Annotated in this window: 88 protein-coding genes, 2 pseudogenes and 1 riboswitch (1 of these 91 only partly in view); of the genes and pseudogenes, 66 read left to right on the top strand and 24 right to left on the bottom strand. The window is 53.9% G+C overall.

The genetic code is table 11. The features are described from left to right. The 17 genes from gyrB to FFS57_RS04220 form a co-directional block, all read left to right on the top strand. Window positions 1-334, top strand: the end of a protein-coding gene (gyrB, locus tag FFS57_RS04140) for a DNA topoisomerase (ATP-hydrolyzing) subunit B (RefSeq protein ID WP_137936499.1). It extends 2,093 nt beyond the left edge of the window; only the last 334 of its 2,427 coding nucleotides appear in the window; its start codon lies off the left edge, out of view; its stop codon occupies window positions 332-334. A 255-nt stretch (window positions 335-589) separates the two neighbouring features. Beyond that, the gene (locus FFS57_RS04145) at window positions 590-3,571 is read left to right on the top strand and encodes a type I restriction endonuclease subunit R (RefSeq protein WP_137936500.1); all 2,982 of its coding nucleotides are present in this window, start codon (window positions 590-592) and stop codon (window positions 3,569-3,571) included. Further along, window positions 3,561-4,790, top strand: coding sequence for a restriction endonuclease subunit S (locus FFS57_RS04150; RefSeq protein ID WP_137936501.1), 1,230 nt, complete (start codon window positions 3,561-3,563; stop codon window positions 4,788-4,790). The genes FFS57_RS04145 and FFS57_RS04150 overlap by 11 nt, the downstream gene beginning before the upstream one ends. Beyond that, window positions 4,787-5,932, top strand: coding sequence for an AAA family ATPase (locus FFS57_RS04155; protein ID WP_137936502.1), 1,146 nt, complete (start codon window positions 4,787-4,789; stop codon window positions 5,930-5,932). The genes FFS57_RS04150 and FFS57_RS04155 overlap by 4 nt, the downstream gene beginning before the upstream one ends. Next, the gene (locus FFS57_RS04160; protein WP_137936503.1) at window positions 5,929-6,993 is read left to right on the top strand and encodes a PDDEXK nuclease domain-containing protein; all 1,065 of its coding nucleotides are present in this window, start codon (window positions 5,929-5,931) and stop codon (window positions 6,991-6,993) included. Before FFS57_RS04155 ends, FFS57_RS04160 begins: the two co-directional genes overlap by 4 nt. Further along, entirely contained in the window at window positions 6,986-8,593 is a 1,608-nt protein-coding gene (locus FFS57_RS04165; RefSeq protein WP_137936504.1) for a type I restriction-modification system subunit M, read from the top strand. The genes FFS57_RS04160 and FFS57_RS04165 overlap by 8 nt, the downstream gene beginning before the upstream one ends. A gap of 63 nt (window positions 8,594-8,656) precedes the next feature. Further along, the gene (locus tag FFS57_RS04170; protein ID WP_137936505.1) at window positions 8,657-9,565 is read left to right on the top strand and encodes a DUF5655 domain-containing protein; all 909 of its coding nucleotides are present in this window, start codon (window positions 8,657-8,659) and stop codon (window positions 9,563-9,565) included. A gap of 72 nt (window positions 9,566-9,637) precedes the next feature. Next, complete coding sequence (locus FFS57_RS04175) at window positions 9,638-10,159, top strand: hypothetical protein (RefSeq protein WP_137936506.1); 522 nt, start codon at window positions 9,638-9,640, stop codon at window positions 10,157-10,159. Window positions 10,160-10,632: 473 nt separating this feature from the next. After that, window positions 10,633-11,766 carry an SGNH/GDSL hydrolase family protein gene (locus tag FFS57_RS04180; RefSeq protein ID WP_249383874.1) on the top strand — a complete coding sequence of 378 codons (1,134 nt, stop codon included), beginning with the start codon at window positions 10,633-10,635 and terminating at the stop codon, window positions 11,764-11,766. Window positions 11,767-11,788: 22 nt separating this feature from the next. After that, window positions 11,789-12,475 (top strand): hypothetical protein, encoded by a 687-nt coding sequence (locus FFS57_RS04185; RefSeq protein ID WP_137936507.1) that lies wholly within the window; start codon window positions 11,789-11,791, stop codon window positions 12,473-12,475. Window positions 12,476-12,511: 36 nt separating this feature from the next. Further along, window positions 12,512-14,944, top strand: a complete 2,433-nt coding sequence (lnt, locus tag FFS57_RS04190) for an apolipoprotein N-acyltransferase (RefSeq protein ID WP_137936508.1) — start codon at window positions 12,512-12,514, stop codon at window positions 14,942-14,944. A 248-nt stretch (window positions 14,945-15,192) separates the two neighbouring features. Beyond that, window positions 15,193-16,536 carry an SWIM zinc finger family protein gene (locus tag FFS57_RS04195; protein ID WP_137936509.1) on the top strand — a complete coding sequence of 448 codons (1,344 nt, stop codon included), beginning with the start codon at window positions 15,193-15,195 and terminating at the stop codon, window positions 16,534-16,536. After that, window positions 16,529-18,031: a DUF5691 domain-containing protein gene (locus tag FFS57_RS04200; RefSeq protein ID WP_137936510.1), complete on the top strand. Its 1,503-nt coding sequence runs from the start codon at window positions 16,529-16,531 to the stop codon at window positions 18,029-18,031. Before FFS57_RS04195 ends, FFS57_RS04200 begins: the two co-directional genes overlap by 8 nt. 8 nt (window positions 18,032-18,039) lie before the next feature. Further along, window positions 18,040-19,119, top strand: a complete 1,080-nt coding sequence (locus FFS57_RS04205; protein ID WP_137936583.1) for an ATP-binding protein — start codon at window positions 18,040-18,042, stop codon at window positions 19,117-19,119. 93 nt (window positions 19,120-19,212) lie between these two features. After that, window positions 19,213-19,938, top strand: coding sequence for a DUF4241 domain-containing protein (locus FFS57_RS04210; protein WP_171013601.1), 726 nt, complete (start codon window positions 19,213-19,215; stop codon window positions 19,936-19,938). A gap of 4 nt (window positions 19,939-19,942) precedes the next feature. Beyond that, window positions 19,943-22,243 carry a DUF5682 family protein gene (locus FFS57_RS04215; RefSeq protein WP_137936512.1) on the top strand — a complete coding sequence of 767 codons (2,301 nt, stop codon included), beginning with the start codon at window positions 19,943-19,945 and terminating at the stop codon, window positions 22,241-22,243. Window positions 22,244-22,252: 9 nt separating this feature from the next. Beyond that, complete coding sequence (locus FFS57_RS04220) at window positions 22,253-23,404, top strand: VWA domain-containing protein (protein WP_137936513.1); 1,152 nt, start codon at window positions 22,253-22,255, stop codon at window positions 23,402-23,404. 3 nt (window positions 23,405-23,407) lie between these two features. Here FFS57_RS04220 and FFS57_RS04225 read toward each other — a convergent pair whose 3' ends face one another. Then, on the bottom strand, window positions 23,408-24,142 hold the full coding sequence (locus tag FFS57_RS04225; RefSeq protein ID WP_137936514.1) for a transporter substrate-binding domain-containing protein: 735 nt from the start codon (window positions 24,140-24,142) through the stop codon (window positions 23,408-23,410). A 363-nt stretch (window positions 24,143-24,505) separates the two neighbouring features. Between FFS57_RS04225 and FFS57_RS04230 the strand changes: the two genes are divergently transcribed. After that, entirely contained in the window at window positions 24,506-24,940 is a 435-nt protein-coding gene (locus FFS57_RS04230) for a RidA family protein (RefSeq protein WP_137936515.1), read from the top strand. Window positions 24,941-25,018: 78 nt separating this feature from the next. Here the strand turns inward: FFS57_RS04230 and FFS57_RS04235 are convergent, their stop codons facing one another. The 3 genes from FFS57_RS04235 to FFS57_RS04245 all read right to left on the bottom strand — a co-directional run bounded on the left by FFS57_RS04235 (window position 25,019) and on the right by FFS57_RS04245 (window position 26,466). Then, complete coding sequence (locus FFS57_RS04235; protein ID WP_137936516.1) at window positions 25,019-25,462, bottom strand: Fur family transcriptional regulator; 444 nt, start codon at window positions 25,460-25,462, stop codon at window positions 25,019-25,021. 45 nt (window positions 25,463-25,507) lie between these two features. Next, window positions 25,508-25,921 carry an RNA polymerase-binding protein DksA gene (dksA, locus tag FFS57_RS04240; RefSeq protein ID WP_137936517.1) on the bottom strand — a complete coding sequence of 138 codons (414 nt, stop codon included), beginning with the start codon at window positions 25,919-25,921 and terminating at the stop codon, window positions 25,508-25,510. A gap of 221 nt (window positions 25,922-26,142) precedes the next feature. Continuing rightward, window positions 26,143-26,466 (bottom strand): c-type cytochrome, encoded by a 324-nt coding sequence (locus tag FFS57_RS04245; protein ID WP_137936518.1) that lies wholly within the window; start codon window positions 26,464-26,466, stop codon window positions 26,143-26,145. A gap of 173 nt (window positions 26,467-26,639) precedes the next feature. Between FFS57_RS04245 and FFS57_RS04250 the strand changes: the two genes are divergently transcribed. Together FFS57_RS04250 and FFS57_RS04255 are read left to right on the top strand one after the other, a co-directional pair. Continuing rightward, window positions 26,640-29,600: a bifunctional diguanylate cyclase/phosphodiesterase gene (locus tag FFS57_RS04250; protein WP_171013603.1), complete on the top strand. Its 2,961-nt coding sequence runs from the start codon at window positions 26,640-26,642 to the stop codon at window positions 29,598-29,600. 172 nt (window positions 29,601-29,772) lie between these two features. Beyond that, window positions 29,773-31,590 (top strand): aminopeptidase P family protein, encoded by a 1,818-nt coding sequence (locus tag FFS57_RS04255; protein ID WP_137936520.1) that lies wholly within the window; start codon window positions 29,773-29,775, stop codon window positions 31,588-31,590. Window positions 31,591-31,704: 114 nt separating this feature from the next. On the opposite strand, the gene FFS57_RS04260 is transcribed toward FFS57_RS04255, so the two are convergent. Then, complete coding sequence (locus FFS57_RS04260) at window positions 31,705-32,214, bottom strand: TIGR00645 family protein (RefSeq protein WP_137936521.1); 510 nt, start codon at window positions 32,212-32,214, stop codon at window positions 31,705-31,707. A gap of 382 nt (window positions 32,215-32,596) precedes the next feature. On the opposite strand from FFS57_RS04260, the gene FFS57_RS04265 reads away from it, so the two are divergent. The 4 genes from FFS57_RS04265 (at window position 32,597) to FFS57_RS04280 (ending at window position 37,909) form a co-directional block, all read left to right on the top strand. Continuing rightward, window positions 32,597-34,207 (top strand): glucan 1,4-alpha-maltotetraohydrolase domain-containing protein, encoded by a 1,611-nt coding sequence (locus tag FFS57_RS04265; protein ID WP_171013605.1) that lies wholly within the window; start codon window positions 32,597-32,599, stop codon window positions 34,205-34,207. A 251-nt stretch (window positions 34,208-34,458) separates the two neighbouring features. After that, window positions 34,459-35,748 carry an NCS2 family permease gene (locus FFS57_RS04270; protein WP_137936522.1) on the top strand — a complete coding sequence of 430 codons (1,290 nt, stop codon included), beginning with the start codon at window positions 34,459-34,461 and terminating at the stop codon, window positions 35,746-35,748. 289 nt (window positions 35,749-36,037) lie between these two features. Beyond that, entirely contained in the window at window positions 36,038-36,580 is a 543-nt protein-coding gene (locus tag FFS57_RS04275) for an adenine phosphoribosyltransferase (RefSeq protein WP_137936523.1), read from the top strand. A 651-nt stretch (window positions 36,581-37,231) separates the two neighbouring features. Then, on the top strand, window positions 37,232-37,909 hold the full coding sequence (locus FFS57_RS04280) for a hypothetical protein (RefSeq protein WP_137936524.1): 678 nt from the start codon (window positions 37,232-37,234) through the stop codon (window positions 37,907-37,909). Window positions 37,910-37,982: 73 nt separating this feature from the next. Here FFS57_RS04280 and FFS57_RS04285 read toward each other — a convergent pair whose 3' ends face one another. From FFS57_RS04285 to upp, 4 genes are all read right to left on the bottom strand, one after another. Further along, entirely contained in the window at window positions 37,983-38,564 is a 582-nt protein-coding gene (locus tag FFS57_RS04285) for a TMEM165/GDT1 family protein (protein ID WP_137936525.1), read from the bottom strand. A 4-nt stretch (window positions 38,565-38,568) separates the two neighbouring features. Continuing rightward, window positions 38,569-38,765: riboswitch (yybP-ykoY riboswitch) on the bottom strand. 7 nt (window positions 38,766-38,772) lie between these two features. Further along, complete coding sequence (locus FFS57_RS04290) at window positions 38,773-39,294, bottom strand: 2-thiouracil desulfurase family protein (RefSeq protein WP_137936526.1); 522 nt, start codon at window positions 39,292-39,294, stop codon at window positions 38,773-38,775. 2 nt (window positions 39,295-39,296) lie between these two features. Then, window positions 39,297-39,923 (bottom strand): GNAT family N-acetyltransferase, encoded by a 627-nt coding sequence (locus FFS57_RS04295; protein ID WP_137936527.1) that lies wholly within the window; start codon window positions 39,921-39,923, stop codon window positions 39,297-39,299. Between the two features lie 9 nt (window positions 39,924-39,932). Beyond that, window positions 39,933-40,568 (bottom strand): uracil phosphoribosyltransferase, encoded by a 636-nt coding sequence (upp, locus tag FFS57_RS04300; protein WP_137936528.1) that lies wholly within the window; start codon window positions 40,566-40,568, stop codon window positions 39,933-39,935. A gap of 581 nt (window positions 40,569-41,149) precedes the next feature. Here upp and FFS57_RS04305 point away from each other — a divergent pair. From FFS57_RS04305 to msrQ, 5 genes are all read left to right on the top strand, one after another. Continuing rightward, window positions 41,150-41,707, top strand: a complete 558-nt coding sequence (locus FFS57_RS04305) for a hypoxanthine-guanine phosphoribosyltransferase (RefSeq protein WP_137936529.1) — start codon at window positions 41,150-41,152, stop codon at window positions 41,705-41,707. A gap of 151 nt (window positions 41,708-41,858) precedes the next feature. Further along, the gene (locus FFS57_RS04310; RefSeq protein WP_137936530.1) at window positions 41,859-42,743 is read left to right on the top strand and encodes a hypothetical protein; all 885 of its coding nucleotides are present in this window, start codon (window positions 41,859-41,861) and stop codon (window positions 42,741-42,743) included. Between the two features lie 569 nt (window positions 42,744-43,312). Beyond that, the gene (locus FFS57_RS25710; protein ID WP_249383875.1) at window positions 43,313-43,699 is read left to right on the top strand and encodes a hypothetical protein; all 387 of its coding nucleotides are present in this window, start codon (window positions 43,313-43,315) and stop codon (window positions 43,697-43,699) included. Next, a complete protein-coding gene (locus tag FFS57_RS25715) occupies window positions 43,641-44,141 on the top strand; it encodes a M48 family metalloprotease (protein WP_249383876.1) in 501 nt (166 codons plus the stop codon). Before FFS57_RS25710 ends, FFS57_RS25715 begins: the two co-directional genes overlap by 59 nt. Before the next feature lie 457 nt (window positions 44,142-44,598). Beyond that, a complete protein-coding gene (msrQ, locus tag FFS57_RS04320; RefSeq protein WP_137936531.1) occupies window positions 44,599-45,246 on the top strand; it encodes a protein-methionine-sulfoxide reductase heme-binding subunit MsrQ in 648 nt (215 codons plus the stop codon). 107 nt (window positions 45,247-45,353) lie between these two features. Here the strand turns inward: msrQ and FFS57_RS04325 are convergent, their stop codons facing one another. Next, window positions 45,354-47,435, bottom strand: coding sequence for a prolyl oligopeptidase family serine peptidase (locus FFS57_RS04325; protein ID WP_137936532.1), 2,082 nt, complete (start codon window positions 47,433-47,435; stop codon window positions 45,354-45,356). Between the two features lie 140 nt (window positions 47,436-47,575). Here FFS57_RS04325 and metX point away from each other — a divergent pair, with 140 nt between their 5' ends. From metX to FFS57_RS04345, 4 genes are all read left to right on the top strand, one after another. Continuing rightward, window positions 47,576-48,715, top strand: coding sequence for a homoserine O-succinyltransferase MetX (gene metX, locus FFS57_RS04330; RefSeq protein WP_137936533.1), 1,140 nt, complete (start codon window positions 47,576-47,578; stop codon window positions 48,713-48,715). Next, window positions 48,712-49,314: a methionine biosynthesis protein MetW gene (metW, locus tag FFS57_RS04335; RefSeq protein ID WP_137936534.1), complete on the top strand. Its 603-nt coding sequence runs from the start codon at window positions 48,712-48,714 to the stop codon at window positions 49,312-49,314. The genes metX and metW overlap by 4 nt, the downstream gene beginning before the upstream one ends. Window positions 49,315-49,402: 88 nt before the next feature. After that, complete coding sequence (locus tag FFS57_RS04340) at window positions 49,403-50,080, top strand: NAD(P)H-binding protein (protein WP_137936535.1); 678 nt, start codon at window positions 49,403-49,405, stop codon at window positions 50,078-50,080. Then, a complete protein-coding gene (locus FFS57_RS04345; RefSeq protein WP_137936536.1) occupies window positions 50,077-50,964 on the top strand; it encodes a Rossmann-like and DUF2520 domain-containing protein in 888 nt (295 codons plus the stop codon). Before FFS57_RS04340 ends, FFS57_RS04345 begins: the two co-directional genes overlap by 4 nt. On the opposite strand, the gene FFS57_RS04350 is transcribed toward FFS57_RS04345, so the two are convergent. Beyond that, window positions 50,961-51,260: an STAS domain-containing protein gene (locus tag FFS57_RS04350; protein WP_137936537.1), complete on the bottom strand. Its 300-nt coding sequence runs from the start codon at window positions 51,258-51,260 to the stop codon at window positions 50,961-50,963. The two genes, FFS57_RS04345 and FFS57_RS04350, sit on opposite strands and share 4 nt — an antisense overlap. A 456-nt stretch (window positions 51,261-51,716) precedes the next feature. Here FFS57_RS04350 and FFS57_RS04355 point away from each other — a divergent pair, with 456 nt between their 5' ends. Then, window positions 51,717-53,294, top strand: coding sequence for an AmpG family muropeptide MFS transporter (locus FFS57_RS04355; RefSeq protein WP_137936538.1), 1,578 nt, complete (start codon window positions 51,717-51,719; stop codon window positions 53,292-53,294). A 35-nt stretch (window positions 53,295-53,329) separates the two neighbouring features. Here the strand turns inward: FFS57_RS04355 and FFS57_RS04360 are convergent, their stop codons facing one another. Next, the gene (locus FFS57_RS04360) at window positions 53,330-54,103 is read right to left on the bottom strand and encodes an exodeoxyribonuclease III (RefSeq protein WP_137936539.1); all 774 of its coding nucleotides are present in this window, start codon (window positions 54,101-54,103) and stop codon (window positions 53,330-53,332) included. Window positions 54,104-54,208: 105 nt separating this feature from the next. Here FFS57_RS04360 and pyrE point away from each other — a divergent pair, with 105 nt between their 5' ends. The 10 genes from pyrE (at window position 54,209) to FFS57_RS04410 (ending at window position 62,820) form a co-directional block, all read left to right on the top strand. Next, a complete protein-coding gene (gene pyrE / locus FFS57_RS04365; protein ID WP_137936540.1) occupies window positions 54,209-54,850 on the top strand; it encodes an orotate phosphoribosyltransferase in 642 nt (213 codons plus the stop codon). Further along, window positions 54,850-55,452 (top strand): DUF4124 domain-containing protein, encoded by a 603-nt coding sequence (locus FFS57_RS04370; RefSeq protein WP_137936541.1) that lies wholly within the window; start codon window positions 54,850-54,852, stop codon window positions 55,450-55,452. The genes pyrE and FFS57_RS04370 overlap by 1 nt, the downstream gene beginning before the upstream one ends. 54 nt (window positions 55,453-55,506) lie before the next feature. Then, entirely contained in the window at window positions 55,507-56,073 is a 567-nt protein-coding gene (locus FFS57_RS04375) for a lysophospholipid acyltransferase family protein (protein ID WP_137936542.1), read from the top strand. Window positions 56,074-56,371: 298 nt separating this feature from the next. Continuing rightward, window positions 56,372-57,259, top strand: a complete 888-nt coding sequence (locus tag FFS57_RS04380; protein WP_137936543.1) for an RNA ligase family protein — start codon at window positions 56,372-56,374, stop codon at window positions 57,257-57,259. Window positions 57,260-57,276: 17 nt separating this feature from the next. Continuing rightward, window positions 57,277-58,476 (top strand): AAA family ATPase, encoded by a 1,200-nt coding sequence (locus FFS57_RS04385; protein WP_249383881.1) that lies wholly within the window; start codon window positions 57,277-57,279, stop codon window positions 58,474-58,476. Window positions 58,477-58,878: 402 nt separating this feature from the next. Continuing rightward, on the top strand, window positions 58,879-59,649 hold the full coding sequence (locus tag FFS57_RS04390; RefSeq protein ID WP_137936545.1) for an alpha/beta fold hydrolase: 771 nt from the start codon (window positions 58,879-58,881) through the stop codon (window positions 59,647-59,649). Between the two features lie 687 nt (window positions 59,650-60,336). Beyond that, entirely contained in the window at window positions 60,337-60,552 is a 216-nt protein-coding gene (locus tag FFS57_RS04395) for a DUF4287 domain-containing protein (RefSeq protein WP_137936546.1), read from the top strand. Window positions 60,553-60,619: 67 nt separating this feature from the next. Further along, window positions 60,620-61,270 (top strand): dihydrofolate reductase family protein, encoded by a 651-nt coding sequence (locus FFS57_RS04400; protein ID WP_137936547.1) that lies wholly within the window; start codon window positions 60,620-60,622, stop codon window positions 61,268-61,270. Between the two features lie 107 nt (window positions 61,271-61,377). Then, window positions 61,378-61,824 (top strand): SRPBCC family protein, encoded by a 447-nt coding sequence (locus tag FFS57_RS04405; protein ID WP_137936548.1) that lies wholly within the window; start codon window positions 61,378-61,380, stop codon window positions 61,822-61,824. Between the two features lie 279 nt (window positions 61,825-62,103). Further along, window positions 62,104-62,820, top strand: a complete 717-nt coding sequence (locus tag FFS57_RS04410) for a DUF6683 family protein (RefSeq protein WP_137936549.1) — start codon at window positions 62,104-62,106, stop codon at window positions 62,818-62,820. Between the two features lie 108 nt (window positions 62,821-62,928). On the opposite strand, the gene FFS57_RS04415 is transcribed toward FFS57_RS04410, so the two are convergent. Then, entirely contained in the window at window positions 62,929-64,263 is a 1,335-nt protein-coding gene (locus FFS57_RS04415) for an aminotransferase-like domain-containing protein (protein ID WP_137936550.1), read from the bottom strand. Between the two features lie 91 nt (window positions 64,264-64,354). Here FFS57_RS04415 and FFS57_RS04420 point away from each other — a divergent pair, with 91 nt between their 5' ends. The 5 genes from FFS57_RS04420 (at window position 64,355) to FFS57_RS04440 (ending at window position 68,511) form a co-directional block, all read left to right on the top strand. Further along, window positions 64,355-64,972, top strand: coding sequence for a DJ-1/PfpI family protein (locus FFS57_RS04420; RefSeq protein WP_137936551.1), 618 nt, complete (start codon window positions 64,355-64,357; stop codon window positions 64,970-64,972). A 339-nt stretch (window positions 64,973-65,311) separates the two neighbouring features. Next, window positions 65,312-65,854: an iron transporter gene (locus FFS57_RS04425; RefSeq protein ID WP_137936552.1), complete on the top strand. Its 543-nt coding sequence runs from the start codon at window positions 65,312-65,314 to the stop codon at window positions 65,852-65,854. Window positions 65,855-65,872: 18 nt separating this feature from the next. Beyond that, window positions 65,873-66,205 (top strand): cupredoxin domain-containing protein, encoded by a 333-nt coding sequence (locus FFS57_RS04430; protein WP_137936553.1) that lies wholly within the window; start codon window positions 65,873-65,875, stop codon window positions 66,203-66,205. Between the two features lie 20 nt (window positions 66,206-66,225). Continuing rightward, window positions 66,226-67,029, top strand: a complete 804-nt coding sequence (locus FFS57_RS04435) for an FTR1 family iron permease (RefSeq protein WP_137936554.1) — start codon at window positions 66,226-66,228, stop codon at window positions 67,027-67,029. 90 nt (window positions 67,030-67,119) lie between these two features. Beyond that, window positions 67,120-68,511 carry a 4Fe-4S binding protein gene (locus FFS57_RS04440; protein WP_137936555.1) on the top strand — a complete coding sequence of 464 codons (1,392 nt, stop codon included), beginning with the start codon at window positions 67,120-67,122 and terminating at the stop codon, window positions 68,509-68,511. Between the two features lie 16 nt (window positions 68,512-68,527). Here the strand turns inward: FFS57_RS04440 and FFS57_RS04445 are convergent, their stop codons facing one another. Beyond that, window positions 68,528-69,682: an efflux RND transporter periplasmic adaptor subunit gene (locus FFS57_RS04445; RefSeq protein ID WP_137936556.1), complete on the bottom strand. Its 1,155-nt coding sequence runs from the start codon at window positions 69,680-69,682 to the stop codon at window positions 68,528-68,530. Between the two features lie 223 nt (window positions 69,683-69,905). Here FFS57_RS04445 and FFS57_RS04450 point away from each other — a divergent pair, with 223 nt between their 5' ends. Together FFS57_RS04450 and FFS57_RS04455 are read left to right on the top strand one after the other, a co-directional pair. Continuing rightward, window positions 69,906-71,675: an ABC transporter transmembrane domain-containing protein gene (locus FFS57_RS04450; protein ID WP_137936557.1), complete on the top strand. Its 1,770-nt coding sequence runs from the start codon at window positions 69,906-69,908 to the stop codon at window positions 71,673-71,675. Window positions 71,676-71,974: 299 nt separating this feature from the next. After that, complete coding sequence (locus FFS57_RS04455) at window positions 71,975-72,205, top strand: hypothetical protein (RefSeq protein WP_137936558.1); 231 nt, start codon at window positions 71,975-71,977, stop codon at window positions 72,203-72,205. A 20-nt stretch (window positions 72,206-72,225) separates the two neighbouring features. Here FFS57_RS04455 and rarD read toward each other — a convergent pair whose 3' ends face one another. Next, window positions 72,226-73,122: an EamA family transporter RarD gene (gene rarD / locus FFS57_RS04460; RefSeq protein ID WP_137936584.1), complete on the bottom strand. Its 897-nt coding sequence runs from the start codon at window positions 73,120-73,122 to the stop codon at window positions 72,226-72,228. A gap of 190 nt (window positions 73,123-73,312) precedes the next feature. Between rarD and FFS57_RS04465 the strand changes: the two genes are divergently transcribed. Continuing rightward, on the top strand, window positions 73,313-74,275 hold the full coding sequence (locus tag FFS57_RS04465; RefSeq protein ID WP_137936559.1) for a hypothetical protein: 963 nt from the start codon (window positions 73,313-73,315) through the stop codon (window positions 74,273-74,275). A 1,071-nt stretch (window positions 74,276-75,346) separates the two neighbouring features. On the opposite strand, the gene pulA is transcribed toward FFS57_RS04465, so the two are convergent. From pulA to FFS57_RS04490, 5 genes are all read right to left on the bottom strand, one after another. Further along, window positions 75,347-78,442 carry a pullulanase-type alpha-1,6-glucosidase gene (gene pulA, locus FFS57_RS04470; RefSeq protein ID WP_171013607.1) on the bottom strand — a complete coding sequence of 1,032 codons (3,096 nt, stop codon included), beginning with the start codon at window positions 78,440-78,442 and terminating at the stop codon, window positions 75,347-75,349. Between the two features lie 331 nt (window positions 78,443-78,773). Beyond that, on the bottom strand, window positions 78,774-78,968 hold the full coding sequence (locus FFS57_RS04475) for a zf-HC2 domain-containing protein (RefSeq protein ID WP_137936561.1): 195 nt from the start codon (window positions 78,966-78,968) through the stop codon (window positions 78,774-78,776). Continuing rightward, window positions 78,968-79,540: a sigma-70 family RNA polymerase sigma factor gene (locus FFS57_RS04480; RefSeq protein WP_137936562.1), complete on the bottom strand. Its 573-nt coding sequence runs from the start codon at window positions 79,538-79,540 to the stop codon at window positions 78,968-78,970. Before FFS57_RS04480 ends, FFS57_RS04475 begins: the two co-directional genes overlap by 1 nt. Beyond that, a complete protein-coding gene (locus tag FFS57_RS04485) occupies window positions 79,531-80,475 on the bottom strand; it encodes a homoserine kinase (RefSeq protein ID WP_137936563.1) in 945 nt (314 codons plus the stop codon). The genes FFS57_RS04480 and FFS57_RS04485 overlap by 10 nt, the downstream gene beginning before the upstream one ends. A gap of 260 nt (window positions 80,476-80,735) precedes the next feature. After that, window positions 80,736-83,777, bottom strand: coding sequence for a S41 family peptidase (locus tag FFS57_RS04490; RefSeq protein ID WP_171013609.1), 3,042 nt, complete (start codon window positions 83,775-83,777; stop codon window positions 80,736-80,738). A 250-nt stretch (window positions 83,778-84,027) separates the two neighbouring features. Here FFS57_RS04490 and FFS57_RS04495 point away from each other — a divergent pair, with 250 nt between their 5' ends. Together FFS57_RS04495 and FFS57_RS04500 are read left to right on the top strand one after the other, a co-directional pair. Further along, complete coding sequence (locus FFS57_RS04495; protein ID WP_137936565.1) at window positions 84,028-84,957, top strand: pyridoxal-phosphate dependent enzyme; 930 nt, start codon at window positions 84,028-84,030, stop codon at window positions 84,955-84,957. A gap of 15 nt (window positions 84,958-84,972) precedes the next feature. After that, window positions 84,973-85,359 carry a DUF488 domain-containing protein gene (locus FFS57_RS04500; RefSeq protein ID WP_137936566.1) on the top strand — a complete coding sequence of 129 codons (387 nt, stop codon included), beginning with the start codon at window positions 84,973-84,975 and terminating at the stop codon, window positions 85,357-85,359. Window positions 85,360-85,417: 58 nt separating this feature from the next. Here the strand turns inward: FFS57_RS04500 and FFS57_RS04505 are convergent, their stop codons facing one another. Next, complete coding sequence (locus tag FFS57_RS04505; RefSeq protein ID WP_249383877.1) at window positions 85,418-85,516, bottom strand: IS4/Tn5 family transposase DNA-binding protein; 99 nt, start codon at window positions 85,514-85,516, stop codon at window positions 85,418-85,420. 338 nt (window positions 85,517-85,854) lie between these two features. On the opposite strand from FFS57_RS04505, the gene FFS57_RS04510 reads away from it, so the two are divergent. From FFS57_RS04510 to FFS57_RS04550, 11 genes are all read left to right on the top strand, one after another. After that, entirely contained in the window at window positions 85,855-86,418 is a 564-nt protein-coding gene (locus tag FFS57_RS04510; RefSeq protein ID WP_137936567.1) for a hypothetical protein, read from the top strand. Window positions 86,419-87,049: 631 nt separating this feature from the next. Beyond that, complete coding sequence (locus tag FFS57_RS04515) at window positions 87,050-87,592, top strand: lysophospholipid acyltransferase family protein (RefSeq protein WP_137936568.1); 543 nt, start codon at window positions 87,050-87,052, stop codon at window positions 87,590-87,592. A gap of 88 nt (window positions 87,593-87,680) precedes the next feature. Continuing rightward, window positions 87,681-88,058, top strand: a complete 378-nt coding sequence (locus FFS57_RS04520; RefSeq protein WP_137936569.1) for a DUF4160 domain-containing protein — start codon at window positions 87,681-87,683, stop codon at window positions 88,056-88,058. Between the two features lie 88 nt (window positions 88,059-88,146). After that, window positions 88,147-88,338, top strand: a complete 192-nt coding sequence (locus FFS57_RS04525) for a hypothetical protein (RefSeq protein ID WP_137936570.1) — start codon at window positions 88,147-88,149, stop codon at window positions 88,336-88,338. Next, entirely contained in the window at window positions 88,322-89,308 is a 987-nt protein-coding gene (locus FFS57_RS04530) for an SDH family Clp fold serine proteinase (protein ID WP_137936571.1), read from the top strand. Before FFS57_RS04525 ends, FFS57_RS04530 begins: the two co-directional genes overlap by 17 nt. A gap of 94 nt (window positions 89,309-89,402) precedes the next feature. Next, on the top strand, window positions 89,403-89,996 hold the full coding sequence (locus FFS57_RS04535; protein ID WP_137936572.1) for a hypothetical protein: 594 nt from the start codon (window positions 89,403-89,405) through the stop codon (window positions 89,994-89,996). Between the two features lie 99 nt (window positions 89,997-90,095). Further along, complete coding sequence (locus FFS57_RS25120; protein WP_171013611.1) at window positions 90,096-90,455, top strand: DUF6869 domain-containing protein; 360 nt, start codon at window positions 90,096-90,098, stop codon at window positions 90,453-90,455. Between the two features lie 149 nt (window positions 90,456-90,604). Further along, window positions 90,605-91,090, top strand: coding sequence for a VOC family protein (locus FFS57_RS04540; RefSeq protein ID WP_137936573.1), 486 nt, complete (start codon window positions 90,605-90,607; stop codon window positions 91,088-91,090). 86 nt (window positions 91,091-91,176) lie between these two features. Then, window positions 91,177-91,602 (top strand): hypothetical protein, encoded by a 426-nt coding sequence (locus FFS57_RS25125; protein ID WP_171013613.1) that lies wholly within the window; start codon window positions 91,177-91,179, stop codon window positions 91,600-91,602. Between the two features lie 879 nt (window positions 91,603-92,481). Next, a complete protein-coding gene (locus tag FFS57_RS04545; protein ID WP_137936574.1) occupies window positions 92,482-93,546 on the top strand; it encodes an extracellular catalytic domain type 2 short-chain-length polyhydroxyalkanoate depolymerase in 1,065 nt (354 codons plus the stop codon). Between the two features lie 19 nt (window positions 93,547-93,565). Further along, the gene (locus FFS57_RS04550; RefSeq protein ID WP_137936575.1) at window positions 93,566-94,054 is read left to right on the top strand and encodes a hypothetical protein; all 489 of its coding nucleotides are present in this window, start codon (window positions 93,566-93,568) and stop codon (window positions 94,052-94,054) included. Between the two features lie 851 nt (window positions 94,055-94,905). Here the strand turns inward: FFS57_RS04550 and FFS57_RS04555 are convergent. The 3 genes and pseudogenes from FFS57_RS04555 to FFS57_RS25130 form a co-directional block, all read right to left on the bottom strand. Further along, on the bottom strand, window positions 94,906-95,310 hold the full coding sequence (locus tag FFS57_RS04555; protein ID WP_137936576.1) for an RICIN domain-containing protein: 405 nt from the start codon (window positions 95,308-95,310) through the stop codon (window positions 94,906-94,908). Between the two features lie 269 nt (window positions 95,311-95,579). Then, window positions 95,580-95,786, bottom strand: a pseudogene (locus tag FFS57_RS04560) (ATP-binding protein); the annotation flags it as partial. Continuing rightward, complete coding sequence (locus FFS57_RS25130; protein WP_171013577.1) at window positions 95,743-95,916, bottom strand: hypothetical protein; 174 nt, start codon at window positions 95,914-95,916, stop codon at window positions 95,743-95,745. The pseudogene FFS57_RS04560 and the gene FFS57_RS25130, both read right to left, overlap by 44 nt. 144 nt (window positions 95,917-96,060) lie before the next feature. On the opposite strand from FFS57_RS25130, the pseudogene FFS57_RS25720 reads away from it, so the two are divergent. After that, window positions 96,061-96,173: pseudogene (locus tag FFS57_RS25720) on the top strand (IS5/IS1182 family transposase); the annotation flags it as partial.

Here is a 96,173-nt window from a genome sequence, read left to right on the forward strand (position 1 = left end):
CGAAGCCCTCGCCGGCCTGCTCAGCGAAGGTGCCTACGTCAAACGCAACGAACAGAGCCGTGCCGTACCTGACTTCAAAGAAGCCCTCGACTGGTTACTCTCCGAAGTACGCCGCGGCCTGGGTATCCAGCGTTATAAAGGCTTGGGCGAGATGAACCCCGAGCAGCTCTGGGAAACCACCATGGACGCCTCCGTCCGCCGCCTGCTGAAAGTTCAGATCGAAGATGCTATGGCCGCCGACGACATCTTCACCACCCTGATGGGCGACCAAGTCGAACCCCGTCGTGCGTTTATTGAACAGAATGCGCTGGTGGCGCGGAATATTGATGTGTAAAGCATTGGTGAAGAAAGGGATTACCATACGGTGATCCCAACCTCTCACTTGTGGCGCCTGTATGCAGGCGCTTTTCATTTTTTGGCACCTAACACCAATTTATATTTAAACAGAACCCACAATCAGGTCTGGAAGCTATGAAACCGCTAATCCAGAGCCCTGAATACTGCTACACGCCCGCCGTTGTTGCGCTGGCATACAGTTTTACTGCAAGAGAAACCTACTCTCATAACTTGTACGTCTTAGGTTAGGCCAATGACAGAGAAGAATATTGAGTATGATCTGATCAACAAGCTGACGGATCTCAAATACACCTACCGCACCGACATCCGCGACCGCGCCGCGCTGGAAGCCAACTTCCGCGAAAAGTTCGAAGCCCTCAACCGGGTGCGCCTGACGGACAGCGAGTTCCAGCGCCTGCTCGACAACATCATTACGCCCGATGTCTACAATGCGGCCCAAACGTTGCGCAACATCAACAGTTTCGAGCGCGACGACGGCACGCCGCTGAACTACACCCTCGTCAACATCCGCGACTGGTGCAAGAACCATTTCGAGGTGGTCAATCAGCTGCGCATCAACACCGACTACAGCCACCACCGCTACGACGTGCTACTGTTGATCAACGGCGTACCGGTGGTGCAGATCGAACTGAAGACACTGGCCGTCAGCCCACGCCGGGCCATGCAGCAAATCGTCGATTACAAGGGCGACCCCGGCAACGGCTATAGCAAGACCCTACTGTGTTTTCTACAGCTCTTCATCGTCAGCAACCGCAGCGACACCTGGTACTTTGCCAACAACAACGCGCGGCACTTCAGCTTCAACGCCGACGAACGCTTCCTGCCTGTCTACCAGTTCGCAAGCGAAGACAACAAGAAGATCACGCAACTGGATGGCTTCGCCGAGACGTTCCTCGCCAAGTGCACCTTAGGCCAGATGGTCAGCCGCTACATGGTGCTGGTGGCCAGTGAGCAGAAGCTGCTCATGATGCGGCCCTACCAAATCTATGCGGTCAAGGCCATCGTCGACTGCATCCATCAGAACTGCGGCAACGGCTACATCTGGCACACCACTGGGTCAGGCAAGACACTGACCTCGTTCAAGGCATCCACGCTGCTCAAGGACAACCCGGACATCGACAAATGCCTGTTTGTGGTGGACCGCAAAGACCTGGATCGCCAGACCCGCGAGGAATTCAACCGCTTCCAAGAGGGTTGCGTCGAAGAGAACACCAATACCGAAACATTGGTGCGGCGCTTGTTGTCCGACGACTATGCCGACAAAGTCATCGTCACCACCATCCAAAAGCTGGGCCTGGCGCTAGACGGCGCTAACCGCCGCAACTACAAGGAGCGCCTGGAACCGCTGCGCAAGCAGCGCATGGTGTTCATCTTCGACGAATGCCACCGCTCGCAATTCGGCGAGAACCACCAAGCCATCAAGGAATTCTTCCCCAAAGCACAACTTTTTGGTTTCACCGGCACGCCCATCTTCGATCAAAACGCCAGCTATCAGCAGATCCAAGGCCAACAGGCCAGCTACCGCACCACCGCCGATCTATTCGAGCGCTGCCTGCACCAGTACACCATCACCCACGCCATCGAAGACCACAACGTCTTGCGCTTCCACGTGGACTACTTCAAGCCCGAGGGCCCAAAAGATTCCAAAATGGCCCCGCCCAAGCCTGGCGAAGGGCTGGCCAAACAGAAGGTTATCGAGACTATCCTCGCCAAGCACGATGCCGCCACCAACGGCCGCAAGTTCAACGCCGTGCTGGCCACCGCCAGCATCAACGATGCCATCGAGTATGTCGAAGCATTCAAGGCCCTTCAGGCCAAGAAGCAGAAAGATGACGACGCCTTCCTGCCGCTGAATATTGCGTGCGTGTTTTCCCCGCCCGCCGAAGGCAACAGGGACGTGCAGCAGATTCAGGAAGACCTGCCGCAGGAAAAAGAAGACAACCAAGCGGACCCGGAAGGCAAGAAGGCCGCGCTCAAGGCCATCATTGACGATTACAACACCCGCTTTGGCACCAACCACCGCATCGGCGAGTTCGACCTCTACTACCAGGACGTGCAAAAGCGCATCAAGGATCAGCAATACCCCAACGCCGACCTGCCGCACGCGCAAAAGATCGACATCACCATCGTGGTGGACATGTTGCTGACCGGCTTCGACTCCAAGTACCTGAACACCCTGTACGTGGACAAGAACCTCAAGCACCACGGCTTGATCCAGGCCTTTTCGCGCACCAATCGCGTGTTGAACGACAGCAAGCCCTACGGCAACATCCTCGACTTCCGCCAGCAAAAAGATGCGGTCGACAAAGCAATTGAAATGTTCTCGGGTGAGAAAATTGACCGTGCCAGAGAAATCTGGTTGGTGGACCCGGCCCCCAAGGTGATCGACGACCTGCAAACCGCCACGCAGAAGCTGGCCGACTTCCTGCAATCGCAGGGCCTGGCCAACGCGCCGGAAGACGTGGTCAACCTCAAGGGCGACGCCGCGCGCAGCCAGTTCGTCAACCTGTTCAAGGAAGTGCAGCGCCTCAAGACCCAACTGGACCAATACACGGACTTGAGCGACGAGCAGAAGGCGCAGATTACCCAGATTGCACCACCCGAGTACTTACAGGGCTTCAAAGGCATGTATCTGGAGACGGCCAAGCAGCTCAAGGAACAGCAGGACAAGCAAGGCGACCAAGCCGCGCCCGAAGTACAGCAGCTCGACTTCGAGTTCGTGCTCTTTGCCTCGGCGGTGATCGACTACGACTACATCATGGGGCTGATCGCCCGCATGACGCAGCAAAAGCCCGGCAAGCTGACCATGAACCGCGAACAGTTGATTGGCTTGATCCAATCCGATGCCAAGTTCCTCGACCAGCGCGAGGACATTGCCGAATACATCCGGGGCTTGCCGGTCAATGAAGCATTGGACGAAAAGCAAATCCAGGCCGGTTACGAGCGCTTCAAAGCCGAGAAGAAGAACCGCGAACTGAACCTAATCGCCACCCGGCACGGCCTGGAAGCCCCCGCGCTGCAAGCCTTTGTGGACCAGGTGCTGCGCCGCCGTGTCTTCGACGGTGAGGCACTGAGCGAGTTGATGGCCCCGCTGAATCTCGGCTGGAAGGCGCGCACGCAAAAAGAACTGGCACTGGTAGAAGAGCTGACGCCGCTGCTACACAAGCTCGCCCAGGGGCGCGAGATTTCGGGGTTGAGTGCGTATGAGCAATAAGGATTCGGGCGCGATGAGCGAGCAGAAGAACGAGAAAGACGCGCTGGTGCCACGGTTGCGGTTTCCTGAGTTTCGGGAGACGGAGGCGTGGGAAATAAAGCCTTTCGCCCAGCTATTTACCATTGGAAATGGCAGAGACTATAAGCACTTGAGCAGCGGAGACATCCCTGTTTACGGCTCTGGTGGTTACATGCTCTCAGTTAATGACTATTTGCACGACGGAGAAAGTGTCTGCATTGGTCGAAAGGGGACCATCAACAATCCAATTTTTCTTAGCGGGAAATTTTGGACAGTAGATACTCTTTTCTATACTCATTCTTTTAAAGGCTGCCTGCCGCATTTTATTTACTTGCATTTTCAATGTATTGATTGGCTTAAACATAACGAAGCGGGAGGCATACCCAGCTTATCAAAAGCCAATATCGAAAAAATCAAGGTTGCAGTGCCAAAGCCTTCCGAACAACAAAAAATCGCCGACTGCCTGTCTTCCCTCGACGATCTGATCACGGCGGAAACCCAAAAGCTGGACGCCCTCAAGACCCACAAGCAGGGCCTGATGCAGCAGCTTTTCCCCCGCGAAGGCGAAACCGTGCCACGTCTGCGCTTTCCTGAGTTTCGTGATGCGGGAGAGTGGGGGGAAGTAGCTTTGGGAGAGATCGCCGAGATCAAGCTTGGAAAGATGCTCGACAGCAAGAAGCACACCACTGGCAACCTCCTGCCTTACCTCAATAATTTATCAGTGCGCTGGAATGACGTGGACACGGCGAACTTGCCGAAGATGTATTTCGACGACGACGAACTTGATCGCTTCGGATTGAGCGCTGACGACGTCGTTGTCTGTGAGGGTGGAGAGCCCGGTCGTTCTGCTGTTTGGGATGGGCGTTTGCCAGATCTCAAATTCCAGAAGGCCATTCATCGCGTCCGGTTCAATATTCCGTTCGAACCCCACTTGCTAGTTTTTTATCTTAAATCAATAGCAGGTACACCACGTTTTGAAATGCTCTTCACTGGAGGAGGTATTAAACATCTGACGGGAGAGACGTTCGCTCAACTCAAGATTCCCGTTACCTCCCACACAGAGCAACAACGCATTGCTAACTGCTTGCGCTCCCTCGATGACCTCATCACCGCCCAAAGCCAAAAGATCGATGCCCTCAAGACTCACAAGCAGGGCCTGATGCAACAGCTTTTCCCAGTGCTTGACGAGGCGCCCGCATGAGTGACCAACAGAAAATCTTTCGATTTGCCTCCTTTGACCGCTTGGTCGCTCGCCTTAGGGACGACTTTCACAGTGGCGGACAGGATTATCTGTTGCTCTACGCCTACAACGGCACAGGCAAGACCCGGCTCTCGATGGCATTCAAGTCTGCTGGCAAGGCAAAGCATGGCGGGGCGCCGGACACGCTCTATTTCAACGCCTACACCGAAGATCTCTTCATCTGGGATAACGATCTTCAGGGTGACACCAAACGGGTGTTACGGCTGAATTCGGACTCCCGATTTTTTGCAGGGCTCAAGGAGCTCGCACTCGACGCAAGTATTCAGTCTTATCTGGGCCGCTACACAGACTTGGATTTCGACATCGATTACACCGATTTGACAGTTTCGTTTCGCAAGGGCGAGGCTGAGCACATCAAGGTGTCTCGTGGCGAAGAAAACATCTTCGTCTGGTGTTTGTTCATGGCAATCTGCGAGCGGGTCATCGACTCGCACCCATCCTATGACTGGGTTAAGTACTTCTATATCGATGACCCGATCTCGTCTTTGGATGACAACAACGCCATCGCCGTGGCCAGCGATTTGGCCAAGCTGCTGCGTAAAGCCAAAGACCGGATCAAGGTGGTCGTGTCGTCGCATCACGCGCTGTTTTTCAACGTTGTTTGCAATGAGTTGAAGACCGCCAAGGCCAAGCGGTATTTTCTGCACCGCCCGCGGGACAACGGCGAGTTCACGCTTCGCGCGACCGATGACACGCCCTTTTTCCATCATGTTGCCATGCTGAGTGAAATTCGTCAGGCTGCCGATTCTGGTGCGCTTTACACTTATCACTTCAATATGTTGCGCAGCATTCTTGAAAAGACGGCGACCTTCTTCGGCAAGAAGGATTTCTCGGCCTGCCTTGAAGGGGTGGAGGATGAGGCGTTGTATTCCCGCGCCTTGAATCTGCTGAGTCACGGTAAATATTCACTCTACGAGCCAATTGAGATGCTGGAAGATAACAAGCAGCTCTTCCGCGATATTCTCTCGGCTTTCCTGTCGAAGCATCAGTTCGACCTGCCAGCGTTGTTGAATGAAAACGCAGCCGCACAGCCCCAAGCGGCGCTTCCCGAGGCGATGTCTGAAGAGGTGCAGGCGCCATGACCAAGTCCAACCTTCCGGCCCCTGATAGCGCGCCAGCGGAATTGCTGGCGGCCTTGCGTAGCCTGATTGGCGAAGCGCGTCAGCAAGTGCTGCGCCAAGTGGATGTGGTGCAGGTGCAGACCTATTGGCAGATCGGGCGGCACATTGTCGAGTTCGAACAGGGTGGCGAGAAGCGAGCGGCCTATGGCCAACGTTTGTTGCCGCAACTGGGGCTGGCCTTGTCGCAGGAGTTCGGCAAGGGCTTTGATGCCACCAACTTGCGGCACATGCGGGGGTTTTATTTGGCCTTCCCAATTTGCGACGCACTGCGTCGCGAATTGAGCTGGACACACTACCGCCTGCTGCTGCGGGTGGATACATCGGATGCCCGCCAGTGGTACATGCAGGAGGCCGCCGCGCAGAACTGGAGCACCCGCGTGCTGGAGCGGCAGATTGGCTCGCTGTATTACGAGCGCTTGCTCTCCAGCCAGGACAAGGCCGCGCTGCTGGCGCAAACCCGGCAAGTGCAGGATGCCGACACCCATCAGCCACGCGATTTTGTGCGCGATCCGGTGATGCTTGAATTTCTCGGCCTGCCCGATACCGGCCGGTTGCTGGAATCCAGCTTAGAGCAAGCCTTGATGGGCAAGCTCCAGCAGTTTCTGCTGGAGCTGGGCAAGGGCTTTGCTTTTGTGGCCCGCCAGCAGCGCATCAGCACCGAAACGCAGGATTTTTACATCGACCTGGTGTTCTACAACTACCTGCTCAAGTGCTTTGTGCTGATTGATCTGAAAACCGGCCATCTCACCCACCAGGACATCGGGCAGATGGATATGTATGTGCGCCTGTACGACGATTTGCGTCGGAGCGAGGGCGATAACCCGACTGTGGGTATTTTGCTGTGCGGCAGCAAAGACCAGTCGGTGGTGCGCTATTCGGTGTTGCACGAGAGCGAACAACTGTTTGCCAGCAAATACCGCCTGGTGCTGCCCAGCGAGGATGAGCTACGCGCGGAGTTGGAGCGCGATCAACAAGCGCTGGAAGCGCAAGCTCATAAGACAAGGACGAAACACAATGACTGATCTCGAAAAACAAAAACTGGGCAAGACTCTTTGGGCCATTGCCGACCAATTGCGCGGCGCGATGAATGCGGACGACTTCCGCGATTACATGCTGGCGTTCTTGTTCCTGCGCTACCTGTCGGACAACTACGAGGCCGCCGCACAAAAGGAACTGGGGGCGGACTATCCCAAATTGGCTGACGATGACCGCCGCGCGCCGCTGGCAGACTGGTATGAACACAACGCCGATGACGCCGCCGAGTTCGAAAAGCAGATGCGCCGCAAGGTGCACTATGTGATCCGCCCGGAATACCTATGGACCAGTATTGCGGAACAAGCGCGCACTCAGGACAACGAGCTGCTGCACACCCTGCAAAACGGCTTCACCTACATCGAGAATGAATCCTTCGCCAGTACCTTTCGCGGCTTGTTCTCGGAGATCAATCTGGCTTCGGACAAGCTCGGCAAGACCTACCCCGAGCGCAATGCCCGGTTGTGCAAGATCATTGCCGAGATTGCCAAGGGCCTGACGCAGTTTTCCACCGACAGCGACACCTTGGGTGATGCCTATGAATACCTGATCGGCGAGTTTGCGGCAGGCTCCGGCAAGAAGGCCGGCGAGTTCTACACGCCGCAGCCGATTTCCAGCATCCTCTCGGCCATCGTCACGCTGGACGGGCAGGAGCCGGCCACCGGCCAGCGCAAGCACATGGACAGCGTATTGGACTTCGCCTGTGGCTCAGGGTCACTGCTGCTGAACGTGCGCCACCGCATGGGGCCGAACGGTATTGGCAAGATCCACGGCCAGGAAAAGAACATCACCACCTACAACCTGGCGCGCATGAACATGCTGCTGCACGGAGTCAAGGATTCAGAGTTCGAGATTTTCCACGGCGACACGCTGCTCAACGAATGGGACATGCTGCGGGAAACCAACCCGGCCAAGATGCCGAAGTTCGATGCGGTAGTGGCCAATCCGCCCTTCAGCTATCGCTGGGAACCGACCGATGCGCTGGGCGAGGATGTGCGCTTCAAGAATTACGGCCTGGCGCCCAAGTCCGCCGCTGACTTCTCCTTCCTGCTGCATGGCTTCCACTTCTTGAAGCAAGATGGGGTGATGGCCATCATCCTGCCCCATGGCGTACTGTTCCGTGGCGGGGCCGAGGCACGCATCCGCACCAAGCTGCTCAAGGATGGCCACATCGACACGGTGATTGGCCTGCCGGCCAACCTGTTCTTCTCCACCGGCATTCCGGTGTGCATCCTGGTACTGAAGAAGTGCAAGAAACCCGATGACGTGCTGTTCATCAACGCCGCCGAGCACTTCGAAAAGGGCAAGCGGCAGAACCGGCTAATGCCGGAGCACATTGACAAGATCATCGACACCTACCAGTTCCGCAACGAGGAGCAGCGCTATTCGCGTCGGGTGGGCATGGATGAGATCGAGCAGAACGATTTCAACCTGAATATTTCACGCTACGTGAGCACGGCAGAGGCTGAAGAAGAGGTTGATTTACAGGCCGTTCATGCAGAGCTGGTTGCGCTTGATGAAAGGATTAAGACTGCAACGAAGCGGCATAATGCCTTTCTGAAAGAACTGGGCCTGCCTTTGCTGCCTTGATAGCACGATGCTGACTGATAGTAGTTAAGCGCAGCAGTTTCGCTACCCAATTTACGCCTGACCATGAGTGACCTACGCCTTTTCCAATTGAAAACCAACCAAGCCACCGAACTGCCCGGCACCGCTTCCGACCTGGAAAAGCCACTGCAAACGCTGATCGAGCGCAATCTGGAAACGCTGCTGGGCATCCGCTTTGTGGCATCGGAGTACACCACGGGTAAAACCCATGGCGGGCGGATTGATACGCTGGGTTTGGATGAAAACCACTGCCCGGTGATCATCGAATACAAGCGCTCGCAGTCGGAAAATGTCATCAATCAGGGGCTGTTTTACCTGGATTGGCTGATGGACCACAAGGCCGAATTCAAACTGTTGGTGCTGGAGCGTTTTGGTAAAGAAACAGCCAATCTCATTGACTGGAACGGCCCGCGCCTGATCTGCATTGCAGCCAATTTCACCAAATACGATGCCCATGCGGTACAGCAGATCAACCGCCAGATCGAGCTGGTACGGTATCGGTTGTTTGGCGATGATCTGTTGTTGCTGGAGGCAGCTAATACGCCCAACACACAGCCCAATAATCCGCCATCAAAACAGCCTACGAATGGCACTAAAACACACACTACGGACAAAAGCGTGGCAAAAACTCATGCTGAGTTGAGCCCAAGCATGTTGACCCTAATGGATACCGTTGAGGCTTACATTTTCTCGCTGGGTGATGATGTGCAGCGTAAGGAACTCAAGCTTTACTACGCTTACCGCCGCCTCAGAAACTTTGCCACCATTGCGCTGCAGAAAGGGCAACTGCTGATCTACCTGCATCTGAACCCTGAAGAAGTCGAGCTGCCATCCAACGGACGAAGTGTAAAAGGGGTGGGACATTGGGGAACCGGTGATGTCGAGCTGCGGGTAACGAATAGCACAGAGCTCGACTTGGCCAAGCCACTTATTCTCAAGGCCTATGAATGTTGACGAGATGTCAGCCATTGCTGGTAGAGACTGGATAGACACAGATAAATAAGTTGGTTTGTCCGACGTATGGCCATGAATTCTGTTGATCATTTGACCTGCCCAATCCATCAGCAGTCTTTAAAAACAGGTCTGGCACTGATCCGGTACGGCTTGATCCGGTTCAGCGAGGCATACCGTACTGCGCGAGATGAGCAGTTCCAAAATTCCTGTTTTTACACAATGGGTGGCTGTGGATTAGGTACACGACTGGTTCAACAGGTGCAGTACTGTGACCAGTGCCGCAATGCGCATTTGATGTGGTGTCAAACCTATACAAGTAGTGAAGGACTACCACCTGCCCGTACCGCCATGCTCGGCATATTGCAACACGGCATGGGCATGCAACCAGAAATTACCATTACGCCCCCCGATCTCCCTATATTACTAGCCAATGGTCAGCTAGTTGAAGCGGCCAAGCGCATTAGAGAAGCAAACCCTCATGTGGATTTTGGCACGATTCTTATTCATCTCAATTTCCTGAACCGCCACACGGAATTGGATGAATTGATGGCACAGGTTGAGTCCGGCGTTTTAGTGACACTTAGCGATTCATAGCGCAAGTGCAACCCCGTCAATCCACCCTACCCTACCGCCACGCAGAACATTGATCACTAAAATAACATTACTTCCTTGACAATTCCGTACGTGCTACTACGATCAAGCAATACGGCTTGCGGTGGCTGGCTGCGCGCATTGATGTTCCTGTATTAAAAGGATGAAATGCTGTGGTGGTTGTTTGGCCAGTCACACGGATAACAATATTCTTTACCGCCGTTTTCTGTATCTACATCCGTACCCAGCGCGCAAAAAATCCCAAATTGGGCCAGCAGAGCCCTTGTTGCGCTCGTTTTTCAGGCAGGGAGATGCATGACAACTAGACCGGTTTAGCGCCGCCAGCAAAACCCAGCAAAGTGGTTTGGGTTAGGTGTGCAAACAGGGCCGCATGAAGGGGTGGCCAGTTTGCGAACACCGCCAGCTGGGTTTTGTTAGCGGTGCTTAAAACTGTGCATCAATAGAGGAGATAACACATGAAGTTAAGGAGCTTAGCTGCAGAAGGTGTTGTTCAGTCCAAACAAAAACGTAAGCCTAGGGGGTTTGCCACCACCCTGGTCCCAGCACTGGCTTTGCTGGTTGCCGGGGCTGACGTGGCGGCGAGCACATTGAACCAGAATGTGTCGTGGACGATTGATCGGGCTGGGACATCGACCAAGTATCGGATTGTGGCGTATGGCGATTCGATTTATGCGGGTTATAACGGCTCGATCACCAGTGCTGCCAAATATTCCGCGCCGACGGTGGATGCGGAGTATCTATCAGCTTCCTGGAATGCCGATATCGAGAGTGTACGCCGTACCAAGTCGGGTGCGGTGGCATCGGATGTCTACAACAACAAGATCGTGGCGGAACGGTCTTACATGCAGGCTGCGTCCACCCGTGTAGTGACGTTTGAGATGTGCGGCAACGATGGCTTACAAGCTCGATCAGCCTTCAAAAGCCAAAGCGGCACGTGCGATTTCAGTGTGATGGATAACGCACTGAACAGTTGCAAGACCCATGTCGCTGCAGCCATGGATTTCATCAATGCCAATGCCTATTCTGGCGTGAAATTGAAGGTGGTCTCCAACCTGTACTACCCCGGTTATTCGGCCGACAACAAGCAAAGTACATGCACCAGCCCCGGTACGGGCAAGACGGTGAACATGCGCGATACCTTCTTGCCGTACATGGCCAAGATGAATTACTGGATGTGTGAATACGCGCGCCAGAAAGGCTTTAAGTGTACCGACAGCTTTGCCGAATACATGGGGGCCGATTACGACAGCAATAGCGACGGGAAGGTTGATACCGATGGGTTGCGCTATGTGGCAGGGGAAAGCGAGACCAGCTACGTGACGCGCATCACGTCGACCTTGAAATCGACCATTCGCGATGCCAACGCCAAGTTTGTATCGTCCGGCACCAGTTATGACTATATCCAGTCTGATGATACACACCCAACCTATAACGGCGGTTCGGTGACATCGGGTCTGTTTGGTGATACCACTGGGTCGGGGGCACCACGCTATACCTCGTTCTCCAACGGCAAAAACCCAATCTGGAATACGCTGGGTCATGAACGCATGGGCTGGGCTGTTTCAACGTCCAACCCGTTGGCACCTTGATATCAGATAGATAGGTTGTCCCATGGTGGCGCCACCTCATTCCAACAAACCGTCGACTCCGCCCGTCGCCGGCAAGGGGGCGTGGCGCCCCTCATTTGGCTATCTGGCAATTGCATTGGTACTTGCTTTATGTGGCCTGGGTTACTGGTGGATGTCTGATTCATCGTCCTCTTCGTCTGAAACTGCATCGACCACAGCCCCCAAGGCTTCTTCTACCCCCACAAGCAGTACTGGGGGTTGGCCTGCGTTGGCAACGGCTCCCTCCTCCCAGCTGGCAACCGATACACAGGAAATCCGGGTAAGCCGCGATGGGGATCGTGATCCAACGCCTGATTTGTCGAATTTCATACCGCAGGGCCAAACGCCAACCATGAACGAGGTCATCAACCGTTTGCACCAAGCGGGTATTCATACAGGCCTGGGTGCGTTCAATCCGCCGGGTACCCGCCCGCCCAAAGTGGGGCTGGCTGTGCCGGAAGGCTACCCGCTACCCGATGGGTATGTCCGCCACCACCAAGCGACTGACGATGGCCAGCGTATCGAGCCGATTCTGATGTTTGCACCTGATCGCCAGATTCTGGACGCCAACAACCGCCCCATTCAGGTACCGCCGGATCGTGTCGTCACACCAGAGCTGGCGCCTCCCGGCTTTCCGATACGGCGCATTGTGATTCCCCCACCCATCGATTCGGGGCGAACCGGGCGCTGATCCTTATCCACGCATTTCTTGCCCTAAGGTTGACGTATGTTGATTGGCATCCTTGGCAGTTCGATTCTTTGTGGTCTTTATGCTTATGGCGGCATGGGCTGGGTTCTCGGCTTTGTGGCACTGGTACCCTGGCTACGATCGCTGAATGCATCTAAAACGCTGGGTGGCACACTGCTGAGCGCTTATCTGATGACGGTGGCCTACACCATTGCGGTGTTTGCCTGGTTTGGTGCCGCCATTGGCAACTACACCCAGGTTGGCGAGGCCACTGGGTTGTTAGTACTGATCTTGATGGCACCCCTGTTTCAACCCCAGATCATCGCCTTTGCACTAACCCGGCATCTGCTGGCCCGCCGTTATGGACCTGTACTACAGGCCCTGGCTGGTGCCGCCGCTTGGGTGGCAACAGAGCGACTGATCCCCAAGCTGTTAAGCGACACGCTGGGCTATGGCCTTTACCCTGCTGTGCTGATTCGCCAGGCTGCAGATTTGATCGGCTCTGCTGGATTGACATACTTGCTGTTGCTATCCAACGAAGCATTGACTGCAGCCTGGGCACAGCGAGCATGCGGGATCAAGGCTGTGCTCAAACCCATCGCAGTATGCTTCACAATTCCTGCCTTATTGGCTGGCTATGGCTGGTCAACCTCCGCGGCCAGCACGGGGCGTGATGCCAAACCTGTACGTGTGGGCCTGATTCAATCCAATCTGGTGGCCTATGAACGTATGCGCAGTGAGCAAGGCACATTCGCTGTGGTCAGAGAAATCCTCGATACCCACTATGCAATGAGCTATGACGCAGTCGAGCGACAACGTGCAGATGCTGTGTTGTGGTCTGAAACTGTCTATCCCACCACTTTTGGGCGCCCGAAAAACCAGGTTGGCGCTGTGCTGGATCAGGAGATTCTGGATATCGTACGATCGGCAGGTGTGCCCATTTTGTTCGGCACCTATGATCGGGATGATGCTGGCGAGTACAACGCCACTGCTTTTGTGACACCCAATCATGGGCTGCTGGGCATGTATCGCAAAAGCCGCCTTTTCCCACTGACAGAGTACGTGCCATCATGGCTTGATGGCCCGACATTCAGACGGCTGCTGCCTTGGACAGGTACCTGGAAACCGGGCTCTGGCGCACGCGTCTTCCCATTGCAACTTAAGGATGGGCGCGAAATTCCGGTACTACCGTTGATTTGCCTGGATGATGTCGACACCAATTTGGCCATCAACGGCGCACGCCTGGGTGCACAGGCTATCATGAGCATGTCCAACGATTCCTGGTTTACTCAACACCCGCACGGCGCCTCTCTGCACCAAGCCGTCGCTGCTTTCCGCAGTATCGAAACACGCCTGCCACAGTTCCGTGTCACCACCAACGGCTATAGCGCGGTGATCGACCCAAGTGGCAAGGTCATCGCCGGCTCGCTTATGGGCGAACGTACATTAGTCATCGGCGCTCTGCCGGTACAAGCCCCTCCACTTACACTCATGGTCAGGTGGGGTGACTGGGTAGGGTTGGCCTGTGCGGCCTTCTTGGCCTTGCTGGCTGCCACTGCCTTGTTGCCCCAATGGCATCACCAAGTGGGTGGCGGCAACCAACCGGTCATCGATTGGTCAACCAATCATATCAACGTCACCGTGCTGCCCATGGCCGCACGTGTGGTTGCAGGATTGTTGCGGGCCTTTGCGCGATGCAGCTTGATCTGGATAGCCTTTGCCATGCTGATGGACGACAATCTGCGCGCACACACACTGGCACAAATCCGACTGTTCGGCAGCTTGTTCCTGCTGCCCGAAGCAGTTGCCTGGTTTGTGTTGTTGGCATTTACAGCCAAAGCCAATATCCAGAACGGACAACTTGTCTTAAGCCATGGCACGCGACAGCTAGCCCTGCCATTGTCAGATATTGCTGCAGTAGCGCTCTGGTGGCTACCCTTGCCCGGCCCAGGCCTGACCTTACGACTGACATCAGGCGAACGGTGGCGTTACGGTTTGGCATTGCACAACCCTTCAATCTTGGCACAGGCTTTGGCCATGTCTGGCACCACTTTCCAACCATCCAAAGCACCTTCATTCCTGACCAGCTTCACCCGTGCCCGTGAAGCAGCCAAACCTGGGCGAATCGCCCATCCTACGGTGAAGTTCCTGCTTTTCCCGTTGCTGTTGGCATTGCCTGCATTCAATCTGCACCAGCATATTGCCTACGGCAGCCTGTTGGGTGAGTACTACACCTTTGGCCCCAAAGCCTATTTGACTACACTGGCACTATGGTGGGTCACCTGGACCATCGGCATGGCTGCCACTGCCACCATCCTGCGGGTGGGGATTGAAGCGATCACTTTCATGGCAGCATTGCTGCGCCCACAACAAGCAACGGATACCCGATACCTGGTCGAACGCATGGGCTTGGTCACACTGTACCTGGGTATACCGATATGGCTGCTGGTCAGGATTACCGGTGCAAATTAGTGTAGTGTTTCACTTTTCTTGAGACATAAAAGTGCGTCTTTCACGCCGACTCATCGTTGCAAATCCTCGCCATAGCTCGCTATGGCAGTGGTTCGCGCCTCGATTCGTCGCGACATCCATCACTTTTATACGTCGCAATCTACGTGAAACACTACACTAGCCTGAAAATGTCGTTTATGGCTTGAGGGCTTGCCTGTCCAGTATTCAGATGTGCTATCGTCGCGGCCAGTCCATATCGCGATATCGACATGAACCTTTCGGAACAGCAGGTGTTGGCGCTGGCGCCAGATAGCGGCTCGGCCAAAAATGGCAAAAAGCTGGGGCAGGCAGCACATTGGGGCAATTTGGGGCAAAGCAGCCGCAGCCTGTGGGGCGAATGCCAGGGCAGTGGTTCGAAACCCTATCAGGTGCGGGTGGATCTGGCCGATTTTGCCAGCAAGTGCTCGTGCCCCAGTTTCAAATTCCCATGTAAACATGCATTGGGGTTGTTGGTGCTGACGGCCAATCAACCGGATTTGATCGTCCCTCAGGATGAACCCGATTGGGTAACGGAGTGGCTGGATAAGCGTGGGCAGAAGGCCACCGAGAAAGAAACCAAGGCAAAGGCCAAAGCCGCCAAGGCCACTGAAGCCGCCCATGACCCAGCCCAACAGAAACGTGCCGAGCAACGCGAAAAGCGGGTGCAGGATGGGCTGGATGCCTGCCAGCTGTGGCTGGAAGACTTAATACGCAATGGCATGGCACGGTTAGCCAACGAGGGAATGGGTATTTGGGAACAACAATCCGCCCGATTGGTGGATGCTCAGGCGAGTGGCTTGGCGGCACGATTGCGACCCATTGGCGAATTAGTCGGTGCACACGAGGATTGGCCAAACCAGGTGCTGGGTCGCTTGGGCAAATTGGCCCTGGCGATGCGTGCTTACCAACGATTGGACCAACTGCCACCTGCATTGCAACAAGACATACGACAGCTGATTGGCTTCACCGTGCGTGAAGATGAGGTACTGGCGACGGGCACCGTTCAACACGACCGCTGGCAGGTAATGGGTCAATGGGTGGATGAAGGCGACCGGGTACGGGTACAGCGAACGTGGTTGATTGGCGAAGGCAGCCGCCGATATGCGTTGATTCTGCAATTTTCACCAGGCACCCATGTGCCGTTCGGTGCCACTTGGGTGCCAGGCACCGCATTCGAGGGTGAACTGGCATTTTGGCCCAGCGCTTATCCGATTCGCGCCATGCTTAAAGGCAGCCCGTCACCGCTACCAGCCTTCCCAGCACTTTCGCATGCTGAACCGATTGCCGCCCTGCTGGATCGCATCGGCCATGCGCTGGCAGCGAACCCATGGCTGGAGCGACTGCCAGCCGTCATCTCAGGCGCCGTCCCCGTACAAGGGCCACAGGGCTGGCAGGTGGTGGATGCAGCCGGGGATGCCTTGCCACTGGCCGGCCAAGCACATTGGCCATGGTTAGCCCTGACAGGTGGCGTACCACATGATGTGGCAGTGGAATGGATGGGGGATGTCATTCTGCCCTTAGGTGTCATGGCCAATGGTCGCTATTACCCGCTGACAGGGGACGCAAATGCATAACCTGACCAAACTGGCGCTGGTGGGTACCGCCAACAGCCCATTGCAAGCCAACACCCTGCCTGCCATTGACAATGCTTTGCCCGCTGCCAGTCGCGAAGCGCAGCTGCTTTGGCAAGCTGGCGCACACGCGCTATACCTGCAAGCTGGCCGCCTTGCTCAGGAAGGCCAACATCCGCCACCAGCACCAGCCGACAACTTGCCAACGGTATCTAGCGGCCTATTTGGCATGCTGACCGAATTGTTGGCCGGCCAATGGGAGGAGCTGGAAACCTGGGCCACCCAACGCTTGCAGCAAGCCGGCTTGCGCTTGCCACCCAGTTTGCTGTTGCGCACCTTGGATATTACCAATCCCAATCGCCGTACCTTATGGCAACCATTATTCGGGCAACGCGGGCTGTGGCTCGCTGCCCAGAACCCGGAATGGCACTGGGCCATTGCCAACACCACACAGCCAGCTGACGACAGCGTGTTGACCAGCATTTGGCAAGAGGGAACGTTGACAGCCCGCCGCCGCGCCCTGGCTGAACAACGCCGCCGTAATCCTGCCCTGGCCCGCGACTGGCTGGAAGCCGTATTACCACAAGAAAAGGCCGATGCCAGACTGACGCTAGTCGATGTATTGGCGCAAGGCACCACGGCAGATGATATTCCACTGCTGGAGCGGCTGATGAGCGACCGCAGTACAGGTGTGCGTCAATTCGCGGTGGGTCTGCTATGCCGACAGCCGACAGCCGCCTTGGCACAACGCTGGGCCGAGCGCGCCCAGGCATGCCTGCAGTGGTCTGACAACCTGATAATCGATCCGCCGCAAGAATTACCCAAGGATTGGGAACGGGATGGCCTATTGGCCAACCCACCTGCAGGCGAAGGCAAACGTGCCTTCTGGCTACGCCAACTGGTTGCCTTGGTGCCGCCATCACTGTGGAAAAGTCACACCAAGCAATCGCCCGCCTACCTGATTGCGGCCCTGCCGGCCCAAGAATGGGGTGAGGCGGTGTTGCGCGGGTTGGCTGATGCCACCGCCCGTTTTGCCGATGCCGAATGGGCCGATGCATTGCTGCAAGCGGATGCCAGCTTGGGTAGGTTACTGGCTACAGATGCGCTGAACCCGCTTTGGCATGCCCTGCCCATGACCCAACGCACGGCCCATTGCCTGGCCCGCCTGCAGGTAGGTGAAGTGCCATTGGCGGCACTACGGGCCGTGCCTGCCCCGTGGCCAGCAGCAATCAGCCAGGCTGTTTTGGCCAAATTGGCAATCAGCCAATACAGCCTTGCCAATCCTGACGACTTCACCAACCCGCTGACAATGTTGCTGTTGGCCATCTTGCACGGTGACGATACCACCCTACCCCAATTGAACGATTGTGCCCAGCAATGGTTGGCCAATCTCAGCCAGCGTGAAGGCTGGGCATTTTGGCAACCCAAGCGGGATGTCGAGCGCTATATTGCGCTATCACAAGCCAAACAACATCTGATCAAGGAGACTCCGCTGTGAGCAACAGCCTGAACACCGTGCTGCGTCAACACGCAGAGCAGCAATTCGCAGAAGAACTGGCCGAGTTGGCGAAACAGGATCGTCATCCGCGCCCACCCAAGTGGCAGCTATCCCCGTGGGCGGTGAAGACCTACCTGTTAGGTGGCAAGCTGGAAAACGGCTTCGAGGTCTCGCCCAAATACATCGGCAGTGGTCGGCTGATCGAAATTGCGGTGGCCACGCTGGCCACTGACCGAGCCTTACTGTTGTATGGAGTGCCCGGCACGGCCAAAAGCTGGGTATCCGAGCATTTGGCCGCAGCGATTTGCGGCGATTCCACCCTGTTGATCCAAGGCACGGCGGGCACCGATGAATCTGCCCTGCGATACGGCTGGAACTATGCCCGCCTGCTGGCAGAAGGCCCTACCCCAGCCGCATTGGTGGAAAGCCCGATGCTGAAAGCCATGCGTGACGGAAAACTGGCACGCATCGAGGAATTGACCCGTGTCCCAGCCGAGGTACAAGACACGCTGATCACCTTGCTGTCGGAAAAAACCCTGCCCGTGCCTGAACTGGGTATGGAAGTACAAGCCAACAAGGGCTTCAACGTGATCGCCACGGCCAACAACCGTGACAAGGGCGTCAACGAGATGTCCAGCGCCTTGATGCGCCGCTTCAATACCGTCATCCTGCCCACGCCCGATACCTTTGACGAAGAAGTCGATATCGTCACCCGCCGTGTTGCAGAACTGGGTCGGGCTCTGGCCCTGCCTGCTGAAAAGCCCGCTTTGGAGGAAGTACGCCGTGTGGTCGCCATCTTCCGCGAACTGCGCAATGGCCTGACTGAAGACGGTAAGACCAAGCTCAAGTCGCCATCCGGCACACTCTCCACGGCCGAAGCGATTTCGGTGATTGGCCATGGCATGGCCGTTGCTGGCTATTACGGCGATGGTGTCCCCCGTGCCGCAGACTTTGCGGCCAGCCTGACCGGGGCAATCGTCAAAGACCCGGTACAAGACAAGGTAGTCTGGCTGGAATACCTGAAAACCATCGCTAAAGAACGTGACGGCTGGAAGGATTTGTATCGCGCATGTATGGAGGTGGTGTGACACGCCTTGCGTGGCCATCAGGTCCTGCATGGCCTGTCACACCTCAAACATAGATACGGCACCGCAAGCGACAACGACATATAAAGGATGACCATGACACTCCTCCCCATCCACGACGACCGCTGGAAGGCACTGGTCAACGATATCGCCGAGTGGCACTTTGCAGATGGCCAAGTACTGCGCTATCGGCTGTTTACCGTCAATTGTGGCGAGCTGTGGTTGAAAAGCGGCCGGCTGATTGCCTGCGACCCGTTCGCCACACTACAGCCCCGCGACAACCCAGAAGTGGCTGTACCACCGGGGGTATACCCCGTCGTTGCCACCGTGGCGGATACCAGTGATGAACTGGATGGCTCACAACCGCGTGAGGCATATCTGTCGGTGATCCTGTCCGACAAACCTGCGGTAGGCTGGCGCTTTCTGTCGCCGATTCCACCAGGAATGGCGTTGCCGGAACTTGGCGACCATGAATTCATTGGCTTGTCAGTTGATGAAAACACCGTCGCCTTCGCCGATGCCGATGCCATTGAACGCCTGATGCCCAACCCAGATGAGATCGACTGGGAGTTCGAACTGTTCGACAGTGGCGAGGATGACGCCTGGCAAGCCCGCCTGAATGACCCAGCCGAGCTGCGTGAAGGTTTGGTCAACATCGCCTTACCCAACGCCCAAGACAGTGAAAACATCATTCTCAGCTATGCGGGCTGGGGCGATGGCAGCTATGCAGTTGTGGGCACTTATGCCGACGATGGCACGCTGACCGGCGTACACATCGATTTGGCGGTGTTGCCACTGGCCCCGTTACCAGAATGGGACTGATGCAATGACCGTGCACTACTTCGGCATCCGCCACCATGGACCAGGTTGTGCCCGTGCCCTGGAGGCCGCGCTGGATGCCCTGCAACCAGATATCGTATTGATGGAGGGCCCACCGGAAGCGGATACGCTGATCTCCTTGGCAACCGACCCCGCCATGAAACCGCCGGTAGCATTGTTGATCTACCCACAGGAATCGCCCAACCTGGGTGTGTTCTACCCATTCGCCACATTTTCGCCGGAGTGGCGGGCGATTCAGCATGCAGTCGGGCGGTCAGTACCCTTGTGGTTCATTGATCTGCCACCCACTCATGGCTTTGCCGAAGAGATGGCCAAATCTGTCAATACAGAAACGGATAAGGCGGGCGAACAGCCCCACGAAGAAAGCATAGCCGCCAGCATCGATAACGACCGCCAGGTCAGCCACGATACCGAGCTTCATGATTGGCGCATGGACCCAATAGGCGAATTATCGCGCGCAGCGGGTTACGCTGACGAAGAACAGTGGTGGGAAGTACAGGTAGAACAACGCCGCGATGCCACTGATCTGTTCGCCGGCATTCAGGAGGCCATGACTGCCCTGCGCAAAGCGGCCCCAGCCCCCAATCTACGGGAAGCTCGTCGTGAAGCTCACATGCGCAGTCGTATTCGTGAAGCGCAAAAGATCGGCTATGCCAACATTGCGGTGGTCTGTGGCGCTTGGCATGTCCCTGCTTTGGCTGGCCGTGCCACAGCGAAGGATGACAATGCCTTGCTGAAAGGTCTACCCAGGACCAAAACTGCCGCCACCTGGGTACCGTGGAGTGACGACCGGCTGGCCAGTGAAAGCGGCTATGGTGCTGGCGTGACGTCACCCGGTTGGTATCGCCACCTGTGGCACAGCCCAGACCGCGCCGTGTTGCGCTGGATCACCACCGCCGCCCGCCTGATGCGGCAGCAGGGGTTGGATGCCTCGTCTGCCAGCGTGATTGAATCGATCCGACTGGCAGAAGCCCTGGCCGCCATGCGTGATTTGCCGATGCCCGGTTTGGCGGAAACCCGCGAAGCCATGGAGGCCGTACTGTGCCACGGCGACCCGGCACCGTTGGCATTGATCCGGCGCGAACTGGAGATAGGTCACCACATCGGTGCCGTACCACCCAGTGCTGCGGCAGCACCCTTGCAACGCGATCTGGAGGTCGAACAGAAGCGGTTGCGGCTGAAGCCAACCAGCGAATCCAAAACAATCGATCTCGACCTGCGCGAAGACGGTGGCCGTGCCCGCAGCCGCCTGCTACATCGGTTGACCATACTGGGTGTCAAATGGGGCGAACAGCAGCGGGACAGCAACCGTACCGGTACTTTTCGCGAAAGCTGGACTCTACGCTGGCAGCCGGAGCTGGCTGTCGACCTGATCAGCGCCAGTCGTTATGGGAATACCATTGAAGAAGCGGCCAGCCACAAACTGTGTGAGCAAGCCCGCAACGAGGCCACGTTACCAGCGCTGACTGCCATGCTGGATTGGGCCGTGCTGGCCCGTCTACCCGTCGCCATCAGTGTATTGCTGGGCTGTGTGCAGAACCAGGCCGCACTGGCAGCGGATTTGGCCCACTTGATGGACGCACTGCCACCCTTGGCCCGTGTCGCCCGCTATGGCGACGTGCGGGGTACCCACAGTACCAGTATCGAGCCGATCATCATCGGGTTGGTGGACCGCATCACAGTGGGCCTGCAACCTGCTGCCAGCGGCATCGACGAACACGCTGCCATTGCGCTGCTGGATCAGATCGATGCGGTACAAGGCGCACTTGATCTGCTGGAAATGGCCGGATTGCGTGATGATTGGTTCGATACCCTGCAACGCTTGGTGACTCAGGATGGTGTCGCCCCAACGGCACGTGGGTTTGCACTACGTTTGCTGTTTGATCGGCAACGCATCACGGAAGCCGAGCTGGCGCAACGGGCCAGACTGGCGCTGTCGCCCACCTTGCCACCAGCCGATGCCACCGGCTGGTTATCCGGCCTGCTGCGAGGCAGTGGGTTGCTACTGCTGCAGCATACTGAGCTATGGCTGGCATTGGATGGCTGGTTGCGCTCACTGCCACACGACGTGTTCATTGAGCGCTTGCCGCTATTGCGCCGTGCCTTTGCCGACTTTACCCCTGCAGAACGGCGCCAGATGGGGGATAAGGTTCGCCATCTGGGCCAGAGCGGCTCGGCACCGGTGGCAACCACATTGCCTGTCGACGAAACCCGTGCAGCACGCGTGTTGCCCGTGTTGCAAACCATACTGGGCCCGTCTGCGGCTCAGATGACTGAAACCGAATGAGTGAGCTGGATGTCTACCACGCTTGAAACTGATCCCCAACAACGCTGGTGCCTGATTCTGGGCGAGCCAGCAAACGAGCCTGGCGCGCGTCTGCCACTTGATCTGCAGCGTATGGATGATGCCCTGGCCGCCTTGTACGATGCAGAGCGCAGCGGTGGTCTTGGGCCATCCTGCCCGAACATCGCGCGTTGGTTGGGCGATATTCGCGAGTATTTCCCTACCACCGTCGTGCAGGTCATGCAACAGGACGCACTGACCCGGCTGGATCTGCAACGTATGTTGCTGGAGCCAGAACTGTTGGAAAGCGTGGAGGCCGACGTGCATCTGGTGGCCAACCTGATGTCGCTGTCTCGTGTCATGCCCGCCAAAACCCGCGATACCGCCCGTCGTGTGGTGCGGAAAGTGGTCGAAGCACTGGAAAAGCGTTTGAAGGAGCCCATGCGGCAGGCCATCACCGGCAGCCTTAACCGGGCCGAACGCAATCATCGCCCCAAATTGCAGGAGATCGATTGGCATCGCACCATCCGTGCCAATCTTGGGAATTATCTACCAGATAAAAAGACGGTGATCGCCGAAAAGCTGATCGGCCATGGGCGCAAGCGTTCTGCCCTGCGTGATGTGGTGGTGTGTGTGGACCAAAGCGGCTCAATGGCCAGTTCGTTGGTTTATGCTGGTATTTTCTCGTCCGTGATGGCCTCACTGCGCGCCGTTCGTACTCGCATGGTGGTATTCGACACCGCCGTAGCGGATTTGACAGCGGATATGCAGGACCCGGTTGACCTGCTATTTGGTGTGCAGTTGGGCGGTGGCACCGACATCAACCTGGCGTTGGGATATTGCCAGCAGGTGATCGACAAGCCCGAAAAATCGATTCTGGTACTGATTACCGACCTATACGAAGGCGGCAATCAGGTCGAGATGCTGAAGCGCGCAGCCGCATTGAAGGCAGCAGGGGTGAACATGATCTGCCTGCTGGCCTTATCCGACGATGGTGCGCCAGGTTATGACCACCAGAATGCCGCTCGCTTTGCAGCGATGGGTATCCCGACTTTTGCCTGCACGCCGGATCATTTCCCTGAATTGATGGCCGCTGCCATCCAAAAACAGGATATCAACCTGTGGGCGGCCAAGCAGGGGTATGTGACATCACGGGGTAGTTGATCATCACGGGTCGACACTGACGGGTTCTTGCAGAAATTGCGTGACGATGCGCTCCACCGTGCCATCGCGCATCATTTCTGCCAGCGCCTGAGCCAGCTGTGCGCGCTGGGCCATATCAATTTGTGGACGAGCCCGCAGCACCCAAGTGGATTCACTGACACGTAGAAACTGATTAGGGCTCGCAGTACCACCCATGCTACGTAGCTGGTACTGAATGGCTGGCAAAGTTGCCACTACCGCATCCAGTCGCCCCGCAACCAGCATACGCAAGCCGGATTCCAGGGTCGCAATATCGACTTTGCTAACACGGCTATCGCTGGACAACGGCTCATATTTCAATGCCCGCAATACCCCCACCCCCCGATTGGACGACTTCACAAAGTCTTCATAATTAGCCATCGGCTGCGTTGCCATCGCCACCAATACGACTGGGTAGGTTGCCACCCGCCCCACCACGGCACCATCCTCGTCACTCAGGTTAGTAGCCAGTGACAAGCTGTAAGCATCCTGTCGCCCCTTGAATGCCGCCAGATGACGGGCGGTTGGTACCACAGTGGGAACCAGTGGCACACCACTGCGTTGTGACAGCGCCTTGATCAAACGAACATTGACCCCATCGATGCCATATTTGGCACTTTCAATGGCCCAGGGGGCCACATTGGACATGAGTACCGGCGCCGCGACTGCAGCAGTGCCCATCAACCAGCCGAATCCCAGCAGAAAACATTCCCACCGCATCTTCACCACACATCGTCACAATAGGCACGGCACGCAGCCGTGGCGCCGGCAAATGCACTGGCGTAAGTCAGTATAGTGCAGGCCACACATGCTGCTATTCATGTCAGCCAGACCTTTCGGTTTCGCATATTCGCTTGATCAAAGGTCATGGCCATTGATCGGCTGTCACATTTGCAAATGCTGATTCGTCTGATATAGGTAATCGCTGCAAGTGCCGCCAGTACTGGCTTTCGCATCCAGTATTCGGAACAGACACACTACGGCACAATTCATCCTGGCCATGCTTCATCACCGCAGCACAGGCCTCGGCCCACCTTATATAGTGTGCCTGATGACAGGCTACTTTGACTGGAGAAATAAGCAATGCACGACTTATCCGTTTCCACTACAACCACTTCACTGACCATGCTCAACCCGGCTGGGCTTTACGACCCGTCAGCCAACGGATATTCCCACGTGGCCATGGTACCCCCTGGTACACGACTTGCCTTCATTGCTGGACAAGGTGGTGAAACAGCTGATGGCACCCTGGTGGATGACTTTCAGCAACAGGTTCGTCAGGCATTTCTGAATCTGACAACAGCCGTGACTGCAGCAGGCGGTCGGATGGGCCAAGTGGCCAAACTGACCGTTTTGATTGTGGATCACAGTGAACAACGTCTGGCGGTGTTAAGTGACGAAGTGAAGCGGGTATGGGGGACAGCGCCCGCCCCCGCTTGCTCGTTGATCCCAGTCCCACGACTGGCGCTGGATGGAATGTTGTTCGAGGTAGATGCTGTTGTAGCCATTCCCGCTTGATATCGGGCTAGACTCCGCATCACGCCACGCAGCATGACATATACATCGATAGTCGAGATCAATCAGGCTTTCGGGAAATTATTTGCAATCGGCACAGACGCCTTTGACGGTGACTTCCACTTCTTCAGTGGAATAGCCGTCAGGCAACTGCACCTTCACCGCTGGCGAGACATCTTCAAGGCAGAAGACACGGTGGCAGCGACCACATTTGAAATGGGCATGATGGTGTGACACGTCATCCGCACCAACCCGAAACCGCCAGACACGATCATCACTTGCAATCTTGTGGGCCAATTGACGGTCGATCAACCAATCCAACACACGATACAAAGTGACTCGGTCAATGGGCTCAGTCACCGCCAAGGCTTCTTCGATTTCGGTATGGGAGAGTGCACGCTCGCCAGCCAGCAGCAAGCCCAGCACACGTCGCCGGGGTTCGGTGAGGCGATGGCCGGTTTCCCGAATCAGGCGTTCTGCTTTCGCATCCTGATCGGCTGAGGAAGGTCGGTAACTGGAAGACATGCTAATGGGCGCCGATGTTGCCATCGACGCCAAGTACCGCCTGGGTCAATCTGCGTACTGTTTTTTCAGTCTTTCGCGGCGCTCTTGCGCTTCGATAGACAAAGTGGCAGTCGGACGGGCAATCAAACGGCCCAGACCGATTGGTTCACCAGTATCTTCGCAGTAACCATATTCGCCATTGTCAATACGATTGATGGCCTGCTCGATTTTCTGCAGCAGCTTGCGTTCACGGTCCCGTGTCCGTAATTCCAACGCATACTCCTCTTCCAGCGTGGCGCGGTCTGCCGGGTCCGGTGTGGCTTCCTGCTCCTGCAAATGCTGGCTGGTCTGGGTTGCGTTGTTGATCAGCTCTTCCTTCATCTGCAATAACTTGCGTTTGAAGAAATCCAGGTGATCAGGCGTCATGTACTCGCCGCTCGTATCTTTGAGGACGTCTTGTTCTGTCAGCATCTTAGCCATGGTCGTACGCATCCGTAAGTGTCTCAGTGGCGATGCCGGTCGATGTCGGTATCGCCGCCGGGGTTCGGCGGTCGCAAAGATTAGCCGATGAAACCAGCATGATGCAATAAGTATATGACAGATTTTGCAACAGTAAATTCACATACTGTAATGAATCGACGGTCGGCCCTACCTGCCTGGTTACCCTTCCAGCCACATCATATGACACGGCTGTGCATGCATCACTTGGTGGCCAAAATCCATTGCACCATTGTTTTTAGATCCGCGTCGGGCACGGTCGGGTTGGGTGGCATCGGAACGGGTCCCCACACCCCACCACCGCCCGCCTTCACCTTAGCGATCAGTTTCGCTTCGGCAGTCTTGTCCCCTTTGTATTTGGTAGCCACTTCTTTATATGAAGGGCCGACAACTTTTTTGTCTGCGGTATGACAGGACAAGCAGTTGTACTTTTGTACCAGCACCTTGGCATCTTTAGCATCTGCCGCCATCGCATGGCCAGAAACAAAACCAACCAACGCAGCCAGTATAGCGATTGCTGCTCTCATAGGTACTCCTTTTAGGTGTGAGGAAGCGATTCCGTGCATCATCTTAGCCAAGCTGACGCGGGTTGCAAATGATGGATTCACACAGCGCTGTAATTAGGGGCATGCTCACATCAATAATTCGCTGAGAAATCAGACTATACTGACAGATAATGCCATTTGGGAGCGCGTGCCCGATGTCGTCTTCGCTTCCCATGTCTGCCGTGCCGACAGCCATGTCCTCACTGGGGTTGAACACCTTTGCTGAACATTCGCATGACGGCATCTGGGCTATCGACAAAGATGGCATGATCAGCTATGTCAATCGCCGAATGTCGGACCTGCTTGGCTTTACCCCTCCTGAACTGGTTGGCCGTTCTTTTTTTTCCGTCGTTTCCCCTGCTGACCTTCCAATTGCATTGCAAATGCTGGAAGCAAGCCATGCTCAGCCGGGCAGCTATTACGACTTGCGCTTGCTGCGCCGCGATGGCGACGTTATGTGGGTCATGACTTGCCTGACGCCGCTTCAGCACGCGGATACATTGTCCGGCCTGTTGCTGATGATGGCAGATATCACTGAACGCAAACGAACCGAACAGGCGCTGCGTGAAAAATCCGCGCAGATCGAGGCCATCTACAACAGTTCCAGTACCGGTATCTTCCTCGCTGACAGCCAAGGTCAACTACAGCACGCCAACCCGATGTTCGAAACCCTCGCTGGGCGACTGAGTGCTGAAATGACCGGTGATGGCTGGCTTCACAGCGTGCACCCTGAAGACCGGGCAAGGGTCGCACTGGAATGGCGTATGGCCGTCAAGCAGCAATTGCCCTGCATGACCCAGTTCCGCATGCACTCACCTGGTGGCGAGATGGTCTGGGTACGTCTGATCAGCCGAGCCATGATCATCGACAGCCGCATGCATGGCTATGTCGCATCGGTTGAAAACATCACGCAACGCAAGCAAAGCGAACTAAGGGAAGCCGCAGAGCGGGAAGTATTGGAAATGCTGGTACACCACCAGCCGTTACCCGAAATTCTCAGTCAGATCTGCTTGCAATACGAACGTCGCCGCCCAGGTGAATGGTGTGCGGTGTTCCTGATTGATGATGTGACCTTACAGTGTCGTGCCTGTATCGGCCCCAGTATTCCCCCACACTATGCCAACGCCCTGATTGGCATCACGGCCGACCCCAACGTCGGCTCGTGTGGGGCCGCCATCTGGCGCAAGCAACGGGTGATTTCCGCAGATATCGCGCAAGACCCGCTATGGAGCACCATTCGCGATGGAGCTTTAGCAGTTGGCTTTGCGGCCTGCTGGTCAACACCCGTCATCAATCGCGAAGGCAAGGTCATGGCAACCTTTGCAGTATACGTTGGGCAACCGCGGTCCCCCACCCCGGAATCCTTGATATCGATCGATCACCAGGTCCCATTGGTATTGCTGGCAATCGAGCGGAAACAAGCCCAGTTGCAATTGGACAGCGCACTCGCCACCTTGAAATCGATCGCGGATGGCGTCATCACGGTGGACCGCCACTTCCGGGTCATCTCGCTCAACCCCCAAGCTGAACGCATGACGGGCTGGGCAGTGAAAGAAGCGCAAGGCCATATGCTGGATGAGATTTTCCACGCTGTGGACGAACAATCCGGCGAACCGTTGGTGGCCTGCCCTCCACCTACCGGGGATTGGATACAGCGGCAAAACCCCGTATTGATTGATCGAAAAGGCTGGCGGGTACCTATGGAATACAACACCAGCCCGATTATCGATAGCCAGAAAGAATTGGAAGGGTGGGTTCTGGCGTTCCGTGATGTCAGCAACACCCGGCTGATGGCGCAAGAGCTTTCCCATCAGGCCAGCCACGACTACCTTACCGGTCTGCCCAACCGCATGCTGATGCAGGACCGGCTGGATCAGGCCATTGCCAACGCCAGTCGCAATGGTGGCAAGTTGGGGTTGTTATTTCTGGACCTGGACCATTTCAAACATGTGAACGACACATTAGGGCATGCGATTGGCGATTTGATGCTGAAGGAAGTGGCCAACCGGCTGATCCGCTGCGTACGTGAATCAGACACCGTCAGCCGGCAGGGGGGCGATGAATTCGTCGTCCTGCTGACCAATGTCGAATCCCCGGTCGACGTGGCTTCAGTCGCTCAAAAGATCCTATATACCATGGCCGAACCCATGATATTGGATGGCCACGTACTCAGCATGCAAACCAGCCTGGGCATCAGCCTTTTCCCAGACGATGCCATGGACAGCAGCTCATTGGCGCGCACCGCCGATGCGGCGCTGTATTTTGCCAAAGAACATGGCCGCAACAACTATCAGTTTTTCACTTATGAGATGAGTATTCGCACTGCAGAACGGTTGGCTACCGAACAAGTCTTGCGTGCGGCCATGGAGCAAGCACAATTCGAGCTATGTTATCAGCCACAGATTTCCCTCAAGACTGGTGATGTCGCCAGTGTAGAAGCCTTGCTACGCTGGCGGCACCCTACGCGCGGGCTTTTACACCCTGCCGAGTTTCTCCCCGTAGCCGAAGATATCGGCATCATGGGTGATCTGGGCGACTGGATCTTGCGAGAAGCTTGTCTGCAGCACAAACACTGGCAGGACTCAGGCCTACCCATTGTTCCCATCGCCATCAATATCTCGCCACGCCAGCTGCGTCGTTTTGATTTTGTTAGGAATATCAATGCCATCATGCAGGAAATTGGACTGAGCGAGCATTTGCTTCAATTTGAACTTGCCGAGAACACCATCATGGCGGATGGCGAACAGCGCACAGGCGTTATCGGTGCACTTGGGCAAACGAGCGGGGATATCGTGATTGATGATTTTGGTACCAGCTATTCCAACCTGGGCTTGTTACAACGAGTACCGATCTGCAAGTTGAAGGTCGACATCAGCCTGATTCGCGATATTGGCAACGATAGCGATAACGAAGCCGTTGTCAAAGCCATGATCAACCTGGGAAAAAGCCTTAAGCTGACCGTGGTGGCAGAAGGAGTGGAAACCGCCGAGCAATGGCGCTTTCTGCAAGAAAGCGGCTGCGACGCGGCCCAGGGCTATTTCTGCTGTGAACCTCTGCCCCCCCAAGCATTCGAGCACTGGTGGCGCCAACATCTGGCACGCCCACATGCCGCCTGATCGACACCGTTGTACTGAATTGTTGTGCCTGTACAGTTCTGTGCCTATTCCTGACAAATCAATGCGATTAGTCTAGTTTCCACGCTGAAACCCTGTGTCGACCACGACCGGTTGACCAACCCGGCCCATTACCCGTGGGCCTGATGACAATATGACCACCACCGGAAACCCTATGGATACTGCCACATCTCCCAACATCGTGATCCACAAACGTATCACCAGCCTTCGATTGGTAATGGCACAGCATCGATTGGACGCCTACATCGTCCCCTCTGCTGACCCGCATTTGTCAGAATACCTGCCTGAACGCTGGCAAAGTCGCAAATGGTTGACAGGTTTCATGGGGTCGGTTGGCACACTGATTGTCACACCGACGTTTGCAGGTTTGTGGGTGGACAGCCGCTATTGGGTACAAGCTGAGGCCGAACTGACCGGCACAGGTATTGTGCTGATGAAGATCCAGTCTGCCGCCAGCAATGGACATATCGACTGGTTGGCTGAGCATATTCCGGTAAATGGCTGTGTCGGCGTGGATGGGATGGTGCTGGGTTTAACGGCAGCCCGTGCCATCGAACAAGCCCTGACAATCAAGCAGGTACAGCTACGCAGCGATATTGACCTGCTACAGCAGATCTGGCTAGATCGCCCCAACCTGCCAACCAATGCAGTCTATGAACATGTCGCCCCCTATGCGACACAATCCCGTGCAGAGAAACTGGCCGCTCTACGCAAAACCATGCAGGAAAAAGGTGCCGATTGGCATTTCGTTTCCACACTGGATGACATCGCATGGCTGTTCAACCTACGCGGCGCCGATGTCAGCTACAACCCCGTCTTCGTGGCTCATGCACTGATAGGGATGGAGCAGATCAGCCTGTTCCTCGCAGAGGGCAAAGTACCGGCGGATCTACAGTCCAAACTGGCCGCCGAGGGCATCGTCATTCGTCCCTATGTCGAAACCAGCACCGCGCTGTCGGCGCTGCCCATTGATACGACCTTGTTGATCGATCCGCGCCGCGTCACCCTGGGCTTGCGTCAAGCGGTACCAGTCGGCGTGAAGGTGCTTGAAGCCATCAATCCCAGCACCTTCTCCAAATCCCGCAAATCCGATGCTGAAGCAAGCCATGTACGACAGGCGATGGAGCAGGATGGTGCGGCACTGTGTGAATTCTTCAGTTGGCTGGAAAGCACATTAGGCAGGGAACGTATTACCGAAGTCACTATTGATGAACAGATCACCGCAGCCCGAGCCCGACGCCCCGGATTCGTCTGCCCCAGTTTTGCAACCATCGCCGGCTTCAACGCCAATGGTGCCATGCCGCATTACCGTGCTACCCCAGCTAGCCATGCGGTCATTGAAGGTAGTGGGCTATTGCTGATCGATTCAGGTGGACAATACCTGAATGGCACCACCGACATTACCCGTGTTGTTGCTATCGGCGAACCCTCTGCCGAACAAAAACGTGATTTCACACTGGTGCTGAAAGGCACACTGGCATTGTCATGCGCGCAGTTTCCGCTTGGCCTGAAAGCGCCAATGCTGGATGCCATTGCCCGCGCCCCGATCTGGGCAGCGGGAATCGACTATGGTCATGGTACGGGCCATGGCGTAGGCTATTTCCTGAATGTGCATGAGGGGCCACAATCCATTTCAGTATATGGCATGCCAGAACCACACACTGCCATGGAGGCCGGCATGATCACCTCGATCGAACCCGGTATCTATCGCGCTGGCAAATGGGGAGTTCGCATTGAAAACCTCGTGCTGAACGTGCCAGCAATTAGCGGGGAATTCGGCGATTACCTACGCTTTGAAACATTGACTCTGTGTCCAATTGATACACGTTGCCTAGATCGCTCGATCCTGCGTGCAGATGAAATCGACTGGTTGAACCACTATCATGCAGAAGTTCGGCGCCGACTGCAGCCATTGGTCAGTGGTGACGCACTGGCATGGCTATTACGCCACACCGCGCCAGTCGAAATGTAATGTAATGACGCCGGCTACAGATGAAGTAATGGAGCTCACCCATTGCGTCACACTCTGCTACAGTCAAAAAAAAGCGCTTCAATACTGAAGCGCTTTTTTCATGCAGGAAACCAATCAATGCTTGCCTGATAGTTTGTCCATCAACGCAAACAATACGCCAGACACCAGAAAGGTCATGTGAATACCGATCAGCCAGGCCAAGTCCTCATGACTGGTAGACTGGATATTCACAAAAGCCTTCAACAAATCGATAGCCGAGATCGCCACAATCGAGCCAATCAGTTTCAGCTTCAGGTCTGCATAGGTCACCTTACCCATCCAGCTGGGCTTGTCAGGTGAATTGTGTGCCACATCCAGCTTGGAAATGAAGTTTTCATAACCGCTGAAAATCACGATCACCAGTAAGTTAGCAATCAGCGTGATGTCGACCAGGCTCAGGATTGACAACACTGCATTACCTTCACCCCCCATCAAAATACTGATTACGGTACCAAATTCCTTGATCAGCTTCACAAACAGCACCACGATGCCGCCGATCAGTGCCAGATAGAACGGTGCCAATAGCCAACGGCTATGGAAAATCATCTGTTCCAGAAAGTTCTCTATCTTGTTGTTGTCATCCATATACAAATTTCCTGCAAAGTTCTGCCAAGGGCCGGCAGTTTAACGGTTGTTGATGCAAATTGTGTAATCACAGATACCAAGCCGCCAGGCAAGCTGGCAACTTGGTTTCATTCAAGCCAACCCACTGCCGCACGACACCACTTATCAGAACCGCACAAATTGTCAATTAGCGTGTGTACGAAGCTGCTAACTTGCGACAATCGTTGACATGCCATTGCCATTTGACCAGATGCCTCCCTGGCCGGAAACAGCACTGCATTCCACCAACGATACCGATGAGGCCAATACCACTGGGCATCCGATGTGTCAGTTGGCCCGTTTCGATCAAATGCACAGCCGATGCATATGTCGACCATCATAAAAATCAGGTTTGGAGACCTACATGACCCATCTCTCGTTACGTCATCTTTCTGCCGCCATCCTCACCGGTTTGGCCTGCCTTGCTCAACCCACCCAAGCTGCGACCGAACAGGAGAAGGCAAGTTCAGCCATTCTGCTGCAAGGTTTTCATTGGCACTCCTGGAATTACAACTACGGTTGGTACAGCACACTGGCCAGTAAGGCCGCTGACATGCAGGACTTGGGTATTACCCATGTATGGTTCCCACCACCTTCCGATGCAGCCTCCAACGAAGGCTATCTACCGCGCCAACTGAATGTGCTGGACAGCAAGTATGGTTCGGAAAGCGCCTTGCGTAACACGATCAGCACCCTTAATGGAAAAGGCATCAAATCGGTAGTCGATGTTGTCATCAACCACCGGGTTGGCACCGCCAATTGGGCAGATTTCACCAATCCAGCCTGGGGCTGCAATGCTGTCAGTCGTGGTGACGAATGGAGTGGTGCATGTGGGAATAATGATTCAGGAGGGGGGTATGACGCCGCCCGAGATCTGGATCATTCACAAACCCAGGTCCAGAGCGATTTGAAAGCCTGGGTCGGCAACCGCCTGAAAAATATTGGCTTCAGCGGTATTCGGTATGACTACTCGAAAGGCTATGGCCCGCAATATGCCAAGCTGTACCACGATGCGATGGCGCCCAATTTTTGTGTTGGTGAGATCTGGACTGACCTGAACTACGACGATGTGAATGCACACCGTAAGGTATTGATGAACTATGTGGATGGAACCGGCGGCACCTGCGGCGCCTTCGACTTCACTACCAAAGGCTTGCTGACCAAAGTCTTGCAAAATGGCGATTACTGGCGCCTGAAGGACAGCAGCGGCAAACCTGCAGGTGGTATTGGTTGGTGGGGACAAAAAATGGTGACGTTCGTCGATAATCACGACACCGGGCCATCGGAAAACTGTGGCATCGGCCAGAATCACTGGGCCATCCCATGTGGACAGGTCATGGAAGGTTATGCTTATGTTTTGACCCATCCTGGTATTCCCAGTGTGTATTACGCACACGTCTACGACTGGAACCTGCGCAACAATATCAAAAGCCTGATCGATATTCGTAAAACTGCCGGCATCACATCAACATCCCCCATTGCCATTCAAGCAGCACAAAATGGTTTATACGCGGCTATTGTCAACGGCAACAGCGGCCAAGTGGCAATGAAAATCGGCCCTGGCAGCTGGAGCCCAGGGACAGGTTGGAGTCTGGCCACATCCGGCCCCAACTATGCTGTCTGGACCAAAGGTAATAGCGGTAGCAATTGCAGCGTCACCGCCAATTTCAGCATTGCAAATGCCAATACTGCCAATGGCCAAAGTGTTCATGTTGTCGGCAACCAGACTGCGCTCGGCGACTGGACACCTACAGACAGCTTCAAGCTGACAGCACAAGGTAGTGGCGCCAATGTCACTTGGAGTGGCAGCAAACCCCTGCCCTGCAATTCGGCCATTCAATACAAGTATGTCAAATACAATGGCAGTGCTGCCATTTGGGAAAGTAATCAGCTCAACAGCAGTGGAAATCGCGAATTCACAACCGGCAGCAGCGGTAGTGTCGTGAATCGTGCAGATGGCAATTTCAAATTCTGATTTCTCCGCTACCAATCCAAACCGGCGCACACATTGCTGTTGCGCCTGTTTTTTGGATTCTCAGAAAGCATCTATAGTTATTTCACACATCGACGCAAAACACACCTTGCGCCACCTGAATCAAGCCTGAACCAGCGTTTTGTGGTAGTCTCGCGCGCTTAAAACATCATGGTGTTTTCGTTGATGAATTCTCAACGGATGACGCCCCATCATGGTGCGTGTCTTTTAACTCCATTCTTAGTCAGAAAACCATGCTCGACGCCCTGTTCAAGCTCAAGGAGCACAATACTTCGGTGAAAACCGAGGTCATCGCCGGATTCACCACCTTCCTGACGATGGCGTACATCATCTTCGTCAATCCGGCCATTCTCTCGTCCACCGGCATGGATCACAATGCTGTGTTCGTCGCCACATGTGTCGCTGCTGCCCTGGGCTCTGCGGTCATGGGGCTGGTAGCCAACTATCCGATCGCCTTGGCACCTGGTATGGGCCTGAATGCCTATTTCACCTTCAGTGTGGTGAAAGGTATGGGTGTCAGCTGGGAAGTTGCACTGGGTGCAGTCTTCCTCTCCGGGGTCATCTTCCTGTTCGTCAGCTTGTTCAAGCTGCGGGAAATGATCGTCAATGCCATTCCGCACTCTCTGAAACTGGCCATTTCTGCTGGGGTAGGCTTGTTCCTGGCCATCATTGCGCTGAAAAATGCTGGCGTTGTCGTTAGCCATCCGGTCACCCTGGTGACGCTGGGCAATGTACATGATCCCAAAGTCCTGCTGGCGGCCTTCGGCTTTCTGCTGATTGTTGCATTGGAATACCGCAAGGTTCCGGGCTCGGTGATCATTGGCATCATGACAGTGACCATGTTGGCGGTGTGGCTGGGGCTGGAACAATTCAAGGGGGTATTCGCAGCCGTACCATCCATTGAGCCGACCTTCATGAAGATGGATATCCAAGGTGCGCTGAATGCTGGCTTGCTTGGTGTGGTATTCGTATTCTTCTTTGTCGATCTGTTCGATACCACCGGCACGCTGGTAGGCGTATCACACCGGGCTGGACTGCTTGATAGCCACGGCAAACTGCCACGCCTGAAGCGCGCATTGCTGGCCGACTCCACCGCCATTGTAGCTGGTGCTGGCCTAGGTACTTCCAGTTGTACAGCTTATATCGAATCAGCAGCAGGCACTGCCGTTGGTGGCCGGACGGGATTGACTGCTGTCGTAGTGGCGATTCTGTTCCTAGCTGCATTGTGGTTGTCGCCACTGGCCGGTACCGTACCAGCTTACGCCACAGCACCGGCACTGTGCTATATCGCTGTCCTGATGGCGCGTGGCCTAGCCGAGATCAACTGGGATGATCTGACCGAATCTGCGCCGGCAGTGATCACCGCATTGGGTATGCCGTTCACCTTCTCGATCGCGGACGGTATCGCATTTGGGTTCATCAGCTATACCGCTATCAAGATCATGGCAGGTCGTTATAAGGAAATTGGATTACCCGTGCTGGCAATTGCGGCATTGTGGATCGTGAAATTTGCCTTATTCTGATCTGTCTGCTTAAATGGGTAGTGAGACTCCCAACGATTGTGCCGGCGCAAGCCGGCACTCTTTTTTGCTTCTGGCATATGTAGTGGGCATCAAGCACAAGCTGGTGCATACTTTTCAATCCAGCGCATCCCAATCCGACATTTATCCATCCAACAAATCAACCTGATCGCTGCCGCACAGCCCGCAGTGGGATGATTGCGCCTTGGGTGGAAGGTGCCAGACAGACCCGGAGAGCCTGTCTGGCAAACGTGATGCACCGCGGTGCCAACTTTTTATTTGAGTCATCAACATGTTCCTCGATCCCCTATACATCCGTGACCGTATTCGTACGGTGCCAGACTGGCCTCAACCTGGTGTTCAGTTCCGCGATATCACGCCCTTGTTGCAAGACCCTAAAACCTTCCGTGTATTGGTCGACATGTTTGTCCATCGCTACATGGATCAAGATCTAGACATGGTTGCCGGTGTCGACGCACGCGGCTTTATCCTAGGTTCCGTTGTGGCCTATGAGCTGAATCTGGGTTTTGTGCCGATTCGCAAGAAGGGCAAGTTGCCATTCATGACGGTGAGTGAAGAGTACGAATTGGAATATGGTAGTGCTACAGTCGAAATCCACACCGATGCCTGTCGTGCGGGTGATCGTGTGTTGCTGATCGATGATCTGATTGCTACCGGTGGCACCATGATTGCCGCAGCCAAGTTACTTGCCCGGATTGGTGCCAATGTGGTGGAAGCCGCCGCGATTGTCGATCTACCGGAGTTGGGAGGGTCCAACCTGATCCGCGCTCAGGGTATCCCACTGTATACCGTGTGTGAGTTCGAAGGCGAGTAACACCCGCGTCAGGTGGAAGTGGCCATCAGGGTAGGTTTCATTTGATTGAAAGCACTGCAAGCCATCCGCACCAGTTTTGCAGAGCAATACCATTTCCACCACGCAGTCCGTACAGGGTCGGCTATCATCAATCGACTGGGTTAGCCGGAGCAAGTGAGGGAAAAGTAATCATTCCTTATATGCACAATTAATTAAATATTTTCTTAATATCCTGTGAATTGACACAATTTGTACCAATCCGACAAACGGCAAACCGCTGTAACAAAGTACTGACAAGCCTTCCAATCAATTATTATTCTTATGCAATTACAAGGCGTTGATCGGTCTATCGCAATGCGTTAGATTGAAGACGTCTCTGTTTCAGGATGCAGATAACACGCTGCAGAACTATCCCACCTGTCGCCATGATGCACTGCTGGGCTTCTGACCTCTAGCCAGTAAAATCGGTCATTCCATCCGTCCAGCACACACATTTCGTGTGATCAGCGCTACTTTCTTTGATGCGACACATCCCGCCCAAGTTGCCTTGGGCCAGAGGCACGTTTTGCACGCTTTTTGGTGCCAATGACAATCCTTGCCAAATCCGGGCGCCTTTACCGCCACCCAATCCGGTGCCCGCCAATTCACCTTATCGTGTAGCAGGAGAAAACCATGCGTTCTCGTCAAAGGCAACTGAATAAAATCGCAATCTCACTGATTCTGGGCGCAAGCGGGATGTCGCTAGGCGGATTCGCCTATGCTGGGCCTGCTTGTGGGCCAGAAGTAAAAGAAGAAATCGTGAAGATCATGATCAATTCCGGCGCAGACAAATTACCTGACGACCAGCGTTTACGTCTGGAAGCCGAGCTTTATCAAAAATACCAGTCTTGTGGCGTACCCGACACGGCCGCCACCTTATCACCTGAAGCAGCCAACTGCGGCAAAACTGCTTATCGTGGCAGTCTATGGTGGGAAGAAATATCGTGTTGCGGGTATGATCCGCAACGTCGCATGTTCGGCTGCCCGGTCACCGTCAAACAAAGTTACGGTTATGGCCCCAATCCCCTCCCAGGTAGTCGGGAATATGTATTGAACTGTGTCTGGAATGGTGCTGCTTACGTGCCTGTTGCGAACGACAGTGTGCATCTGGCCAATTCCCCAGGCCAGAACCCACCGTGGCAGTTTGCCGTACTGGCCATGGCCAATACCAACATCAATCTGGTACAACCGATGAATGGCATCACCCGGTTGGCACGTTCCATCCTGTCTTGGCAGTTACAGCCAACCAACTGCAACTATCGGCCAATATGGGGTAACGTAATCGACTACCGGATCCGCCTGGACCAATAACACTGCACCACAAACTGATGGCTTGTCTGGTACGCCAGGCAAGCCATCTTTCATCCGCCGCAACACCGCTCGGTCAGGAAAGCCATTTGACCATATCACCGCCCAACAGCACCAATATACCCAACACTGCAAAAATTGCTGCAGCAACAGCATGAACCAGCCGTACCGGGAGTTTTTTCGCCGCTACTTCACCCAACAGCACCGCAGGTACATTCGCCAGCATCATACCCAGCGTGGTGCCCAGTACAACCGGCACCAGCTCATTGAACTTCGCTGCCAACGCTACCGTGGCAATCTGAGTTTTGTCCCCCATCTCCGCGAGAAAGAAGGCGACAATCGTTGCCCCCAATACCCCCAGGCTGTCTGCAACCTTGGCATCGTCATCGTCCAACTTGTCTGGAATCAGCATCCAACCTGCCATAGCCAGAAAGGAGACACCCAAAATCCAGCGCATGGCATCTGGCCCCAACCATTGGGTGATCAAAGTACCGGCCCAGCCAGCCAACAAGTGATTAATCACCGTCGCCACAAAAATACCGGTAATGATTGGCCAGGGTTTACGAAATTTGGCAGCAAGCAATAGCGAGAGCAGTTGAGTTTTGTCACCGATTTCTGCAAGCGCAACAATACCGGTGGAGATCAGAAGAGCTTCCAATGGAGATTCCTCGGGGCTGGACCAAAACCTCAACCCGACACCACCCCAGCCCCATGCTGGCAGGTATCGAGTCGAAGGTCTTGCCAAGTCTTATCAGCAGGGATGCTGATAATTACCGCTCGCGCCATGGCCTGATGGCCAAGTATGTTGACGCGGGCTTCCGTCGCATTCGCGGAACGGCTACTCCCCTAGGACGGGGCGAACTCTATCACGATGAACTGATCTCGGGCAATGAAACCGAACAGCCAGTAGCTTGATCGAATGCCAATGCCTCCTCCAATTGTTCTTCACTGAATACTGTGATGCCATGCTCGGTAAGCAAGGCAGCCGTGACACCCACTCCTGGAATTCGACGGCTGGCAAAATGGCCATCGTAGATTTCCTCATTTCCACAGGATGGGCTGCGCGCTTTCAGAATGGCCATCTTGACGCCATGCTCGCATGCTAGATGTAACGCCAGTTGCGCCCCATCAATGAAGGCTTGGCTGACGTTGTCACCCATAGCCGTCCGCACCTGTGATTTACCCAGCAACATAGCACGTCCATCCCCACCAACCAGCTCAGCCGGTAGGCGCGGAATGGGCAAACCGCCAGCCACTTCAGGACAAATTGGCACAAGCCGTCCAGCGGACTGCCATTGCAGCAAAATACTAGCAATGTCAGGCAAGGGTTCTGCGTTGTAACGGACATTCGAACCTAACAAACAAGCACTTACCAAAATCTTGTCCATCGTTAGTGGGTATCCAGAGAGGGTTTTGCGCCAAGAAATGGCGCATTGCGTATTTCACCACTCTGCATGAACACATCAGCCGGCACCAATGAATACAATGCGGCATCAATTGGCTGGCCATGCAATTGCAGACGATTACGAGCATTTGCCTCAAATGCGGCCCCTGCATTGTGCGCCGCTTTACGGGCTGCCATGTTGTCGGTTTTGATGGCAAGCTCAACCCGTGACAAACCTAATACGTCAAAACCAAACGCAGCAACCAGCTTCAATGCAACCGATGCCGCACCTTGCCCGCTGGCATCCGTTCGTACCCAGAAATTCATGCTGGCGTAGCGATGTGTGGAACTGACGGTATTCAAACCGACATTACCCAACAACATATTGTCCTCAACCCGCTCCACTGCAAAATCAAATGCCGTGGCATGCTGCCATGCGCCGATACGCGATACGACCCAGATTCGCGCATCATCCAGCGTATAACCCGGCTTGAACCAGTTGGTCCACTCCGTCAATGCCTGGCGAGATGCCATCACAGCCCAGAAGTACGGGGTGGCGTCATCCAGCGTATAAGGCCGAATACGGAAGCCATTACGCTGTGCAAAATACGGTGGAACGGGTTGGTTGGCCATGATCGCCCCTTAGTCGTGAGTATCAGTACCGAAAATCTTGTCTCCAGCATCGCCTAGGCCAGGCAAAATGTAACCGTGCTCATTCAAGCGAGTATCGACAGCCGCTGTAAACAGTGGCACGTCAGGGTGAAGCTCGTTGACATGACGAATGCCTTCAGGCGCACTCACCAATGTCAACGCACACATCCTCGTACAGCCAGCACTCTTCAACGCTTCAATGGTGGCACACAGTGAACCACCCGTCGCCAGCATCGGATCAAGAATCAATGCCAATCGCTGATCGATTTTAGAGGCCAAGTTCAAATAGTAAGCTTGGGGTAGCAAGGTACGCTCGTCACGCTTGATACCGACCATACTCACCGGCGCTTCGGGCAACATGGCCTGCACACCTTCCAACATACCCAGGCCGGCCCGCAATATAGGTACCAGGGTCGGCGCCAGAGTTGGCAAACGTGGCACTGTCAACATACCGCTCCAGCATTCAATTTGTGCCGTATCCAGTTCCACATCCCGCGTTGCCTCAACAGCAATCAATCTGGAGACTTCGGCCACCAGTGCCCGAAATGCTGCGGGGCTAATACCCGCTTCACGCATCAAACCAACCTTATGTCGGACCAGCGGATGTGCGACTTCAACAATCTTCATTGCTTCTCCTTATTATTATGGAATCCCTTGACCAACATTGCGAACGTGACGCATGCAACGCGCCACACAATCGGTGCCATGCGTCCGCGAGATTCCTGAAAATGGGGTTCGTTGTTGTGGGGCAGAAAAAGGCCCGATACCAGCCGGTGGCATGTATGTCATCCGTGCTTCAGCACCAGGGATACACCACCACCCACTGTGCAATCATTGTCGTGAAAGCTCAGATCAAGCAGCCAGATCGCTCGCCGAATCGAGTCGGTGCTGCCCTATGCGCTATTTTAAGCAATATTCCACTCTTTCCCTTGAAAATCCGACAAATTGGCATGGCTCACCCTTCCAGACACTTCTACTGAAAACGCTTTCCAATCCATATAAAATCAAATATATCATCGGCTTACATAGTTAAACCAGTTAACATCACCACCACACGTATCCCTTATAATGAACAGATCCCAAAATGGTCGTATCAGCCCAATTCTTATCCAAGTCGCTGATATCGCAATGCAAAACAAGTAGTTTGCACACTTGCCAAAATTCACCAAAGTGATAGCCTTGCGCCTTTTTTGTGAAAGACTCGAGACATGTCGACGAACCTGGACGAAATCAAACGCGCCTACGCTGAAGCCGACTGCCTGGTATCACCGGCGGAAATCGAAGCAGCCCTCGACGATATGGCCGAGGCCATTACCGCCAAGCTGGCCGATGCCAACCCGTTGGTTTACTGCGTGATGAATGGTGGCCTGATCATCGCCGGCCGTTTGATCTCGAAGCTGAATTTCCCGCTGGAAGTTGCATACCTACATGCCACTCGTTATGGCCATGAAATCAATGGCAATTACCTCGATTGGCGTGTTCGCCCCACGCAGGACATGCGTGGCCGTACTGTGCTGGTCATCGACGACATCCTGGATGTCGGTACGACACTGGCCGCGGTCATGGACCACTGCTTTGAGGAAGGTGCAAAGGAAGTGATGTCCGCCGTACTCGTCAACAAAGTACATGACCGCAAGGCGCGCCCTGGTATGAAAGCTGATTTTGTTGGTGTTGAAGTGGAAGACCGTTTTCTGTTTGGCTGTGGCATGGACTACAAAGGCTACTGGCGCAATGCTCCGGGGATATACGCGCTCAAAGGCCACTGATACTATTCCGCTTTCCTGAAGCTTGGCCGTACCGAGTGCGGCCCGCAATCGTGCGGAATACTGCCCTTCAAATCAAACGGACGGCTAAGCTCTGGGCGCGAATGTACTTCGCGCCCTGATTATGTTCGTCCCATGAGGAGAGGAGAGCACTTTGCGCAAGCATATTCTAAGTGGCCTGTTGGCCACATTAATGGCGATGCCAGCCTGGGCCGACAAGGCTCCGTCTGTCCAGATCAATCTATCTGTTCGCGACACTACCCCAAAATTCGTTGCCTTCTATGACACTACCGTCAAGGAGGCCCCCTCCAATGCCGATCGCCGCTGGGTAGTGTGGCGCTTCTTTTATGACTACGCCACACCATCCAACACCAAGCCACAAGATCGACTGGAAACAGTCTATCCACGTTATGCAGGCGTAATCGACTCGATCCGTGGCGGCTTCAATGGTTTGCAGCCCAGCCCGCAAAACGTGTTTAGTTCGGTTGTTCAAAACCTGTATCTGGATAAACCCGTCACCTTTGAATTCGTGACCTATGTGGGCATGTTCGAAGGTGGGGTCTGGTCGAACACGGATGGCAAGGCAATCCAGCTTTACTTGCCACTGGAACAACCTGCAGATGAACGAACCATCCAATTACCACGTGAAATCTCGCGGACACTGTATCAACACATGAAGGGGATGCTGCCAAACGGCCCACAAACCGTCGTTGATAGTATGTTGCTGGAAGGCATTGCAGCTCATGTCACCAAAGCTGCCGTACCCAACCTGAGTGATGCCGCCAGCCTGGGGTTGACCGATGCTGAATTGAAAACGTTGGAAGCCAAGAAAAGCGACATCATCAAGGCGGTGAAAAGCTCGTTGAAGGCAAAATCCGTCACGGTAGAAGGTGTCAGCAAACCCACGGTCTATGCCGGATGGCTGCTGGTGGCTGACTTGATGAAACGCAACAACGTCAAGGCAGGTGATATTGCCCGCAAACCACTGGCTGAGATTATGCCGAACATTGAAGAATCACTGGGTAAATTGGCCAAGTAGATTGGCCATACGCCAACAACACGGCGAATTGTTTGAGTCAACAGGACGCGATGATGCGTCCTGTTGTTTTTCTGGAACACCTGATTTCACACCGATGACAGTTTGCTCCTGGCGTAACCACATATCCCCCTGTCGCCTTGATATCACAGGCTATAGCCACCACCCTTCCACATCAGCCTACATTGATTAACATCGTTAAGATGTTAAAAATCGCATAATCCACTTTGAAATCTCACTATAAATATCAGCTTAACACTATGAAAAGTCTAAACAAAACGTCTTGCACAATAGATTCGATTTAAAGTATGCTATTGGGCTTTCGAACTTTCAGTATGTCGGATCGGCATGCTTCAAGGGTTGGGGCAGCTAACAAAACCACCTTGCCGAATGTGTTACTGGCAACCATGCTTCAGTCAGTTGGTTTTGTTAGCTGCTCGTATTTTCACGATGGGTCTTCGATAGAGGTTCAGCGGCGTCTTTTACTGTTACGGCGTTTTCTATCTCATCGACAGCCAAGTTGGTTCCCATTGATTCCAAATCGTTTGTTTGCAAATTTGCAGGAGTACTACATGTTCAAATCCCCACTACTTGCAGCCATGGTGGCAATCGCTTTGACTGGTTGCGCAACCGATGGCAGCCAAGGTACAGGTAATTCTTCCGGATCCGTTGCAGGTGCACTCAGCTCGCTGGGTGGTACCGGCGCAGGTAAAGGTGAAAACCGTGTAAGCGCGGCAGGCGATCTGCTAAATGCAGCGACCGTCTCGGATGCTGAACTGAAGAGCGTATCCGCCCAGCAAATGGCTTATTCGGACAAACAGGCACAGGTTGCCCCCCCCGAAAAACAAATATGCCAAGCGTCTTGCCCGCTTGATTGCCAAGCATCAAAACGAAGATGGCATGAAGCTGAATTTCAAGGTCTACCTGACCAAGGAAGTCAACGCCTTTGCAGCGCCTGATGGCAGCATCCGCGTTTATGCAGGTTTGATGGATCTGATGACTGATGACGAGCTGTTGAGCGTCATTGGCCACGAAATCGGCCACGTCAAGCATGGTCATAGCCTGAATGCACTGCGTACCGCCTATGTTGCCTCGGCAGGCCGCAAAGCAGCCTCCAGTGCCGGTGGGGTGGTTGGTAATCTGGCTGATTCGCAATTAGGTGCGCTGACTGAAGCACTGGTAAACAATCAGTTCTCCCAGAGCCAGGAGACGCAAGCCGACGATTACGGCCTCGAATTTATGAAGAAATATAAATATAAAGCAGCGGCCATGGAAACTGCTTTCCGCAAATTGGCCAAGATGGGGGGTAATTCCTCCTTCTTTGACAAAATGATGTCAAGCCATCCGGATGCTGCCGGCCGCGCAGACCGTGTCAAGGACAAGCTCGGTAAAGCAGGTTGATGTCATCGAAGGCAGTCTCTTGCTGAATCAACTACCACGGTAGCTATTCAGCCAATAGCGGGCTCTCAGAAATGAGAGCCCGTTTGTTTTGTGATACGACTTGAGCATCAGCTTGGCACTGACTCGAACGTCAACCCTACCGTCAGAACAGCAATACTCCCATTAGCCCCTATCACCACTTAGCCGAAGCCATCACGGAAAAACCACATCCAATCTGAAAGATAATGTCACCACTGGCGACTAACGCTAGTCAGATTGACACAATCCTGACTCACTGCCACAAGACTATTCCGTAGCAGATAACAAATCGGTGCCGATGGGTATTTTTCATGTTTTGCGTTGTCTTACTGACAAGCCAGAGCACATCGCGACACGGCAATTGAACTGACATTATCCGACTGTTACCAATTAACATCATGCAGCATTCTGGCCGCTGGTAAAAATGAGGTTGTATACGATGCTACCTGTGCAACTTTCCACAATGAGCTTGCGCATCACCAAGGTGATGCTGTTTCTGATTTGCCTGATACCACTTGGGCGACTGGTGATACTGGCATTCATCGATGGCTTGGGAGTCAACCCCATTGAATTCATTACCCGCTCAACCGGTACCTGGACTTTGGTCGCCATACTGACGACCTTGAGCGTAACCCCATTACGACGTCTGACAGGCATGAACTGGCTGCTAAGGCTGCGACGCATGCTCGGGCTGTTTGCATTCTTTTATGCAAGCCTGCATTTGACAACGTATCTATGGCTGGATCAGTTTTTCGATCCAGCCGCTATCATAAAAGATATCGTCAAACGCCCTTTCATTACGGTCGGCATTACCGCCTGGCTGCTGTTGCTGCCATTGGCCATTACCTCGACCAACGGCATGATGAAACGCCTGGGTCGACAATGGGGACGACTACACAAGGCGGTTTACTTGATTGGGATACTGGGGGTATTACATTACTGGTGGTTGGTAAAACTGGATGTGACCGAACCCACTATCTATGCAACGGTGTTGGCAGTGTTGCTGGGTGTCCGCATTTGGCACACTTGGCGGGAAAGATCAGCCAAAGCCCGTGCCACGGTCAAGTTACAACGCACAGTACAATAAAAACGCGATGCGGCATGTCCGCATCGCGTTTCTGTTTCATGGTCTTAGATAGCGTTGAGCAACAACAGCATGCTCAAGCAAGCCATCGCCCCCGAGCAGGTATGAAATTACTTCAGCTCACCCAACAGGAAGGTATAGGTCAACGCCCACATCTTGGCTTGCTGTGCGGTATTGGCAGCACCACCATGCCCACCTTCGGTATTTTCCCAGTACAACACATCATGGCCCTGCTCCATCATTCTAGCCACCATCTTACGGGCATGGCCCGGGTGTACTCGGTCATCACGTGTCGAGGTGGTAAACAATGTGCGAGGGTATTTCATACCAGCCTTGACGTTTTGATAAGGGGAATACTTGGAGATGAAATCCCACTGCTTGGCGTCGTCGGGGTCACCATATTCACCCATCCATGATGCACCCGCCAACAGCTTGTTGAAGCGAAGCATATCCAGCAATGGCACTTGACACACTACTGCCTTGAACAGGTCTGGACGCTGTACCATCACGGCGCCAACCAGCAGACCACCATTACTGCCCCCCATGATGCCCAGGTGGGCTGGGGACGTAATCTTGCTTGCAATCAGGTCCTCTGCCACCGAAATAAAGTCGTCATAGGCTTTCTGACGGCTCTCCTTCAACGCAGCTTGATGCCAGCTTGGTCCGAATTCGCCACCACCACGAATATTGGCCAGCACATAAACCCCACCTTTTGTCAACCAGCTTGCGCCCATATTGGCTGCATAACTGGGTTTCAATGACACCTCAAATCCGCCATAACCATACAGAATGGTCGGATTAGTGCCATCCAGCTTGGTACCTTCACGCATCACTAGAAAGTACGGTACTTTGGTTCCGTCCTTCGACGTTGCTTCCTGCTGGGCAACTTTGACACCCTGTGCGTCAAAGAAAGCAGGCAATTGCTTCAGCTGTTCTCGCTCATTGCTGCCAACACGGCCCAAGTACAATGTGGTCGGTGTGGTGAAGTCTGTGAGGCTGACCAGGTATTCATCTGATTTGACTGAATCAATCGGACTAATGCCGATCGCACCAAAGGCTGGTAAATCAACAGCACGACGCTGCCATTTACCAGCAACATGCTTCAGCTCATATACGCGATTTCTGACGTTATCCAGCTCATTGATCAGCAAGGCCGTCTTGGTTGGGCTATAGCCATCAAGTGATTTACGTGGCCCCGGCTCGAACAGAATCTCGAATTTCCGCTCTCCTTTCAGAAAGCGGGTGAAATTCATGGCAATCAGCGCCCCCTGCGGATAGGTTTGCCCGCCCACGTTCCACGCCGAACGAAGCTCAATCAGAATCTGATCACGCATTGGTGTTGCTGTGGCATCGTCTGGTTTATCCAGCTTGATCAACTTACCATTCTTGCCACGCAAGTATTGTTCGTTGGTATAGAAGGTAACAGCACGGGTAATCAGCTCACGCTCATAACCTGGGGTGAAATCCTTCCCTGCACCGACCGACATATCGTCTTGTTTGGCCTCATAGAGCATCGTAGCTTGGGTTAGTGGCTTGCCACGCTGCCACAGCTTCACCATACGGGGATAGCCTGAATCGGTCAGACTACCTTCACCGAAATCACGTGAGACAAACAATGTATTCTGATCAACCCAGGTTGCCGAGCCTTTCGATTCTGGCAGGGTAAAGCCATCCTTCAAGAAAGTCTTGCTGACAGTATCAAACTCACGGACCACATCCGCATCGGCCCCCCCTCTGGACAGGGCAATCAGACAACGTTGCCCCTTGGGTTGCAGACAATCTGCACCGTGCCATACCCAATTTTCACCCTCGGTTTTGGCAACGGCATCCAGATCCAGTACCGTTTCCCACTTTGGTTCAGCTTTTTTGTATTCTGCTAGCGAAGTACGTCTCCACAAGCCGCGCGAATGCTGTTCATCGCGCCACAGGTTATAAAGATGATCACCGATCTTCTGCACTGCAGGAATACGTGCCTTCGAATTCAGAATGGACAACAGTTTGTCATTCAAAGGGGCATACTCGGGTTTTCCAGTCAACTCCTTCAATGAGGTAGCATTACGATCCTCGACCCATTTCAGGGCTTTTTCACCCGTGACCTCCTCCAGCCACAGGTTGGGATCATCCGCCGCCCGAGTAACAGCAGGCAGCAGACATACAGCAAGCAAAGCAGGCTTAAAAAGCGAGCGGATCATCTGGTTACCATTTCACAAGAAAGTTGGAACAGCGTTATTTGATCCGGATGTAGCCGCTATGGCAAGCACCTAGCCACATTCCCTGCAAAATCACTATATAATTTCGCGACCCACCCTTTCATCATCCAGCCCAATACAATATGGCCGAACCCAATTCTGTCGGTATCGTCACTGCTCAGCAGGCGCATTTCGATCAACCGCTGACCTTGATGAGCGGTGCCACCCTACCGGCTTATGATCTGGTCTATGAGACCTATGGCCGCCTGAATGCGGACAAAAGCAATGCCATCCTGATTTGCCACGCCCTATCCGGTACCCATCACGTGGCGGGCCGTTACAAGTTGGATGATAAGTATCCAGGTTGGTGGGACAACATGATCGGTCCCGGCAAACCAATCGATACGAACCACTTTTTCGTGGTGGGGGTGAACAATCTGGGAGGATGCCATGGCTCCACTGGGCCGTCGTCTACCAATCCGGAAACTGGTCAACCTTACGGTGCGACATTCCCATTGATCCTGGTGGCAGATTGGGTCAACGCACAGGCACGCTTGGCGGATTATCTGGGCATTCAGCAATGGGCCGCGATAATCGGTGGCAGTCTGGGCGGCATGCAGGCGCTACGCTGGAGTATCAGTTTCCCCGATCGGATCCGGCACAGCATTGTGATTGCATCGGCACCCAAGTTGACCGCGCAGAACATCGCTTTCAATGATGTAGCACGCCAAGCGATTCTGACCGACCCAGACTTCCACGGCGGAAATTTCTACGAACACAACACTGTTCCCAAGCGCGGCCTGCGGCTGGCACGTATGTTGGGGCATATTACGTATCTATCAGATGATGGCATGGGCGAAAAATTCGGCCGTATGCTGCGTTCAGGTGAATACAAATACGGCTTTGATGTCGAATTTGAAATCGAAAGTTATCTACGCTTTCAAGGGGATCGTTTCTCCGGCACTTTCGACGCCAATACCTACCTGATCATGACCAAAGCGTTGGATTACTTCGACCCGGCACGCCACTATGGCCATAGTCTGACCAAAGCACTGGAGCACGCTGTTGCCAAGTTTCTGGTGATTTCCTTCACCAGTGACTGGCGCTTCTCACCCGCCCGCTCCAAAGAAATCGTTAAAGCCTTGCTGGATGCGAAAAAGCACGTCAGTTACGCGGAGATCGAATCTGCCCATGGCCATGATGCATTCCTGATGGACGACAAGCCTTATCACGATCTGATGCGCGCCTACATGACCAAAATCGCCAAGGAGTGTGCCGCATGAGACGACAGGCCTCCAACAAGTTACGCCCCGACCTATTGCGTATTGCCAACTGGATCAAACCTGATACTCGCGTACTGGATTTGGGTTGTGGTGATGGTGCCTTGCTGGCTCATTTACGCGATACCAAGCAGGTCAGCGGTTACGGTGTGGAAATCGATGTCGCCAACGTCATTGCCTGCGTAGCCAACAACGTAGATGTGATTCAGAATGATCTGGACAGTGGCCTGGCCGGCTTCGAATCAGACTCCTTCGACTTTGTGGTGTTATCGCTGACACTACAATCAATGCGCCATGTCGAACAGGTGGTGGAAGAAATGCTACGCGTCGGTCACGAAGCCATCGTCACGTTCCCCAATTTCGGCTATTGGAAGAACCGCTTACAGATTTTCCAGGGCCACATGCCAGTATCGGAAACCATCCCTTACGAGTGGTACAACACCCCCAATATTCACTTATGCACCATTCGGGACTTCGAGTTCTTCTGTGAGGCACGTGGTATTCATCTACTGGATCGGGTCGTGCTGCACAATGGTGTCGATGTGGACATCATGCCCAACCTGTTCGGTAGCTTGGCCATCTATCGCATTCGTAGGCCCTGACCACCCTTGGCGACTTCACGGTGAAGTCACCCGTTTATTTTCGTTGCCCCGCATTTATTTTGCGGGGCAGCTCGTTTATTGTTAGCCCATGTACCCCATCAAAACGATTCTGATCGTCGGCGCCAGCGGCCTGACCGGCCGCGCCTTACTTGATCTTGCCCTGGAAGACCCGGTAATCGAGCGGGTAATCGTCTGGGTGCGCCAGCCGTTAGGCATTCAGCACCCGAAACTGTCCGAACTCACGATTGATTTCAACGAGCTGGAGCACTACCGAAGCCAACTGCATGCCGACGCAGTGTTGTGTTGCTTGGGCACCACCATCAAGCAAGCAGGCAGCGAAGCCCGTTTCAAGACCGTGGATTATTTTTATCCGTTGCAACTTGCCATGATGGCCAAGATGAATGGCATCCACCGGTTTGCAGTGATCTCGTCACTGGGGGCCAACGCTCAATCGCCGAATTTCTACCTGCGTACAAAAGGCCAGTTGGAGAAAGCTCTGGTTGCCTTGGCCTTTGACCGCCTAGTCGTGGTGCGGCCGTCATTGCTTGCCGGTGCTCGGCACGAGTTTCGCCTAGGCGAACGGATTGGGCTGGTATTGGGCAAATTGCTGTCAGGCTTGCTGCGCGGCAGCCTGGCTCGTTATCGGCCGATTCCTGTACAAGCCGTCGCCTGGAACCTGCTTGAAGCTATCAAGGAAGACAATGGGCAGACCATCACACTGGAGTCAGAAATCCTTGCGGCCAAATTCGCCGCCGCCCAGTCATGACCCAACCCGTTCTCAACATCATAGGTGCAGGGCGGGCAGGCCGAGTCATAGCCCGATTGTTGCTGCAACATCAGTTGGTGACACTAGGTGGCGTGTACAACCGTACCCTCGCGTCCACCCAGGCAGCAATCAACTGGCTGGGTTCTGGGTTGGCGGTTGAGCACATTGCCCAATTACCCCCTGCTGATTATTGGTTGATTGCTACGCCTGATGACCAACTCGGCAATACGGCCAGCCAGCTGGCCCATGTTGCCCGAGTGCGGCCAGGTAATACGATCCTTCATCTGTCCGGTTCACAAGCATCGGACAGGTTGTCTGCCCCATGGGTAGACAACGTCAAGCTGGCCAGCTTGCACCCACTCATGAGCTTTGCCGAACCTGACAGCGCACTGGCGCGGTTTCCTGGCACCTACTGTGCCATAGAGGGAGATGCTGTAGCAGTTTCCACCTTGACTCAATGGATCACTGCAGTGGGTGGTCATCCCTTCACCTTGCTCGCGGCACAAAAGACGCTGTACCACGCAGCAGCTGTCCAAGGCTGTAACAATCTGGTGGCCTTGCTGGAAACCAGCTTGCAATGTTTCGAACGGGCCGGTTTGCCACGTGCGGCGGCGATGACTGCGCTGTTACCACTATTGCAAGGCACATTGAGCAATATGCAGCAACTTGGTACCGTCAAAGGGCTGACTGGGCCCATCGCAAGAGGTGATACGACGGTGATTGTGGCGCACCTTGCAGTACTTGATCAGCAACTTCCCAAGGTTGCCGCAATCTATCGTCTGCTCGGACAAGTCGCCTGTGACCTGTCTGCCAAACAAGGCACTGCGTCATCTGGGCAACTGGCAACCATCCGAGCATTGCTGGATAAGCCAAACACAGGTTAACGCATGGTGAAAAGATGATGGAAATTAGCGACCTCCAACACCTGTTTTACGGTCCCCTTCGCATTCGACAGCACTACCGTCTTGTCATGCAAGCGTTCACGCAGCAGCAACAGCATGCCCAACGCCGAGCTATCCAGATACTCCACATGCCCGAGATCGATTTCCAACTCGGTAAAATCGTCGTTATCCACTAGTGGGGTGTACTGACTCTTGAACTCGCGGTATGCATCAAATGTAAAGTGCCCAGCAAGGATCATCCGAATCCTGCTGTCGAATCTTTCAGTCCGAATAAGCATGGCTTCTCCAATCGAGTGTTCAGGTCAAGTCGGTTCATTATAGACAGCGATTTTGTGAATATTGGCAACCAATCCCAATTCATTAAACATCCGTACATGCGGCATCAGACCTTGATCTTGAGCTTATCCTCAGACCTGCTGACTTATCTGGCAGTGGCAATATCGTTACATCTATTGAAAATTTACCGAAACATTTCATAACGCCCTGTGTCACACCGCATGGTTGCGGCCCGGCAAGATAAACCGGTATGCTGCATCCGCCAATGGCATGGCAGTCTTTACACTTCAATACTTAGTGCCGCTAGCAAATCCCAGCAAAGCGCTTCTGGTAAGCAGTGCAAACAAAGACAGTACGTACAAAGGTATGACCCGATTGCACAACAAAAGAAGGGTTTCATTAGCGGCTTTTACCATGCCATCCAGCCGTCAACCGCCTACCCCACTGAATTCACCACCATGACGTCAGCCCATATCGCCTCTTTCCATCGTATGTTGATCATCTTTGCGCTCGGTTTTGCCTCTGGATTGCCGATTGCGCTAACGGGACAAGCGATGCAGGCCTGGTTGACGGTGGATGGCATCGATATCGCTACCATCGGCTTTCTGAGCCTGGTAGGTCTGCCTTACACCTTCAAGTTTCTATGGGCTCCTTTGATGGACCGCTTTGAGCCGCCACTTCTCGGTCGGCGCCGAGGCTGGCTGGTGATTACGCAATTGGCGTTGGCAGGTGCGTTGGCGCTCTTGTCCGCCCACCCACCCAAAGCAGATACCACTTTGTTTGCGTTGATTGCGGTAGGCGTCGCATTTTTGTCGGCATCGCAAGACGTGGTAATCGATGCCTATCGCACCGATGTTCTGAAACCTAATGAACGCGGCTTTGGATCATCGTTGTCTGTATTTGGCTATCGGTTGGCAATGATTCTTTCAGGCGGCATCTCATTGATCTGGGTAGATGCGGCGCAAGGCTTTGGTTGGAGCTGGCCACAGGTGTATAGCCTGATGTCTGGCATCATGCTTGCCGCTGCTGCAGTGTCTTTACTGGCTTTACCTTCTGTGCCGGACTCAGCCACACCACCGCGTACCATCGCCCATCACGACGTAATCGGATTTCTTGCAGTTCTGTTGGCAGTAGTGGCAGGTTATCAACTCACCAGTCATATCGGGCCCGTGCTCGCCAAACAGCTCCTGTCCAGTTTGGTTACACCGGACCCCGCCACCAATGGTTTACCTGCCAATGCCAAGAAGTGGGCCGATCTGATCAGCCTGATGTTCGGAATCGCCATCACGCTACCGCTAGGCTGGATGGCCGCCAAGCTGGCCCGCTTCGAAACACTGAACCAATCGCTGGCCAGCTACTTTTCGCAACCCGGTGCGGCAGCGTTCTTGCTATTCATCATCCTTTACAAGCTTGGCGACGCCTTCGCCGGCTCACTCACTACACCTTTCCTGATCAAAGGCATGGGCTTTTCCACTGCAGAGGTAGGTGTGGTCAACAAAGTTATCGGCATCTGGCTGACCATTATTGGCGCACTGATCGGCGGTTTATTGATGACTTGGCTGGGCTTGTTCCGCTCATTAATGCTGTTTGGAGTGCTGCAACTAGTATCGAATTTTGGTTTCTATCTGGTTGCCGTGCTCGGCAAAGGGGCCTGGGGCAGCTTTGAATTACCGCCATTCGACTGGGTAATCGTATCACTGAAACAGGCGTCAGAGGTCGATTACTTGCTGCTGTCAGCTGTTGCCGTCGAGAACATTACCGGAGGCATGGGTACCAGTGCATTCGTCGCCTTCTTGATGGCACTATGTAATCAGCGTTTTACCGCTACCCAGTATGCCTTGCTCTCCGCATTTGCTGCGGTAGGTCGAGTGTGGGTAGGCCCACTATCCGGTGTCTTGTCGGAATCCATCGGTTGGCCGAATTTCTTCGTACTGTCAGTTGTGCTGGCGGTACCTGGCCTGGTGATGTTGGTGTGGCTTCGCCAAGAGGTCAATCGGTTGGATACGCCCATACCAGGCCCACTGGCCGATGATTGAACAGGGTGCAAAAACATTTCACACCCTTGCCTATGTCAGAACGGATAGTCGTAATCGACGATCAGCGGCGCATGATCGGAGAACTTTACCTCCTTGTAGATGGAACCTGACTTTGCCTTTGTCGCCAGCGCCTTGGTAGCAATCTGGTAATCGATGCGCCAGCCCACATCCTTGGCATAGGCTTGGCCACGGTTTGACCACCAAGTATAACCTGGCGCCTCAGGATATAATGTGCGCCACACATCTACCCAGCCCAGTTCGTCGAATACCTGTGTGATCCATGCTCGTTCTTCCGGCAGAAAGCCTGAGTTCTTCAGATTACCCTTCCAGTTCTTCAGATCGATTTCTTTGTGGGCAATATTCCAGTCACCGCACAAGACTATGTCCCGTCCCTGCACAATCAGCTCCTGCAAGTGAGGATAGAAACGCTCCATAAAACTAAATTTGATCTGCTGGCGCTCTTCCGAGCTTGAGCCGGATGGCAGGTACAGTGAAATCACCGTCAAGTTGCCAAAGTCCGCACGCAGGTAACGGCCTTCCACATCAATATCGACAATACCCAGGCCCTCAATCACTTGATCCGGCTCACGTCGTGCATAGATACCCACCCCGCTATAGCCTTTCTTCTCGGCACAGTGGAAAAAACCTTTCATACCGTGTGGCTGCTGCATCAATTCAGTCAGGTCGGCATCTTGCGCCTTCAATTCCTGCAAGCAAATGACATCGGCAGCCAGAGCAGGCAGCCAGTCGAAAAATCCCTTATTGGCAGCGGAACGGATACCATTCAAATTAGCGGAAACGATACGCATCGATCATCCTGCATTCATGTGAAAAGGCGAGTGTAAAGCATGTATGGTCGATTGCGCGCCCTATGCTATGCTATTTCATAGAATACTAATTATCAGAGTCTTGCCATGAGCGATTTTCGTACCGATTTCATCCAGTTCGCCATCGAACAACAGGTGTTGCTATTTGGCGAATACAAAACCAAAGCGGGTCGGCTATCTCCTTATTTCTTCAATGCTGGTTTGTTTCATGACGGTTTGTCGCTGGCCAGATTGACGCGGTTCTATGCTGATGCCATCCGGGCTTCCGAAGTTCAGTTCGATGTGCTGTTTGGACCAGCCTATAAAGGCATCTCTCTCGCAGCAGGTACCGCCATTGCATTGGCGGATCGTGGCCAGAATGTTCCATTTGCCTATAATCGAAAAGAGGCAAAGGATCACGGTGAAGGCGGCACATTGGTTGGCGCCCCATTGAAAGGTAATGTCTTGATCATTGATGATGTGATTTCGGCCGGTACCTCGGTGCGTGAATCCGTCAACATGATCGAAGATGCAGGCGCCAAACCTGCCGGTGTGGTGATTGCACTGGATCGCATGGAGCGCGGCAAAGGCCAGTTGTCTGCAGTACAAGAGGTTGAATTGGAGTATGGCATTCCAGTCATCAGTATTGCCTCGCTGGATGATCTGGTCGGCTTCCTGGAAACCCAGCCCGCCATGAAAAGCCACCTTGACGCGGTAGCCCGCTACCGTGCGGAATACGGAGTCCATTGATGCGTCAGTTTCTCGTTGCCGGTTTGATATCGGCGCTGCTCGTGCCCACCGTTACGGCCGGCACCACCTATAAATGGGTGGATGAGAAGGGTAAAGTACACTATAGCGACAAGCCCCCACTACCACAGGAAGCCAAAACGGCCCCATCAGAATTGAACCGTGGTGGTGTCGTAGTCAAAAACCCCGAAGTCCTGAAAGCCGAGCAGGAAGCCAAAGCCGCTCAACGCAGCGAGGAACAGAAACTGCTTGAACAACGACGCCGTGACAATGCGCTATTGAAAACCTATACCAAGCCCGAAGAGGTTGACTTGGTACGTGACCGTGCGCTTGAAGGGATCGATGCCGAAATCAAGTCCTCCCAGCTGCGTCGCAAAACGGTCGAACAGCATATTGTCGAGGCCAACAAGCAGATTGGCCGGTTGGAGAAGCTGAAGCGCCCAGTGCCACAAGATATTCTGGACGATATCAAACGTGATCAGTCTGAACTGACCCGAATCGACGCACTGATCAAAGCGCGTGAACAGGACAAGGTTGAGGTCAAGCAAAAAGCGGAAGGCGATAAACGTCGGTTGATTGAACTTCAGGCGGCTACCAAGCGGTAACAACCTGACAGTATTACACAGGCCGCATTGTCGGCCTGTTTTTCATTCGAAGCCATGCGCACAATTTTAGATACCCCAGTGCTGGGCACCGCTTTTGGCGCAATGGCCAGGACGATCTTGAAGCTGACCGGTTGGCACCTGGAAGGCCAGGTGCCCGTCACGCCCAAATATGTACTGATCGTCGCTCCACATACCAGCAATTGGGATTTTGTCGTCGGCTTGCTGTTTGTGATGGCCTTTCGCATCCAGGTGCGATGGATGGGTAAGCACACATTATTCCGTTTTCCGTTTGGCGGCTTGATGCGATGGCTGGGGGGCATTCCAGTCAACCGCAGCCAACCTGGGCAATTGGTACGACGCACGGTCCATGCGTTCAGTGAACACGACCACTTTGCCATTGCCCTGGCACCTGAAGGTACTCGCAAGCATGTTGCGCAGTGGAAAACTGGTTTCTACTGGATCGCCCATCAAGCCAAGGTGCCGATTGTACCCGCCTATATTGATTTCCCTCGCAAGACGGCCGGTATCTCTCCCCCCTTTGAGCCCACAGGCAATGTTGATGTTGACCTGCCGAAATTGCAGGCGGTCTATGCCAATGTGCATGGCAAACGTGCCCGCTGATTTTTAGCTGCCATCATTCATGTCGTTGACATGGTCTGTGCAAGCTGATTAAACTGCCCAGCCTGTTTTCAACTGAAATATCTCTCAAAGGAGACCCAAAGTGCCCCGTATCGTCGCCATCCCCCATTGATAGCCGACGACACCTGCATTGCAGAGTCGTATGGCGCGCTCGCGCATCTCTGTCATGCAGTGGACACTTTGAACATTCAAGCTCCATTTCACGCATCCGCATTCGAACCAGCCCGCGCGGGCGCGCCGTTGTCGTCGGCTCCGAATTTATTCAACTCGGAGCAAGACCATGAAACCCAATTCTCTTGAAATCATCAACCTTGAGCTATTGAAATACCCCCGCACCACCCATCTGGAAGGCTCGCGCCTGCAGGCCGGTGACGAAGGCGACAACCAACTGCCTTATACCAGTCTGGCCGGTCGCTATATCGTGGTAGAGGAAAAACTAGATGGCGGTAACGCCGGACTGAGCTTCTCCGCCGGCGGCGAATTGCTGCTGCAAAGTCGGGGACATTATTTGACTGGAGGAGGCCGGGAACGCCAGTTCAATCTGTACAAGCAATGGGCAGTGGCCCATGAGCACCGACTGATCAATGTACTGGATGACCGCTATGTGATGTTTGGTGAGTGGATGCACAAAAAGCACGCCATGTTCTACAACACGTTGCCGCATTACTTTCTGGAATTCGATATCTGGGACCGGGCGAAGCAGTGCTTCCTGTCCACACCCGCGCGCCAGCAGTTGCTGTATGGCTTACCAGTACTGGCGGTACCTGTACTCTATGCTGGTATTGCACCGCACAAGTTGTCTGACCTGATCGCGTTGTTGCAGCCATCCTTGGCTCGACACACAGGCTGGCAGCAGGTATTCGAACAGCAAGTACAACGAGAACGACTTGAACTGGCCAAAGCGTGGCAGCAGACAGATCGTTCTGAACTGGCCGAAGGCCTGTACATCAAAGTGGAAGAAGCTGGTCAGACGGTTGCCCGTTACAAATGGGTACGGCCGGATTTTGTTCAGGCGATTCTGGAATCTGCTGTGCACCATGCAGAACAACCCTTCATCGCCAACCAGCTGGCCACAGGAGTGGATCTGTTTGCCCCCAGCCTGACCCACGCTTGGCCCACCACCAGCCAGGTTACGATACCTGTCAAACCAGCCGGGAGGACATCATGAGTCACGATTTGTCCGCCATGTTGACCGATGCGCACTTGGCCAGTCTGAAAACACCGCAACGATTGATCTGTGCACCCTATTCCATACTGCAACAGTTGGTACCAACCGGCGTCAGCTCGCCAGACTGGCCTCAGCTGCTGGAAGTCATTCCGCCACTGAAGCGGCTGGCGACGACGCCGCAAGACCCGCGTTACCACGCGGAAGGGAACGTATGGACGCATACGCAAATGGTACTGGAAGCCTTGTTGGCTCATGCCGAATATCAATCGACCACGCCGGAACGGCAATTTGTATTGTTCTATGCCGCCCTGCTACATGATGTCGCCAAACCGGCCACCACCACTGTGGACCGGCTCACCGGTGCCATTGGTCAGCCAGGCCACTCCAGCCGTGGTGCAGTCGATACCCGCATCCTGCTCTGGCGCAGCGGAGTACCCTTTGCGTTGCGGGAAGCCATCTGCCGATTGATTGCCGTGCACCAGATTCCGTTTTACGCACTAAAGGGAAGCCGCAGCGGACACTCGCCGGAGTTTCTGGTGCGCAAGTTATCCCACGAATTGATGATCAGCGAACTGGCTTTACTGGCTGAAGCCGACATGCGTGGCCGCATCTGCACGGATCAAGCGGAGACGCTGGTCAATATCGAACTGTTCCGGGAACTGGCCCGTGAGGAACAATGCTACGACCAACCACGTGCCTTTGCCGATGTCTGGACACGTCAACGTTACTTCAACGGTGGCGACGTACACCCCGATTATGTGTACCACCGTGATGCGGGTTCACAAGTTATCGTGCTGTGTGGCCTGCCGGCTTCCGGCAAGGATAGTTGGGTACGCAAGTATTACCCGGATTTGCCAGTCGTCAGCTTCGATGACGCGCGTACCTCGCTGGGTCTCAAGCACGGAGAAAACGACGGCCAGGCCGCACATTGGGCTACCGATCTGGCCAAAACACACCTGCGGACACAACGACCCTTTGTCTGGAACGCCACACACCTGTCCCGGCAAATGCGTGCCAAGACGCTGGATTTGCTGTTTGCCTATGGGGCGACCGTCAAGGTGGTGTATCTGGAACAACCACCGGCCGTGCTGTTCGAGCGCAATCGCAAACGCGATACCAGCTTGTCCAACGCTGGGATTGAACGGATGCTGTACCGCTGGGAAGTCGTGCTGCCGACCGAGGCGCATGAGGTGCGGTACGATGTAAGCAGCATGTAACCACGGGCAATGAAGTTGGCTGTGGAGCCGCGGCCATCGCCGATCACCAACGTAATCGTGCCGGGCCGTCACGTAGGCACGACCAACACCCCTGCGAGCAATTGTTGGGGGCTGTCGCTATTTGATGGGTTCAACCTAGAAACGGTAGTTGGACATCCTCGAAACGACGCACGGCAGCTTCATTGGCCAAGCGCGCAAGCGGTCAACTGCCGTTTCTAGGTTGAACCAAAAAGACTGGCCAGGTACAGAGAAAGATACCCAGGTCGCTCAAGTATTCGAATACATTTTCGAAGAGACAACACTTCTGGCGTGATTACCGTGGTTTGGAAATGAGATAGTGCAGACCGACTGCACCGCATCACTGCCAGCATGGGATATCCATTCATTTAGAGGCTAAACAGCATGTACCGTTTCCCACCCAAACAGACGTTGACAGCCAATGGTGAAGTCATCGAATACGTAGTAGCTGGCACAGGAGTCGCCACCGTGGTGTTAGTCAACGGCGCAGGTGGGCCAATTGAGGGTTGGCACAAGGTGTTTGGGGACATCGCCGGATTTGCCAGGATATTCGCCTATAACCGGCCCGGTATTGGCGGCAGTGCAAAACCGCAGCTTCCGCAAACCGGCCTGCAAATGGTCGACACGTTACGAGCGACTCTGCAGGCGGCACGTCTGCCTCCGCCATACCTTCTGGTGGGTCATTCGCTAGGCGGGTTGATCGTGAATCTTTTTGCCCGATTACACCCGGAAGAGATCGCCGCTGTAGTACTGATCGAAGCCACAGCACCCGATGACGTTGCCGACCTTGCCCTGCACGAGCATGCGATTCAGCGATGGGTCCGTACGCTGCTAAACAGAATTGCGCCTATTGACCCTCATGCGGAAACCCAGCAGGTACAAACGACCGTATCAGCCTTGGCACACGCACCATCCTTTCCTGCCATCCCGCTGATTGTGCTAACCGGTGGTAAACCTGCCATGGCTTGGGCGACCACCAATGATGCACTCGCAGCCCGAACGAAACATCAGCAGTCCTTGGTCAAACTATCACCACAAGGCAAACAGTGGATGGCCATGCGGAGTGGTCACTTCCCCCAGTTCACCGAAGCGGGGCTGGTGGTTGCCGCCATCAGGGATGCAACTTTAGCTGCGTCCGCATCGGACATGGATTGAAGTACTGGTGATCACACGTGATAATCACCCACTCCACCTGTGCAATGACAACCTAAGCGGGCTCCCATATCCTGAACACCCATGAGGCGCCCAACCTGCATGATTGTATTCAGGCGCTGGAACAGCACTGCGAGGCGACGTTTGACAAACCGCCTGGTCACGCGCCACCGCGATCACCCAATCGAACAAGACCCAATATGCACCGCTTGCCTATTCCCTGCTTGTCAGGCCGTTCCGATATGGAAAACACTGACACTCTCTGCGAGATGGTTGTGCAATTTCACATGTAAATGGATTTTTATGTGTTGGCGTAATGATTAAATCAATGTTCTGGTGTCAGTTTCCTATTACGACCATGTACAAATAATCTATCGAACCTGATGAAATATTACATTCAAATATTCACAATAAATTATATTTAATTTATTCAGGTTGACTCATCATTCATTAATCGCCATGATTGACATCAAAAAAACAAAATCGTGACCGATTGATACCCATATTGTTACAGTGCATTCAATACAATATTTACTACGGCATTCCAGTCAATGCTTTTGAGTTTGCAGCACAGGACAGATAGGCTACCCCATGCCACCTCCTTGCAGTACTTGATCGCTGGCTGACATGGAAATATAAGACCGGCTGCCGCATTTTTATCACCCAAACAAGATATTCAGGACTAAATTGATGACAACATTAGAAAAAATCAAAGGACCAGCCTCATACTTTCCTTCCATAGAAAAGAAGTATGGAAAGCCGATAGACCACTGGCTTGGCCTGATAAATCAATTTAAAGACATAAAACACATGGAAATGGTGAATTGGTTGAAAACCGAACATAACATGGGTCATGGTCACGCCAACGCCATCGTTGCACATTATTTCGCCACTGCGAAAAAATAACGGCGAAGCAACAGCAATTGATTCGGCCTATTTGTGAGGCCCGTATCTCGACAATCAAGGAGACAGCATGTCCCGGCTTCGTGTTGAGAGTTTCACCGTTTCACTCGATGGCTACGGTGCAGGGCCAGATCAAAGTATCGATAACCCGCTGGGTATAGGAGGAACTGCCCTCCACCAATGGGCCTTCACGACTCAGACATTTCAGCAGCGCGTGCTCGGCAGTGAAGGTGGAACAACTGGTATCGACAATGATTTCGCCATCCGCGGGTTTCACAATATTGGTGCCTGGATACTAGGTCGCAATATGTTCGGCCCCATCCGCGGGCCATGGCTGGACGATGACTGGCGTGGCTGGTGGGGCGACAATCCACCGTATCATGTGCCAGTCTTTGTGTTGACACACTATCCACGCGCGCCCATTACCATGGATGGCGGTACCATATTCTATTTTGTGACCGATGGTATCCATGCCGCACTGGAGCAAGCCAAACAGGCTGCAAACGGCTTGGATGTACGCCTTGGCGGCGGTATCGCTACCATTCAGCAGTATCTGCGTGCACGCTTGGTTGACGAAATGCACCTCGCCATTGCACCTGTACTGCTTGGCCGTGGGGAAAACCTATTTGGCGACATTGACATACCATCGCTTGGGTATCGGTGTATTGAACACGTTGCCACACCACATACCACGCATATCCTCATTGGTAGAGCCCTGTAGCAATCTGTCACCCAGCGGGCTGTTTCATCAAATCTGTTGAATCGCTGGTTCATCATCAAGCCAGTAGCACAGTCAGCGACTATGACACATGAAAAGGAGAAGAAATCATGGCTTCAACCACCATTCGGCTTCATCGTGTACTTCGCGCCCCGCCAGAGCGCGTCTATCGTGCCTTCCTTGATGCCGAAGCAATGGTCAAATGGCTGCCACCCAACGGCTTTACTGGCAAGATCCATCATCTGGATGCCAAAGTAGGCGGCACTTACAAGATGTCATTTACCAACTTCACTACTGGTCAATGTCACTCTTTCGGCGGCACTTATCTTGAATTGGTTCCTGGTGAACTCATCCGCTATTCCGATCAATTCGACGACCCTAATTTACCCGGCCAGATGCACGCGATGATTTCCTTGAAAAAGGTGTCTTGCGGCACCGAACTGAGCATCGTGCAGGAAGGGGTTCCCGACATCATCCCGGCGGAATCGTGTTACGTTGGCTGGCAGGAATCGCTCACACTGCTTGCCAAGCTGGTCGAGGCTGAAATTCACGAGTAAAAGTTAGACCTAGGCACTGTTGGCCTCAGCGACAACCCAGTGAATAGACAAGGCCAGGCAGACATGACCACGACCCATTGCCCTGTTTGCCCTGACATCGCCTCAACAGTACCTAGCGCAACCAATCAATATGCATTAAGAGCCGCTAACAAAAACCAGCGAAGTGGTTCTGGTTAGGCGTGCAAATGAAGGCAGTACGAGAGTACGACAAGTTTGCACAACAACCACAGAAGGGTTTTGTTAGCGGCTCTAAGCAACCACCAACCCGGGGAGTCCACGATGAAGCTGACTGTCAGTCGACGCAACGTGCAGATAGCAGGTATCTCACTGTTAGTCTCCGCTTTACCCGCTCACGCCTATGACATCCCGCCCCCGCCACCGGCAATGTATCAGGGTCTGATCCTGCCGCTGTTCCCGAACGGTAATACTATTCCGTTTTCAGGGCAGTCAGGCTCAAGCGAAAGGCGCAGTAAGAGTAGTGTTGACAACATCACCCGCGCCAATGGCAAAACACAGGCGGAAGCCAATGCACGTGAGTTGGCCATGGCGTTACCCGTTTCGCAGCGTGAGCAGATGAAACAAGTCTACCTTCAAGCCTTCGACAGCTATCGACAACTTGAACGAAAGCTGGGGCTACCCGCCAACGATGTTGCCGGTGCGACTGCAGCCTTCATCGCGGGTAACTACATGGCATTTCGCAATGTGGAAGTACCCGACGCGAGTTTTCACCAAATGGTCACGCAGTTGCGTGGCGCACTCACGCAAAGCCAGGGTTATATCAACCTGTCCGCTACAAACAAGCGCCAACTCTACGAGCAATCTGCCATGGTGGGCACGTTCATGGCCGTGGCACGCTTGTCGTTACAGCAAAAACCCAATCCGACCTTGGAACAGAACTTTCGCGAAACTGCGCGAACCAATCTTGAAGCTGCATTGAAAGTGCCAGCAGAACATGTCCGCATTGATGAGAAAGGACTACATCTGGGTCAAAATTGACGGTAAAGGTGACACCTATCACTTTTTTAAATCCGGATTTGGCCGGGATACCGTTATTCGCCCGCATTCCCAGCTGACAAGCTTTGTAACCCGTCATGGTACATCGGCTCAGTACGCATAGTCGCCAACGACTTGTCTGACTTTGTGAAGGGCCATCCGCAACACCTCCTGCGGTACGGAGCCCAGCGCCAAGCGAATCGCATGGGGAACGTGGTCAGATATGGCAAATGGCTCTGCCGTGGAAACAGCAACATTTGCGCGAAGCAGTGCTGCAACAACCTGATCCGCACGTACCTCGTCAGGTAGTGGAAGCCACAGAAAATAAGATGATGGATGGCCAACATACTGCAACCCGTTGAGGACATCTCTGGCCATGGATTGCCTGGTGGCGGCATCCCGGCGTTTCTCTGACTCAAGCCTGGTTACCGTACCATCATCCAGCCAGCCACAGACGATCGAAGTCATCAGAGTTGGGGTGTTCCAAGTGGTTACCCGGATTGTTCGTTCAACAAGCGGCACCCATTGCACTGGTACCGCAACAAACCCTACACGCAACCCAGTCGCCACGCTTTTGGAAAAACCAGACACGTACACGGTTAGCTCTGGCGCCAACGCAGTCAGTGGCGGCGGCGGATTGTCTGCAAGAAATGCATACGCTGCGTCCTCGATGATCAGCAGCTCGTTTCGTCGGGCAATTGCAACCAGCCGCTCACGCTGCGACATGCTCATCACCCATCCAATTGGATTGTGCAACGTAGGCATGGTGTAGATCGCCCGCACTCGCCGACGACGGCACAATTTTCCCAGCGCATCCAGATCAGGCCCTTGATCTGTGATCGGGATAGCGGCCAGCTCAAGTCGCTGAGCCTCGGCCAGCACCTTGAAACCTGAATAGGTCAGCGCATCCGCCGCCACGACATCGCCAGGCCTCAACAGCGACATCACGCTTGCAGCCAACCCATGCTGAGCACCACTCACGATTAGCACCTGTTCTGCTTCAAAGGATATCCCCTTGCCACCAAGGTAACGTGCAATAGCGGCACGCTCATGCAGACGCCCAGCGTGAGGCTGATAACGCAGCAGCACCTCCAGATCACCAGTAGCGGCAAGCTGACGCAGTGCAATCCTCAGCAACTCTGTCTGTTCCGGCAGTGCAGGATAATTGAAGTTAAGGTCCACCACGCCCGCCGCCGTTGCTTGCTGATCAATACCATGGCCAGGCGGGATCGCCGTCTCCCGGACAAATGTTCCCCTACCAATTTCTCCACTGATCAACCCCATCGATTCCAGCTCTGCATAAACCCTTGATGCAGTCACCAAGGCAATGCCTTCCTTGGTGGCAAGCTGTCGGTGCGTAGGCAGGCGAGTGCCCGGAGCTAGAACACCTGTACGGATATCGGCAGCCAATCTATCAACCAGTTGTTTATATCGGGCGCGCGCCATACAGCAATGTATCCATGACAATAATTTGATTGTACTGATTTTCAACCATAGGATGTGTCATCGCAACCGCAATTGAATATGGAGGTAGCCCATGCACATCACAATCCTGACCTTTGATGGTTTCAATGAACTCGACTCGCTCATCGCGTTCAGCATCCTGAACCGCATCAAACAGCCAGACTGGCACGTATCGATCGCCAGCCCCACCGCCCATGTCCAGTCAATGAATGGGGTAGTACTGGAACGCCAGGTTTCTCTAAGCGACGCATGTTCCGCAGACGCTGTCATCATCGGCAGCGGAATGAAAACGCGCGATGTCGTAGCAGATGCCGCATTGATGGCACAACTGCGGCTTGATCCGTCACGCCAATTGCTTGCTGCACAATGTTCCGGCACATTGGTGTTAGCTAAACTGGGCCTACTGGAGGGTGTGCCAGCCTGTACCGATCTGACGACGAAGCCTTGGGTGCAGGAAGCCGGCATTGACGTACTCAACCAGCCATTCTTCGCCAAGGGTAATGTCGCGACTGCTGGTGGCTGCTTGGCGTCGATCTATCTCGCCACCTGGATGATTGCTCGCCTGGCAGGCATGGAGACCGCACAAAGTGCTCTGCATTACGTCGCCCCTGTTGGTGAAAAAGAAGCCTATGTCGCGCGTGCCATGCAACATGTCTTGCCTTTTCTGCCTGCTGCAGCCGTCACTAACTAAAAAGAAGCACTGGCTTGGAATCGGTTCAAGATCTGTGATGAGCGACCGCCAGCGGGGTGAAGAACCATTTGGGTCAAACACTGGTATTTCATGACTTAACCGCCCCGCGTCATATTTCATCGTCCTGCTCTGATCAACATAATGCCAATACCTTCAATATGTCAGACAAAGGTCATACCTGCGACCGCACATTTTTATCGTACTTTTCGGCCCCGCTATACACCAAACAACCTATACCGTCTCCCCAATCCATAGCCATTCCGGCCAATATTTAATGAGAATGCTTCGCAGTAAAATCCTGACAGATTGATATTGTTATGTCTCTGCAAGGAACCACACATGTCTGGCCTCCGTTTTACGTTCCCACTGCTTGCCGCCGTTTTATTGGTCCCAAACGCCTTTGCACGCGAATACCCAATCGGGAAACCACAACAGAAGTACGGCCTGGAAGTTGCGGCAGTATATCTACAGCCTGTGAAGATGGAGCCGGATGGCATGATGCGAAAGGCCGAAGAGTCGGATATCCACCTGGAAGCCGATATCAAGGCATTGGAGAACAACCCGAACGGGTTTCAGGAAGGCAGCTGGGTACCATATTTGAACATTAAGTATGAAGTGACCAAGGCCGGCAGCAAAGACAAGATTGCGGGGGATTTCATGCCGATGGTGGCCAGCGATGGCCCGCACTATGGCGACAATGTGAAGCTGATGGGGCCAGGCAAGTACAAGTTGAAACTAACTGTGTCCGCACCGGATGCCAACCCGCATAGCCATTTTGGGCGCCACACCGACAAGGAAACTGGTGTGGGGGCATGGTTCAAGCCATTTCAGCTGGAATATGACTTTGCCTATGCCGGCATTGGCAAAAAAGGTGGCTATTAAGCTGACGGACCCGCCAACATGACCCACCCCACCATACTGATTGCTTTGTTGAGCATGTTGGCGCTGCCCATAGTCCAGGCCGAGTCCTTGCTGACGTTCAAGCTGATTGCCCGTAATGGCAAGCTGGAGCCCAGCACGCTGAATGTGCCGGCAGGCCAACGCTTCAAGATCGAAATCGACAACCAGAACACGGGTGCCATCGAGTTCGAGAGCCTGCCGTTACGGCAGGAAAAAGTGTTGGGGCCTGGGGCGAAGTCATTTGTGGTCATCCACCCACTGAAACCGGGCAGTTATAAGTATTTTGACGATTACCACCAGGCAACCAGTCAGGGGCAGATCGTCGCCAAGTAATACCCATCAAGGACCATCGCATGGGAAATGCACTGTTCATTATCTGGCGTGAATCTGCCGAGGCCATGCTGGTCGTCGGCATTCTGTATGCTTGGTTGAAACGCCAGCCAGATGCTGCGTATGGCATGCGCTACCTGTGGGGTGGGGTCGCTGCGGGTATCGGTCTGGCGCTGATCCTGGCTGGCTTGATGCTGGGAATCATGCGATGGCTACCAGACGATGGCCTGGAATACTTCCAGCTCGGCATGATCAGTGTGGCGGCCATACTGATCGTGCAAATGGTGTGCTGGATGCGGCGTCACGGCCGCACCTTGAAGCGAGATCTGGAACGCAGGCTGCAACGCAATCTGGAATCCGCCAACTGGTGGGGGCTACTGATTGTCGTGGCACTGGCAGTTGGCCGCGAGAGCGCAGAAACCGTCGTGTTCCTGTATGGCGTGGGGTTGGAGCAGCACAGCCTGCTTTATACCCTGCTGATCATGGTGGCGGGAGTCGTCTTGGCAGGTGCCACCTTCTGGTTGCTGCAACGAGGTGGGCGCTGGTTATCATGGCGAGTGTTCTTCACGTTGTCGGAAATTCTGCTGCTGGTACTGGCAGGTGGCTTGCTGGTGAACGCCGTCGAGAAAATGCTGAATCTGGGTTGGCTGCCACCACTGATCGACCCGGTGTGGGATAGCTCGGCCCTGCTGGACGATGGCAGCACCACAGGCAGCTTTATCGCGACATTGACAGGTTATCGTGCCCACCCGGCATTGTTGTTGCTGATCGCGTATGCCACTTATTGGCTAACGATGTGGGGATTGTTACGCCGGACCAATCGTTGACCATCATGATGGTTCAACGTGGCATCGCTGTGCCACAAGCCACTACAAAGTATCTTTGCCTTACCTTCACTCGGCCAGCCGAGGTGACTGATGTCTGATTGTTCGCATATCCAATCTCCTCCTCCCTCCACCTCCATTGCTGTATGGGGCCACTGGATGCGTGACCACGGTAGCGCGATCCGCTGCATTCAATGGGTGGTCGTGGTGGTCTACCTGTTCTTGATCATTGTACCGGTCTGTCTGCCATTACCCGATGATCAGGCGCGGATTCTCAATAACCTCACACTGTTCGCGCAATTTTTGTTCTGGGGGATTTGGTGGCCATTCGTGCTGGTATCAATGTTGTTGATAGGCCGCAGTTGGTGTGGGGTGTTCTGCCCTGAAGGCGCGCTGAGCGAATGGGCCAGCCAGCATGGGCGTGGTGGTGCTATACCGCGTTGGGCCAAATGGAATGGCTGGCCATTTGTAGCCTTTTGTCTCACGACCATTTATGGCCAGCTGGTCAGCGTCTATCAATACCCGAAAGCAGCGCTGCTGGTGCTGGGCGGATCAACACTGGTCGCTATGGCGATTGGTCTGATGTACGGCAAGGGCAAACGAGTCTGGTGTCGACATTTATGCCCCGTCAGCGGCGTATTCAGGCTGTTATCGAGATTGTCACCGGTCTATATGGAAGTCGATCGCAGCCAATGGCAGGCTCACGGCAAGCAGCGGGTCATTCCCATCAACTGCGCACCACTGGTGGATATCCGGCGCATGCAGAGGCCGTCGGATTGCCATCTTTGCGGGCGATGTGCCGGGCACCGCAATGCGGTCGAGCTGGCTTGGCGACATCCCAATGCAGAAATCACATCCCCGCAAACAGAGTCACACAGTGTCTGGGATCTGATCTTGTTAGTGTATGGTTTGCTGGGTGTGGCGATCGGGGCATTTCAGTGGACAGCCAGCCCCTGGTTCATCATGGCCAAGCAAACCATGGCAGAGTGGCTGATCGACCATGACATCTTATGGCCGCTGGATGATAATGCGCCGTGGTGGATACTCACCCACTATCCAGAGCATAACGACACCTTTACCTGGCTGGATGGCGGCATGATCGTGGTTTACATCCTGACCATGGCAGTCGTCTTGGGTAGCTGGGTCATACTGTGGCTGGCGGCAGCGGCCCGCACCCACATTGGCACATGGGGTCATCAGCTGCACCGGATGGCCAATACGTTGATCCCATTGGCTGCCTGTGGCGTATTTCTGGGTTTGTCGGCATTGACCGCCAGTCTGTTGAAGACTGAAGGTCTGCCCATGTTATGGCTGAACCCAACACGCGCAACCTTGCTGGTATTGGCTACCCTTTGGTCCGCCTGGTTACTGTGGCAGCAAGGCAAAGCGCAGGGGCTACTACGTCGTGGTGCTGCCATACTGCTGCTGATGCCCGCGTGGGCTGGCATCATCGGTAGCTGGGTATTGCTGTTCTGGATCTGGTGACACGGCTGGCCGATTTTTATTTTAAGTTGGCAGTGGCTTCGTTCTTTTGAGCTGTGGTGGTCTTGACCTTATCTCCTGGCTTCAGGTTCTGCCCACCTGAAATCACCACTGCTTGACCCACCGCCAGTCCATCGACGATGGCGCGATCCTCATTGATCGATACCAATGTCAACGGTACGGCCTTTACGGTTTGATCTGGTTGCAGCACATAGGCAAAGCGATGTTCCGGCCCGGTCTGCACACCGGTAACCGGGATGATCAAAGCATCAGCGCGCTTACCCAACGACAATTTCACTTTGGCATAAGCACCTGGCCAAAGCTGGGTATCTCGATTATCGAATTCAGCTTTGGCGCGAATGGTGCCGCTACGCGTATCGACAATATTGTCGATAAACACCAGTTTACCCATTGCAACTGGCTTATCCTGCCCCGATAAATAGGCCTCCACTGGCAATGTACCATGTACTTGTGCAGCCCTGACTGACGACAGGCCACTTTCCGGTAGGGTAAAGCTGATAGTCACGGGTGTCATCTGTACCAGCGTCACCATCGCAGTGGCCATGCCCGGTTGCACAACCGTCCCTGGGAAGGCACCAACACTGCCAGCCCGGCCAGGAATCGCAGCACGAATCGTTTTGCGATCCAGTTCAATCTGAGCAGATTCAATTGCTGCCCGGTCAGCCGTAATTGCGGCGCGCAGGCCATCTACCGTACTTTGCGCCGTATCCACCGCACTGGGTGATAAAAAACCGTCACGCGACAAGGATCGATTGCGCTCCAGCGTGCGGTCAGCATCCGCCAGTTGGGCTTGATCGCGTGCCAGCTGGGCTTTGGCACGGTTAAGCGCAGCGCGCTCAGCATCATCTTCCAACAGAAACAGCACATCACCGGCCCCAACATTCTGGCCTTCCTTAACCAGTACCTTCTTCACCACGCCAGCCGTTTGTGGCTTGATATCGACACTTTGCAATGGTGTCACTGTGCCGGTTGCTTCTAATTGTAATGGTATATCCGCCTGCTGGGCCAAGGCGACGATCACTGTGGCATCCACCTTGCCACCACGCTGACCTTTACCTGGGGCATCGGCTTGCTGGCCGCTCTGACGAAACGCCATGGCGCTGGCAAAACCGATGACCAACAAGGCAATAATAAGTAGGGTTCTTGTTTTCATGACTGCTCGACACAATATACGCGGGTAATGAATTGCTCAGATTCGACTGATCACAGGCACATCAACATCCCACATTCAGCGGGGCTGCATCAGGCTTGTGCATGTAGGTTGAACATTGTGAGTGAACAACCTCTATTTTGTTCGCACGTATTCGCGGATCGTGATCTTATTTGCAATTTTTTACCAATCCGCCACCACACCATTTCCCAGCAAGGATACTGCCATGACCGCCACACCGCCTGCTCAGGGCAAGTTTACGCCGTTGTTGGGCCTGCTGCCGTTTCTCAAGCCCTATGCAATTCGCTGGATATGGGCAGCCCTGGCACTGGTGGTGGCTGCGGGTGCCACGCTCAGTTTACCGGTGGCATTCAAGTATTTGATTGATCTCGGCTTTGCTGCAGCCAACCGCGGCCATATCGATCGCTATTTCCTGGCCTTGTTTCTGGTATCGGTGGTACTGGCGGGCGCCACCGCGTTGCGCTTCTATTTTGTGTCCTGGTTGGGCGAACGGGTAACGGCCGATGTACGAAGGGCGGTCTATGACCATGTGTTGGACATGAGTCCGCAGTTTTTTGAAACCACGCAAACTGGCGAGGTGTTATCCAGGCTGACCGCAGATACCACGCTGATTCAGACTGTCGTCGGGACCAGTCTGTCGATGGGTTTACGCAACCTGCTGTTGCTGATCGGCGGGTTGGTCATGCTGACCGTTACCAGCCCGGTGCTGTCTGCTTACATTCTGATCACGCTGTTGGTGGTCATTCTGCCCATTCTGATTTTTGGCCGGCGCGTCAGGCGTTTATCGAAAGACAGTCAGGACCGTATTGCCGATGCCAGCGCACTGGCTGGCGAAATCCTCAATGCTATGCCAACAGTACAAGCCTTCACCCAGGAACCCAACGAACGAACCCGCTTTGGCCAGTCGGTCGAGACAGCCTTCAATACGGCCTTGACCAGAGTGAAGGCCCGGGCCTGGCTGACGGTAGTGGTAATCGTGCTAGTGTTTGCGGCCATTGTGTTTGTACTTTGGCTGGGTGCCCAATCGGTGCTGGCTGGCCAGATGACAGCGGGCGAATTGTCACAATTCATCCTGTATGCCGTGGTAACCGCTGGCGCCATCGGCGCCATTGCAGAAGTATGGGGTGACCTGCAGCGGGCGGCAGGCGCGACAGAGCGGCTATTGCAGTTGCTGGCCGTTGTACCGCCCGTGCAACAGCCAGCACAGCCTCAAGCATTGCCTGCACAAGGTGATGGTCTGATATTCGATCATATTGGCTTTGCCTACCCCTCCCGCCCCAACACACCCGCCTTGCAGCAATTTTCGCTACACATCCGGCCTGGTGAGCACGTAGCACTCGTAGGCCCATCCGGTGCAGGTAAAACCACCTTGTTCCAACTACTGTTGCGATTCTATGACCCACAGCAAGGTGAAATCCGCGTCAATGGCATACCCAACCAATCCCTTGCACTTGCCGATCTACGCCAGCATATCGGTATTGTCTTGCAGGACACGGTCATCTTTGCTGGCAGTGTATTTGACAATATCCGCTATGGCCGCGCCGATGCAACATTGGAAGAAGTGCAACGTGCAGCAGAGCTGGCTGCAGCTGCCGAGTTCATTGAAGCACTGCCAGAGGGTTACCACAGCTTTCTAGGGGAACGTGGCGTTCGACTATCGGGTGGACAACGCCAGCGTATTGCCATTGCACGCGCCATCTTGAAAAACCCACCAGTATTGTTGCTGGACGAAGCCACCAGCGCACTGGATGCCGCCAGTGAGCGCCAGGTACAGCAAGCACTCGACAATGCAGCCAGGGAGCGCACTACGTTGGTGATCGCCCATCGACTGGCCACCGTACAACAGGCTGATCGCATTGTGGTGATGGATGCGGGTCGAATTGTTGCGGAAGGTACCCATCAGTCATTACTGAAAGACTCTCCGCTGTATGCGGAGCTGGCTGCACTACAGTTTGCCGACGCCAAAGGGGGATAACTACCCAGCTGTATTTGACGGTAATTCATTCAAAAATCAGCAACATATACCGAGCTCGCACCTACCGTTGCACTAATACTGAAAAATGGCTAGACAATACACTGGACAGCCATATATCAGCGATTGATAATACTAACCTTGTCAGTATTACCATACCTTACTGGCAGGTTTCACAGCCTACACAATCAAACATTCTGAACAATTGCCCCTGATAGCCTGCTTCATCGGCCCAATTGGTGGGCGGTATCCAGGATAGCGCCAAACAAGATTGCACAAGTCGGCACAAATCACATACGCAGATGAAAATCAACGATTCCGCTGTTTACAACAGCGAAGGCCTATCCGGTATTGAAGTTAGCAAAATCGGAGCCGCCAGTTGGCGAATTACCTACCGCGGTCGTGAAGCTAAGGTAGAAGCGGTCCGCTTCAACAACAGTCGGCCGGAGGAGTTTTTGGTCTATCGAACTGGCCGTGCTGTTTCCGTGGCTCGCACCTTTCACACGGCTGTCATCATTGCTGCTTCAACCTAGGTTCCGTTGATTTGGTCTGATCAGGTGGTGGGAGCGCTCAACTTGCGATTGCGCCAGATACCCTCTCCGCTGAAAATCAATAACGCCAGCCAGATCAGCCCAAAACCCAGCAATCGGTCCCGATTGAACGGTTCGTGATACACAAATACACCGATCAGAAACTGCAAGGTTGGCGCGATGTACTGCATCACGCCCATCGTGGTCAATGTCAGACGCCGAGCACCCGCACCAAACAATAATAGCGGCACCGCTGTCACTACCCCAGCTCCTACCAACATCGCGTTGGTGAAACCATCCACATGGCCAAAACTGGCGTGACCCTGCCATTCCTGCCAAAGCAGAAAGCCCAATGCAGGTCCGCCAATCAGCATGGTTTCCAATGACAAACCTTCCAGCGAACCCAGTGACGCCGTCTTGCGCAACAGGCCGTACACACCAAATGAAACAGCCAGCACCAGTGCAATCCATGGCAGCTTACCCAATGCAACCGTTAACCACACTACCCCCAGTGTGGCTAGGCCGACAGCCAGTTTTTGCAAAGATCGAAGCCGTTCTTTCAGCACCAGCCCACCCAACAACACACTGACCAGTGGGTTGATGAAATAGCCAAGGCTGGTTTCCACCACATGGCCTGCGTTGACTGCCCAAATATAGACAAACCAGTTCAACGACAACAAGAGCGACGACACTGCAAACCCGCCAAGCACCCGTGGATTACGTATGGCGGCGCCGAACCAAACCCAATGCTGTTTGATAGTGAGAATACCGGCCAGCAGCAACAACGACCAAGCGACACGATGCGCCAGTATCTCCAGCGCAGGCACATGTTGAATCGGCTTCCAGTAAAGCGGGAACAGGCCCCAGCAGAAATAGGCACCAAAGGCATACAGCAAACCAAGACGAGACTGTTGTGGCACGACAGAATGACCAAGCACGGCCGGAAAAGATCAAGAGAGTGTCATTCTATCCACGATTCCAACACAGGTTCAGATACAGTTTCGGCACCAATGCATGATTACACTGATCAATATCAGGATATAACAGCAGTTGCCGCGATGATGCAGATCGATGGCACACTATGCGTCCAACACAACAGAGAAGCCAAAAATGGACGGAAAAAACGAGAATCAGGCAGCCAGCGAGATTGAGCGACTGGTTGGTCGCCTGGCAAGAGACGGGCAGGAGTTTCTACGGGAACGGTTCAGGCAAATCCGCAAGGCGGCGCGCCCAGATGAACGGGACATGTTGCACTTCAAGGTTTTGTGTCGATCCGAGGTAATCCAGCGAGCATCGCAATTCACGTTCAGCCGTTGGTGTAGTGGCAAGGCCGAGCTGGAGGCTGACGATGCCGAACGATTACTACAGTACTTGGTCAACGAAGGGTTTTGGGATGAGGTGCGCGACCAACTCGCCATTGCGCGCGTACCTGATCAATATTTCTGGAGCCTGGTCCATGAGCTGGAGTCGGTACGTACCACGCGTCAAAAGCTGCGGGATGCAACACCCGGCATCTACCAAATGTGGAGGCCATCGGTAGTATGGCCAGGGCGATACGTGCTGGGCATGTTGCTGATCTATTTCAACAGCAAAACCGGCGCCATGCGCACCCTGGAAGTCCATCGTATGAACGGAAGCCAGGCAGAACAGACCGGCTTGGTAGCCACGCCAGAAGTAACCGAGGTGCTACGAGGCTATCTGGTGAAAAAATCAAGCCAATTGATCATACAGAGCTTTGAACGGGAGACGCGCGCCTTTCAGATCACCGTCTTCGCCAGCATGTTGCAACAGGATCGCCAGATCAAAGCCATGAGTGGCCTGTGCCTGGGTCTGGTTGGCCAGCGTGGGCTTTTCTGTCGCCCAGTCGTGCTGGTACGGCAGGGTGGCCTGAGCAAAGCCTGGCAAGCAGTGCTGGATACCCAACTGGATGAAGACGGCTGGCCGAGACATGGCTTCTTCGACACCCTGTCGAAAGAACCGCTCTATCAAGCCATGAATATTGTGGCAGAACAGGACGTCCCGCCCTTCGTGCGCTTGCGTCTGGATGAAAGCGCCGGCTTAACCCGCAACTGACCTACCCTTCGATGCAACTGCTGCAATTGTAGGTGACCACAATTGCAGCAGTTGCAATACAGCCCACCGATCACGACAAATCACGCATCTCGCGCCATCTGTTGTTGCAAGCCATTTGATGCGAACCTTAAACCATCTCATTTCACCACGACATGGAAGGATTGATCATGATTGGGCAGTTACGATGGCAACACTACTGGATAATATTTTTTCGAATACGCACCACCAACGTCGTCACAGCAAGATCTCAGGAACGTGCAAGCTGTAACAGCAGGCAAGCACATCAAATCAGAAACAATCAGGAAGATCGCTCAAGAGAAAGTCAGGCAAGGCGATGGTTATAGTAGACAACTCATCCGGCCCGCGAAATACGCAGCCACCAAAACGAAAGCCCACGCAGCCAAACTGCCTGGGCTTTTTACTTGGTACAGGTATGCGATTTCACTCGCCTGATCATACCGCATAGCCAATATGTTGCCCCACACATAGTGGATCACTCATACCCCGGCCGGTTGGTTGCAATCAGTGACTTCGGCTTGCCATAGGCTGCATATAGGCTTCAGATGCGGCATAAAGTGCCATCCCCATCATCCCCAACCCCATCATTACCACCAGCGCTGTTATCAGCCAATTGCGCATTTTGCGCGACCGCCGACTGCTAGTGCGGCGATAGGATGTGGAGCTGCGCCGGCCAACGTTCATTGCATGATTTCCTGCGTCCATGTTGATCGTTACCATTGGTAAGTAGTCAATAACATCAGACAATTCTGATAGCTGCATATCCATAGATATGACTATTCACATCAGAAATTCTTGTATATCACTGTTTAACGAAGCATGCAACGTAAATCCATTTGATATTAATGTTAATTCACTTCCAACCCAACCCCCAACACATCCGTCATTGAAAATATATTTTCCGTGTTTATTCCTAAATTCAGATATAAGAGAGATGTAAAAGCAATGCATGGTGCTCATTGCACTTAATCAGACACACAAAAAAACCGCCCCGAAGGGCGGCATGAGGATTGGATCAAACAGATCTACTACAGATCGGGCTCAACTGGCTGTTCAATGCTCGACAAACACAGCAACGGTACGAGCCGGTATGGAGAAACTTCCGGCAACGTTGTTGTACGTGGCCATTTTGACCACTGGATCACTACCTGAAACCTGTATGGGGTGCAGTGCCAGGTTTTTTCCCTTCAACGCATCGACAGCTACGGTCTGGCTCACCTTGTCTGGGTTGATCGCGGTCACGATCCGTTTAAAGTTGGCACCCGCATAGCCATTGCCATCCAATTGCGCGACGATCACACCTGGTACCTGCGCTGGCCCAACGTTGTAGAAACTCAGGCGATGCTTTACGTCATCCCCTGTACGCAAACGGAACAAGGTACTGCTCTGACGGATCGCCATGAAATCCCGGAATACATCACGTGCCGACAATATCTCTGCAGACCCCATCTGTAACAATGGGTTAGTCAGGATAGGCTTGATCAAACCCCAGTTTTCCTGGTTCTTTTCTGCGACAGGCAAGCCAATTGCAAAGTTATTCCCTGTGTAGGTCCAATCCAGGCGATTGAACCAGTCGCCCGAATTGTAACTATCGCGATCCATCGCTTTGGAACGCAGAATTTCCTGGCCTGCATGGTAGAACGGAATACCTTGTGACAAGGTGACAATCGCCGAACCAAGGATTTGCGAACGCACCCGGTCCACCTTACTGGTGCCTTGTGGCAATTTGAAGGCATTGATGTCAAACAAAGTTTGATTATCATGCGCTTCAACGTAGTTGATCGTTTCCTGTGGATCACTGGTATACCCGGCCTTCAGATCGAAGTAGCTCAGTTCCTGTCCACGTTTACTGTTGCCATCCTTATCAGTCAGTACATAATCCTTCAGCGTACCAGCCAAGCCCAAACGCACCAGATCAGCTTGGTGTAGCAATGCCTCTTTGCCCTCAGTACTCTTACCGTTACCATCCAGATAGATACCGTTGGCGTAACCTTGACTCCTCAATAGCGATTCACCGGAATCACAGCAACCGCCGCCTCGCACGGCGTCACGCAGGCGATCATTGAATGATCCGATACCCGTACCCGCCATATTGTCCTGCCGGGCTTGCTTGAAACGCTGGTCATTGGCCACTTCGCCAAAATTCCAGGCCTCACCGTAGTAATACAACTCGCGACCGGCTGCCATATTGGTATCCGCCTTCAACTGATTGATCACCTCCAGCGGATGGTGACCCATGATGTCGAAGCGGAAGCCGTCGATCTGGTATTCCTTGGCCCACAACTTGGTGGAATCAATCATCAACTTGGCCATCATCACGTTCTCGGCCGCAGTGTTTGAGCAACAGGTGGAATTGAAGATACTGCCCTGATTGTCCAGCCGGTAGTAATAGCCCGGTATGATCTTGTCCAATACCGACTTGTCGCCCTGACCAGCCTCAGCAGTGTGGTTGTAGACCACATCCATGACTACCCGCAGCCCTTGGTCATGCAATGCTTTCACCATCTGACGGAATTCACGGACACGTACCTTGGCATCGCTCGCATCCGTGGCATAGCTTCCCTCCGGTGCATTGTAATGATGGGGGTCATAGCCCCAATTAAAACAATCCTTGCCCTTATTGGCTTGCACCGCCGCCTGCTGCAGATCAGAATCCGCCGGCGCATTCGGTACAATTGTCTCAGCGCAGCCGGTTTCATCGATGGTGGCAATATCAAACACGGGTAACAAATGCACGTGGGTCAGGCCCGATTGCTGCAACAGCTTCAAGTGTTTGACGCCATTGCTGGCCGTATTGGCGAATGCCAGATACTTGCCGCGCAGATTGGCTGGTTGGCTGGTATCACTGGCGGAAAAATCACGCACGTGTAGTTCATACAGCGAGATATCCTCCGGTGCATCCAGTGCGGGGACCGCATGACCATCCCAGCCACTCGGTTTCAGTACGGCAGAGGCCAGGTTGCCGATAAAGCTCTTTTGCCCATTGGCACTGACACTGATCGAGTAGGGATCTGTTACCGTATTGTTGACCACTTTATTGTCGGCATGGCGGCTGAAGACATCGACGGTATAGGTGTAGTAGGCAGCATTCGTCCAGCTGGCATCTTTTGCCTGATACGACCAGACACCTGACGCCGCATCTTCCACCATCTCTACCGTCACGGCGGCCCCGGCTGCAGGATAGACATTGAGCTTGACCGACTTGGCAGTGGGTGCCCATAGTGCAAATGTGGGAACATTCGCACCATCAAACGTCAAACCCAATACCTTATTGCGGGCGGTATTGCCGTAGATCGCATCCAGCACCCCAGCCGTCTGCAGCGATGTCGCCTTGACCACCTTACCGGCTGCGTTGAATTCCGCCACCACGACCTGCCCTTTCAGCCTGCCTTTCAGCACAGCAGGAGAGGCATCGGCCAGCGACATCGACAACGTTGTTGCACTCGCCAGATGGGGGTATTTGCTGCGCAGTGCGTCCGGCAAACCGGCACTTGCCACCTGCAGATTGGCCATACCCTCTGCTCCCGTTACCCCATCCGGGGCGGCACTGATGCCGCCATTGGCCGCGTAGTACAACTTGTAAGTCGAGCCAGCAGCAGGGGCCGAGGGCCAAGCGATCGTGGTGTTGTTCAACCACATGGCACTGGCGTTGGCAAAATTGCCCACACCATATCCGGGCTGCTTGTCATATACCTTACAATCACCGTCCAGCACCCAGACTTCCTGTCCTTTGCTGGCAATATCCGACGCAAACGGCGCCTGTTGATCACTACCACAACTCTTGTTGCCGTTACCATCGATGATCAGGAAGTCCAGTTTGGATTTGCCCAGATCCAGTGGAATATCCACATAAGCGCCAAAAGCATCTGCGCCAGTGAACTTGATGCGATCATGTGGCCAACCGGTTTTCGGATCTTTTGGGCCGCTCCAGGAGTAGACCCCCCAATCCGCGGTATTACCATCATTACGATGGAAGTGGACACGCAGGGTACCAGCACTGATGGGCGCCACCGTCCCAGCCTGGGCCGTGGCATTGGTGCCGCTGTCTCCCCCTCCTCCGCCACCGCCACACCCCGTTACCGCCCATGCCAGTGCCAATGCCGATACCAGCGGACGTGCGCACCCCCATAGACCTTGTTTTGGTACCATGTCATCTCTCCTTCCAAATTGTTTATTGTTGTCACCCTCTACCAGCAGCATGGACGCTTACGGATTCATGCCAGTCGCATGGTATTGTACTTTTGCTCTATTTTTGCAAATTGATAATTTGTGCGATCAATTCGAATAACGCGTAATCAGCTGAAATAGCTTGAAAAGCATACTGATAGAGAATCGACTGTCTCAGGATGGCTCAGATCGAATGAGCAACAGATGGTGTAATTCAATTACACCCAGATCGGAAGATGTGATACGAACAGAAGAAAAGCAAAGGAGAGTGCGGAGAATACAGCGGCCGAAGTCAGTACACTGCCAAGATCAATCAAGGTTGATCCGGCCCATCGTCGCGGTCAACCAGACGACGGGCAGCGCTACGCAAGAACTGCATGTGCTTGTTGAAATTACGGCAGCCACTGCAGATGGTCAGGTGGAATTTCAGACTCAGTTGTTCACCCATGGTCAGCTTGCGATCCATCGCTTCCGATACCAAACGTGTCGCTTCTTTGCATACCAGCACTATGCGCTCCCAGTGGCATTACCGAACCAATTCTTGTCCAGACATAACCGCAAGCTCATCCGCGCCCGATACAAGATTACCGAACAGTTAGTCGCGCTGATTTCCAATCGCTTACAAATCTCGTCAATCTCCAGCCCCATTACTTCGCGCAACGAAAACACCAAGGCCACCCGCTTTGGCATCTGCTTTGCACAGGCTTCATAGACTGCCCAAAACTGCCGGTTTTCGATCGATTGTGCGGTCTGGTCCCATGTATGAGGCATGGTTTCCTGATCCCAATGTCCGGTTTGGTCAAACAATGGATCAAAGTCCCCTGCATCAGCCACATCTGAAAAGTCATCTGGCAAGCCAGGCTCTCGGCTCTTTTTGCGGATCAGGTCAATGATCTTGTGTTTGAGGATGCCGGTCAACCAGGTTTTGATTGATGACTGGCCGGAAAAATTAGCCTGCAGCGCGGCGAGCAAGGTTTCCTGGACCACATCCTCCGCTTGCGATTCATCACGTAATTGCAGTAAGGCATAACGCAGCAGGTAAGTACGATGCGTCGCCAGTTGAGCATGATCTATAGCCATAGTTTGGACGGGTCACGTGCAATGTGCTTTTTCAGCACACGTTCGAAATGGGCTGGGTCTTTCGGCTTGTTAAGCTCGGAAGGACGGGGTTTGTGGAAGTCATACAGGCGCGATACCCAGAAGCGCAGCGCTGCAGCGCGCAGCATCACCCCCCAGTTGGCCGCCTCTTCCACACGGAACGGCCGTACCGCATTGTAGGCAGTCAGCATTGACCTGGCCTTGACGGGGTCAATGTCGCCATCGTCCATGACACACCAGTCGTTGATCGTGATCGCCACGTCGTACAACAGCAGATCATTGCAGGCGAAGTAGAAATCAATCACGCCGCCAATCTTGTCACCGTCGAACAGTACATTGTCACGGAACAGGTCGGCATGAATCGCTCCCTCCGGCAACTTGTCAAAGCGATGACGCTCCTGAAAGCGCACTTCGTCCCGCAGGACATGTACCGCATCAGCCGACATAAATGGGTAAACCTCTGGTGCAGTGGCTGTCCACCATTCCGGACCACGCTGGTTGGGCATGCGTCCATCATAGGTCTGCCCGGCGATATGCATTTCCGCCAGGATCTCGCCAATCTGTGCACAGTGGGTGGCTTCCGGCGCCATGACCGCTTCACCTTTCAGGCAGGTGACAATACAGGAAGGTCGGTCATTCAATTCCGCCAGATATTCGTCCCGCACATCGGCTATGGGCGCCGGGCAAGCTATACCATGCCGGGCCAGATGGGCCATCAGGTTGATATAGAACGGCAGCTCGTGCATCTGCAGCTTTTCGAACAACGTCAACACATACCGGCCATGTGAAGTGGTCAGGAAATAGTTGGTGTTCTCAATGCCAGCCAGAATGCCTTTCAGCTCGACCAGACTGCCAATGGAATAATTTTTGAGCCGCTCGGCCATTTGTGCCGCGCTGACGGGAGTGAAGACGGACATGACAATAACCCGGTTGTTTGTCCGGATTATAGCCCAGGAGCTCGATACATTCGCTGGCCGAGATTGATGTTTTTTGCGAAAAAATGCAAGAAGAGTGCTATTTCATTGCGAAAAATGCATATACATTTCTGATAAACCACTATTTTTCAAATTATTTCACGCAAGGCCTGTCGTTTTCCCTAATGCCCGCCATTCGCCAACCCACGCTACATCTTGTAAACGCTGCCATTTGATGGCACTGACGACTTGATCCCCAATGCTCAACGATTTTTCAATAAAGTCGTTACTGCGGCATCCAATTGTGGGTCCTGTTCCTCATCCCCCAAGCGATTAAAAATGATTTGATCCACCTTGCGTGGTGTCGTTTCCAAATCACCACCGCCGGCAGTTGATACAACCTGCCCAAATGGTAAGCGTAAGAAAGACCCGTCCACCATCAACTTGAATGACGTAAAGATCACCCAACCTGCTCCCGGCTCGCCGACCACTTGGCCAAGCCGCTGTGCGCGATAGCCTTCCGTCAACACTTCGCCGTCAGACAAGGTCCATTTATTGGTCACCAAAACCGTGGATTTCTCCAGCGTTTGCTGACCAACCGCAAGTCGTCCAGGTGCAGTCGGTAATTGGCGAGTCGTAAACGTGAAATGGCTTCGCCGTGACAAGGTATCGAGCACCCAGCTATCCACCATGCCGCCGTAGTTATTACGGGCATCCAGCACCAGGCCTTGCTTGCTGTGGACAGTACGGTCCAAGTCGAGATGGAATTGATCAAGTGAATTTTCACGCATATCGATCAAATGCACATAACCCAGCTTGCCACCACTGGCCCGATCAACATAGATGCGGCGCCCTGTCACCCATTGCTTGTACCGCAGTGTCGATTCATCGTTGAAATTGATGGGTTTCAGATAACGGATTTGGTGTTGAGCTTGCGCAGTATCGACAATCAACTGGACAATTTTGCCGATTTTGCCATCCAGCAACGCGTCCAGATTATCTGTGGCCGTCAGGGACTTGCCATCAACGGCACGAATGATGTCCCCCAATTGCAGGCCAGCTTGTGCGGCCGGGCCATCGGCGACCACGCTGGCAATACGTAAGTGGCCCTGCTGTTCGTAATGGCTGCGGTCAAAATCCAGTGCCAAACGACCCAGCGTGGTTTGCGTTTCGCTTTTAGGGGCGCTGAGGCCTGTATGGGAACTGTTCAATTCACCAATCATCAACAGGATGACACGACGCAGCTCATCCCGTGTCGCCGCCTGATTCACCAATGGCTGGTAATGGGCTTGCAAGGCCGCCCAGGATTGACGATGCATGGCACTATCGTAGAAGAAGTCCTGTAGAAGGCGCCAACTTTCCCTGAAAATCGCCTGTTTTTCCTGGGCAAAGTCCGGTGTCAATACAACATCCAACAAGATAGCTTCCGCCTGCCCACCTGCCATTGATACCCGAAATGGCTTGCCACCCTCAAGGTAATAGGCCATCTCGCCATCAACCGTCAGCTGCAGAAAATGCTTGGTCCCGGCACTGGCGGTCAACTGCCGTGCCGGCTCGCCAATCCGCCAGCGCCAGATATTAGGCTGGCCCGCTGCCAAACTCACCAATGCAAAGGTTTTGCCATCAGCAGCCAGCGCACCATACTGCGTATCCAATGACAGTGGTACCACATTGTGATGGGCCAAGGCATAGCTGGCATCTGGACGAAGAGCCTGTTTGACGGGCTCTCCATCTGCCTGCAGGACAGCGGGCGGCGCCAGGTCAATTCTGACCCACCGACCACCCTGCTCCGCATGTTGAAATGCGCGCCACCAAAGGGTCCGACCATCGCCTTGCCAAATCAGACTAGCCTGACCGTAACCCTGGTCCTCCGGGCGAAACCATAACTTCTTGCCGACCCCAGGGCTGGCCAATTGTGTAAGGGACTGCGGCACACCACCTTGACGACCAACCAACATGACCTGTGCCAGCAGCTTGTCATTCAACGCCACCCACGCCAGCCATTGACCATCCGGCGACCAGGCCAGTGGCGAATCCGCCCAGATGGGTGGGCGACCTGTCTGGGTCGTCGCCAACAACGTACTTTGCCCGCTGGCCATATCCAGCCGATACAGGGCACGGCCATTCCGCATGAAAGCCAGCGCTTGGCCATCCGGTGCATAACATGGAAATGCGTCAGACTCATCACCCTGTGTCAGGCGGGTTTCCTGCTGTCTGGCTAAATCGTATTGCCAGATTTCGCCCACACCGTTGCGCATGGAAACGTAGGCCAGTCGCGAGCCATCGGGTGACCAGGCAAGTTGGGATTGTGTGGCGCCAGTCTGAGTCAGACGAGTGGCAGTACCACCTGTAATCGGCGACAACCACACCTCACCCCGTGCGATAAACGCCAGCTGTTGACCTGTCGGGGACAGCAACAGCTCTTCCAGTTTGTCCCCCAGTTTCAATGCGCCTGGCGCTGGCAGGACAGGCTGGTCTGCCAGCGTGAATGACAACACCTGTTGTCGACCGCTTGCAACATCAACCGTCCAAATCCGGTAATCCCGCTCAAAAGCCAGTTGTTCGCCGTTCGCAGAGAGACTGGGCCACACCACCCGGCCATCTTTGAAATGCGTTAGTGCTTTGGGTTGACCTGCCACCGGCTGATAAAACACATTTTCGACACCATCGGGACGTCCCACGTAATACAACCCCTGCCCATCCACCGACCACTGCGGCCAGGCAGCATGTTTACCTGGCGTGTGAAGTTGCTGCCACACACCGGGCTGAGATAATGGAGCCAACCATAACTCTTCCTGATCGATATGCGCCCCACCACGCCGCCACCACTGGTCAAATCCTCTGGTATTCAGTGCCAGCCATCGCCCGTCTGGTGAAGCCACGCCACGCTTTTCCTCCACATAACGCTGCTGCACCACTGGCATTGGCATACCACCCCGCACACGTACCCGATAGATATCATTCATGCGCTGAATGTCATGCAACACGCTGTGGAAATATACCCATTGACCATCTGCCGACCAACCACTGGGTTGCTCGGGTCGATCATCGTAAGTCAATCGTGTCAGCGCTTGGCTCATCAAATCGAGCACATACACATCACCATTGCCACTACGGTTGGAGCTGAAGACCAACCGTTTGCCATCTGGGGAAAAAATAGGGGTTCCATCCGTCGCAGCATGACTGACCAGCGCCTTGGCCTCGCCACCCGCTGACGACGCCAACCAGATGTCCCCACCCGAAACAAAGGCAATCTGCTGTGCATCCGGTGACAAGGCTGGCTCATAGGCCAGTGGCTCAGCCATCGCAGGTAGTGCCACCAATAGGCCTGGCAGTAATGGGGCAAATTTTGGTCGAGAACGTCTCCAGTCAGCGGGGATTCTGGATGCAGAACGGCACAACTTGAGCATGGGAACAGGTCCGGCGGAGTGAAGCGGGCGAGTTTAGCATGTCGATTCACCTCCAAAGCCCGCCAGTCCATGACCTGTACCGCTATTCGGTTCATTTCGTCGCAAATTCGTTTATGCTGGTACTTTTCCCGCCAGATACACCACCATGCCCCTGCATATCACCACACCGCTTATCGAATCCCGTGCTCTCAGTCTGGCTAATCGGCGTTCAGTCTGGCTGAAAATGGAAGCCCTGCAACCACCTGGATCATTCAAGATTCGTGGCATCGGCGCAGCCTGTGAAGCTTATCGTGCGCAGGGCGCCAAGCGTTTTGTGTCGTCATCAGGTGGCAATGCCGGGATTGCAGTGGCCTACGCGGGTCGTCACCTGGGTATACCGGTGACTGTTGTCGTGCCGGAAACCGCCACGGAACAGGCCAAAGCGCTAATCCGACAAGAAGGCGCGGAGCTGATTGTGCATGGTGCGTCGTGGCAGGAGGCGAATACGCTGGCAACATCATTGGTAGGTGACGATGGGGTACTGATCCACCCATTTGATGACCCGCTGCTATGGCCGGGCCATGCCAGCATGATTGACGAAGTAGCACAGTCAGGGTTGAAGCCCGATGCAGTCGTATTGTCAGTGGGCGGTGGTGGCCTACTATGCGGCGTGGTGGAAGGATTATGGCGCAATGGTTGGAACAACGTGCCCGTGATTGCGGTCGAGACAGAGGGCGCCGCTTCACTCAATCAGTCAATACAGGCTGGACAACGGATAGTGCTGGATCGGATCAGCAGCATTGCAACATCGTTGGGCGCAAAACAGGTCTGTGAGCAAGCGTTCAGCTGGACCACCCGGCACCCAATTCGAAGCATTGTTGTGTCGGATCGGTCAGCCATCAACGCCTGCGAACATTTTCTGCACGATCATCGCATAGTAGTCGAGCCCGCCTGTGGCGCAGCCCTGGCCTTGGCATATGACTACCAAACCGAATTGGCAAATTTCCAGACCGTATTGTTTATTGTATGTGGTGGCGTTACAGCCACGGTTTCGCAGCTCCGGTCATGGGCCGATCAATTGGCAAATCAAGCCTGACAAGGGGTAAAGCCAATGACAATCCACATTCTCAGGCTAGGTACACCACGTTTGCCAAATGAAGGCACCCGGATTGGTACCGTCAGACGGCCGCCACGCGGCGTACCCAAAGCAGAATTTGCCACCCAGAACTGGTACGACGTCTGGTATCCCAACCTGGCCCCCAGCACCGAACTGATGCAGTTGGGCAAAGATGCCAAGAGCGATGCCGATTGGCAGGCCTTCCGTAAACGTTACCGGGCAGAAATGGCCGTGCCCGATCAAAGTCGTACACTGGATGTACTGGCCGCCTTATCACATCACAGCAATTTCTCGGTCGGCTGTTATTGTGAAGATGAATCCCGTTGCCATCGTTCATTGTTGAGAGCGTTACTGACAGAACGTGGCGCCAAGCTTGCCTGACCACGCCCATGACGTATCGATAACAAACTTGCCGGCACTACCGCCGTTCATCCCCTCGCTAGAAATGACCAGTCCACTTTGCCAGCAGCACCGCACGGCGGTTCAGGCGTGGGTCGCCCAAATTCAGTACCTCAAATTCCTGCTGCACCCAATTCATTCGTTTGTCCCTTCCGTGGTTCAGACGGGCATGAGGCATAACGGGCCGGATGTTTGCTACCCACAACAGGTGGGTTGAGAATCACAGAGCAAGAAAAGGCCCGAATTCGCGACACGGTGACGAGTCACTGCCAGTTGCAATATGTGGCATGTAACACCTTGTTGCAATTACCAATGTATTAATCACAATTACCAATAGAGGCGTGTTTGCACGGTGGGGAAAGGTAGCGGTTGGGCGAGTGGCCTGACCGTTATACACCGTAAATTTCTAGATAGGCACCTTGAAAGGTGTCTATCACACGTTAGGTGGCATAGGCTCTTATGCATACGTTATGCTTTTTGTCCGAACTTACTAGCGCGGAATGGGCAGCTTGGTTTCAGGCGGCTGGCTCCATCGCAGCCATTGTTGCTGCTGCCTGGATTGCCAAGCACCAAGCCACGCTGCAACACAGAAATGCGCTCAATTTGCACATGACTGAGCAGCGCACTGCGCAAGTTGATGCAGCGAAAACCTTGTCAGTCTTGGCAACAAACTCGTCCATCGCAATGAAGCACATCACAGGGCAATTGAAAGACCGCGAGGCAATTCATCGTGTTGCTGAGGGCCTTACTCACTGTGACCTTGGAGAACTGCACCGGATAGATTCATATTTGAGCGCAGTCCCGCTTCATTCAATTCCCCATTCCTTGGTCACGCACACGATGGTGCTCGGCTCGACCGTTCGCCAATTCATAGACAAAACTGAAATGGCGCTTCGTCTTCACCGCCAATTGGATGCAGGTATGTTTGATGATTTTTTCAAAACAGTGGGTGAAATGAGCTCAAGTCTTGATGCTACTTGCCAAGACATCGCCGCCGTTGTCAAAAGTCTTGAAACACCGGTCGAAAATAATGCCACCTAACCCTACGGTCAACACGGACCGCCCAACAGCTGCGCTGTTGGATTCCCTCCGCGCTGCGCGCTCCGGCGGCCGGTTACCTTCACGTTAGGCAACGCGAGTTGAAGGCTGATTTCATGCCTCATCTGCCACTCCCAGCTGCTCGATGTCTCAGTCTCGATGCCTCATGCCCATGGGAGAGGCGTGCTCACTTCAGCGTCGGCTTGGGCTGTCCGTCCTTCGGCGGCCAGCGCACGCTCCGTAGCCGTTCCAGCCGTCTTCTTGCCAGCCTGGGCACATGTCGGAGATCATCGCTGTTCGCCAAGCGTCCAAGAAGGTTGCCGGCACATTCCATCGTCGGCAGCGTGGCACGAGTCTCTGCCCTTTCACGGTCGCCGCGGTTGGCCGGCCGCCGGCAGAAACAGTACTGCAAGGGTTGGCCTAACTTCGAATACCAAATGCCTGAAGTCTCCACGCGCCACGGTCGTGCCTCAGGGCAGTCAACTCAGTCGCTTCCGGCGGTCGCAGCATCGCGTTCCGGTCGTCCCCTTGCTCAACCGGGTTCGCCTAACCACTCCGTCAAGGGGACGTCCCGCAAGCGGGCCGCCCCTTACGTCGAACGTTAGGTCTCCCGAAGCCCTTAATGGAGCGCCGCATGAATCACTACCGTGAAGTCACAGTGGCCGCCAATGCCTTGCATGCGGCAACGAAACGCGCTAATGAATCAATCGCCACCCTCAACGGCTGGCTCATGGTGGCTACTGGAGCAGCCTTCTCGCTCGTCATCAGCAACGTCGAGAAGATCTCGCCGTCGCTATCGCTGAAGTGTCTGAAGCTAGCCATGGCCCTGCTACTGGGCAGTTTGCTCCTTGGCCTATTGGCAAAGCTCCTCATTGGCATGGTCAGCGCGGGCATCGGAAGCCAAGAGGACGGTCAGGCACTCGCCGCCCAACTTCAGGAAGGGCAGGAGCCCTTCGATGTCGATGTTTTCATTTCCGAGTTCTCTCGCGGGCTGTTTCCACCCTACCGCTGGATAGCAGCATGGTCCATGCAGCGATCGAAGTCAGGAGATATCGCAGCCGGCCAGCGCTACATCGCCAAGCTGTCCCAGTCCACAGCAGTCATCGTCCTCCTCCAAGCAGTGGTCATCATCTCAGCAGGTGGTGTAGCAGTGGCCGGCATTGGTAGTCTGCCGTGAGCGCGAGACCTAACCCCTCCGTCAAGGGGACGTCTTGCGCCAAGGCGCAAGCCGCCCCTTACGTCGAACGTTATGCATTGCAATTCGCATGAGCTACGAAGACAAATTGAAGCAGTTGCAGCGTGACCTAGCGCAAATTGATTTGCTTACTGAGCCACGTCGCCAAACTAGCTCTCGCTTCCCAGAGTTTCTAATCTTGAGGCTCAAAGACATAAAGCTAAAAATGTACCAGGAGCGAGGGCACTCAATGCCGCATATTCATGTCGACTATGGTAGCCAACATCATGTGGCAAGCTTTTCTATTGATCCGCCAGCCAGAATCGAAGGTTCATTGCATCGGAAGTACGATAAGTCGGTTATTGAGTGGATTTCTGTTAACAGCGATGCCTTGCTCAAGATTTGGTCAAAAGTCCAATCGGGGGGCGATCCCAGTTTGCTGGTGGCCGAGCTTGCGGGCAATGCATAACCCTTCGGTCAACCGGACGCTGCGCGATGAAGCCGCGCAGCGCCGGTTACCTTCACGTTAGCCTTCCCAAACAAGCTGGAGATTCCGCATGTCCGAGTTCGAGAAGCTATACGATCGGTTCCAGATCACAGCCGAAAATTGTGACAACCTGCGGCATCTTGTGGAGCCAGCGCTACACCTTCGTCGCCCAGCGAAGCGCGTAGTTGTCGAAACTGTCGTTGTCGAAAATGGTGAGCGGCGGATCGTAAAGAAGGAGGAGCAAGATGCCAAATTGGTCTGAGCTGATAAAGGAAATTGGCCAACTCGGAAGCCCCTTTGACGTCCTTCGGCGCAAGTACATTAGCGACCTCTCAAAGTACACCAAGCGGAATGTCATCTGCTACTACAGCGGCTGGCTTCAGAAGCCTGAGTTGGGGGCCGCCGTAGCCGTCAACGACACCGACAAGAACGGCCTGATGACAACGATAAATGGGCTCGATACTTCGAAGGGCCTCGACCTTATCTTGCACACGCCTGGCGGCGATACGGCAGCGACCGAATCAATAGTTGACTACCTCTGGAGCAAGTTCGCTGGCAATGTTCGTTGCTTTGTTCCGCAGATGGCCATGTCTGCTGGAACGATGATCGCTTGCTCTGCCCGCGAGATTTGGATGGGAAAACAATCGTCTCTTGGGCCAATCGACCCACAATTCGGAGGCATCCCCGCTCACGGTGTGCTGGAGGAGTTCAAGCGTGCCTACGATGACGTCGTGAACGATCCTCGCACCATACCGGTCTGGCAACCCATCATCGCGAAATACAACCCGGCGTTCTTGGGTGAGTGTGAAAAGGCAATCACTTGGTCAACGTCCTTAGTTGATGGTTGGCTCAAGCGAAATATGCTGGCTGCGGAGCAGAGCAGAGATGTGATCGTTGAGAACATCATCCGTGAGCTGGGCGACCACTCGGTAAGCCTCGCCCACAATCGCCATTTATCGGCCGCAAAATGCAAGGAGATTGGGCTAAAGGTGCACGATCTCGAATCCGACCAGAAGCTGCAAGACAAGGTTCTCTCGGTCCACCATATCTACTTCCACACCCTTTCCAGCACTTCGGCATTTAAGATCATCGAGAACCAAAATGGAATGGCGTTCATCCTCCAAGCCCAGCAAGTTCTCATGGCGTCGCCTCAAATGCAGCGGCATGCCAACGGTCAGCCGCGACTTCAAAGTCCAATCCCAAATCCAGATGACGAGGCGACGGAAGGCTAACCCGGCAGTCAACCAGACCCGCGAAATAGTGCTTTTTCCTTCGGCTTGGCGTCAGTGGCGCGGGCTGGTTACTTGATACGTTAGGGTTCACGGTATGAAAAAGCCACCCAAAGCAGTTGTCGTGAAAGAACGTACTGTTCATACCTATTCAGAACTTTGGCATGCCTCTGACTGTGTTCTTGAAAGGGGCGTAGAGGAACCTAAGGGCTCGACATGGCAGTTCTTATCTAGCGTGATTCTCACGGCCTTCTCATTTGAGGCATACCTTAATCACGTCGGCCCAGTAGTGTTTGAGTGCTGGCCCGAATTAGAGAGGCTCTCTCCTTGGGGAAAACTTGAACTGATCTGTGAAACTCTGAAGGTGGATTTCCCAGAAGGGCAAGGAAAGCGGCCTCTCCAAACAGTTATTAAACTACTTAGTTTCAGAAATACCATGGCACATGGCCGCAGCCAAGAACTGAGGCCAAAGCAGGTGTTGAGAGATATTAATGATGGGCTAGACAACTTCCTTGGTGAGATACCTCTAACTGATTGGGAGCGCCTAATAAAAGACTCAACGTTTGTCAATCAGGTTAGAGAAGATGTGAAAGCGGTGCTTGAGAAAATTCATTCGGCACGCCCCGAGCCGAAAGAACTGCTTTTTTCTTTTGGGCATGGTGTGCACAGTGCAGAGCTTACCCAGCCCTAACAACTCGTTCAAGTCGCGCCCTTCGGGCGCTGGGACGCACGCAAGCGCGCGCCCCTTAACTCAGGCGTTAGCCCCAATTGTTGCAGTGCAACCCACAGCATGAACCTAGAACAATTTGCAACTGAGTGGATAAAAGATATAGATGCACTGAGTGATGACTCCGAACTCCCGAGGACAGAGTCGTTCCTGACAGATCTGTGGCTAAAAGGGAGCCACGAACAGCTATGGGAGTTCATCTGCCATACATCTGAAAGAGATCTATCAGAAAGAGTCGCAAGCTACCTGGCTGCTGGTCCATTAGAAGACCTACTTGCAAGCGCAGGGCCTGAGTTTATTGATCGCGTTGAGGCGCTTGCATCAAAGAGCAGTAAATTCAAATATCTGCTTCAAGGCGTTTGGAGAAATGAAATAGAGGAAGGTGTTTGGCAGCGCATACAATCAATCCTCGGCAAGGGCTAACAATGCGCTCAACTGCCGCTCACTTCGTTCACTGGACGGCCAAAAGCTGCGCTTTTGGCCGTCCGTTAGCTTAATCGTTAGACCGCCCATGCGAAACACGTTGGAGCCGTGCTGAACGGTGTAAACCCTAATCTCAACGGAGTGATGACATGACAAAGATTGCAAAGAACACGATCTGCCTTTGGTACGATGACGACGCCGAGGACGCCGCGCGATTTTACGCCGAGACATTTCCCGACTCGTCGGTCGGCGCGGTGCATCGCGCACCTGGGGATTATCCATCGGGAAAAGAAGGGGACGTATTGACTGTCGAGTTCACCGTGCTGGGCGTTGCATGCCTCGGGCTTAACGGCGGACCCGCGTTCAAGCACAACGAAGCGTTCTCGTTTCAGGTTGCGACCGAAGACCAAAGCGAAACGGATCGCTACTGGAACGCGATCATCGGCAACGGCGGTCAGGAGAGCGAGTGCGGCTGGTGCAAGGACAAGTGGGGCATCTCTTGGCAGATTGCGCCGATCGCCCTAACGAAAGCATTCACCAGTCCCGACCGCGTAGCCGCCAAACGGGCGTTCGATGCGATGATGACGATGAGGAAAATCGACATTGCCGCGATCGAGGCGGCCTTTCGCGGTTGAGATGTGGGCGGTCTAACAATTCATTCAAGCCGACGCCGCTTCGCGGTGCGGCTTAATTCAGGCGTTAGACATCTTGGAAGAAAACCATGCTGAACCACGAACCGTATTTGAGATGCAACATGTGGCACCGGGACTCCACGAAGAGGCTGGCGTTGGTCACGCTTGTTTGGGCTCTCTCTTCCCTAGTAGCTACAAATGCTAATAGCAAGTGTATGGACAAGAAGAAGTACGATGAACTTCCAGCCCAGTGGGTAAGTATTAGGCCGCCGAACAGTAGCCTTGCCGCCGAGCGGCTATGGCCACCAGAGGGTCAGGAAGTTCTCTTCTACTTCGATGAGCCGAGAATGAGCGGGCCTGAGAAAGGCCAGTTCACGCGGTTCCGGTTTGGATATGTCAGCACTGGCACTTGTAACGCGATGCTGACAGGTCGGCACCTGAACATCATCTTTCCGTTGTTCCAACTGGCTTCATATGAGCCTACGCACTGGATGCCACTCACCTATATCAAGTAGGCACATCGCAAAGACGCCTGACCGCTCCGTCAAGGGGGCTGGCCCACGGCCAGCCTGCAAACAGCGCCAAAAACCTACCTTCTGGAAAGTTTTGCACGCTGATTTACAGGCTGGGAGTACCTCCCGGAAAGCGATGGGTGATTGACTGCAAAGCCCACATCGTTCTTGAGCTGTTGCCGTTCTCCTTTCAGCGTGCGGGATAGATTGCTCAACCAACTGCCACTTGTCGAATTACCTCGCGAATTCTGCCCAGCAGCGTCCAGGCTGATCTGGGCCAGTTGTTACAGGCTGATTTACAGCGAGGTAAACCTGTCACTTGTTGAACAAATTTTGTTGCGGTGCACTATATTGAAGGAGTCTTGACCAGGCAGGGATCCACCAAATGGCCGAGTACTGCCAGTCCATCCACACCGATCAACCGATCCATACCCATCGGTTCGATGGCTTCTGCCCAAAGTTTGACCGCTCACCAACGTCGCGCAGTATGTCAACCGGTACCGACAGATACTGCTGGATAGGGCGCCAGTGGTGCTATTCGCCTGGAATTGGCGATTCACCCGCCAGTGAAACGCCTGACAGCAAACCACATTGCTATTCATCAGGTATGAATCGACAACCGGTGAACCGCCACTTGCCCGCATCGGATCATTGGCATTACCTGTCCCATGTAAAAACGGAGCCAATATCCGCCCCTTGTTGCGACGTAACATGCCAATAGCAATGTTCAACAAGTGACAGGATTACTTTGCAGACATGACTTAGTTACCTCGTTGTACGCCTAAGGATTACATGAAAACGTCACTTCAAATTCATATTGCCTGTCAACAATAAAACCAGAAGCATCGCCAATAACCACTTGATCAACAAGGAGGTATTAGCATGATCAACATCTCATCTGGCATCGTTCAACTAAGTGAATACAAGGTGGAGAAAGGCCAGAGTTCCGTTTCCGGCCTTTCATCAGGCGCATTCATGACGGTGCAGTTGCACCTCGCTCATTCTGAGAGCTTTTGTGGAGCCGGTATCGTGGCGGGCGGGCCATATCGGGGAGTCGAAACATTTCGGCATTCCGCCGCATTGGCAGAAGATGCATACGAGTTGAACGCCTTGCAACTTTGCATGTCACCACTGACACCGGCACAGGCACCCAGTGCTCAGCATTCTGTAAAACTGGCACAAGAGGCGGAACGTGACAAAATGATCGCCCCCTTGAGCAACCTGGCACGCCAGCGTGTTTACATCTTCACCGGCAGTTGCGATAACGTTGTGAAATCGTCCGTTGTGGTACAGACACGACAGATGTATAGATTACTAGGTGTACCTGACGCGCAAATCGCCTACTTTGACGATGTGCCCGCTGGACATTCCTTGATCACCGACAATCCCGAAGATTCAGCCTTAGCTGCCAATTTGCCACCTTACCTCAATAACGGTGGCTTCATGCAATCCCATCAAATCCTGAGGCATCTCTACCCTGATTTGGTAAAACCCGCCGAGCAATTAAGCGGCAAATTGCTGCGATTTGACCAAACCGAGTTCTTCGGAGATCAAGCTGCAGCCAGCATGAGCCGATTTGGCTATGTTTATGTACCACAGTCGGTGGCGGATGGCGCCACGGCTCGCGTCCATATTGCATTGCATGGCTGCAAGCAAGGCTATCAATATGTGAATTTTGTACTCGGCCAAGCAAACGTTGCCAATCAGCCACCCTATGGCAACCGGTATATCACCACCACAGGTTACACCACGATCGCCGACACCAATAACCTGATCATACTGTTCCCACAGGCGCAGGGGTCTGATAGCGATGCAGCACAAAACCCAGACGGCTGCTGGGACTGGTGGGGGTATACCAGCCCAGATCCGCAATATCCGGACTATTACTCACGCAACGCCGTACAAATCCGCGCCATTCATGCCATGCTCCGCCGCTTGGGCGGTTAATTCACACAAAGGAAATCTCATGCTGGACACCTCTTCGCCCCTGATTAACCGCAAAAACTCTGTACTGGGCAACACCAGTACCCGGGCCTTTCATAATCTAAGCGCTACACTGAGCCTACTGCCGTTCAGCATGAACCCTGACATCTGGATTGGCTTGTCAGGCTTACAGCAAGCCACTGTTCAAAAGCTGGTACTTCAACAACAAGATTGGCTTAACAACTGGCACGACTGGTGGCATTCCACATTGCAATTAAGTAAGGCCAACACCACCTCCAAACTGTTTGAGCAGGGGTTCAACCTGACTGCCCGTATGGTACAGATCTGGGGTGATCAGGTCGTCGACATGGCTGAGCTTCAAGAAAATTTCGAAGTCAATTATGGTTATTGGGCTAGCCAATATCTACCGCACAATGCCCAACCAACCACTCCGCCATTCACACAAACCCTTTTACCCAGTAATGCCAGCAAGACAAAGCGTAAAGAGAGCGAAACAGCACAGGTAGCGTGATTGTTTGTAACAGCTCGATTACATCCAGGGCGGGATCAAACTTGCCAATCGCATTTATGTGTATGATTTGGCATATTTAATTAGTCAATTCTCGTGCAAGGAATACGCACTTTGACAATCACAGGAACGCAGCGGGCATAAAACCACTCGTGATTTCGCGCATTTTCCCAATTTGACGTTTCGTTCCCCGCCCAGCTTTTATGTCATATGAAAGTTCGATCCCGCCCGGCAATACTACCCAAGCCAACACTATGGTAGACCTGGGTGCCTTTGGGGGTGATGCGCAGCAGCGGGTCATCACGGTGCGCCACAGCGGGGTTTGGTATTGCCCGGTTGGGTAGCCGGCAATGATATCGTCACTCAGATACTGGTCATCCTGACTGCCGGCGCCATCGCTGCGGCCGATGCGCTTGCCGTCGGCATCGTAACGGTAGCGGCCCAGTAGCGTACCGGCGGCGCTATCCAGATTGATTTGGGTCAGTTGTTGCTGGCTGTTGTACTGGAAGGCGTGTTTGACATTGCCGACCGTCTTCAGGGTCAGGTTGCCGTTCGCGGTTGTATTGGTAGCTGGCCAGTACTTCGCCGCTGGCGGCAGTTATCCGCCGAAATCAACCACTCTGACCCCTACGATTAGGATTAGGGTAGTAAGCCGGAACCGCCGAATATGCTGTGCTCTACATATTCTGGGGTTCCGGCTTACTACCCCAGATTGGAACGACAGTTATGCCCCCACTGCGACACCTCTCGCCGAGAGCAAGGTCTAGGGTGGATGGCTAATTGGTCGAGTAGCCATCCACCCTCAGGCTACTCGACCAGGTAGTGCGTGCTTCCGGCACGCTCAAAGTGGCAGATTACTTATTAATTTGCCACTGCGCACTGTGCCAGCCAGACTCAATTGACCCTGCCTTGGCACTTCCCGTTTCCACGTGAATGTATTGATCCGGTTTCCATCTGTTTTGCAGGCGAAACCAGCCATCGCCAGTCTGAATCAGTTTCCACTGGGCGCTGAACCAGCCTGTGCTAATGGGCGAACTATTGAGTGAGCCAGTCTCAATGTTCAAATATTTATTGCTGAATTTTTCTTTTATCCTGATAAAGCCTTCACCTGAATCTTCCAGGGTAAACTGGCTGTTTCCGTTTACTGTTAAAGGCTGAGTAGCATCTTCCCAGCGATTCTGAAAAGAATCTGCCATTGCAGAGGTTGACAGCAAAGTGAAAAGGGCTGCCAAAAGCGTTTTTTGAGAGCTGTGCTGCATTACTACTCCTTAATCCCCGTATTAAATATTGACGGTAACATTGATATTTAGTCCGTTCGCACTACTAATTGATATAAATTTGGTCTATTCCGGAAAATAGTACTTCTATTTTGAATTGATTGCGGGAGACGATATAGATCGTCGCATTATAAGAGAAATTACCTAGCGTGAAAACGTTTTTATGCTGGGTAATGTGCGGACTTGTTAGAATCAGTATCAAACAGTGCCCAAGACTTTCCAGGTAACAGCGTGCAATAGTTTCCAGTAGATCAGCGGGTTTCGGCCCCTTTTCTACGCTGCTTGAAACGAAAGGAGTCATTCCCTGTTTCCAGGATTTCACAATCAAGCAGCGCCGTTGTCATCTTGGCGTCGCCAAATACACTTACCCACTCACCAAACGACAGATTGGTGGTCACGATCAAACTGGTCTTCTCATACAACTGGCTGATGAGGTGGAATAGCACCGCCCCACCCGATGACGGAAGGAGGCGGGGTGTTCAGATGTTTGCGTACAGTGGGGCGCGAGAGACTCAGGCTGCGGGCAATCGCACTGATTGATTCGTGACCGACGAAATAACGCCGGCGGATTTCGGCAATGATGTCCATGGATAACATCCCAAATAACTCCGGCAACAAAACCGGATGGTTGCACACCCCAAGGTGGAAACTTTTGTACGCTGTTTAGGCATCTCTGCACGAATCCAGTTTTCGGTAAACTAGCAGCGTCCCGCCTTTCGAGAGAGCCCTGCCATGCAAGCATCGGGTCAACTGAGTTTCAGCGACATCGAGTACGCTGGCAAAAAGAAAAAGACACGGCGTGAGCTGTTTCTGACCCGACTGGATGCACTGCTGCCCTGGCCTCA

This window comes from Chitinivorax sp. B (assembly GCF_005503445.1).
In the GTDB taxonomy this organism is placed as follows: domain Bacteria; phylum Pseudomonadota; class Gammaproteobacteria; order Burkholderiales; family SCOH01; genus Chitinivorax.

Excerpts from the sequence above, each read along its gene's own strand:
- FFS57_RS04145 (WP_137936500.1), top strand. The coding sequence starts at position 590 with ATGACAGAGAAGAATATTGAGTATGATCTGATCAACAAGCTGACGGAT.
- FFS57_RS04150 (WP_137936501.1), top strand. The coding sequence starts at position 3,561 with ATGAGCAATAAGGATTCGGGCGCGATGAGCGAGCAGAAGAACGAGAAA.
- FFS57_RS04155 (WP_137936502.1), top strand. The coding sequence starts at position 4,787 with ATGAGTGACCAACAGAAAATCTTTCGATTTGCCTCCTTTGACCGCTTG.
- FFS57_RS04160 (WP_137936503.1), top strand. The coding sequence starts at position 5,929 with ATGACCAAGTCCAACCTTCCGGCCCCTGATAGCGCGCCAGCGGAATTG.
- FFS57_RS04165 (WP_137936504.1), top strand. The coding sequence starts at position 6,986 with ATGACTGATCTCGAAAAACAAAAACTGGGCAAGACTCTTTGGGCCATT.
- FFS57_RS04170 (WP_137936505.1), top strand. The coding sequence starts at position 8,657 with ATGAGTGACCTACGCCTTTTCCAATTGAAAACCAACCAAGCCACCGAA.
- FFS57_RS04175 (WP_137936506.1), top strand. The coding sequence starts at position 9,638 with ATGAATTCTGTTGATCATTTGACCTGCCCAATCCATCAGCAGTCTTTA.
- FFS57_RS04180 (WP_249383874.1), top strand. The coding sequence starts at position 10,633 with ATGAAGTTAAGGAGCTTAGCTGCAGAAGGTGTTGTTCAGTCCAAACAA.
- FFS57_RS04185 (WP_137936507.1), top strand. The coding sequence starts at position 11,789 with ATGGTGGCGCCACCTCATTCCAACAAACCGTCGACTCCGCCCGTCGCC.
- lnt (WP_137936508.1), top strand. The coding sequence starts at position 12,512 with ATGTTGATTGGCATCCTTGGCAGTTCGATTCTTTGTGGTCTTTATGCT.
- FFS57_RS04195 (WP_137936509.1), top strand. The coding sequence starts at position 15,193 with ATGAACCTTTCGGAACAGCAGGTGTTGGCGCTGGCGCCAGATAGCGGC.
- FFS57_RS04200 (WP_137936510.1), top strand. The coding sequence starts at position 16,529 with ATGCATAACCTGACCAAACTGGCGCTGGTGGGTACCGCCAACAGCCCA.
- FFS57_RS04210 (WP_171013601.1), top strand. The coding sequence starts at position 19,213 with ATGACACTCCTCCCCATCCACGACGACCGCTGGAAGGCACTGGTCAAC.
- FFS57_RS04215 (WP_137936512.1), top strand. The coding sequence starts at position 19,943 with ATGACCGTGCACTACTTCGGCATCCGCCACCATGGACCAGGTTGTGCC.
- FFS57_RS04220 (WP_137936513.1), top strand. The coding sequence starts at position 22,253 with ATGTCTACCACGCTTGAAACTGATCCCCAACAACGCTGGTGCCTGATT.
- FFS57_RS04225 (WP_137936514.1), bottom strand. The coding sequence starts at position 24,142 with ATGCGGTGGGAATGTTTTCTGCTGGGATTCGGCTGGTTGATGGGCACT.
- FFS57_RS04230 (WP_137936515.1), top strand. The coding sequence starts at position 24,506 with ATGCACGACTTATCCGTTTCCACTACAACCACTTCACTGACCATGCTC.
- FFS57_RS04235 (WP_137936516.1), bottom strand. The coding sequence starts at position 25,462 with ATGTCTTCCAGTTACCGACCTTCCTCAGCCGATCAGGATGCGAAAGCA.
- dksA (WP_137936517.1), bottom strand. The coding sequence starts at position 25,921 with ATGGCTAAGATGCTGACAGAACAAGACGTCCTCAAAGATACGAGCGGC.
- FFS57_RS04245 (WP_137936518.1), bottom strand. The coding sequence starts at position 26,466 with ATGAGAGCAGCAATCGCTATACTGGCTGCGTTGGTTGGTTTTGTTTCT.
- FFS57_RS04250 (WP_171013603.1), top strand. The coding sequence starts at position 26,640 with ATGTCGTCTTCGCTTCCCATGTCTGCCGTGCCGACAGCCATGTCCTCA.
- FFS57_RS04255 (WP_137936520.1), top strand. The coding sequence starts at position 29,773 with ATGGATACTGCCACATCTCCCAACATCGTGATCCACAAACGTATCACC.
- FFS57_RS04260 (WP_137936521.1), bottom strand. The coding sequence starts at position 32,214 with ATGGATGACAACAACAAGATAGAGAACTTTCTGGAACAGATGATTTTC.
- FFS57_RS04265 (WP_171013605.1), top strand. The coding sequence starts at position 32,597 with ATGACCCATCTCTCGTTACGTCATCTTTCTGCCGCCATCCTCACCGGT.
- FFS57_RS04270 (WP_137936522.1), top strand. The coding sequence starts at position 34,459 with ATGCTCGACGCCCTGTTCAAGCTCAAGGAGCACAATACTTCGGTGAAA.
- FFS57_RS04275 (WP_137936523.1), top strand. The coding sequence starts at position 36,038 with ATGTTCCTCGATCCCCTATACATCCGTGACCGTATTCGTACGGTGCCA.
- FFS57_RS04280 (WP_137936524.1), top strand. The coding sequence starts at position 37,232 with ATGCGTTCTCGTCAAAGGCAACTGAATAAAATCGCAATCTCACTGATT.
- FFS57_RS04290 (WP_137936526.1), bottom strand. The coding sequence starts at position 39,294 with ATGGACAAGATTTTGGTAAGTGCTTGTTTGTTAGGTTCGAATGTCCGT.
- FFS57_RS04295 (WP_137936527.1), bottom strand. The coding sequence starts at position 39,923 with ATGGCCAACCAACCCGTTCCACCGTATTTTGCACAGCGTAATGGCTTC.
- upp (WP_137936528.1), bottom strand. The coding sequence starts at position 40,568 with ATGAAGATTGTTGAAGTCGCACATCCGCTGGTCCGACATAAGGTTGGT.
- FFS57_RS04305 (WP_137936529.1), top strand. The coding sequence starts at position 41,150 with ATGTCGACGAACCTGGACGAAATCAAACGCGCCTACGCTGAAGCCGAC.
- FFS57_RS25710 (WP_249383875.1), top strand. The coding sequence starts at position 43,313 with ATGTTCAAATCCCCACTACTTGCAGCCATGGTGGCAATCGCTTTGACT.
- FFS57_RS25715 (WP_249383876.1), top strand. The coding sequence starts at position 43,641 with ATGAAGCTGAATTTCAAGGTCTACCTGACCAAGGAAGTCAACGCCTTT.
- msrQ (WP_137936531.1), top strand. The coding sequence starts at position 44,599 with ATGCTACCTGTGCAACTTTCCACAATGAGCTTGCGCATCACCAAGGTG.
- FFS57_RS04325 (WP_137936532.1), bottom strand. The coding sequence starts at position 47,435 with ATGATCCGCTCGCTTTTTAAGCCTGCTTTGCTTGCTGTATGTCTGCTG.
- metX (WP_137936533.1), top strand. The coding sequence starts at position 47,576 with ATGGCCGAACCCAATTCTGTCGGTATCGTCACTGCTCAGCAGGCGCAT.
- metW (WP_137936534.1), top strand. The coding sequence starts at position 48,712 with ATGAGACGACAGGCCTCCAACAAGTTACGCCCCGACCTATTGCGTATT.
- FFS57_RS04340 (WP_137936535.1), top strand. The coding sequence starts at position 49,403 with ATGTACCCCATCAAAACGATTCTGATCGTCGGCGCCAGCGGCCTGACC.
- FFS57_RS04345 (WP_137936536.1), top strand. The coding sequence starts at position 50,077 with ATGACCCAACCCGTTCTCAACATCATAGGTGCAGGGCGGGCAGGCCGA.
- FFS57_RS04350 (WP_137936537.1), bottom strand. The coding sequence starts at position 51,260 with ATGCTTATTCGGACTGAAAGATTCGACAGCAGGATTCGGATGATCCTT.
- FFS57_RS04355 (WP_137936538.1), top strand. The coding sequence starts at position 51,717 with ATGACGTCAGCCCATATCGCCTCTTTCCATCGTATGTTGATCATCTTT.
- FFS57_RS04360 (WP_137936539.1), bottom strand. The coding sequence starts at position 54,103 with ATGCGTATCGTTTCCGCTAATTTGAATGGTATCCGTTCCGCTGCCAAT.
- pyrE (WP_137936540.1), top strand. The coding sequence starts at position 54,209 with ATGAGCGATTTTCGTACCGATTTCATCCAGTTCGCCATCGAACAACAG.
- FFS57_RS04370 (WP_137936541.1), top strand. The coding sequence starts at position 54,850 with ATGCGTCAGTTTCTCGTTGCCGGTTTGATATCGGCGCTGCTCGTGCCC.
- FFS57_RS04375 (WP_137936542.1), top strand. The coding sequence starts at position 55,507 with ATGCGCACAATTTTAGATACCCCAGTGCTGGGCACCGCTTTTGGCGCA.
- FFS57_RS04380 (WP_137936543.1), top strand. The coding sequence starts at position 56,372 with ATGAAACCCAATTCTCTTGAAATCATCAACCTTGAGCTATTGAAATAC.
- FFS57_RS04385 (WP_249383881.1), top strand. The coding sequence starts at position 57,277 with ATGTTGACCGATGCGCACTTGGCCAGTCTGAAAACACCGCAACGATTG.
- FFS57_RS04390 (WP_137936545.1), top strand. The coding sequence starts at position 58,879 with ATGTACCGTTTCCCACCCAAACAGACGTTGACAGCCAATGGTGAAGTC.
- FFS57_RS04395 (WP_137936546.1), top strand. The coding sequence starts at position 60,337 with ATGACAACATTAGAAAAAATCAAAGGACCAGCCTCATACTTTCCTTCC.
- FFS57_RS04400 (WP_137936547.1), top strand. The coding sequence starts at position 60,620 with ATGTCCCGGCTTCGTGTTGAGAGTTTCACCGTTTCACTCGATGGCTAC.
- FFS57_RS04405 (WP_137936548.1), top strand. The coding sequence starts at position 61,378 with ATGGCTTCAACCACCATTCGGCTTCATCGTGTACTTCGCGCCCCGCCA.
- FFS57_RS04410 (WP_137936549.1), top strand. The coding sequence starts at position 62,104 with ATGAAGCTGACTGTCAGTCGACGCAACGTGCAGATAGCAGGTATCTCA.
- FFS57_RS04415 (WP_137936550.1), bottom strand. The coding sequence starts at position 64,263 with ATGGCGCGCGCCCGATATAAACAACTGGTTGATAGATTGGCTGCCGAT.
- FFS57_RS04420 (WP_137936551.1), top strand. The coding sequence starts at position 64,355 with ATGCACATCACAATCCTGACCTTTGATGGTTTCAATGAACTCGACTCG.
- FFS57_RS04425 (WP_137936552.1), top strand. The coding sequence starts at position 65,312 with ATGTCTGGCCTCCGTTTTACGTTCCCACTGCTTGCCGCCGTTTTATTG.
- FFS57_RS04430 (WP_137936553.1), top strand. The coding sequence starts at position 65,873 with ATGACCCACCCCACCATACTGATTGCTTTGTTGAGCATGTTGGCGCTG.
- FFS57_RS04435 (WP_137936554.1), top strand. The coding sequence starts at position 66,226 with ATGGGAAATGCACTGTTCATTATCTGGCGTGAATCTGCCGAGGCCATG.
- FFS57_RS04440 (WP_137936555.1), top strand. The coding sequence starts at position 67,120 with ATGTCTGATTGTTCGCATATCCAATCTCCTCCTCCCTCCACCTCCATT.
- FFS57_RS04445 (WP_137936556.1), bottom strand. The coding sequence starts at position 69,682 with ATGAAAACAAGAACCCTACTTATTATTGCCTTGTTGGTCATCGGTTTT.
- FFS57_RS04450 (WP_137936557.1), top strand. The coding sequence starts at position 69,906 with ATGACCGCCACACCGCCTGCTCAGGGCAAGTTTACGCCGTTGTTGGGC.
- FFS57_RS04455 (WP_137936558.1), top strand. The coding sequence starts at position 71,975 with ATGAAAATCAACGATTCCGCTGTTTACAACAGCGAAGGCCTATCCGGT.
- FFS57_RS04465 (WP_137936559.1), top strand. The coding sequence starts at position 73,313 with ATGGACGGAAAAAACGAGAATCAGGCAGCCAGCGAGATTGAGCGACTG.
- pulA (WP_171013607.1), bottom strand. The coding sequence starts at position 78,442 with ATGGTACCAAAACAAGGTCTATGGGGGTGCGCACGTCCGCTGGTATCG.
- FFS57_RS04480 (WP_137936562.1), bottom strand. The coding sequence starts at position 79,540 with ATGGCTATAGATCATGCTCAACTGGCGACGCATCGTACTTACCTGCTG.
- FFS57_RS04485 (WP_137936563.1), bottom strand. The coding sequence starts at position 80,475 with ATGTCCGTCTTCACTCCCGTCAGCGCGGCACAAATGGCCGAGCGGCTC.
- FFS57_RS04490 (WP_171013609.1), bottom strand. The coding sequence starts at position 83,777 with ATGGCTGAGCCACTGGCCTATGAGCCAGCCTTGTCACCGGATGCACAG.
- FFS57_RS04495 (WP_137936565.1), top strand. The coding sequence starts at position 84,028 with ATGCCCCTGCATATCACCACACCGCTTATCGAATCCCGTGCTCTCAGT.
- FFS57_RS04500 (WP_137936566.1), top strand. The coding sequence starts at position 84,973 with ATGACAATCCACATTCTCAGGCTAGGTACACCACGTTTGCCAAATGAA.
- FFS57_RS04505 (WP_249383877.1), bottom strand. The coding sequence starts at position 85,516 with ATGAATTGGGTGCAGCAGGAATTTGAGGTACTGAATTTGGGCGACCCA.
- FFS57_RS04515 (WP_137936568.1), top strand. The coding sequence starts at position 87,050 with ATGAATCACTACCGTGAAGTCACAGTGGCCGCCAATGCCTTGCATGCG.
- FFS57_RS04520 (WP_137936569.1), top strand. The coding sequence starts at position 87,681 with ATGAGCTACGAAGACAAATTGAAGCAGTTGCAGCGTGACCTAGCGCAA.
- FFS57_RS04525 (WP_137936570.1), top strand. The coding sequence starts at position 88,147 with ATGTCCGAGTTCGAGAAGCTATACGATCGGTTCCAGATCACAGCCGAA.
- FFS57_RS04530 (WP_137936571.1), top strand. The coding sequence starts at position 88,322 with ATGCCAAATTGGTCTGAGCTGATAAAGGAAATTGGCCAACTCGGAAGC.
- FFS57_RS04535 (WP_137936572.1), top strand. The coding sequence starts at position 89,403 with ATGAAAAAGCCACCCAAAGCAGTTGTCGTGAAAGAACGTACTGTTCAT.
- FFS57_RS25120 (WP_171013611.1), top strand. The coding sequence starts at position 90,096 with ATGAACCTAGAACAATTTGCAACTGAGTGGATAAAAGATATAGATGCA.
- FFS57_RS04540 (WP_137936573.1), top strand. The coding sequence starts at position 90,605 with ATGACAAAGATTGCAAAGAACACGATCTGCCTTTGGTACGATGACGAC.
- FFS57_RS25125 (WP_171013613.1), top strand. The coding sequence starts at position 91,177 with ATGCTGAACCACGAACCGTATTTGAGATGCAACATGTGGCACCGGGAC.
- FFS57_RS04545 (WP_137936574.1), top strand. The coding sequence starts at position 92,482 with ATGATCAACATCTCATCTGGCATCGTTCAACTAAGTGAATACAAGGTG.
- FFS57_RS04550 (WP_137936575.1), top strand. The coding sequence starts at position 93,566 with ATGCTGGACACCTCTTCGCCCCTGATTAACCGCAAAAACTCTGTACTG.
- FFS57_RS04555 (WP_137936576.1), bottom strand. The coding sequence starts at position 95,310 with ATGCAGCACAGCTCTCAAAAAACGCTTTTGGCAGCCCTTTTCACTTTG.
- FFS57_RS25130 (WP_171013577.1), bottom strand. The coding sequence starts at position 95,916 with ATGGACATCATTGCCGAAATCCGCCGGCGTTATTTCGTCGGTCACGAA.